General features: G+C 64.6%; 99 protein-coding genes and 1 pseudogene. 63 read left to right on the forward strand and 37 right to left on the reverse strand.

Going from position 1 to position 97,934, the window contains the following annotated elements:
- On the forward strand, positions 1 to 166 hold a 166-nt coding region (locus tag DYI42_RS05000; protein ID WP_213544918.1), incomplete at its 5' end, for a transposase.
- A gap of 264 nt (positions 167 to 430) precedes the next feature.
- On the opposite strand, the gene DYI42_RS24175 is transcribed toward DYI42_RS05000, so the two are convergent.
- Positions 431 to 772, reverse strand: a complete 342-nt coding sequence (locus tag DYI42_RS24175) for a hypothetical protein (protein WP_244867588.1) — start codon at positions 770 to 772, stop codon at positions 431 to 433.
- Between DYI42_RS24175 and DYI42_RS24180 the strand changes: the two genes are divergently transcribed.
- On the forward strand, positions 773 to 886 hold the full coding sequence (locus tag DYI42_RS24180) for a recombinase family protein (RefSeq protein ID WP_342344613.1): 114 nt from the start codon (positions 773 to 775) through the stop codon (positions 884 to 886).
- 347 nt (positions 887 to 1,233) lie between these two features.
- Here the strand turns inward: DYI42_RS24180 and DYI42_RS05010 are convergent.
- Positions 1,234 to 1,380 (reverse strand): annotated as a pseudogene (locus DYI42_RS05010) (IS256 family transposase); the annotation flags it as partial.
- 604 nt (positions 1,381 to 1,984) lie between these two features.
- On the opposite strand from DYI42_RS05010, the gene DYI42_RS05015 reads away from it, so the two are divergent.
- The 3 genes from DYI42_RS05015 to DYI42_RS05025 all read left to right on the forward strand — a co-directional run bounded on the left by DYI42_RS05015 (position 1,985) and on the right by DYI42_RS05025 (position 9,148).
- Positions 1,985 to 3,847 (forward strand): hypothetical protein, encoded by a 1,863-nt coding sequence (locus DYI42_RS05015; RefSeq protein ID WP_213544828.1) that lies wholly within the window; start codon positions 1,985 to 1,987, stop codon positions 3,845 to 3,847.
- Positions 3,844 to 8,427, forward strand: coding sequence for a glycosyltransferase (locus DYI42_RS05020; protein WP_213544829.1), 4,584 nt, complete (start codon positions 3,844 to 3,846; stop codon positions 8,425 to 8,427). Before DYI42_RS05015 ends, DYI42_RS05020 begins: the two co-directional genes overlap by 4 nt.
- A gap of 217 nt (positions 8,428 to 8,644) precedes the next feature.
- Positions 8,645 to 9,148, forward strand: a complete 504-nt coding sequence (locus DYI42_RS05025) for a hypothetical protein (protein ID WP_213544830.1) — start codon at positions 8,645 to 8,647, stop codon at positions 9,146 to 9,148.
- 60 nt (positions 9,149 to 9,208) lie between these two features.
- On the opposite strand, the gene DYI42_RS05030 is transcribed toward DYI42_RS05025, so the two are convergent.
- From DYI42_RS05030 to DYI42_RS24445, 3 genes are all read right to left on the reverse strand, one after another.
- The gene (locus tag DYI42_RS05030; RefSeq protein WP_213544831.1) at positions 9,209 to 9,487 is read right to left on the reverse strand and encodes a hypothetical protein; all 279 of its coding nucleotides are present in this window, start codon (positions 9,485 to 9,487) and stop codon (positions 9,209 to 9,211) included.
- Positions 9,488 to 9,960: 473 nt separating this feature from the next.
- Positions 9,961 to 10,833 carry an aminoglycoside phosphotransferase family protein gene (locus DYI42_RS05035; RefSeq protein WP_213544832.1) on the reverse strand — a complete coding sequence of 291 codons (873 nt, stop codon included), beginning with the start codon at positions 10,831 to 10,833 and terminating at the stop codon, positions 9,961 to 9,963.
- 938 nt (positions 10,834 to 11,771) lie between these two features.
- On the reverse strand, positions 11,772 to 11,963 hold the full coding sequence (locus tag DYI42_RS24445) for a FadR/GntR family transcriptional regulator (protein ID WP_213544833.1): 192 nt from the start codon (positions 11,961 to 11,963) through the stop codon (positions 11,772 to 11,774).
- A gap of 741 nt (positions 11,964 to 12,704) precedes the next feature.
- Here DYI42_RS24445 and DYI42_RS05045 point away from each other — a divergent pair.
- The 30 genes from DYI42_RS05045 (at position 12,705) to DYI42_RS05190 (ending at position 41,861) form a co-directional block, all read left to right on the forward strand.
- A complete protein-coding gene (locus DYI42_RS05045; protein ID WP_213544834.1) occupies positions 12,705 to 12,884 on the forward strand; it encodes a Flp family type IVb pilin in 180 nt (59 codons plus the stop codon).
- Between the two features lie 121 nt (positions 12,885 to 13,005).
- Positions 13,006 to 13,161, forward strand: coding sequence for a Flp family type IVb pilin (locus DYI42_RS05050; RefSeq protein WP_213544835.1), 156 nt, complete (start codon positions 13,006 to 13,008; stop codon positions 13,159 to 13,161).
- A 113-nt stretch (positions 13,162 to 13,274) separates the two neighbouring features.
- Complete coding sequence (gene cpaB, locus DYI42_RS05055) at positions 13,275 to 14,099, forward strand: Flp pilus assembly protein CpaB (RefSeq protein WP_213544836.1); 825 nt, start codon at positions 13,275 to 13,277, stop codon at positions 14,097 to 14,099.
- A gap of 4 nt (positions 14,100 to 14,103) precedes the next feature.
- On the forward strand, positions 14,104 to 15,642 hold the full coding sequence (locus DYI42_RS05060; protein ID WP_213544837.1) for a Tad domain-containing protein: 1,539 nt from the start codon (positions 14,104 to 14,106) through the stop codon (positions 15,640 to 15,642).
- Positions 15,643 to 15,649: 7 nt separating this feature from the next.
- Positions 15,650 to 16,159 carry a TadE/TadG family type IV pilus assembly protein gene (locus tag DYI42_RS05065; RefSeq protein ID WP_213544838.1) on the forward strand — a complete coding sequence of 170 codons (510 nt, stop codon included), beginning with the start codon at positions 15,650 to 15,652 and terminating at the stop codon, positions 16,157 to 16,159.
- A complete protein-coding gene (locus DYI42_RS05070; RefSeq protein ID WP_342344610.1) occupies positions 16,156 to 16,797 on the forward strand; it encodes a TadE/TadG family type IV pilus assembly protein in 642 nt (213 codons plus the stop codon). Before DYI42_RS05065 ends, DYI42_RS05070 begins: the two co-directional genes overlap by 4 nt.
- A gap of 21 nt (positions 16,798 to 16,818) precedes the next feature.
- On the forward strand, positions 16,819 to 18,039 hold the full coding sequence (locus DYI42_RS05075) for an AAA family ATPase (RefSeq protein WP_213544839.1): 1,221 nt from the start codon (positions 16,819 to 16,821) through the stop codon (positions 18,037 to 18,039).
- 4 nt (positions 18,040 to 18,043) lie between these two features.
- Positions 18,044 to 19,435, forward strand: coding sequence for a CpaF family protein (locus DYI42_RS05080; RefSeq protein ID WP_213544840.1), 1,392 nt, complete (start codon positions 18,044 to 18,046; stop codon positions 19,433 to 19,435).
- A gap of 3 nt (positions 19,436 to 19,438) precedes the next feature.
- The gene (locus DYI42_RS05085; RefSeq protein ID WP_213544841.1) at positions 19,439 to 20,410 is read left to right on the forward strand and encodes a type II secretion system F family protein; all 972 of its coding nucleotides are present in this window, start codon (positions 19,439 to 19,441) and stop codon (positions 20,408 to 20,410) included.
- 12 nt (positions 20,411 to 20,422) lie between these two features.
- Positions 20,423 to 21,424 (forward strand): type II secretion system F family protein, encoded by a 1,002-nt coding sequence (locus DYI42_RS05090; protein WP_213544842.1) that lies wholly within the window; start codon positions 20,423 to 20,425, stop codon positions 21,422 to 21,424.
- A gap of 398 nt (positions 21,425 to 21,822) precedes the next feature.
- Positions 21,823 to 22,599 (forward strand): helix-turn-helix transcriptional regulator, encoded by a 777-nt coding sequence (locus tag DYI42_RS05095; protein WP_213544843.1) that lies wholly within the window; start codon positions 21,823 to 21,825, stop codon positions 22,597 to 22,599.
- Positions 22,589 to 23,065: a prepilin peptidase gene (locus DYI42_RS05100; protein WP_213544844.1), complete on the forward strand. Its 477-nt coding sequence runs from the start codon at positions 22,589 to 22,591 to the stop codon at positions 23,063 to 23,065. Before DYI42_RS05095 ends, DYI42_RS05100 begins: the two co-directional genes overlap by 11 nt.
- Positions 23,066 to 23,343: 278 nt before the next feature.
- The gene (locus tag DYI42_RS05105) at positions 23,344 to 24,198 is read left to right on the forward strand and encodes a transporter substrate-binding domain-containing protein (RefSeq protein WP_213544845.1); all 855 of its coding nucleotides are present in this window, start codon (positions 23,344 to 23,346) and stop codon (positions 24,196 to 24,198) included.
- Between the two features lie 18 nt (positions 24,199 to 24,216).
- Entirely contained in the window at positions 24,217 to 24,897 is a 681-nt protein-coding gene (locus tag DYI42_RS05110; protein ID WP_213544846.1) for an amino acid ABC transporter permease, read from the forward strand.
- A gap of 10 nt (positions 24,898 to 24,907) precedes the next feature.
- Entirely contained in the window at positions 24,908 to 25,573 is a 666-nt protein-coding gene (locus DYI42_RS05115; RefSeq protein ID WP_213544847.1) for an amino acid ABC transporter permease, read from the forward strand.
- Position 25,574: 1 nt separating this feature from the next.
- On the forward strand, positions 25,575 to 26,372 hold the full coding sequence (locus DYI42_RS05120) for an amino acid ABC transporter ATP-binding protein (RefSeq protein ID WP_274608792.1): 798 nt from the start codon (positions 25,575 to 25,577) through the stop codon (positions 26,370 to 26,372).
- Positions 26,369 to 27,298 carry an aminotransferase class IV gene (locus DYI42_RS05125; protein WP_213544848.1) on the forward strand — a complete coding sequence of 310 codons (930 nt, stop codon included), beginning with the start codon at positions 26,369 to 26,371 and terminating at the stop codon, positions 27,296 to 27,298. Before DYI42_RS05120 ends, DYI42_RS05125 begins: the two co-directional genes overlap by 4 nt.
- The gene (locus tag DYI42_RS05130) at positions 27,295 to 27,975 is read left to right on the forward strand and encodes a GntR family transcriptional regulator (protein ID WP_213544849.1); all 681 of its coding nucleotides are present in this window, start codon (positions 27,295 to 27,297) and stop codon (positions 27,973 to 27,975) included. The genes DYI42_RS05125 and DYI42_RS05130 overlap by 4 nt, the downstream gene beginning before the upstream one ends.
- Before the next feature lie 158 nt (positions 27,976 to 28,133).
- Entirely contained in the window at positions 28,134 to 28,613 is a 480-nt protein-coding gene (locus DYI42_RS05135) for an Lrp/AsnC family transcriptional regulator (RefSeq protein WP_213544850.1), read from the forward strand.
- 116 nt (positions 28,614 to 28,729) lie between these two features.
- Positions 28,730 to 30,187 carry an NAD-dependent succinate-semialdehyde dehydrogenase gene (locus tag DYI42_RS05140; protein WP_213544851.1) on the forward strand — a complete coding sequence of 486 codons (1,458 nt, stop codon included), beginning with the start codon at positions 28,730 to 28,732 and terminating at the stop codon, positions 30,185 to 30,187.
- Positions 30,188 to 30,213: 26 nt separating this feature from the next.
- The gene (locus tag DYI42_RS05145; RefSeq protein ID WP_213544852.1) at positions 30,214 to 31,584 is read left to right on the forward strand and encodes an aspartate aminotransferase family protein; all 1,371 of its coding nucleotides are present in this window, start codon (positions 30,214 to 30,216) and stop codon (positions 31,582 to 31,584) included.
- A gap of 399 nt (positions 31,585 to 31,983) precedes the next feature.
- The gene (gene acs / locus DYI42_RS05150; RefSeq protein WP_213544853.1) at positions 31,984 to 33,951 is read left to right on the forward strand and encodes an acetate--CoA ligase; all 1,968 of its coding nucleotides are present in this window, start codon (positions 31,984 to 31,986) and stop codon (positions 33,949 to 33,951) included.
- Positions 33,951 to 34,637, forward strand: a complete 687-nt coding sequence (locus DYI42_RS05155) for an adenylate kinase (protein WP_213544854.1) — start codon at positions 33,951 to 33,953, stop codon at positions 34,635 to 34,637. The genes acs and DYI42_RS05155 overlap by 1 nt, the downstream gene beginning before the upstream one ends.
- Before the next feature lie 59 nt (positions 34,638 to 34,696).
- A complete protein-coding gene (locus tag DYI42_RS05160; protein ID WP_213544855.1) occupies positions 34,697 to 34,957 on the forward strand; it encodes a DUF4212 domain-containing protein in 261 nt (86 codons plus the stop codon).
- Positions 34,958 to 34,962: 5 nt separating this feature from the next.
- The gene (locus tag DYI42_RS05165; protein WP_213544856.1) at positions 34,963 to 36,750 is read left to right on the forward strand and encodes a sodium:solute symporter family protein; all 1,788 of its coding nucleotides are present in this window, start codon (positions 34,963 to 34,965) and stop codon (positions 36,748 to 36,750) included.
- Between the two features lie 91 nt (positions 36,751 to 36,841).
- Positions 36,842 to 38,662: a DUF294 nucleotidyltransferase-like domain-containing protein gene (locus tag DYI42_RS05170; protein ID WP_213544857.1), complete on the forward strand. Its 1,821-nt coding sequence runs from the start codon at positions 36,842 to 36,844 to the stop codon at positions 38,660 to 38,662.
- A gap of 3 nt (positions 38,663 to 38,665) precedes the next feature.
- Positions 38,666 to 39,184: a hypothetical protein gene (locus DYI42_RS05175; protein ID WP_213544858.1), complete on the forward strand. Its 519-nt coding sequence runs from the start codon at positions 38,666 to 38,668 to the stop codon at positions 39,182 to 39,184.
- Position 39,185: 1 nt separating this feature from the next.
- Positions 39,186 to 40,598, forward strand: a complete 1,413-nt coding sequence (locus DYI42_RS05180) for a 3'-5' exonuclease (RefSeq protein ID WP_213544859.1) — start codon at positions 39,186 to 39,188, stop codon at positions 40,596 to 40,598.
- A 77-nt stretch (positions 40,599 to 40,675) separates the two neighbouring features.
- Positions 40,676 to 41,437 carry a hypothetical protein gene (locus tag DYI42_RS05185; RefSeq protein ID WP_213544860.1) on the forward strand — a complete coding sequence of 254 codons (762 nt, stop codon included), beginning with the start codon at positions 40,676 to 40,678 and terminating at the stop codon, positions 41,435 to 41,437.
- A 10-nt stretch (positions 41,438 to 41,447) separates the two neighbouring features.
- Positions 41,448 to 41,861, forward strand: coding sequence for a GFA family protein (locus tag DYI42_RS05190; RefSeq protein WP_213544861.1), 414 nt, complete (start codon positions 41,448 to 41,450; stop codon positions 41,859 to 41,861).
- Here DYI42_RS05190 and DYI42_RS05195 read toward each other — a convergent pair.
- Positions 41,858 to 42,877: a Gfo/Idh/MocA family protein gene (locus tag DYI42_RS05195; RefSeq protein ID WP_213544862.1), complete on the reverse strand. Its 1,020-nt coding sequence runs from the start codon at positions 42,875 to 42,877 to the stop codon at positions 41,858 to 41,860. The genes DYI42_RS05190 and DYI42_RS05195 overlap by 4 nt on opposite strands.
- Positions 42,878 to 42,981: 104 nt before the next feature.
- Between DYI42_RS05195 and DYI42_RS05200 the strand changes: the two genes are divergently transcribed.
- Entirely contained in the window at positions 42,982 to 44,004 is a 1,023-nt protein-coding gene (locus DYI42_RS05200) for an SIS domain-containing protein (RefSeq protein WP_213544863.1), read from the forward strand.
- 10 nt (positions 44,005 to 44,014) lie between these two features.
- Here DYI42_RS05200 and DYI42_RS05205 read toward each other — a convergent pair whose 3' ends face one another.
- The 7 genes from DYI42_RS05205 to DYI42_RS05235 form a co-directional block, all read right to left on the reverse strand.
- Positions 44,015 to 44,962: an ABC transporter permease gene (locus DYI42_RS05205; RefSeq protein ID WP_213544864.1), complete on the reverse strand. Its 948-nt coding sequence runs from the start codon at positions 44,960 to 44,962 to the stop codon at positions 44,015 to 44,017.
- On the reverse strand, positions 44,962 to 45,915 hold the full coding sequence (locus DYI42_RS05210) for an ABC transporter permease (RefSeq protein WP_213544865.1): 954 nt from the start codon (positions 45,913 to 45,915) through the stop codon (positions 44,962 to 44,964). The genes DYI42_RS05205 and DYI42_RS05210 overlap by 1 nt, the downstream gene beginning before the upstream one ends.
- Positions 45,912 to 47,393: a sugar ABC transporter ATP-binding protein gene (locus DYI42_RS05215; protein WP_213544866.1), complete on the reverse strand. Its 1,482-nt coding sequence runs from the start codon at positions 47,391 to 47,393 to the stop codon at positions 45,912 to 45,914. Before DYI42_RS05215 ends, DYI42_RS05210 begins: the two co-directional genes overlap by 4 nt.
- Positions 47,394 to 47,458: 65 nt before the next feature.
- Positions 47,459 to 48,484 (reverse strand): substrate-binding domain-containing protein, encoded by a 1,026-nt coding sequence (locus tag DYI42_RS05220; RefSeq protein WP_213544867.1) that lies wholly within the window; start codon positions 48,482 to 48,484, stop codon positions 47,459 to 47,461.
- Between the two features lie 46 nt (positions 48,485 to 48,530).
- Positions 48,531 to 49,445: a sugar phosphate isomerase/epimerase family protein gene (locus tag DYI42_RS05225; RefSeq protein WP_213544868.1), complete on the reverse strand. Its 915-nt coding sequence runs from the start codon at positions 49,443 to 49,445 to the stop codon at positions 48,531 to 48,533.
- 15 nt (positions 49,446 to 49,460) lie between these two features.
- Positions 49,461 to 50,609, reverse strand: a complete 1,149-nt coding sequence (locus DYI42_RS05230) for a Gfo/Idh/MocA family protein (RefSeq protein ID WP_213544869.1) — start codon at positions 50,607 to 50,609, stop codon at positions 49,461 to 49,463.
- Positions 50,610 to 50,630: 21 nt separating this feature from the next.
- A complete protein-coding gene (locus DYI42_RS05235; protein ID WP_342344611.1) occupies positions 50,631 to 51,353 on the reverse strand; it encodes an SDR family NAD(P)-dependent oxidoreductase in 723 nt (240 codons plus the stop codon).
- A gap of 207 nt (positions 51,354 to 51,560) precedes the next feature.
- Here DYI42_RS05235 and DYI42_RS05240 point away from each other — a divergent pair, with 207 nt between their 5' ends.
- Positions 51,561 to 52,685 carry a zinc-dependent alcohol dehydrogenase family protein gene (locus DYI42_RS05240; RefSeq protein WP_213544870.1) on the forward strand — a complete coding sequence of 375 codons (1,125 nt, stop codon included), beginning with the start codon at positions 51,561 to 51,563 and terminating at the stop codon, positions 52,683 to 52,685.
- A gap of 76 nt (positions 52,686 to 52,761) precedes the next feature.
- Here DYI42_RS05240 and DYI42_RS05245 read toward each other — a convergent pair whose 3' ends face one another.
- The 5 genes from DYI42_RS05245 to DYI42_RS05265 form a co-directional block, all read right to left on the reverse strand.
- On the reverse strand, positions 52,762 to 54,231 hold the full coding sequence (locus tag DYI42_RS05245; RefSeq protein WP_213544871.1) for a tripartite tricarboxylate transporter permease: 1,470 nt from the start codon (positions 54,229 to 54,231) through the stop codon (positions 52,762 to 52,764).
- 1 nt (position 54,232) lies between these two features.
- Entirely contained in the window at positions 54,233 to 54,661 is a 429-nt protein-coding gene (locus DYI42_RS05250) for a tripartite tricarboxylate transporter TctB family protein (protein ID WP_213544872.1), read from the reverse strand.
- The gene (locus DYI42_RS05255) at positions 54,651 to 55,589 is read right to left on the reverse strand and encodes a tripartite tricarboxylate transporter substrate binding protein (RefSeq protein WP_213544873.1); all 939 of its coding nucleotides are present in this window, start codon (positions 55,587 to 55,589) and stop codon (positions 54,651 to 54,653) included. The genes DYI42_RS05250 and DYI42_RS05255 overlap by 11 nt, the downstream gene beginning before the upstream one ends.
- 32 nt (positions 55,590 to 55,621) lie before the next feature.
- Complete coding sequence (locus DYI42_RS05260; RefSeq protein WP_213544874.1) at positions 55,622 to 56,761, reverse strand: NAD(P)/FAD-dependent oxidoreductase; 1,140 nt, start codon at positions 56,759 to 56,761, stop codon at positions 55,622 to 55,624.
- An 87-nt stretch (positions 56,762 to 56,848) separates the two neighbouring features.
- A complete protein-coding gene (locus DYI42_RS05265; RefSeq protein WP_213544875.1) occupies positions 56,849 to 57,613 on the reverse strand; it encodes a DeoR/GlpR family DNA-binding transcription regulator in 765 nt (254 codons plus the stop codon).
- Between the two features lie 272 nt (positions 57,614 to 57,885).
- Between DYI42_RS05265 and glpD the strand changes: the two genes are divergently transcribed.
- The 10 genes from glpD (at position 57,886) to glpK (ending at position 68,252) form a co-directional block, all read left to right on the forward strand.
- Entirely contained in the window at positions 57,886 to 59,487 is a 1,602-nt protein-coding gene (gene glpD / locus DYI42_RS05270) for a glycerol-3-phosphate dehydrogenase (protein ID WP_213544876.1), read from the forward strand.
- Between the two features lie 9 nt (positions 59,488 to 59,496).
- Complete coding sequence (locus DYI42_RS05275) at positions 59,497 to 60,585, forward strand: ABC transporter ATP-binding protein (RefSeq protein WP_213544877.1); 1,089 nt, start codon at positions 59,497 to 59,499, stop codon at positions 60,583 to 60,585.
- Between the two features lie 9 nt (positions 60,586 to 60,594).
- Positions 60,595 to 61,677 carry an ABC transporter ATP-binding protein gene (locus DYI42_RS05280; protein ID WP_213544878.1) on the forward strand — a complete coding sequence of 361 codons (1,083 nt, stop codon included), beginning with the start codon at positions 60,595 to 60,597 and terminating at the stop codon, positions 61,675 to 61,677.
- Positions 61,677 to 62,549, forward strand: coding sequence for a carbohydrate ABC transporter permease (locus DYI42_RS05285; protein ID WP_213544879.1), 873 nt, complete (start codon positions 61,677 to 61,679; stop codon positions 62,547 to 62,549). The genes DYI42_RS05280 and DYI42_RS05285 overlap by 1 nt, the downstream gene beginning before the upstream one ends.
- Positions 62,546 to 63,394, forward strand: coding sequence for a carbohydrate ABC transporter permease (locus DYI42_RS05290; RefSeq protein ID WP_213544880.1), 849 nt, complete (start codon positions 62,546 to 62,548; stop codon positions 63,392 to 63,394). Before DYI42_RS05285 ends, DYI42_RS05290 begins: the two co-directional genes overlap by 4 nt.
- Before the next feature lie 108 nt (positions 63,395 to 63,502).
- Positions 63,503 to 63,826 (forward strand): GIY-YIG nuclease family protein, encoded by a 324-nt coding sequence (locus tag DYI42_RS05295; protein ID WP_213544881.1) that lies wholly within the window; start codon positions 63,503 to 63,505, stop codon positions 63,824 to 63,826.
- Between the two features lie 126 nt (positions 63,827 to 63,952).
- Positions 63,953 to 64,225: a DUF2160 domain-containing protein gene (locus tag DYI42_RS05300; protein ID WP_213544882.1), complete on the forward strand. Its 273-nt coding sequence runs from the start codon at positions 63,953 to 63,955 to the stop codon at positions 64,223 to 64,225.
- Between the two features lie 61 nt (positions 64,226 to 64,286).
- The gene (locus DYI42_RS05305; RefSeq protein WP_213544883.1) at positions 64,287 to 66,023 is read left to right on the forward strand and encodes an ABC transporter substrate-binding protein; all 1,737 of its coding nucleotides are present in this window, start codon (positions 64,287 to 64,289) and stop codon (positions 66,021 to 66,023) included.
- A gap of 145 nt (positions 66,024 to 66,168) precedes the next feature.
- Positions 66,169 to 66,627, forward strand: coding sequence for a hypothetical protein (locus DYI42_RS05310; RefSeq protein ID WP_213544884.1), 459 nt, complete (start codon positions 66,169 to 66,171; stop codon positions 66,625 to 66,627).
- Between the two features lie 110 nt (positions 66,628 to 66,737).
- Positions 66,738 to 68,252 carry a glycerol kinase GlpK gene (glpK, locus tag DYI42_RS05315; RefSeq protein ID WP_213544885.1) on the forward strand — a complete coding sequence of 505 codons (1,515 nt, stop codon included), beginning with the start codon at positions 66,738 to 66,740 and terminating at the stop codon, positions 68,250 to 68,252.
- A gap of 92 nt (positions 68,253 to 68,344) precedes the next feature.
- Here glpK and DYI42_RS05320 read toward each other — a convergent pair whose 3' ends face one another.
- Positions 68,345 to 68,791, reverse strand: coding sequence for a MarR family winged helix-turn-helix transcriptional regulator (locus DYI42_RS05320; RefSeq protein WP_213544886.1), 447 nt, complete (start codon positions 68,789 to 68,791; stop codon positions 68,345 to 68,347).
- Positions 68,792 to 68,866: 75 nt separating this feature from the next.
- Here DYI42_RS05320 and DYI42_RS05325 point away from each other — a divergent pair, with 75 nt between their 5' ends.
- The 3 genes from DYI42_RS05325 to DYI42_RS05335 all read left to right on the forward strand — a co-directional run bounded on the left by DYI42_RS05325 (position 68,867) and on the right by DYI42_RS05335 (position 70,432).
- Positions 68,867 to 69,235 carry a DUF1428 domain-containing protein gene (locus tag DYI42_RS05325; protein ID WP_213544887.1) on the forward strand — a complete coding sequence of 123 codons (369 nt, stop codon included), beginning with the start codon at positions 68,867 to 68,869 and terminating at the stop codon, positions 69,233 to 69,235.
- Positions 69,232 to 69,888 carry a YceI family protein gene (locus DYI42_RS05330; protein ID WP_213544888.1) on the forward strand — a complete coding sequence of 219 codons (657 nt, stop codon included), beginning with the start codon at positions 69,232 to 69,234 and terminating at the stop codon, positions 69,886 to 69,888. Before DYI42_RS05325 ends, DYI42_RS05330 begins: the two co-directional genes overlap by 4 nt.
- 82 nt (positions 69,889 to 69,970) lie before the next feature.
- Positions 69,971 to 70,432, forward strand: coding sequence for a PaaI family thioesterase (locus tag DYI42_RS05335; RefSeq protein WP_213544889.1), 462 nt, complete (start codon positions 69,971 to 69,973; stop codon positions 70,430 to 70,432).
- A gap of 35 nt (positions 70,433 to 70,467) precedes the next feature.
- On the opposite strand, the gene DYI42_RS05340 is transcribed toward DYI42_RS05335, so the two are convergent.
- A complete protein-coding gene (locus tag DYI42_RS05340) occupies positions 70,468 to 71,283 on the reverse strand; it encodes a response regulator (protein ID WP_213544890.1) in 816 nt (271 codons plus the stop codon).
- A gap of 125 nt (positions 71,284 to 71,408) precedes the next feature.
- Between DYI42_RS05340 and DYI42_RS05345 the strand changes: the two genes are divergently transcribed.
- The 4 genes from DYI42_RS05345 to DYI42_RS05360 are packed head-to-tail and all read left to right on the forward strand — an operon-like array spanning position 71,409 to position 75,770.
- Entirely contained in the window at positions 71,409 to 71,627 is a 219-nt protein-coding gene (locus tag DYI42_RS05345; protein ID WP_342344612.1) for a NepR family anti-sigma factor, read from the forward strand.
- On the forward strand, positions 71,624 to 72,202 hold the full coding sequence (locus DYI42_RS05350) for an RNA polymerase sigma factor (RefSeq protein WP_213544891.1): 579 nt from the start codon (positions 71,624 to 71,626) through the stop codon (positions 72,200 to 72,202). Before DYI42_RS05345 ends, DYI42_RS05350 begins: the two co-directional genes overlap by 4 nt.
- 17 nt (positions 72,203 to 72,219) lie before the next feature.
- Entirely contained in the window at positions 72,220 to 74,088 is a 1,869-nt protein-coding gene (locus DYI42_RS24570) for a sensor histidine kinase (protein ID WP_213544892.1), read from the forward strand.
- On the forward strand, positions 74,085 to 75,770 hold the full coding sequence (locus DYI42_RS05360) for a phospholipase D-like domain-containing protein (RefSeq protein ID WP_213544893.1): 1,686 nt from the start codon (positions 74,085 to 74,087) through the stop codon (positions 75,768 to 75,770). Before DYI42_RS24570 ends, DYI42_RS05360 begins: the two co-directional genes overlap by 4 nt.
- Positions 75,771 to 75,792: 22 nt before the next feature.
- Here DYI42_RS05360 and DYI42_RS05365 read toward each other — a convergent pair whose 3' ends face one another.
- The 3 genes from DYI42_RS05365 to DYI42_RS05375 all read right to left on the reverse strand — a co-directional run bounded on the left by DYI42_RS05365 (position 75,793) and on the right by DYI42_RS05375 (position 78,752).
- Positions 75,793 to 76,893 carry an AI-2E family transporter gene (locus DYI42_RS05365; protein WP_213544894.1) on the reverse strand — a complete coding sequence of 367 codons (1,101 nt, stop codon included), beginning with the start codon at positions 76,891 to 76,893 and terminating at the stop codon, positions 75,793 to 75,795.
- Between the two features lie 153 nt (positions 76,894 to 77,046).
- Positions 77,047 to 78,336 carry a PRC-barrel domain-containing protein gene (locus tag DYI42_RS05370; protein ID WP_213544895.1) on the reverse strand — a complete coding sequence of 430 codons (1,290 nt, stop codon included), beginning with the start codon at positions 78,334 to 78,336 and terminating at the stop codon, positions 77,047 to 77,049.
- A gap of 245 nt (positions 78,337 to 78,581) precedes the next feature.
- Positions 78,582 to 78,752, reverse strand: coding sequence for a DUF1328 domain-containing protein (locus DYI42_RS05375; RefSeq protein WP_213544924.1), 171 nt, complete (start codon positions 78,750 to 78,752; stop codon positions 78,582 to 78,584).
- A gap of 175 nt (positions 78,753 to 78,927) precedes the next feature.
- Here DYI42_RS05375 and DYI42_RS05380 point away from each other — a divergent pair, with 175 nt between their 5' ends.
- From DYI42_RS05380 to DYI42_RS05390, 3 genes are read left to right on the forward strand one after another with little or no spacing between them, the layout of a single operon-like run.
- On the forward strand, positions 78,928 to 79,266 hold the full coding sequence (locus DYI42_RS05380; RefSeq protein WP_213544896.1) for a DUF883 family protein: 339 nt from the start codon (positions 78,928 to 78,930) through the stop codon (positions 79,264 to 79,266).
- Between the two features lie 19 nt (positions 79,267 to 79,285).
- Positions 79,286 to 79,597, forward strand: coding sequence for a phage holin family protein (locus DYI42_RS05385; RefSeq protein ID WP_213544897.1), 312 nt, complete (start codon positions 79,286 to 79,288; stop codon positions 79,595 to 79,597).
- A gap of 3 nt (positions 79,598 to 79,600) precedes the next feature.
- Positions 79,601 to 80,329 carry a Crp/Fnr family transcriptional regulator gene (locus tag DYI42_RS05390; protein ID WP_213544898.1) on the forward strand — a complete coding sequence of 243 codons (729 nt, stop codon included), beginning with the start codon at positions 79,601 to 79,603 and terminating at the stop codon, positions 80,327 to 80,329.
- A 5-nt stretch (positions 80,330 to 80,334) separates the two neighbouring features.
- On the opposite strand, the gene DYI42_RS05395 is transcribed toward DYI42_RS05390, so the two are convergent.
- The 4 genes from DYI42_RS05395 to DYI42_RS05410 all read right to left on the reverse strand — a co-directional run bounded on the left by DYI42_RS05395 (position 80,335) and on the right by DYI42_RS05410 (position 83,586).
- On the reverse strand, positions 80,335 to 80,526 hold the full coding sequence (locus DYI42_RS05395; RefSeq protein ID WP_213544899.1) for a DUF2783 domain-containing protein: 192 nt from the start codon (positions 80,524 to 80,526) through the stop codon (positions 80,335 to 80,337).
- A 4-nt stretch (positions 80,527 to 80,530) separates the two neighbouring features.
- Positions 80,531 to 82,156, reverse strand: a complete 1,626-nt coding sequence (locus tag DYI42_RS05400; RefSeq protein ID WP_213544900.1) for an FAD-dependent oxidoreductase — start codon at positions 82,154 to 82,156, stop codon at positions 80,531 to 80,533.
- Between the two features lie 55 nt (positions 82,157 to 82,211).
- Complete coding sequence (locus DYI42_RS05405; protein WP_213544901.1) at positions 82,212 to 83,162, reverse strand: MBL fold metallo-hydrolase; 951 nt, start codon at positions 83,160 to 83,162, stop codon at positions 82,212 to 82,214.
- Between the two features lie 67 nt (positions 83,163 to 83,229).
- Positions 83,230 to 83,586, reverse strand: coding sequence for a VOC family protein (locus DYI42_RS05410; RefSeq protein ID WP_213544902.1), 357 nt, complete (start codon positions 83,584 to 83,586; stop codon positions 83,230 to 83,232).
- Positions 83,587 to 83,657: 71 nt separating this feature from the next.
- Between DYI42_RS05410 and DYI42_RS05415 the strand changes: the two genes are divergently transcribed.
- Positions 83,658 to 84,218, forward strand: a complete 561-nt coding sequence (locus tag DYI42_RS05415) for a DUF2585 domain-containing protein (RefSeq protein WP_213544903.1) — start codon at positions 83,658 to 83,660, stop codon at positions 84,216 to 84,218.
- Here the strand turns inward: DYI42_RS05415 and fahA are convergent.
- On the reverse strand, positions 84,215 to 85,471 hold the full coding sequence (gene fahA, locus DYI42_RS05420; RefSeq protein WP_213544904.1) for a fumarylacetoacetase: 1,257 nt from the start codon (positions 85,469 to 85,471) through the stop codon (positions 84,215 to 84,217). The two genes, DYI42_RS05415 and fahA, sit on opposite strands and share 4 nt — an antisense overlap.
- Before the next feature lie 75 nt (positions 85,472 to 85,546).
- Complete coding sequence (gene hmgA, locus DYI42_RS05425; RefSeq protein WP_213544905.1) at positions 85,547 to 86,902, reverse strand: homogentisate 1,2-dioxygenase; 1,356 nt, start codon at positions 86,900 to 86,902, stop codon at positions 85,547 to 85,549.
- Positions 86,903 to 86,967: 65 nt separating this feature from the next.
- Between hmgA and DYI42_RS05430 the strand changes: the two genes are divergently transcribed.
- Positions 86,968 to 87,390 carry a MarR family winged helix-turn-helix transcriptional regulator gene (locus DYI42_RS05430; protein WP_213544906.1) on the forward strand — a complete coding sequence of 141 codons (423 nt, stop codon included), beginning with the start codon at positions 86,968 to 86,970 and terminating at the stop codon, positions 87,388 to 87,390.
- Positions 87,391 to 87,470: 80 nt separating this feature from the next.
- On the opposite strand, the gene DYI42_RS05435 is transcribed toward DYI42_RS05430, so the two are convergent.
- From DYI42_RS05435 to tyrS, 5 genes are all read right to left on the reverse strand, one after another.
- Positions 87,471 to 88,868 carry a carnitine 3-dehydrogenase gene (locus tag DYI42_RS05435; protein ID WP_213544907.1) on the reverse strand — a complete coding sequence of 466 codons (1,398 nt, stop codon included), beginning with the start codon at positions 88,866 to 88,868 and terminating at the stop codon, positions 87,471 to 87,473.
- Complete coding sequence (locus DYI42_RS05440) at positions 88,859 to 89,206, reverse strand: hypothetical protein (RefSeq protein ID WP_213544908.1); 348 nt, start codon at positions 89,204 to 89,206, stop codon at positions 88,859 to 88,861. Before DYI42_RS05440 ends, DYI42_RS05435 begins: the two co-directional genes overlap by 10 nt.
- A gap of 33 nt (positions 89,207 to 89,239) precedes the next feature.
- Positions 89,240 to 90,148 (reverse strand): 3-keto-5-aminohexanoate cleavage protein, encoded by a 909-nt coding sequence (locus DYI42_RS05445; protein WP_213544909.1) that lies wholly within the window; start codon positions 90,146 to 90,148, stop codon positions 89,240 to 89,242.
- Between the two features lie 52 nt (positions 90,149 to 90,200).
- Positions 90,201 to 91,316: a zinc ABC transporter substrate-binding protein gene (locus DYI42_RS05450; RefSeq protein WP_213544910.1), complete on the reverse strand. Its 1,116-nt coding sequence runs from the start codon at positions 91,314 to 91,316 to the stop codon at positions 90,201 to 90,203.
- A 116-nt stretch (positions 91,317 to 91,432) separates the two neighbouring features.
- On the reverse strand, positions 91,433 to 92,686 hold the full coding sequence (gene tyrS, locus DYI42_RS05455; RefSeq protein ID WP_213544911.1) for a tyrosine--tRNA ligase: 1,254 nt from the start codon (positions 92,684 to 92,686) through the stop codon (positions 91,433 to 91,435).
- Positions 92,687 to 92,755: 69 nt separating this feature from the next.
- Here tyrS and DYI42_RS05460 point away from each other — a divergent pair, with 69 nt between their 5' ends.
- Entirely contained in the window at positions 92,756 to 93,868 is a 1,113-nt protein-coding gene (locus tag DYI42_RS05460) for an anhydro-N-acetylmuramic acid kinase (RefSeq protein WP_244867575.1), read from the forward strand.
- 222 nt (positions 93,869 to 94,090) lie between these two features.
- Positions 94,091 to 94,459, forward strand: coding sequence for a hypothetical protein (locus DYI42_RS05465; RefSeq protein WP_213544912.1), 369 nt, complete (start codon positions 94,091 to 94,093; stop codon positions 94,457 to 94,459).
- Positions 94,460 to 94,497: 38 nt separating this feature from the next.
- Here DYI42_RS05465 and DYI42_RS05470 read toward each other — a convergent pair whose 3' ends face one another.
- Positions 94,498 to 95,376: a fatty acid desaturase gene (locus tag DYI42_RS05470; RefSeq protein ID WP_244867576.1), complete on the reverse strand. Its 879-nt coding sequence runs from the start codon at positions 95,374 to 95,376 to the stop codon at positions 94,498 to 94,500.
- A gap of 8 nt (positions 95,377 to 95,384) precedes the next feature.
- Positions 95,385 to 95,810: a cupin domain-containing protein gene (locus DYI42_RS05475; RefSeq protein ID WP_213544914.1), complete on the reverse strand. Its 426-nt coding sequence runs from the start codon at positions 95,808 to 95,810 to the stop codon at positions 95,385 to 95,387.
- A gap of 45 nt (positions 95,811 to 95,855) precedes the next feature.
- On the opposite strand from DYI42_RS05475, the gene DYI42_RS05480 reads away from it, so the two are divergent.
- Positions 95,856 to 96,899 carry an NAD(P)/FAD-dependent oxidoreductase gene (locus DYI42_RS05480; protein WP_213544915.1) on the forward strand — a complete coding sequence of 348 codons (1,044 nt, stop codon included), beginning with the start codon at positions 95,856 to 95,858 and terminating at the stop codon, positions 96,897 to 96,899.
- 51 nt (positions 96,900 to 96,950) lie between these two features.
- Positions 96,951 to 97,166, forward strand: a complete 216-nt coding sequence (locus tag DYI42_RS05485; RefSeq protein ID WP_213544916.1) for a DUF2945 domain-containing protein — start codon at positions 96,951 to 96,953, stop codon at positions 97,164 to 97,166.
- 9 nt (positions 97,167 to 97,175) lie between these two features.
- On the opposite strand, the gene DYI42_RS05490 is transcribed toward DYI42_RS05485, so the two are convergent.
- Positions 97,176 to 97,934 (reverse strand): hypothetical protein (locus DYI42_RS05490; protein WP_213544917.1); only part of this gene is annotated, 759 nt, incomplete at its 5' end.

Consider the following 97,934-nt stretch of genomic DNA (forward strand, 5'->3'; position numbering starts at 1 on the left):
GAAAACCGTGAAGTACAACAAGCGCCGCTACAAACGGCGCAACCGGATCGAGATCATGTTCGGCAGACTCAAGGACTGGAGGCGCGTGGCAACCCGATACGACAGATGCCCGAAGGTCTTCCTCTCAGCCATCGCTCTCGCCGCAACCGTCATATACTGGCTATGAGTCCTGAACCTACGCAGAATAGTGATCGAAGCAGCCAGTACGGAGAGTTTCCGCAAAAACTTGGGTCCCTACGTGATGAAACTTGCCTCATCGCCGATCCAGCCAAAGAGTCGGATTTTTCCAAGAGTAGGTGGGTTCGGGTTCACCGTAGCGGGACAATCCAGTTTTCGCTAGGGCAAAGCGCCCGGTTTGACTTGAGAACAAATGACCTCGGTGCGGACAGCCGAATCCAGCTTTGATTTCATGGCATAAGACGGCCGAGCGCTAATTTCGATCCATGCTCTTGAAATCGAAGCCGAAGGGAAAGAGGCGGATACTGGCGTGGAAGCTCTTGGGGTCGAAAGGCTCGTCGAGAAAATCGTCGGGGTTCGTCACCGCGGGCGGCAGGTCGGGCGCTTCCGGCGCGGGGCCGGTCCTGCGTTCGGCCTCAAGCAGGCTCAGAAGGTCGTTGGCTTGCTGCACCCGCTCGCCCAGAACGTGGCTGCCGCTGACCTCAGGCGGGCACGGAAGGGCGGTGTGTCGCTCAGGGCAGCGGTGTCGCGCAATGCGGACGCGTTCGCGGCGGGGCTGGCGGAGGTCGTGGCGGCGATCCGGGCGGAGGGACATGTGTCCCTGAGGGCAATTGCCGCGGAGCTCAATGCGCGGGGCATCCTCACCCGGCGGGGTGGGCGGTGGCAGGTGTCGAATGTGAGGAACCTGATAGGTCGGTTTGGCGACTGAGCGGAGGTTCTCCTAGACCGGTCGTGCGCAATTGATGGAGTCCTTCGACACATCGGGTCGATCAGATGGCCACACGTCGGCTGCAAGCCGAATACAGTCATCCAGGAATAGTGGGGTGAGGCTGTAAGCGCTGGCATACTGTAAGACCCCACCCCGAGCTGAAGACCGTGGGGTACTACGGTCCACTTCAGCTCACTCTGCCGAATGTAAGCTGGGAATAGCTCGGCACAGCCCATGCATAACTTGCAGTTTACCTTCGGGCAAGAGGGCCTCCGAGTGACTCAGACATGGGTAGTGTCCCGAGAGGTGGTGTAAGAGCGCCGACCTTCAGAGAGGTTCAAGGCTGATCAGGTCGCCACGGCAGACAACCTGACGGTGGTAGTGTCGGTGACACGCGCGAGACTCTCTAGAGACATGTATCTTCGCGCAACCGTCCATTCGTCATTGGTCTCGAGCATCAGCGCGCCGACGAGCCGGACGATTGCCTCGTCGCCGGCCCTCACATCGCTCGGTCTACCACAGCGCGTCAACTCTCGTAGTAGATGTGTTCTCGTTCCCGCGACAATTCCTAAAAAAGGATAAGCAAGCTCCCAGAAGAACTCCCAAGAATGAGGGATGATCAATCGTGAGGTGGCGCGATTGTGGGGCAGTTCATGATGGATGCGTGCGTTTGCGACTGTTCCGGAGGGAAGGAAAACGCCTCGATCACTTGCTCTCATATCCGAGGATGACGATTGATGATGCAAGAGAAACCGAGTTGCCAATGGGCTTGCTGATGGGTCGCAGGCTGTTCTAGGGTCATCGGGGGCAAGAGAGATATGGATAACAATGGCCTCGTTGCCTCCAAGTACTGCATTTGACGTTCTCCTGATCGCAGACTTCACCCGTGCGGGTGACGCTGGGTATCGTATCGCGCGGGAAATTCACGACTATGCAGCTCTGGGGTGCCGCGTCGGACTGCTGCATGTGGCGAGTGACACGTCTCGCTCTGTCGCATCCCCCGATGTGGAGGTTTGCGTCCGAGAGCGGCGCGCAGAGATTGTGCAAGAGGCGTCCGGGACGGTCGCAAAGCTTGCAATCGTGCATGGCAGTTCCAGCATGAACAACGTGGCTCGCCCTCTCGGCGGGGTGCGGGCCGACAAGGTCGTGCTTGTGCATGATCGAAAACCTGATGTCACCCAGATTGGCAACTGGATGAGTTTCAACATTGGCGAGGTTCAATGGGCACCTACAAACCGCTGGGTTCGCTCGGCGCTGGTCGGACTTAATATGCCCGTGCCGATCCTTGCCGAAGACTGGCGGCCCGCAGGTCGTTCTCTGCCGCAACGCAAGGAGGCTGCACGCTCGTCATCCGACACTGTCTATGGGCGGATCAGTGTCGCCGGCGCCGCGCAGTGGCCAGAGTCAGCGGCGGAGGTGAAGGCAATTTACCCGACCGGCCAAGGCAGAACCTTCATGGCGATGGGCGCACCACCGAACAGCCTGTTGAACGCACTCGGCAACAAGACGAGGCTGACGTTGATCCACCCGTCGGACATGACGGTTGAACGCTTGCTCGAGATGCTGGATGTGTTCATATACTTCCCCGGCTTGAAAACGCCTACTCTGCCTGAGGCCGCCATTGCCACGGCCATGGCGTCGGGCAAGATCGTGGTGCTCCCGGAACATCTCGCGCCGCATTTCGGCCCCGGTGCTATTTACTCAGAACCGACGGCGGCCCTTGAAACCGTCGATGCTCTGTTGGCTGACAAGGAAGCTCTGGAAAACCAGTCCCGGGAGGCGAAGCGACACGCAGCGTTCCAGTTTCCCGAGGCCATTCAGCGCGAGCGGGTCCAGAGCCTGCTCGGGCGAGAGAAGCTTGGAAAACCTTATCGCCGTCGTCCGCGCAAGAAGCAGGCGCTGTTCATTCCGTCCAACGGTGTTGGCATGGGCCATGTCACCCGGCAACTGGCCATTGCGCGGCGGCTGGACAGCGAGCTTGAGCCAATTTTCGCAACGCTGGCCAAAGCCACCTCTGTTATTGAGGCGTTCGGTTGCCATTCCGAGTACATCCCTTCCCAGGGCGACACCGGCGCCCACAAGGCGGATTGGGACGCATGGTTCCGCTTCGAGTTGGAGACCCTGCTGGACCGCTACGACCCTGATACGGTCGTTTTCGATGGCAACACGCCAACGCCTGGGCTGATCCATGCTGTCCTGTCCGGGCGCCGCCGCAGCCTGGTTTGGGTGCGGCGCGGCATGGTCGGAGCCACCCGCTCGCCCTTCATGGGCAACGCGCGTTTCATGGATCTCGTGATCGAGCCGGGCGAGATCGCGGCGGAGCGAGATGCGGGCGAAACCGCTCTGCGTCGCAATGAGGTACTCGTCGTAGACCCGATCACGCTGCTCGACCCCGAAGACCTGTTACCTCGGGCTTCGGCTGCCGAGGCACTTGGCATTGCGCCCAACAAACCCGCCGCATTGTTGCATCTCGGGGCCGGTGCCAACCGTGATGTTGTGGCCCTCACGGAGGAGATCATCCGGCAGCTGCGTAACATCCCCGACCTTCAGATCATTGTTGCCGAGTGGGAAAACAGCCGTCATCGGATGCCACGTTGGGAGGGCGTGAAACTCGTCAAGGGTTTCCCCCTCAGCCGTTATTTCAATGCTTTCGATTTCTCCGTGGGCGCCGCGGGCTACAACAGTTTCCACGAGGCCATGGCCTTCGGGCTGCCAACGGTTTTTGTTGCCAATCGCCACCCCTCGATGGATGACCAGGGCGCACGCGCCGCATTCGCTCAGGACAACAGCGCCGGTTTTGACCTTCCGGAGGATCAGTTTTTTCATCTCCGGTCGCTCGGCGAGTTGTTACTCAAGCCCGAAACGCAGGAATTCGTTCGTGCCCAATGTCGCCAACTTTATCGCGGCAACGGTGCAGGGACTGCGGCCGCAAAGATCGTTGAATTGGCAGGGCGCAGATGAAAAAATCCGATAAGGCTCCCGAGACCGGCCAAACTTGGGATACGCACGTTACCCGCCCGCGCGAAACGCCCGGTGACCGGCCGGTGCCACTGGATGCACCTGATGCCATCATCGGCTGGACCACGTCACGCAGACCTTCGATCAAACGAGACGATCGGCCAGCCAAAACCAAGGAGGTGCAGCCGAGCCCTCCAACGGCATGGCCGGCTCGAGTGCAACCAACGGCCCGTTTATTCAGGGGCAAGAGGCATGGCAAGCACGAGGGTGCGCTGAACCTCGTCATTGCCTCTTTTGGCGGCGCTGCCTGGTTGACACGTGCGGCAAGTCAGGCCCGCCGATACCTGTCCAGCGGCGACTGGGCGACAGTAATCGTTATGACCGATTCCGCCGATCACCGTGCGCTCGGAGAGGCTGGATGCATTGTCGAGTATTTTCCACCACGCATCTACGAGGGTTCGGCAGCAACCTCGCTCTTCACTGCCCGTTTTCGGCAACTCTGGTCCAAGTGGGGGGCGAAACACCTTGTCGACCTCGGCAAGCCAGGAGTGCTGCGCTCCCGCCTTGAGGCATACGACGGTTATTTCGAAGCCGGTGTCGAGCAGGTCGCCCGACGGCCATTCAACCCCAAGCGCGAACAATCCCAGCCGGCTGCGCCTGCGGTCACCGACATTGCTGCGCTGAAAGCGGAGTACCGTGCCAAGGCAAAAGATCGCGAGGAAGACAGCTTTGTGCTCTACCGGATTCTTGGCAACGATCTTCCGCCGCGCCATGAGAATGGGCAAACACTGAAGAACCTCAGGTTTATTCTTGAAAACGAAGAGCCATTCCCGGGTGTCGAAAAGCGGTGGGTCGTCAACCGGTTGACCAACCCGGATGACGAGCAGCGGATCATCGCCACACTTGAGGAATTCAATCAGCCTTACCTGCACATTCCCTTCAGCCTGAAAGAGTATCAGTCGATCGAGTGGGATCTGGATAGTTTTCCAGACCGCGCCTTCTTTCTCAGGGGCAACTTTTTCGGGATGGCGCAGCCGGGGCAACGCCGGGCAGAGGCCCATTCGCGGCGCCTCAAGAACCGCTACGTGATGAACAACAATGGTGCACGGAATGCGGCCCTGAGAGACGGCCGGAACCGTGCAAAATGGGTGCTTCCATGGGATGGCAATTGCTTCCTGACCCGCTTTGCCTGGGATGAGATCCAGCAAGCTGTCACCGATGCTCCCTATATGAAGTACTTTACCGTGCCGATGGCACGGATCACTGAAAACCGTGAACTTCTCGATCCGCATTTCCTCCCAAATGCGGTGGAGGAACCGCAGATCCTGTTCCGGAACGATGCCGCCGAGGAGTTCGACGAAGCGCGGCAATATGGGCGGCGCCCGAAGGTAGAGCTGTTCTGGCGTTTGGGCATTCCCGGTCCTTGGGACGACTGGTGGGATGATGTCTGGGAGTTGCCGCGTCCTGCTCAGGCAGCCGAAGCGGGGGCCTGCGGATCAGCAGGCTGGGTTGCCAGGTTGCACTCTGGCCAGAGCCCGCTGGAGGAAAGTTCTCGAGAGGCTCTTCTCGTGCGGGGGCAGGCTCGTGACGATGCAATCTGCATTCTGCTCGACAGCCTCGACAGGCAGGCAATCGCCCGTGTGCACGCCCCCGAGAAGCTGGCTCTCTACTGCGAAGAAACTCTCTCCACGCTATCCGCTGCTCCGCCCGATACCGCCAAAGGACAACTTTACTCACGGCTGTTGCAGGAAGCTGAACTGGCTTTGCAGCGGCCTGCATCTTCGGTCACCGACAAATCCATCGCCCCTCCAGGCGGCACGCTGCATGACTACTTTCCGCAGGCTGCCGAACTTGAAATACCCGATGATCCTGGCATGGCGCCCGCGTTGTCGGACCGGGTGCGCCTTGGAGAGTTTATTTATGACGCGACCATCCTCGCGCTGGCCGGAGCCGCGGCGCGGGAGGGATCATTCAGCGCCGGAGGAGCGGCGCTGGTTCGCCGATGGTTCGTGGAGCCGGCGACCCGAATGTCGCCCAACCTCAACTTCGCCGAGCTCGCGCCGGGCGGGAAAGCCGAGATGCCGGGCGGGCGGCTCGCGGAGCTGCGCAACTTACCCGTTCTGCTTGATGCCATCCGTTTGCTGGTGCGCTCCGGCGCTATGTCTCCGGAGGACAAGACGGGCTTTGATGCATGGCTCGCCGAATATGCGGGCTGGATTCGGGCTGCACGCGATGAGGTCCCCGAAGATCGCCTCGCCTGTGAAATCGCCACAGGTTGTGAGCTGCAACAAGCCGCCATCGCGGCCTACCTCAGTGACGTGGAAACACTTGCTCAGGTCTTCAGGCGCAGCCGTGAGCGGCTGTTGGTGCAGTTCGACGCGAAGGGCAGACCCCGCGGCAAATCGAGAGCCGCAAAGGTTCCCGAAGTGCATCTGAGCAACCTTCTCGCTTGGGCGAACCTTGCTACGATTGCCGAACAGTGCGGCGACCGGCTTTGGGATTTCTCCGATGGCGACGGGCCGATACTGGCCCGTGCGTTTGGAGCCGTTCTCGACATCATTGCCAAGCTTGCAAATGGCGGTACTGCGGAGGCCATCGCGGACATCGACGGTTACTTGCCCGCAGTCTTCATCGCACAGGCCCGTTATTTGCCGGCCCGGGCCACCGGCGGCGCACTGGCCATGGGCCGGCGGCCACTTTTTGCCCCCGACGCCGGGATCATGCCCTTCTGGATGTTTGCGAAGGCGATCAACTGCGTTTCCACGGCAAGCGGTGAGGCCAGTGAAACGTCGATCCTGCGGGCTGCGCGATGGGCGCGGGAGCGGCAGGAACAGGATAGTGACGCCCTGCATGAAATCGAGGATCTGGAGAAACTGATCTGGGGTGGCTATCCGGCCCTTGCAGAGAGGGCTTTGCTTCGGCTGCGGCAACAGCCCAACATATCAGACCCGCTTCGTGCTCATGCAGCCCGCGCGCTCGCCCGTTGGCAGAGCTACAACAACGATTACGCGGAAGCACTGGAGAATTACAGGTTCGCCAGCCGGTTGAGCAAACTCGAAGCCAAGAAGGGCCTTCTGCCGTATTCCTCTGCATTGCTTCAGATGGGCAACCGCGATGAGGCGCGCGATCTCGTTCTGGAGGCTTTGCGCGAAAACGCCGATGATTCCAACCTGTTCTATCAAGTCGCCAATACCTATGCGGAGATGGGTGGCGACGTGCCGGGCGCAGATACCGAGCGCCAACTCGACTGGATCAACAAGGTATTCCTGACCAAGGGTATGTTGCCTATCCAGCGCCGTGATCGCGCAGCGCCACTCGGGATTTTCAACATCGAGGCCGTGCGGTCGGATGCGAGACCGGTTGCGGTCGAGGCTGACCGGAAGGTTTCGGTGGTGGTTCCGGTCTTCAACGGTGAAGACACGATCGGCAACGCGCTGCGAAGCGTTCAGGAGCAGACCTACACCAATCTGGAGATCATCGTTGTTGACGATTGCAGCACGGATCGGACCTTTGACATTCTGACTGAGCTGGAAGGGCAAGATCCCCGCATCCGAGTGGCACAAACCTCGGAAAACGGCGGGGCCTACGTGGCCCGCAACCTTGGAATGAGGCAGGCGACTGGGGCATTGATTACAGTCCACGACGCCGACGATTGGTCTCACCCGCAGAAGATAGAAAGGCAGATCCAACGTCTGGACACCTGCCATGGCGCATTGGGTGTCATGTCGTATTGGGTCCGAATGCGTGAGGATCTCTATGTTGAAGGCTTCTGGCGCCCCGAACAGATGCATATCAGCCTCAATCAGTCATCACTGCTGTTTTCACGCGCCCTGCTTGATGAAATCGGAATGTGGGACGATGTGAGGGCAGGGGCTGACAACGAGTTCATATGGCGCTTCAGGACCAAATACGGTGAGTCCTCCGTTGCCACGACCGACCGCAGCATGCCTCTGTCGTTCAGTCTCGTCCGGGACGAGTCTCTCACGCGCCAGGGCGTCACGCACGTCCGCACCGTGTTGCACGGGTTGCGCAAAGACTATCACCGCACCTATCGGCGCTGGCAGAAGGCGGTCGAAGCCGAGGATTTGGTGCTGCCATCTATGCCGCCGGGTGAACGAGCCTTTCCGGCGCCGGCGCCGATCCTGCCTTCGCGTTCTCAAGACCGGTCCTTCGACCGGGTCTACATCGCCGATTTCTCACGCAATGGGGCAAGCGGCCGTGCCGTGCTCGACCTGGTGCGGGACTCGGCGGCTCTGGAGGGCAAGACAGGTATCTTCCACTGGCCGGACTATGAGACCAGCTCTGATTTCTGGTTCGATCAGGAGATCGCAGACCTGATCGACGACTTCGCGGTTGAGCAGATCAGTGCCTGGGATGCCGTGCAGGCCGACGCGCTCTATCTCTGCGACCCGTTGCTTGCACGCTACGAGATCACCGGCTTGCCCGAGTTCACAGCGCCCGAAGTGCAGGTGCTTTGCCCACGCCCCGGCGCAAAGGACACCCGTTTGCGCCGAATGCCGACGCGCGAGGAACTCGAAGCTCTGTTTTCTCTTCCTTGCCGTTGGGTGAACTTCGGGACCTAGTGACGGCCCCTCGCGCGAGCGGCATTCTGCCGACGCAGAGCCAGATCGCGCAGGAAGCCGCCAGTTTTGTTGGGCTTGCCTTGGTGTCGCCTTGCTCCGGCCAAGCAATTCCCGAAGTTACCCTTCAAGTAATAGGGCAGTTCGCTCGATAACCGCGGCAGTTGTGTCGTGGCGAGCTAGGCATTGCTCAAAAGAGTGAGGGCAGGCAATGAAGTTTGTGAACTATCTGATCGGATCTGTGGTCGCGGCGTGTCTGATGTCGACGGCAGGGCACGCACAAACTCAACGCGGCATGACCGGGCGCGTTCCGCTGATCGTAATCAACCATGATAACGGCGGTAACGTAATCAATTACGCGCGCAGGGTTTCCAAAGCCCGGATCTCCGGAACGCCGGTCCGCTTCAACGGGCGCTGCGCGTCTGCATGCACCATGTTTCTGGCGCTCGACAACCGCCAGACCTGCATTACACCTGGTGCGAGCTTCCTCTTCCACAGGCCATATGGCGGGCGGGCGGACATGAACAGCTGGGCCGAGAACTATATGATGGAACGGTATCCTGCCTGGGTACAACGGTGGATCGCCAGGCGCGGCGGCCTCTCGAAGCGGGTTCTGAAGATGAACTACTCGTATGCAGCCAAGTACATGCCGACGTGCGGTCGCAAAAAACCAATCGTCAGTACTAAGCAAGCACCGACGAGACGACATGCAGACAGGTCCTGATCCGGACCTAATCAGCTACAACTAGAAAATGGACCAGGCCAGCGACAGGCCCGGCGCTGCCTAGTACGGTTCCTCGGGGTCGTCGTCGCCATCGTCAATCAGCGCAACGGTCGTCGACCCCAGGAGGCCGGCCAAATAGTCGATGCACGGATCGTCCGGCTGACGTTCGAGCAAGTCCTCGAGAAGGCGCTGGAGTTCTGAACGATCATTGATCTCTTGGTACATCTCGCACCGTTGCAGAACATCCTGCGCCTCTTGCGCGAGGCTGGCATCTGGCATGCCGATCCTTGTTGCCATCGCTGCCATGGCGGCAACGACACCCAGTTTCGATTTGATCATGTTTCCCCTCAGTCCTGAAAGAACTTTGCCGTTTGTAGTCTCGCGTAGTTCGGGCAAGTCGCCCTGGCGGCTGCGGAAATTTCAGCCTACGCGGGCCGACCAACTTTGGGTCGGCAGTGAAAGAGCGCCAATTTGCTCACCCTTCGAACATATCTTCGCCATAATGCGGACGCAATCCTTACGCAGCGCCACTTTTTGTTGAGGTCTGCATCTTGGGCTGCGAGTCGCGAAGTCCACAAAATATTGTTGATTCCTGCAGTTTTAAGCTGCCTTTTGGTTGCGGCGGCGCACTACAAAGGCGTCTTTTGGGCCGCATTACGCCATGATTTGGCCACAGTTCTTAAGGCCGGGCGCAAGAAAGTGTAGCAAAGTCAAGGCCATGGCGCCTGCTTGCGGCGGAGTTGGCGGGAGTTTGCTCATCCGGAGGTGGTGAATGATTCGCGAGCGAGGGCGGAGTTACGGGGTGGCTTGTATCAGCGCCGTAAAATCTCATCATATGCTTGAAGCAGCATTTCAACTTGCCTCGCTTCGAACTCGATTTTCCGGGTGTCAGATCCTCTCCGTTTCACTTGAACGATCAGGAGGTTGGCCGCCGCTGCGACACCCCATGCAACCATCCGCCTCGGATCGAGCCCCGTTTGAGTTTCGATGCGCGCCACGGCACTGAGCACCTGCTCGACCGTACGCGGACGCTTTGGCCTGCGAGGGTTGCACAGGGCTTGGCAATACTCGGCCTCCGGCTCTCCGTAGATGGTCAAAGGGTCGATGGCGAGGAGCGCGCCCTTCGGCGACTCTATTATGTTTCCGTGATGGAGGTCGCCGTGAATCATGCCACGATCTGCATCTGCGTCTTGCTCCAGAGCGGTTCGAGAGATGGCCCTTGCACTGGCAAAGCTGTCGCTCAAGAGCAGTCTGTGATTGCCAGTTTCGGCGTAGAGCACGTTCCAGAACCGCTGCTTGAGTGTGCGTTTCGGCGTGTAGAGATTTCTCCTACGGCGAATTGCTTCGCCAACCTGAACGATCCTGTCGATCGCTCCGTTCTCATCGCCGTTAACAGCCCGATGAAAAAGCATTGTGCCCTCGGCGAACTCCATCAAGATTGCGCGTGGCCGCGACTCAAACAGCCGGACGCAGTGATCGCCCGCCATCGCCCGCAGAAATTCTGGAGATTCCGCCTCATATCCCATTGTGTCGTCTCGGTAGACCTTCAGAATTGCCAGAGTGCCGTCTTGGCGGCGTACATCGAAAATCTGGGCTTTCTGGCGTGCTGGGCGGACGGCCTCTAGCGTGAGGTTCCAGGCTGCGAGGAGAGGCGCAGGATCGGTGGATGCTGGTATTTCGTTCATGTGCTCTCCTGAGCCTGTCAATTTGATCCGGGCTGCCAAGTGCCCACTGTTGGTCCCGCGAGCCTTTAGGGCACCTGGCTTTCTCGGTCCATATGCATGCACGGATCAGCATTTCCCCAGCCGATCATGCTAGGGGAACTTTGGTTCCGGCGGGGCGGGAACTTGGTCAGCCTCGCGGCATCACTAAACGCGAGCCGTTCAAGTGCTTCAAGTCTAGCAGGGAGGTCATCCGCCTCCCGGCGATGCGGTGCATCCAGTGTAAGCGTCACATAAAATTTGCCTGAGCCAAGGCAGTGCGGTCTCGTAGCTTTCCCTTAGGCGCGTTGCGCTGCTGTAGCCTGGCTCGTCCTGTCTCGTGAGAACGTGTCGCGACTGAAGCTCGTCCGGTTCGCTGTCAGTCGCGATCGAGCCGGATGACGGTTCGAACCGTTTCGCGTATCAATGATGACAACGGCTTAGGGCCAAGAGAAGGTTTGACGTCAGACCCGTCCCCTCCGCCATCGAATTAAATTGTTGAAATTGAACGGAAAAATACCTGATTTTCAGGTCGATTTCTCCGTGTTTTGTGCGTCCGTAGCCGCTTTAGAGCCTCCTTTGAAAGACAGGTCTGCCGGGATCGCCGCGATACGTCTCTCATTGGCGCATCAGCGGGGTTGGTCTTGTCTGAGTTTCTCTGCTAGCAGGACTTTTTTTGACTCTTACCGCAAACTGATCCCTTGGGCCCTGATAATCCCATTTGCAACAGTGGCTTGCGGCGGTTTCCCTGCGCAGCCGTGACGAACTTGTCCCATAGTGCTTCCTTCCATTCCGACGAATAGATCGGAGCATCAAACTGTGGGATCAAACACGATGACGTTGAACGAGAAGATCTGAAGCGCCGAGGACAGCCGGTTGTCGATGATCGTGGCGCCGACCTTCTGCTTCACCTCGACAATCCCTTAGGCCTTGAGGACGCGCATCGCTTCTCGCACCGTGTTGCGTGAGGCCCCGAACGCTTCGCAGAACTCGCGCCCGGTGGGCATGCTATCCCCAACCGTCAGCGTGCGATCGTTGATGGTGGTGCGGATGCCGTCCACCACGTAATCCGCGATCGGCCCTGTTTCGAGTGTTGGCGGCTTCGACCGTGCCACCTGATGTTCGCTCTCTGCACGCCAATAGGTTATTTGTCCAACAAATGCCTGTCAGTTGGTATGCTCCCGCCGGATTTCAGGCAATCGTTGTCTATTGTTGGACTTAACAAGGGCCGCCCGCCCGGTGTCAGGCAGCCTGAGCGAAGCCGCCCCTTCCGGGGACAGTTACGATAATTGCTATGCTCATTCGATGGCTGTGATCGCGCCCTGCGATGTGCTCCGCCGCGTGTCTTGGGGTCGAGAGGCTGACTGTGCAACGGCGCCGCGGAGGACCATCGCCTGTCATCCTGCGCACCCCGTCCACCGCCAATGCGATGCCGGGGGCAGGCTGGCAACCAACGCAGCCCCGAGATTCAAGAGGCCGTCATTGGGGCCAGAACTCATGGACCGCAACCTTCGGGCTGTCGTCTGACAGGGGCGGCTGAAGGAACGGGCCGTACAGGCTGCCAGAACCAGCCACGCGCTTTTCCCAATCGGTTCTGGCGGACCTGTGCGCGACGGGGAATCGCCCGGCACTCTTCGATCTGCGCGGCCTCCAAGTGTGGCGACGACGGGGGCGAAATGCGGCGCAATTGCGGCGAAACGTCAAAACAAACAACCAGCGCGTGCAATTTTCATCCATTTGGCGGAGGTGGATTTCGCGCCATCGCGCCACGCTTGCTTCAGCCCTTCGACAACCCTGTGGGGCCCGAATGCCGCGCCACCTGTCCGCGCGGCACAGCGCAGACCAAGGAGTTAATCATGCGTGACTTTTTCAAACTGAACGTCGGTCGCTTCGTCGATGACGAACGCGGTGTAACCCTCGTGGAGTACGGCATTGCTCTGGTGCTGGCCGTTGGTGTTGGTGCTGGTGCGCTTGCCACGCTCAGCACGGATGTGGGTGGCAAAATGGGTCAGGCAAGCACGGAACTGACCAAGTAATTGAAAGGCTGGTTTGCCGGGGCCCATTGGGTGAGGCTTTGCCTTGTTCCAATGGGTTCTCCGCCTTGGCCCTATCTAAACAAAAGTGAGCAAGAGCCCGATGCACCGCTGGAGTAACAGGTTGATACTATTCATCAAAGATCAACGCGGCGTGACGCTCGTGGAGTATGCACTCGCATTGACGTTGATGCTCGCGATTGGAGTTGCCGCACTGGCGACGCTGGCAAGTGATGTTGGCGGATCAGTCGGCAAGGCAAGTACTGAGCTGAAGAAGTAGGCGCCAGTGCGGGCGCTAGCGGGTGGTTCCACAATCCAAATGTTCACTTCGTGCGTCTGGCGTCAACAAGCTCCTTTTCACTCGAGAACAAGCGCACCCAGCGGGAGACCAAAATGCGACTTTCAGCCCTTCTCACCGCCGTTGCTGGCCTCGTCGTAGCCGGTGGCTCTGTTTACCTGCTCTATGGCAACCTCCCGCGGGATCTGGGCGGGTCCGGCATGAATACGGCCGGTGTTTCGACCACAGCGCGCACCATGGGCGTGCTGGTGGCCAGCCGCGATATCGAGTTCGGCGAACCGCTCACCGCCCAGATGCTGACCACCATCGACTGGCCCACCGAGGCCGTGCCGGAAGGGGTCTTCCATGATCCCGCCTTGCTGCTCCCCGCGGAGGGGCAGGAGCCGCGCCGGGCGCGCCGGATCATCTCGCAGGGCGATCCGCTGCGCGTCACCACGATTTCCGACTTCGGCGAGAAGGTCACCATCGTTCAAACCCTGTCGCCCAACACCCGCGCCATGGCCATCAAGGTGAAGGCCGAAACCTCCGTGGGCGGCTTCGTCACCCCCGGCGACCGCGTCGATGTGGTGATGACCCAAGGCTACAAGGAAAGCCTCCGGGCCGTCACGATCCTGCAGAATATCCGCGTCATCGGCGTCGATCAGGAGGCCGACCAGCGCCGCGAAACCGTGAGCGTGGCACAGACCGTCACGGTCGAAGTCACCGCCGAGCAGGGCCAGCGATTGGCCCTGGCGCAGGAGGCGGGCGTGCTCAGCCTGTCTCTCCGCTCGCTCGACGACAAGGAAGAAGACACCGAGCTGAAGTCCACACGCCTGTCCGACCTGCTCAACGACTACGTCACCAACGAGGGCGACTCGACCCGCACGGTGGTGCGTGTCCGCCGGGGTGCCGCGGATGTCACCGAAAGCCCGGTGAACTGAGCTAATGCACGCGGGGGCTGTCATAACGCGGTTCGCCCGCAACGAGGCGGGCGGGGTGATGGCCTTCTGGGGCGTCTGCCTCACCGTTTTTCTCGGCATGGTGGCGCTCTCCTTCGACATCGGGCGCGTGGCGATCACCCAGACGGAGCTGCAATCCTTCGCCGACAACGTGGCGCTGGCGGCCGCGGGCGAACTCGACGGCGGCGGCGATGCCATCACCCGCGCCACCGCCGCCGCAAATGACCTGATCACCGATTTCCAGACCTTCGGCGATGGCGGGCAGGTTCTGTCGGGCGACACCGACTTCGTGCTCACGTTCCACACAACCCTCCCTGCCGATGACACAGCCGCGCTGGGGGAGGGCACCAACAATCCGGCGCTTGCGGCCTTTGCCCATGTCGAGGTCAACGCCCAGACCGTGCCGCTCACCTTCGGCGCGGCCTTCGCGGCGCTCTCCGGCCAGCAGGCGATGGACAACATCGTCGCGGCCCGCGCTACCGCCGGATACACCTCTTACGCCTGCGACGTCACGCCCATCGGCGTCTGCCTGCCGGCGGGCTGGAAGGCCGATGCCCACATCGGCCAGCTCATCCAGCTGCGCGCGGGCGGCAACGGCTCGGCCTGGACGCCGGGCGCCTTCGGCTTCCTTGACCCTTCCAAAATTCTGGTCGATGCCGAGGGCCCTTGCGCGGGCCTCAACGGCGGCAACCTCGATCGCTGCCTGATCGGCGCGGCGGGCCCCATCACCCAGTGCTTTTCGCACCGCGGGGTAGATATCGAGCCGGGCCAGAAGACCGGCAGCTACGAGGCGGCCATCAATACCCGCTTCGACCTTTACAATGCCTCCATGAACGGCGCGAAGAACAACCCGGTCTATGCGCCCGCGCCCAATGTGATCAAGGGGATCGTCCCCAACGGCGGAGGCAGCTGCATCGGCAACAACGAGGCGCTCTCGCCCAACACCATCGGCCTGCCGCGCGACGACTGCTTCGGCGCGGGCAATTGCAACACCGCCAATGGCGGGCAGGGCGAGCGCTATGGCACCGGCATCTGGGACCGTGACCATTACTTCTCCACCAACTACGCGCCCTTCGACGGCACGGTGCCGCCCGCGATCCAGGGCTGGCTCAATGCCAACGCGGCCAATGCCGCCGCGCCGACCCGCTACGAGGTGTATCGCGCCGAGATCGAGGTGGCCGGTGATATTCTCGTGGGCGACGCTGCGGGCGATGGCCATGACGGCAATTCCATCGCCGAAAGCGGCCGCCCGATCTGCAACACCACCACCAACCCCGCGGTGGATTATTCCCGCCGCGTGGTGGTGGTGGCCGGCATCAACTGCGGTGCGCCCAACAGCATCAGCGGCGCAGCGTCCAACGTGCCGGTGCAGGAGTACTTCAAGGTCTTTCTGACCGAACCCGCCAGCAACACCGGCAGCGGCAACACTTTCGATATGTGGGGTGAGGTGATCGGCACCGCGGGCGGTGAAGGCGCGGGCAATGACGCTGGCCTCTTCCGCAACTTCGTGCAGCTCTATCGGTGAAGGGATGATGACGGGCCTCGCACATATCATCCGCAGGGCAGGGCGCTTCACCCGCGACACGCGCGGCGCCGCCCTCGTGGAGTTCGCCATTTCCCTGCCGTTGATGCTGCTGATCTTCGCGGTCACCATCGAAGGCGGGCGGCTCTTCTGGGCGTATCAGACAACTGCCTCCGGCGTGCGCGACGCCGCGCGCTACCTTGCCCGCATCGCCCCGGAAGATGCCTGCGCCACGCCCGGCGATTTCTCCGGCTACACCGCGCGAATGGAGCAGATCGTGCGTGAAACCTCCTCCGGCAACAGCCTCTTTCCCAGCTCGATCACCGTCACAGCCGTGGCCCCCGAGCTGCTGTGCCAGACGGTCAGCTACAGCGCCAGCCCGATCGCGGTGGCCCAGGTCACCGCCACGCTTGAAGTCACCTTTCCCTTCGGCGGAATCTTCGGGCTGATGGACGGGCTGCAGGATCTCGACACCATCACCACCACCCTGCGTGACCAGAGCCGGGTGTTCGGCTCGTGAGCGCGCGGCTGCATACACGTCTGCGCCGCTTTGCGCGGGACGAGAGCGGGGCCCACCTCGTGGAGTTCGGCCTGGCCATCACCCTGATGCTGCTGATCCTGCTCGCGGTGATCGACTTCGGGCGCATGGCCTTCCACTACGTCACCGCCGAGAAGATGGTGCAGCACGCCGCCCGCATCGCCGCCGTGCGCGGCCCCGTCTGCCCCGGTGTGCCACAGACCCACACACGCGGCACCGCAACCACCGCGCTGCGATACGGCTCGTCCTGCAGCGCGGCGTCCGGCGTCTGCGCCGATCCGGGCACCTTCACCTGCTCGGCCCAGCCGGGCGAAGCCACCTCTGAGGAGGTGTGGGAGTTCCTGCAAGTCTCCCTGCCCAATGACGCGACGATGGAAAACATCGTCTTCCGCTACGAGTTCGACCCCGATCTGGGCTTTCTCGGCGGCCCCTATGTGCCTCTTGTGACCGTCGAGTTGACCGGGCTCGACTTCCAGTTTGTTTCGCCTCTGGGTGAACTCGCCGCGCTGGCCATCGGCCAGACCACGGCCCAGACCGAAGACCTCGGCGGCACCATCCAATTCCCGGCTCTCAGCGCAACCCTGCCCGGCGAAGACCTCGCCCTGGGTACAAGCGGTTAACGCGCGGAAAGGTAGCACCCCATGGAACGCGACACACGTTCGATCATGCTCATCTCCGAGGACGAGGCGATCCGCAAATCGGTGCGCGACGCGCTGGCGGACATCAAGGATGTCGATCTTCAGGTCAGGGACGGCACGCTCTCCTCCGTCAACGGGGCCGCCGTGCGGATGGTGGAAGAGCACGATCTCGTGGTCTTCAAACTCAACGCCGACACCGATCGCGCCGCCGTGCAGGAATTGCGGCAGAAGGCCGGGAAGCGTGGCACACTGCTGGCCCTGAGCGATGGCAGCATCTCGCTGGCGGAGGCGATGGAGCTGAAGGAAAACGGCATCGACGAGATCCTGCCCTTTCCGGTTTCCGACCAGATGCTGAACCGCCAGCTTCTCGCGCTTTCGGGCCACCGCACCCAGCTTCCGGCGCTGCTCTCGGATGTGGGCGCACCGCGCCTCGGGCGGGTCATTCCCGTCTGCCCGGTGCGCGGCGGCATTGGGGCAAGTACGCTGGCCATCAACCTCGCCGATGCATTGCAGGGCCGCAAAAGCCGCCGCAAGCCGCCGCCCTACCGCGTGGCGCTGGTGGACCTCGATCTGCAATTCGGCTCCGTCGCCTCGGCGCTCGATCTCGAGCCCTCGGACATGCTTTACCGCATGGCGAGCGAAGGCACCGTGCCCGATGCCACCTTCCTCGCCCAGTCGATGCAGCAGCATGCTTCGGGCCTCGACGTGATCACCGCGCCAGACCGCTTCGCCCCGCTGGAGGCGCTCGAACGGCCCCAGATCGACGCGCTGGTGAGCAACCTGCAACGCGGCTACGATTACGTTGTGGTCGACCTGCCGCGCACCCTCGTCGACTGGGTCGGCCCGGTGGTGTCGCGCGCGCACCGGTTGATGATGGTGACAGACACCACCGTGCCGAGCATTCGCCAGGCCCACCGGCTCATCCAGTTCTACACCGAGGAGCGGCTCGATCTTCTGGTCGAGATGGTGGTGAACCACGAGAAGAAGCCGCTCATCACGCCCCGCCACCATGCCGAGGCCCAGAAGGTGCTGGAGCGCCCGCTGCGGCACTGGCTGCCCGACGATCCGCGGCCTGCCCGGCTGGCACTCGACAGGGGCGAGCTTCTGTCGGAGGCCGCGCGCGGTAGCGCGCTCTCAAAGGCCGTGCGCAGGCTGGCCGCCACCATGCTCAACGAAACCGCGGCCGAGGCCGCCTCCGCTCGCGCGGCTCAGGGAAAGGGATGACCCCATGTTCAGCGGCTTCAACAAGAATGTCGAAGGCTCCGACCGCGTGGTCATGCTCAAGCCCAAGGACCAGCCCGCGCCCGAAGCGGTCGAGCCGGTTCTGCCGCCCGAGCAGGACGACCCGGAACTGACGGCCTGGCTCGAACTCAAGACCCGGCTCCACGCCGCTCTGCTGGAGCGCCTGAACCTCGCGGTGATCGACAAGGTCGAGCCCGAGGATCTGCGCCGTGAGGTGGCACAGGCGGTGGGCGACTGGCTCAAGGAGGCGAACGAGCCGCTCAACAGCGGCGATTTCAACCGCCTGATCGACGAGATCCTGCATGAGCTTCTGGGCCTCGGCCCGCTTGAGCCGCTGCTCGCAGATCCGTCGATCAACGACATCCTCGTCAACGGCCATCGCAACGTTTTTGTCGAGCGCCACGGCGTGCTGGAGCGTGCCCCGGCCCGGTTCCGTGACGAGAAGCACCTGCTGCGTATCATCGACAAGATCGTCAGCCGCGTCGGGCGCCGCATTGATGAAAGCCAGCCCTGGGTCGATGCCCGCCTCGATGACGGCAGCCGCGTCAACGCTATCATCCGGCCCTGCGCCATCGACGGGCCGTCTGTGTCGATCCGCAAGTTCTCCGAAACGCCGCTGCGGATGGATCGCCTCGTGGAAACCGGATCGCTCTCGCCGGAGGCCGCCAAGCTTCTGCGGGCGCTGGTGGAGGCGCGGATGAACGTGCTGATCTCGGGCGGCACCGGCTCGGGCAAGACGACCATGCTCAACGCCATGTCCTCCTTCATCAGCCCGCGCGAGCGGATCGTGACGATCGAGGACGCCGCTGAACTCCAATTGCAGCAGGCCCATGTGGTCCGGCTCGAAACCCGCCCGCCTTCGCCGCATGGCACCGGCGCGGTCAACCAGCGCGAACTGGTGCGCAATGCTCTGCGCATGCGGCCCGACAGGATCATCGTCGGCGAGGTTCGCGGCGCGGAAACCTTCGACATGCTCCAGGCCATGAACACAGGCCACGACGGCTCGATGACCACCGTGCACGCCAACTCGGCCCGCGATGCCATCGGGCGGCTGGAACAGATGGTCACCATGATGGGCGTCGAAATGCCCATCACCACGATCCGCGCGCAGATCGCTTCGGGGGTGCACTTCGTGGTGCAGCTCACCCGCCTGTCCGACGGCAAGCGCCGGGTGATGAGCATCTCGGAAATCACCGGCATGGAGGGCGACGTGCTGGCGATGCAGGATATCTTCGTGTTCCGCAAGGAGGGGCGCGGTGAGAACGGCGAGGTGCTGGGCCGCTTCGTGCCCACCGGCATCCGCCCGCGCTGCATGGATCAGTTTCTTGCCGCCGGGGTCGATCTGGATGTCGACTTCCTGCGCCCGGAACGGAGCTGACCAATGGCCGACCTTTTCACCGCCGAAACCCGCGATTACCTGATCCTCGCCGGCGTCTTCCTCGGCATCCTCATGCTCTTCACCGGGCTGATGCAACTTGTGCGCACCGGCGAAAACCAAAGCGAGGCGCGCAGCCGCCGGATGAAGATGATTGACAAGGGCGCCAGCGTCGAAGACATCCTCGCGGTGCTGCTGCCGCAGCGAAAGTCCGCCCTGATCGACCATATCCCGCTGCTGGCCGACCTGCCGCGCACCCTGCAACAGGCCGGTATGACGATTGCACCCGGCGCCTTTCTGGCCGCCTGCTGTGGCGCCACCCTCGCGCTGTTCGTCGCCAGCAGCCCATTCGTCCACGTCGCTCTCGCCGCAATCGGCGCGCTTGCCGCCGGGCTCCTCGCGCCCCTCGTGGTGGTCTCTGCACGGCGCAGCGAGCGCCACAAGCTGCTCGAAAAGCAGCTTCCGGATGCGCTCAACCTCATGGCGCGGGGCTTGCGCGTGGGCCATCCGCTCAACACCTCCATCGGCGCCGTTGCGCAGGAAATGCCCGATCCCATCGGCACCGAGTTCGGCCTGATCTTCGACCAGGTGAGCTTCGGCGATGATCTGACCGACGCGGTGCAGGAGTTTGCCGACCGTGTCGGGCTGGAAGATGTGCAATATCTCTCCGCCAGCATCGGCATCCAATACGGCTCCGGCGGCGACCTTGCTCGCGTCATCGGCATTCTCAGTCAGGTCATCCGCGACCGGCTGAACATGCGCAAGAAGATCCGCGCGATCTCGTCCGAGGGCCGCCTCACGGCCTGGTTTCTCTCGGCGCTGCCCGTGCTGATCTTCACGTTCTCCAACATCACCAACCCGACATATTTCGGCAGTGTGAAGGACGATCCGCTCTTCTTCCCGATGCTCGCCACCATCGGCACGCTGACCCTGCTGAACTTCCTGATGCTCCGCCGCATCGTCAATTTCCGCGTCTGACCGGAGGCCGCCATGTCTGCCTACTTCACGGATCTTCTCACCCGCTTCGGCCTTTCGCTCGACATGGTCCTGCTTGTGGCCTTCGGGCTGGGGGCAGGGCTGCTCTTCGTCTCGCTCGTCGTGTTGCTGGGCCAGAAGAACGCCGCCGCCGTCCGCATCGCTCAAACCCGCACCGCCAAGGCCGACGCGCGCTTCGAGCGCGGGTTGCTGCGCGACACGGTGCGCACGCCCAAGGGCATCCTGCGTATTGCCCTGCCCACCAACGAGGACGAGCGCCGCAAGATGGAGCTCAAGTTCCGCCAGGCGGGCTACGTGACGCCCACGGCGATGCGGGTCTACACCTCGGTGAGGATGCTGCTGGGGTTCGGGCTGCCCGCGGCCTTCATCCTGGCGCTCGTCGCCGCCAAGCTGCCCGGCCTTCCCGTGCCCGAGGCCCTTGCCTCCCGCCTCAATGGTCTTGGGCGCCTCGGCATAATGCAGATCATCGCGGTGATGGTGGCGGTGGGCTATTACCTGCCCGCGCTCTGGCTCAACAGCCGGGTGACGGAGCGCCGCCTGCGGATTACCGAGAGCTTCCCGAATGCGCTCGACCTGATGCAGGTAGCCACCGAGGCTGGCCTCGGCTTCGATGCCGCCATGACCCGGGTGGGCAACGAGCTGGCTGGCGTCTCGCCAGAGATCGCCTTCGAATTTCTCAGCGCCCAGCACCAGATCTCGGCGGGCCGCTCGCGCGATGCGGCGTTGATGACGATGGCGGAGAACACGGGCGTCGATATGGTGCGTTCCTTCGCCACCGTCGTCTCCCAATCCATCCAGTTCGGCACGCCGATGGCCGAAGCGCTCACCACCTATGCCGCCGAGATGCGGCTCGAGCGGGAGCTGAAGGCGCAGGAGATGGCAAACAAGCTGCCGGTCAAGATGTCAGGGGTTCTGGCCTCGCTGATGCTGCCGGCCGTCGTGCTTGTCACCATCGGCCCCGTGGTGATTCGCTACATTCGGGTGTTTGGAGATTGAATTGTTCAACCCAATAACCCTTGCCTTTTGCAATAAGGGCACGGTTTTCGCGTTTTGGTAGAGATATTGCGAATCCTGAATGAGATTACTCTACCATTGCGGGCATTCATTTACGTGCTGCCTACATTATTTGACAGGACTTATCCACAGGACCTACCCTAATTAAGCACTTGTTTATTCTGAAAGTTTGTCCGGCTCACAGGGGAGCCTCGGGCGCACCGCGACATGCTGGAGATCGCGGGCCCGAGGTTGTGAGCGGAAAACCAGACACATCTGTGCTGTTTGGGGGAACGGTGGGAATGCAAAAGGGACTGGAACGCGCCCCGGTGGCGTCGCGAGGGAGCGACACCACCACGGGAGCCAATGCAATTGCGGCGGTTGCGGCATGGTGCAAGGCCATGCAGAACGGATCGCCGATCATTCAAGGGCTGCGCCATGTGGCCGATGCCTTCGCCGCTGATCTGGCCGTGATCGCGCGCGTGGGTCACGGCAACGACGAGAGTTTCCGGGAAAGGGCGCAGGTGGTGTCCTTCGACCGGCGGGCCAATTTCAGCGCCGGGGTCGAGGGCTTTCGCTTCTCTGCTGCCGAGGCCGTCTGCGGCAAATATCTCGCCACCTGCAAGCCCGGCTCCGTATGGAATGCCCGAACCTCCGAAATCGCAGCAAGCCCGCAGCTTGCCATAGGCCTTCGGCATCGCCAGCTGCTTGAGTTGGTGGTGATCCCGCTGGAGCACCACGCCAACCGCAGCGACTTCCTCGAACTCTACTTTCCGCGTTACGAAACGGCCCGGAAGATAGACAGCTTCGATCTGATCGGCGGCACGTTGTCAGAGGCCTGGAAATCACGCCAGCTTGGGCTGCTTTCGAACAGCACCCTGCGTGGACGCCGGGCGAGCGGGCGCGAGAAGGGCGGGGCCGACATTCTCGGTGTCGAAAACCCGTTTCGCCTCAGCCGCGCCGAGTATCGCGTGTGCCTTCTCCTGAGCGCCGGGCTCAACAATGCTGCCCTGCTCGACGAGCTGCTGATCGGCGCGGCCACCCTGCGCACTCATCTGCGCAACATCTACTCCAAGACAAACACGGCCTGTCAGGCCGAATTGGTGCAGCGCTTGCTGTCGGGCCGTGGCCGCCAGGGTGCACAGCCCGGGGCCGGGTTGCGGAACAATGTCGCCTGACCTGCTGCCCCTGGTGATGGCTGCGCCGCTTCTGGCGTGGATGGCCGTTTCGGATTTCGTGTGGATGCGCATCCCGAACATGCTGGTCCTCGCCATGCTCGGCCTTTTCGCCGTGGCGGCGCCGCTGTGTCTTGGCTTCGACGCCATAGTCGGGCGGCTGGCCGTTGGGGCGATCGTGCTTGCCGCAGGCTTCGTTGCGTTTCTCTTCGGTGTGCTGGCCGGGGGTGATGTGAAAGCGCTGGCCGCGCTCCAGCTCTTCATTCCGCTCGGGCGCGAACCAATCGCGCTCTACGGGCTCACCTTTTCGGCAGCGATGCTGGCGGGCCTCATCCTGATGCTGGTGCTGCGCAGGGTCGCAGGCGGGCCACAAGCGGCCTTCCTGAGCCTCTCGGTGGCGCAAGGCTATCCCATGGGGATCTCCATCGCCCTCGCTGGCATAGCTTACCCCTTCGTCGCCGGTCTCTGACGCGGCTTGGCCTTGCGTCATCGGCCTGAGCGGGGCAGGGCGCTCTCCTGGCCTGCGAGGAGGCGCAAAATCTCCCTTTTGAAAGACACTCAGCCCTGCCTCATGGTCGTCTGGCCCTGCGGGGGCAGGGCAGGGTGCCACGTGCCAGCCTTGGGCAAAGTCGCCTTCACCTGACGGAGCAAACCTCAAAGAGGCAAAGCCAAAGCATTTGACAGGGGAGGTTCACCCGATAATAGTATTGTCGACAATATGACAAGCAAACCTCGGGGAGACAGAAAATGACATCCATCAGACAGACGTGGTGCAAGCTGCTTGTTCCGGTCATCGCCGTAATCGCCATGGCGGCGGCGGCCTTGTTGCCGGCAGGGAGCGCCACGGCACAGGAAAGCACCTGGGACACCATCCAGTCGCGCGGCACCCTGCGCGTCGGCGTGACGCAGGCCCCGCCGTGGTATTACAAGGACCCGACAGGCGACGAGTGGACGGGCCTTGGTGCCAGCATGGGCAAGGCAATGGCCGAAGAGCTCGGGGTTGAATTCGAGCCCGTCGAAGTGACCTGGGGCACAGCCGTTCCCGCCCTTCAGTCGGACAAGATCGACCTGATGTTCGTGCTCGACGCAACACCGGCGCGCGCCATGGCCGTCGATTTCCCCTCGCACCCGATGCTCTATTATGCCCTCGCGGTGCTGGCGGACGAGGAGCTGGAGGTATCGAGCTGGAGCGATCTCAACTCGCCCGATGTGAAAATCGCCGTCACGCAGGGCACCTCGATGGATGCCTACGTCAGCGCGCAACTCACCGAGGCCGAAATCCTGCGGTTCCCGACCAACGGGGAATCCGTGGCGGCCTTCCAGTCGCGCCGGGTGAATGCCGTGTCGCTCTTCCACCCGCCGCTGATCGCCATGCGCAAGCAGATCGGGCGCGGCCAGATCGTTCTGCCCGAGCCCATTCGCCAGTCGACCTCCTCGGTCGGCCTGCGCCGCGAGGAAGACAAGACCTTCCGCGACTGGGTCAACACCGCGATCTCCTACTACTACGAGACCGGCCAGACACAGGCCTGGTACGAGGAATTTCTCACCGACTTCGGCGTTGATCCTTCCTCCGTTCCGGCCATCCGCCGCGAGGACTGGTGAGCCAGGGGGCCCGGTGACATGGGGTACGACTGGGATTTCGCCGTCGTCCTGAGGGACTTCGACCTGCTCCTGCTGGGGCTGCTCAATACCCTCAAGGTCACCGGGCTCGCGCTGCTCTTCGGCGTGCCGCTCGGGCTCGTCCTTGCGCTGTGCCGGCTTTACGGCAACGCGCTGATCCGCTGGCCCGTCGGGCTGGTGATCGAGTTTCTCCGCACCACCCCGCCGATCGCCCAGCTCTTCTGGTTCTTTTTCGCCCTGCCGATCCTGGCAGGCGTCGAGATCAACCCTTTCGAGGCGGCGGTGCTGACCTTCTCGCTCCAAAGCTCGGCCTTCTTCGCAGAGGTGTTCCGGGGCGGGATTCAGTCCATCGAGAGGGGCCAGTGGGAGGCCGCGAAGGCCATCGGGATGACGCGAAACCGGGCCCTGCGGCGGGTGATCCTGCCCCAGGCCGTCAAGCGGATGATCCCGGCCTTCCTTGAGCGGGCCATCGAACTCATGAAGACCACCACGCTGGTCGGCACGATCTCTTATGCCGACCTGCTGTTCCGCGCCAACCAGATCGCCCAGTCCACCTACCGTGCGCTGGAGGTCTTCACCATCGCCGCTGCAATCTACTTCGTCGTTATCTTCGCCTGTTCCCTCGGTGTGCGCCTTCTCGAAACGCGGATGGCACGCTCGGGCGAGAGCACGGCCCGCTGAGGAGGCGCACTTGGACTACGCCTGGGATTTCTCCGCAATCGTGCAATACCGGGGCCTGCTGCTGGTCGGGCTGCTCAACACCTTCAAGCTGGCCGCCGTCTGCCTGGTGCTGGGCCTGGCCTTTGGCCTGCCGGTGGGGCTGATGCGCTATGCGCGCTCGCCCTGGCTGAACTGGCCGGCGACCGCCTTCGTGGAGGTGTTTCGCAACACGCCGGTCCTGGTCCAGATCATGTGGTTCTTCTTCGCCTTCCCGATCATCTCCCCCTTCGACATCAACGCCTTCACCGCCGCCGCCCTGGGCCTGACGCTCAACACGGTGGCGTTTTCGTCCGAGATCTACCGCGCTGGTATCCAATCCATCGCGAAGGGCCAATGGGAGGCGGGCAAGGCGCTGGGCATGACCGGGAAGCAGCAGCTGACGCGGGTGATCCTGCCGCAGGCCCTGCGGCGGATGATCCCGGCCTTCATGAACCGCGCCATCGAACTGGTAAAGATGACTTCACTGGCCTCGGTGATTGCCTATGGCGAGTTGATGCACCAGGCCAAGACGATCTCGACCATCGCCTTCAACCCGATCGAGATGTACACGGTCGTCGCACTGATCTTCTTTGCGCTGATCGCGCCCCCGGCGCTGGCGGTCCAACGCTACGAGAAATCCCTCGAAAGGAGAGGCTGAGATGACCGAGATGCTGCGGCTCGAAGGGCTGGTCAAGCGCTTCGACGACCTCGAAGTGCTCAAGGGAATCGACCTGACCGTGCAGAAGGGCGAGACCATCGTGCTGCTCGGGGCCTCCGGGTCCGGCAAGTCCACGCTCCTGCGCTGCGTGAACTTCATGGAGGTGCCCAGTGGCGGGCGCGTCCACCTGATGGGCGAGCCTGTGGGGCGCGACGGGCGCGGTGCCGCGATTTCCTACTCCGAACGGGATCTGGTTCCGATCCGGGCGCGCGTCGGTATGGTCTTCCAGCACTTTAACCTGTTTCCGCACATGACGGTTTTGCAGAACGTCATGGAGGGGCCGCGCACGGTCTTGGGCCTGCCACGGTCGGAGTGCGAGGCACGCGCGCGGAAGTATCTCGACAAGGTCGGCCTCGGCTGGAAGGCCGACGCTTGGCCCTCGCACCTGTCAGGCGGCCAGCAGCAGCGTGTCGCCATTGCCCGCGCCCTTGCGATGGAGCCCGAGATCATGCTGTTCGACGAGGCAACCTCGGCCCTCGATCCGGAGCTGGTCGGTGAGGTGCTCGACACGATCAAGGAACTGGCGGACGAGGGCATGACGCTGCTGATCGTCACGCATGAATTGGGCTTTGCCTACACCGTGGCCGACCGTGTCCTCTTCCTTTCGGCAGGTCGAATTCTTGAAGAGGGGCGCCCGGAAGAGGTGCTCCTGGCGCCACGGGAAGAGCAGACGCAATCATTTCTTCGGGGACACGGCAGGTTCCGCCTGCCGGAGACCCCGGCACAGGAGCAGGCATGAGCGACGACCAGCATCGAGACACCACCCACAGCGCCGAGGAAGACCGGCGGAACCAGGACATCCTGATCTACGTCGACGGCGAGTTGAAGCGGCGCGAAGACGCGAAGGTGTCGGTCTATGACAGTGGCTTCATGCTGGGCGACGGGATGTGGGAGGGCATGCGGCTCTACAATGGCAAATGGGCCTTCTTCGACGAGCACATGGATCGCTTCTTCGAGAGCTGCAAGGCGGTGAGCCTTGAGGTGGGAATGGACCGTGCAGGCGTGTTGGAGGCCCTGAACCGCACCGCCGAGGCCAATGGCATGACCCATGATGTCCACTGCCGCCTCATGCTCACGAGGGGCGTCAAGGTGCGCCCCTTCCAGCATCCCTCGCTGTCGCGGTCCGGGCCAACCATGGTCATCATCATGGAGCATTCCCGGCCCGTGAGCGGCCTTCAGACCAAGGGCATACGGCTGGCCACGGTGCCCCAGGTGCGCGGTCTGCCCATGAGCCAGGACGCCAAGTACAACAGCCATTCCAAGCTGAACTGCGTGATCGCCTGCCTGCAGGCCGAACAGGCCGCGGCGGACGAAGGCCTGATGCTCGATCCGCATGGTTTCGTGAACACCACCAACGCCTGCAACTTCTTCATCGTGCGCAAGGGCGAAGTCTGGACCTCGACCGGCGACTACTGCATGAATGGCGTCACCCGCCAGAAGGTCATCGACATCTGCCTGGCCGAGGGTATTCCGGTCTTCGAGCGCAATTACTCTCTCATGCAGGCTTACGGGGCTGACGAGGCGTTTCTCACCGGCACCTTCGGTGCCCAAACGCCGGTTGCCGAGATCGACGGAAAGGCGATTGGCTCCAACGGCGGGCGAGGCCCTGTGTTCGACCGCATCCGGGCTTGCTACGCCCGACTCGTCGAGGAGAACACAGGTTGAAGCTGGAACGCCTGACCGACAGTACCCGGCGCGAGCATATCGTGCGCAGTTTGCGAGAGTTGATCGTCTCGGGCGCCGTGCCGGCGGGGAGCCGTCTCACCGAGACGCAGCTTTCGGCCGAACTCGGGGTCAGCCGCGCCCCGCTTCGCGAGGCGATCCGCGAGTTGGTTTCTTCCGGGCTGTTGGTGAGCCAGCCCTACAAGGGTCTGTTCGTGCGCGGTGTCTCGCGCCGTGACCTTGAAGAGCTCTATTCCCTCCGGACGACGCTGGAACAGATGGCTTTTCGCGAATGCTGGAGCCGTCGGGACGACGAAGCCCTGTCCGATCTGGATGCCCGGCACGAAAAGCTCGTGGAGACCACGGAGCGCGGTGAGGATCCGGTCGGGGCCATCGAGCTGGAAATGAAGCTGCACAGCTGGTGCTATGAGCTGTCCGGCCACCGCCTGCTGACAGATGCCTGGGAGCGCATCATGCCGAGCCTGCAGTTCTACTTCACCTTGCACCAGAGGGCCCACTCCCGCCCCGGCCCGCGCCTGGATGCGCATGAGACCTATGTGGCCTTGGCCAAGGGAAGCGACCTGGCCGCAATGCTGGCGCACCTCGAGGAACACATGCAACAGGGCCTGGCGCGCACGATGCAACTCCTTCGGTCCGATGCGGAGCCCACCGAAACCTAGCCCATCACCGGCCCCAAGGCTGCCATCGCCCGCGAGGCCGCCTGTCGCTCCAAGACTGTGCGAGGTGGCCCGCCGAAGGTCGCGGGCCCGGGGGCAAAGCTGGCGGCAAGCCCCCCAGCCAGATTGACAATTTCGGTCCCGGGCTGAACAAGCAAGGAATGCAGCACGAACGCCTGGACGACAGGGATATCGCAATTCTCGCCACCCTCAGCCGCGAGGGCCGGATCGCCAAGACGGAACTGGCGGCACGGGTCAACCTGTCTCCCACACCCTGCTGGGAGCGGATGAAGCGGCTGGAGAAGGCCGGGCTGATCCGGGGCTATCGCGCCGAGGTCGATCTCGACAAGCTGGGCCCGCATGTGCAGGTCTTCGTCACCGTGGAGCTGGAAAGCCACCGCGCCGAAAGCTTCCAGCTCTTTGAGCGCACCGTGGCACGGATGGATGCCGTCACCGGCTGCTGGGCCATTGGCGGCGGCTATGACTACCTGATGCAAGTCTTCGCGGAAGACATCGCGGCATTTCAGTCGCTAATGGACGGGCTCCTGGAGAGCCGCGCGGGGCTGCGGCGCTATTACAGCTACATCGTCACCAAGCCGGTCAAGACGGACCCGCCCGCACTGGGGCTGCTGCGCGGCTAGAGAGTTTCTCTGCCCCACCCGCGCAGAAAAGAGACAGTCTCTGCCCACCCAGGCCACTACAGGCAAACCCTCTGCCGGTCCCGTGCGATCACCCTCCCAGAACAGGAGGTTCCCCCATGAACGACATGTCGATCTGGCCGGATCCCGGCCTCACCGATACCGCACTGCTCTGCACCCAGGGCGATTTTGCCGGCGCGGGTCGCCTTGCGGTGCGCAACCCCGCCGATGGCGCTATGATTGCACAGGTGGCGATGAGCGACGCGCATGGTGCCCGCGCCGCCGCCGATGCCGCGGATGCCGCCTTTCCCGGCTGGTCCACCATGCTGCCCCAGAAGCGCGCCGCCCTGCTGCATCGCTGGCACGCCCTGATCGTGGAGGCGAAGGAAGACCTCGCCCGCATCATGGTGGCCGAGCAGGGCAAGCCCATCAGCGAGGCGCGCGGCGAGATCGACTATGCCGCCAGCTTCGTGCAGTTCTATGCCGAGGAGGCGCTGCGCCCCAATATCGAGGGCGTCACCAGCCATCTCGAAGACGCCGAGATGGAGCTGTGGCGCGAGCCGGTGGGCGTGGCCGCACTCATCACCCCGTGGAACTTTCCCACCGCGATGATCACCCGCAAGGCCGCTGCCGCGTTGGCCGCAGGGTGCAGCGTGGTGATCCATCCCTCCGCCGAAACACCGCTCTCTGCCCTGGCGCTGGCCGAGCTGTCGCGCCGCGCGGGCTTTCCCGAAGGCGTGATGAACACCGTCGTCGGCGATGCGGCCACCATCGTCGGCGAATGGACGGCGGACGCCCGCGTGCGCGCGCTCTCCTTCACCGGCTCCACCGAGGTCGGGCGACTGCTGTATCGCCAGTCCGCCGACACGGTCAAACGGCTGGTGCTGGAACTGGGCGGCCATGCGCCATTTATCGTGTTCGAAGGCGCCGACATGGACCGGGCGGTGCAGGAGGCTGTGAAGGCCAAGTTCGCCACCTCCGGCCAGGACTGCCTCGGCGCCAACCGCTTCTATATCCAGCGCCCCGTCTACGAGGCGTTCTGCACCCGCTTTGCCGCCGCCGTGGAGGCGCTGACACTCGGGCGCGGCGAGACCGACCCCGACATCGGCCCGCTGATCCACGAACGCGCCATCGAGAAGCAGGAGCAACAGGTGGCAGACGCCGTAGCCAAGGGCGCGACGCTGCTGACCGGCGGCACAGTCGACGAGGCCCTCGGCCCGCTCTTCTTCCGCCCCACCGTGCTGCGCGACGTGCCCGACGAGGCTGCGATCATGTCGGAGGAAAACTTCGGCCCCATCGCGCCGATCACCCCCTTCGACACAGAGGAAGAGGTGGTTGCCCGTGCCAATGCGACCGAATACGGCCTTGTCGCCTATCTGCACAGCCACGACCCGCGCCGGATCTACCGGATGACCCGTGCCCTGCAATTCGGGATGGTCGCGGTGAACCGCACCAAGGTCACCGGCGCGCCGATCCCCTTTGGCGGGGTCAAGCAATCGGGCATGGGCCGCGAAGGCGCGCGCCAGGGGCTCGAGGCTTTCACCGATATCAAATACGTCTGCCGCGACTGGGGCTGACCCCCGGCGGCGAAAGGAGAAGACAGATGCTGAAGAACGACATGCTGGAACAGTGGGACAGGGACAACTTCTTTCACCCCTCCACCCACCTTGCCCAATTCGCCCGCGGCGAAGCCCCGCATCGGGTGATCAAGGGAGGCACCGGCTGCCATATCGAAGACCGCGAGGGCAACCGCCTGCTCGATGCCTTCGCCGGGCTTTATTGCGTGAACGTGGGCTATGGCCGCACCGATATTGCCGATGCCATCGCCGATCAGGCGCGCGAACTGGCCTATTACCACTCCTACGTCGGCCACGGCACAGAGGCCTCCATCACGCTGGCCAAGATGGTGCTGGATCGCGCGCCCGATCACATGAGCAAGGTCTACTTCGGCCTCTCCGGCTCCGATGCGAACGAGACCAACATCAAGCTGGTCTGGTATTACAACAACATCCTCGGTCGCCCCGAGAAGAAGAAGATCATCTCGCGCTGGCGCGGCTACCACGGCTCGGGCCTGATGACCGGCTCGCTCACCGGGCTGGAGCTGTTCCACAAGAAGTTCGACCTGCCGCTTACGCAGGTCATCCACACCGAGGCGCCCTATTACTTCCGCCGCGACGATCTGGATATGGACGAGGCCGCCTTTACGGCGCATTGCGTGGCCGAACTGGAAGCGCTGATCGCGCGCGAGGGGGCCGATACCATCGCGGCCTTCATCGGTGAGCCGGTGCTGGGCACCGGAGGTATCGTGCCCCCGCCCGCCGGCTACTGGGCCGCCATCCAGGAGGTGTTGGAGCGCAATGACATCCTGCTCATCGCCGACGAGGTGGTGACGGGCTTTGGGCGGCTGGGCACGATGATGGGCTCGGCGCATTATGATCTGCGCCCCGATCTCATCACCATCGCCAAGGGCCTCACTTCCGCCTATGCGCCGCTTTCCGGCTCCATCGTGTCTGACAGGATGTGGAAGGTACTGGAGCAGGGCACCGACGAGAACGGCCCCATCGGCCATGGCTGGACCTATTCCGCCCATCCCATCGGCGCCGCGGCAGGCGTGGCCAACCTCAAGCTGATCGACGAGCTGAACCTCGTGCAGGCCGCAGGCGACACCGGCGCCTATTTCCAGTCGGCGCTCCGCAATGCGCTGGGCGATCACGCCAATGTTGGCGAGGTGCGTGGCGAGGGGCTGATGGCGGCGGTCGAGTTCGTGGCCGACCGTGACGGGCGGCGCTTCTTCGATGCCTCCGAGAAGGTCGGCCCCCGTGTGGCCGCCGCGCTGCTGGAAGAGGGCGTTATCGGCCGGGCCATGCCGCAGGGCGATATCCTCGGCTTTGCGCCGCCCTTCTGCCTCACCCGCGAAGAAGCCGACGAGGTGGCAGGCAAGGCGGCGAAGGCTGTGGCCGCCGTGCTGGGCTGAGGTGTGGGCGCGCCCGCCGGGTAGAAAGCCCGGCGCCCGCGCCCATCCAGCCCGAGCCCGACTCGCGGAAAGGTGGCAAGACACGCGCCTGTTTCGTCGGGTTGACACTTTGCCGCAGCCCCCGGCTGGAGGGGGCGCGGCTTTCCGGTGTGCATTTGCATGCCGCGCTCCCGGCGCACAACCTTGAGGCGTGATTGTTAACCCCAAGTAAACATGGAAAATCCTGACACATGTGAAGTAATTTACAGATTTACATATCTCGTTAATAAATTTATTTACATAAATTACTAATGAAACCGGGGTTCAGCTTCACGGTTAACAAAAATGTGTATGTTCCAGCCGCAAGCCGGTTTGCTCCGATCACCAGGGGGCGAGCGGCGAGCACGGAGGAGGACACGCATGAACACCACGGATACACTCGCCCCGATTGCGCCTGCGCAAGGCAAGGCCGCCAAGCCGCACGTCGAGGCCGCCGATTACGCCGCGCTCTATGCCGCGTCGATGGAAGACCCCGCCGCCTTCTGGGCCGAACAGGCCAAGCGGATCGACTGGATCAAGCCCTTCACCAAGGTCAAGAATACCTCCTTCGAGCCGGGCAACATCGACATCCGCTGGTTCGAGGATGGCACGCTGAACGTGGCCGCCAACTGCATCGACCGCCACCTCGAAACCCGGGGCGACCAGACGGCGATCATCTTCGAGCCGGATGATCCCAACACCGACGCGGCGCAGCACATCACCTACCGCGAGCTGCACCGCTCGGTCTGCAAGATGGCCAACGTTCTGCGCGGGCTCGGCGTGGAGAAGGGCGACCGGGTGGTGATCTACCTGCCGATGATCCCCGAGGCGGCCTATGCCATGCTGGCCTGCGCCCGCATCGGCGCGATCCACTCCATCGTCTTCGCCGGCTTCTCGCCCGACGCGCTCGGCGCGCGGATCAACGGCTGCGGCGCGAAGGTCGTCATCACCGCCGATCACGCCCCACGGGGCGGGCGCAAGACGCCGCTGAAGTCGAACACCGACACCGCACTCCTGCACTGTGACGAGGGGGTGAAGTGCCTCGTGGTCAAGCGCACGGGCGACCAGACGACGTGGACCGAGCATGACCACGACTGCACCGCGCTGATGGCCGAGGCCTCGGACGAGTGCGCGCCGGTCGAGATGGGGGCCGAAGACCCGCTTTTCATCCTCTACACCTCCGGCTCCACCGGCCAGCCCAAGGGCGTTGTGCACAGCTCCGGTGGCTACCTCACCTATGCCTCGCTCACCCATGAAGTCGTGTTCGACTATCACGAGGGCGATGTCTTCTGGTGCACCGCGGATGTCGGCTGGGTGACCGGGCACAGCTACATCATCTATGGCCCGCTCGCCAACGGTGCGACCACGGTGATGTTCGAAGGCGTGCCCACCTATCCCGATGCGGGCCGCTTCTGGGAGGTCTGCGCCAAGCATGGCGTCAACCAGTTCTACACCGCGCCCACTGCCATCCGCGCGCTGATGGGCAAGGGCGACGAGTGGGTGGAACAGCACGACCTGTCGAGCCTGCGCATCCTCGGTTCGGTCGGCGAGCCGATCAACCCCGAGGCCTGGAACTGGTACAACGAGGTCGTCGGCAAGGGGCGCTGCCCCATCGTCGACACCTTCTGGCAGACCGAGACGGGCGGCCACATGCTCACCCCGCTGCCCTATGCCACCAAGCTGAAGCCCGGCGCGGCGCAACAGCCCTTCTTCGGCGTCCAACCGGTGGTGCTCGAGCCGCAGAGCGGCGAGGTGATCGAGGGCAACGGCGTGGAAGGCGTGCTCTGCATGAAAGACAGCTGGCCAGGCCAGATGCGCACCGTGTGGGGCGACCACGAGCGCTTCGAGAAGACCTATTTCTCCGACTACAAGGGCTACTACTTCTCCGGCGACGGCTGCCGCCGCGACGAGGATGGCGACTACTGGATCACCGGGCGGGTGGATGACGTCATCAACGTGTCGGGCCACCGGATGGGCACGGCAGAGGTCGAGAGCGCGCTGGTGGCCCACGTCAAGGTCGCCGAGGCTGCCGTGGTGGGTTACCCGCACGAGCTGAAAGGGCAGGGGATCTACGCCTATGTCACCCTCATGGGCGGCGAAGAGCCTTCGCCCGAATTGCGCAAGGAGCTTGAAACCTGGGTGCGTACCGAGATCGGCCCCATCGCCAAGCCCGACCTCATCCAATGGGCCCCCGGCCTCCCGAAAACCCGCTCCGGCAAGATCATGCGCCGCATCCTGCGCAAGATCGCCGAAGACGATTTCGGCGCGCTGGGCGACACCTCCACCCTCGCAGACCCGTCGGTGGTGGATGACCTGATCGAAAACCGCATGAACCGGAAGGGCGCCTGATGACCGACGCAACCACACTCACCGCCGCCCCCGTTCTGATCCTGCTCGGCCCGCCGGGCGCGGGCAAGGGCACGCAGGCGCGCAAGCTGGAGCAGGCCCACGGTCTGGTGCAGCTCTCCACCGGGGATCTGCTGCGCGCCGCCGTGGCCGAGGGCACCGAGGCGGGCAAGCGGGCCAAGGCGGTGATGGAAGCGGGCGAACTGGTGAGCGACGAGATCGTCATCGCCATCCTGCGCGACCGTCTGGCCAGCCCCGATTGTCGCAAGGGAGTCATCCTCGATGGCTTCCCGCGCACCACCGTGCAGGCCGAGGCGCTCGACAGGCTGTTGGCCGACAGCGGCCAGCGCATCAACGCCGCCATCAGCCTCGACGTCGAAGACGCCGCGATGGTTGAACGCATCTCGGGCCGCTTCACCTGCGCGACCTGCGGCGAGGGCTACCACGACAGCTTCAAGCCCACCGCGCGCGCCGGCACCTGCGATGCCTGCGGCGGCACCGAGATGAAGCGGCGGGCCGACGACAAGGCCGAAACCGTGGCCCAGCGGCTGGAGGCCTACCACGCCCAGACAGCGCCGCTGATTGCCTACTACGACAAGGCCGGCACGCTGAGCCGCGTCGATGCGATGGGGGCGATCGACAAGATCGCCTCGAATTTGAGTGATGTCGTGTCGCGGGCCATCGCCTGAGCACGCTGAACAGGGGCCCCTCGGGGCCGGTGGGATTAGATATGAGGGAGGAACAACCCATGTCCCAGAACGATGACAACAACGCATATTGGGCGGCCAATGTGCGTCTTATCCTGATCAGCCTCGTGATTTGGGCGCTGGTCTCCTTCGGGTTCGGGATCATCCTGCGCCCGATGCTTTCGGGCATCGCGGTCGGCGGCTCCGACCTCGGCTTCTGGTTTGCCCAGCAAGGGTCGATCATCGTCTTCCTGGCGCTGATCTTCTTCTACGCCTGGCGGATGAACAAGCTCGACCGTGAACACGGCGTGGACGAGGAATAAGGCACATGGATCAGTTTACTCTCAACCTGCTGTTCGTGGGCGCCTCCTTTGCGCTCTACATCGGCATCGCAGTCTGGGCCCGCGCGGGCTCGACCTCCGAGTTCTACGCCGCCGGGCGCGGCGTGCACCCTGTCACCAACGGCATGGCCACGGCGGCCGACTGGATGTCGGCGGCCTCCTTCATCTCGATGGCGGGCCTCATCGCCTTCACCGGCTACGACAACAGCTCCTTCCTGATGGGTTGGACGGGCGGTTACGTGCTCCTCGCCCTGCTGCTTGCACCCTACCTGCGCAAGTTCGGCAAGTTCACCGTGTCCGAGTTCATCGGTGATCGCTTCTACTCCAAGACGGCGCGGCTGGTGGCCGTGATCTGCCTGCTGGTGGCCTCCATCACCTACGTGATCGGCCAGATGCAGGGTGTGGGCATCGCCTTCGGGCGGTTCCTCGAGATCGACGCCACCCTCGGCCTGCTGATCGGCGCCTGCGTGGTCTTCGCCTACGCGGTGTTCGGCGGCATGAAGGGCGTGACCTACACGCAGGTTGCCCAGTACTGCGTGCTGATCATGGCCTACACCATCCCGGCCATCTTCATCTCGCTGCAACTGACGGGCAACCCGATCCCGGCGCTGGGCCTCTTCGGCGATCACGTCGCCTCGGGCGAGCCGCTTCTGGCCAAGCTCGACCAGATCGTGACCGACCTCGGCTTTGCCGAATACACCGCCGCCCATGGCTCGACCATCAACATGGTGCTCTTCACCCTGTCGCTGATGATCGGCACCGCTGGCCTGCCGCACGTCATCATGCGGTTCTTCACCGTGCCGCGCGTGTCCGATGCCCGCTGGTCCGCCGGCTGGAGCCTCGTCTTCATCGCACTGCTCTACCTGACGGCCCCGGCCGTGGGGGCCATGGCGCGCCTCAACATCTCCGAGCTGATGTGGCCCAACGGCACCGGCGGCGAGGCGGTGAGCGTCGAGCAGATCGAAACCGCGCCGGAATACGCCTGGATGGCGACCTGGCAACAGACCGGCCTTCTGGGCTGGGAAGACAAGAACGGCGACGGCAAGATCCAGTACTACAACGATGCCAACGCCGACATGCAGGCCAAGGCCGAAGCGGCCGGTTGGGAAGGCAACGAGCTGACCAACTTCAACCGCGACATCCTTGTGCTGGCCAACCCCGAGATCGCAAGCCTGCCGGGCTGGGTGATCGGCCTCGTGGCAGCGGGCGGCCTTGCGGCGGCGCTCTCCACGGCGGCAGGCCTGCTGCTGGCCATCTCCTCGGCGGTGTCGCATGACCTGCTGAAGGGCCAGCTGACGCCGAACATGTCGGAGAAGTCCGAGCTGCTGGCAGCGCGGATCTCGATGGCAGCGGCAATCGTCGTCGCGGTGATCCTCGGGCTCAACCCGCCCGGCTTCGCGGCACAGACGGTGGCCCTTGCCTTCGGCCTCGCGGCGGCCTCGATCTTTCCGGCGCTGATGATGGGCATCTTCTCGACCCGCATCAACAACACCGGCGCGGTGACGGGCATGCTCGCGGGCCTCGTGGTGACGCTGGTCTACATCTTCCTGCACAAGGGCTGGTTCTTCATCCCGGACACCAACTCCTTCACCGATGCCAACCCGCTGCTCGGCCCGGTGAAATCCACCTCCTTCGGTGCGATCGGTGCCCTGGTGAACTTCATCGTCGCCTATGTCGTCTCGGGAATGACCAAGGACACCCCGCAGGAGATCAAGGATCTCGTACAGAGTGTCCGCGTCCCACGCGGCGCCGGCGCGGCGGTCGAAGGCCACTGAGCTCCTCCCCCCGGGGCCGCGCGGCCCCGGCTTGCACCACCGTCCCTCCCGCGTCAGCGTGGGAGGGACACGCCACCAGAAGGCCCCCGCCATGCCCCTTCCGGCTCCGCTGACCCAGTTTCTCGCCTCGGTTCACCCCTATGACAGCCTGCCCGCAGACGCGGTGGAGGCCCTGGCCGAGGCCTGCGAGGCCCGTGAGCTTGCCGCCGGAGAGGCTGCCTTTGCCGTAGGCGATGCCGTTCAGGCCCTCTACGTGATCGCCGAAGGCGCCTTTGAAATCACCGATGAAGCGGGCGTTCAGCTCTCCATCCTCGGCCCCCGCAATTCCTTTGGCGAGCGTGCGCTCCTGCGCAGCGAAACCGCCACCCGCACCGCCACGGCCACAGCGGCCTCCACGCTCATCGTGGTGCCCGCCGCCACGCTCTTCGAGCTGATCGCCGCCCACACCCCGGTGGCCCGCTTCTTTGACCGCCGCCGCCCCTCCCGAGCCGATGGCCGCAACCTCGCCACCTTGCCCGTCGAGCGCCTGATGACGGCTTCGCCCGCAAGTTGCCCGCCGCAAACGCCCATCTGCGAGGCCGCCCGGCTGATGCGCGACAGGCATATCTCCTCGATCTGCGTGAGCGATGACGCGGGCTTTCAGGGCATTGTCACCCTGCGCGACATGAACAGCCGCGTGGTTGTTGAGGGGCATGATCCTTGCGCGCCCGTCTCTTCGATCATGACGGCAAATCCCCTCACCCTCGGCCCCAAGGCGCTGGTGACGGATGTGCTGCACCTGATGGTCGAGCGCCGCATCGGGCATATCCCCATCGTCGAGGGGGCCACGCTTCTGGGCATCGTCACCCAGACGGATCTGACCCGCGCCCAGGCGCTCTCCTCCGCCGATATCGTGGGCCGCGTCGCCAAATCCGCCGATGCCGACGAAATGGCCCGCGCCACCGCCGAGATCCCGCAGTTGCTGGTTCAACTGGTCGACACCGGCAACCGCCACGAGGTGGTCACCCGGCTCATCACCGATATCGCCGACACCGCCACCCGTCGCCTGCTTGCCCTGGCGGAGGAAAATCTGGGCCCGCCGCCCGTGCCCTACCTCTGGCTCGCCTGCGGCAGCCAGGGCCGGCAGGAGCAAACCGGCGTGTCGGATCAGGACAATTGCCTGATCCTCTCCGACGCGGCAGGCGAAGCCGACATGGCCTATTTCCACGATCTCGCCCGCTTCGTCGCCCAGGGCCTCGACCGCTGCGGCTATTTCTTCTGTCCGGGCGACATGATGGCGACCAACCCGCGCTGGTGCCAGCCTCTGCGGGTGTGGCGGGAGTATTTCCAGCGCTGGATCGCCAAGCCCGACCCGGAGGCCCAGATGCTGGCCTCCGTCATGTTCGATCTTCGCCCCATCGGCGGTGACGAGGGGCTGTTTGCCAGCCTTCAGGCCGACACGCTGGGGGCGGCCTCGGCCAACTCGATCTTCACCGCGCATATGATCTCGAACTCGCTCAAGCACCAGCCGCCGCTGGGGCTGCTGCGCGGTCTGGCCACCATCCGCTCGGGCGATCACCGCAACCAGCTCGACCTCAAGCTCAACGGCGTTGTGCCAGTGGTCGACCTCGGGCGGGTCTATGCCCTGCAGGGCCAGCTCCGCCCGGTCAACACCCGCGCCCGGCTGGAGGCCGCCGTGGCGGCGGGCGTGGTCTCGCACTCTGGCGGAGCCGACCTGCTCGATGCTTACGATCTCATCGCCACCACCCGGCTTGAGCATCAGGTGCGGCAGGTGAAAGCGGGCACGCGGCCCGGCAACTACCTCGACCCTTCGCAGCTGTCGGATTTCGAGCGCAGCCACCTGCGCGATGCCTTCGTGGTGGTCAAGACGATGCAATCCTCTGTGGGATCGGGCAAAGGAGCGCTAGGATAAGCCATGTTTGTTGAACTCATCGCCACGCTCTTCGCCGGGGTCGGCTGCGCCGGCATCGCCATGCTGCTGAACAGGCTCACCGGCCGCCGGCTGCCCAAATGGGTCATGCCCATCGCAGCGGGGGCGGGGATGATCGGGATGACCATCTATAACGAGTACACCTGGTACGAGCGCACCTCGGCGCGGCTCCCCGAGGGTGTAACCGTGGCCATGACGGTGGAGGAGCAAAGCTGGCTCCGGCCCTGGACGCAAGCCTGGCCCTACACCAAACGTTTCGTCGCGGTCGACACAGGCAGTGCCCGTCGCAATGCGGCCCTGCCGGATCAGCACCTGCTCGATCTCTACTTCTTCGGGCGCTGGGCGCCGGTCAACCGGGCGCCCCTTCTGCTGGACTGCGCCGCGCGCCGCTCTGCCTTGCTGCTGGATGGGGCCGACTTCGGCGAAGACGGCGCGGTGGCGGATGCCGATTGGCAGGCCGTGCCAGAGGGCGATCCGATCCACAGGATCGTCTGCGAGGCCTGACATGCCCACCCTCCTCGGCCTGCGCCTGCGCATTTTTCTCTTCTTCGCCTTGCTGGCGGTGGGCGGGGCAGCGCTTGCAGCGGGGGCGCTTGCCTTCGGCTGGTCGCGCGCCGAGGGCGCACTGCCCACCGCGCCCTTCGTCACCGCTTTTGTCGTTTTCGCCTTCCTCAACGCGGCCCTCGCCCTCGGCATCTGGCTGCTTTTCGACGAGCACCTCGCCAAGCCGATCAACCGCCTCGCCGCCGCCCTGCGCCTGCAAGCCCACGCCGGGGTGCCCCAGGGCATCGAGGCCGTGCCGGCTAAGTACCTGGGTGACCTTGCACCCGCCGCGCGCGCCCTGTCCAAGTCGGTGCACGGATCGCTCTCCGACACCGCTGGCCACCTCGCGGCGCGGGGCCGTTCCCGGCGGGCCGATAGCGCATGGCTCACCGATCTGCTCTCCGAGATCCCGATTGCAACCCTTCTGCTGAACCCCGCGCAAGAGATCGTCCTCTACGACGCGCAGGCCGCCGATATCCTCTCCGCGATCGCGCCGCCCCGCCTGAAGGCGCCGCTGTCGGACTACTTCGATCCCGCAAGCCTTGCAGAGGCGACCAGCCAACTCTCTGGCGCGGTCGAGGTGGTTGAACTCCGCCTGCAAGACAGTGCCCATACCCACAGCTTCGACGCCAAGCTGAAGGCGCTCAGCGACGGCGGGCACATGCTTTTCATCGACATTCACCCCGATCAACGCAGTCGCATTTCCGCCCGCCCGCTGGTCTTCGACTTCGACCTGATGAGCGCCGCCGATACCGGTGCAATCCACGACACCCCGCTGAAAGACCTCTGCTTCGTGGCCTTCGACACCGAAACGACGGGGCTCTCCGTCAGCAAGGACGACGTGGTGCAACTGGGCGCGGTTCGGGTGCTGAACGGGCGCGTGGTCGAGGGCGAGGTGGTGGATACTTACGTCAACCCCGGTCGCCCGATCCCACCCGCCTCCACCCGCATCCACAAGATCACCGATGCCGACGTGGCCGGGGCGCCCGGCATCGCAAAGGTGGCCCGCGCGCTGCACCATTTCTCGCAGGAGGCGGTGCTCGTGGCCCATAACGCCCCCTTCGACATTGGCCTGCTGCGCAAATACGCGCCCGAAACCGGGGTGGAGTGGGACCATCCCGTGCTCGACACGGTGCTGCTCTCTGCGGTGATTTTCGGCACCACCGAGGCCCACACGCTGGATGCCCTCTGCGACCGGCTCGCCATCACAATCCCGCCCGAGCTGCGCCACACCGCGCTGGGCGATGCGCGCGCCACCGCCGATGCGCTCGTCAAGCTGCTGCCCCTGCTGGAAGGGCGGGGTATCCGCACCTTCGGCGCGCTTGTGCAGGAAACCCGCAAGCATGGCCGCCTCCTGCGCGACATGAACGCCTGAACCCGGCGCGCCTCCGCCTACCCGGGCTTGACCGCTGCCACCCTGGCTGCCCATGCTGCAGGGCAAAGGAGGGCCGCATGCGCCTCTTGCCGATCATCCTGGGCCTCGGCCTCACCGCCCCCGCCGAAGCCGAACTGGCCCACCGCGAAACCATCGGCGGCCTGCGCGGCGTGTCGCTGGCCTATGATGCCGAGGTCTGTGGTGTCTGGGTCGCGACGGAGGGGCGCGAGGTGATCCTGATGTCCACCACGGGCCGCGAGATCATGCGGTTTGACAGCGGCATGTCCTCGGTCCGCAGCCTCACGGTGGAAGAGGGCGGCCTGCTGCTGGCCAACGGATGGGGCACCTTCCGCCGGGTCGACCGGCAGGGCAGGGCGATCGAGAGCGACTTCAGCCTTTCGGCCACCCTCGTCGATACCGAAGGCCTGCACCGCGACGCCGACGGCAGCTTTCTCGTGGTCGAGGATGACCCCTCCCGGCTGATGCGCGTGGCGCCCGACGGCACCCTGCTGGTGGAACTCCAGGGCGATCTCTTCGATCCGCCCATGATCGAGCCGCAGGGCGTGGCGCGTGACCCGTTCTCGGGCAACATCCTCGTGGTGGATGACAACGAAGGGCTCAACGCCTTGTTCGAACTGGCCCCCGATGGCAGGGTGCTCACCGTGACCCCGCTCTCGGAATGGGGCTACGATGCGGAGGGCGTGGCGCTTCAGCCTGAAACCGGCACGCTCTTTGTCGGCTTCGACGGAGGGCAGGCCCTCGCCATCTTCGATTGGCGCCCGTCGGGCATGTCGATCTCCGAGCCGCTGGATCGCGGCCCCGACTGCGCTTTCATGTAGGAGACCCTCTATGGATGTGAACTGGACAGGCGGCTGCTTCTGCGGCGCCCTGCGTTACCGCGTGACGGAGGAGCCCCGGCTGAAAGCCCAGTGTCACTGCCGCGCCTGCACCCACATCTCCGGCGGCGGGCCGAACTACTTCATGGTGATCCCGCCCGACAGCTTCGCCTGGGAGGCGGGTGAGGCAGCCGAGTTCAGCCGTCCTGACAGCGCCCGCGCGGTCTGGCGCGCCTTCTGTCCCACCTGCGGCACCCACATCCTCAGCCGCCGCCGGGGCCTCCAGGGCGTGGTGCTGAAGGTGGGCACGCTGGATAGGCCCGAAGTCTTCGAAGGTGCCAGCATCGCCATCTTCTGCGAAGAAGCGCTGCCATGGCTGACGGTGCCCGAGGGGGTCACCGCCTTCGACACCCTGCCGGAAAGCTAGAGGCTTACCGCCCTGCCAGTTCGAATGCTCTCGTCGGCGGCAAGGCAGATGGCAAGGCTCTGCACCGCATCCTCCATGTGGCGCGCGAGGTCGATATCCTCGGCAATCGCCCTGAGCAGAAAGGCCTGCTCGGCATCGCAGAGCCCCTGATGGTCCGGCTCGTCCGACAGGTCGATCACCTCGTCGCCGCGTCCAGGCCGGTGCACCCGCAACCCACCCACCTTCGAATGCCCGTCGATCTCCGCCGAGCCGCCCTTGTCGCCGTCGATGATCGACACGGCGCCGCCGGGGCTGACGACATCCTTCACGAAGAAGGCCGTCTCCGACATCATCGGCCCCCAGCCCGCCTCGTACCAGCCCACCGAGCCATCGTCGAAGACCACCTGAAACTGGCCGTAGTTGTACATCTCCGGGGCAATCTCATCGGTCAGCCGCAGCCCCATGCCATGCACTCGGACGGGCCGTGCATCGGTGATCTGGCACATGACATCCACGTAATGCACCCCGCAATCCACGATGGGCGAGGTGGTTTGCATCAGCGCCTTGTGCGCCTCCCATTCCGCGCCGGTGGATTGCTGGTTCAGGTTCAGCCGAAACACATAGGGCGGCCCCAGCGCGCGGGCCTCGGCGATGAGCCGCTGCCACGAGGGGTGATGCCGCAGGATGTAGCCCACCGCCAGCTTCCGTCCCGTCGCCTCCGCGGTGTCCACCGCGCGGCGGGCGTCCTCGACCGTGGCAGCCAGCGGCTTTTCCACGAACACATGCGCGCCCGCCTCCATGGCCGCGATGGCATAGGCGGCATGGCTGTCGGTCCGGGTGGCGATCACCACCAGATCGGGCTTCAGGGCCAGCCCCTCCTCGAAGCGTGTCATCAACGGATAGCCCTGCAACTCGGGCTCCAGATCCGGCGCCGAGCGGTTCACCAGCCCGATGATCTCGCTTTCCGGATGGGTGTGATGGGCCAGCGCATGGCTTTGCCCCATGGTCCCCAGACCAACGATCAGAACCCGTGTCATGACCCCCTCCCTTTGCCCCGAGACTGACCCGGACGGGCCGGGAGAGCAAGCCTTGTGCCGCCCTGTTTTGCAGGGCAGGGTAGCGCTAACAGGGAGACGGCGCGATGACGGAAAAAAGCCTGATGCGGCAGGAGATCGAGGAGATCCCCGCTGCGGTGGAGCGGCTCTTGGCGGCGGAGGCGGTGCCCCGCGTGGCCCGCCGGGTGGCGGCGGATGATCCGGCCTTCTTCGTCACCGTCGCGCGCGGCTCGTCTGACCACGCCTGCACCTTCTTCAAATACGCCACCGAGCTGGTGCTGGGCCGGGCATCCGCCTCGGTCGGCCCCTCCGTGGCCTCGGTCTACCGTGCGCCACTGAGGTTGGAGCGGGCGGTGGCGCTCTCGGTCTCGCAATCGGGCGGCAGCCCCGACATCGTCGAGATGACAGGTGCCGCCCGCGCGGGCGGGGCGCTCACGCTGGCGCTCACCAACACGCCGGACTCGGCGCTCGCGGGCGCGGCGGAGGAGGTGGTGGATATCTGCGCGGGCCCCGAGCACTCGGTGGCCGCCACCAAGAGCTTCGTCACCTCCGCGCTCGCCGCACTCTGGCTGGTGGCCGAGGTCGCGCAGGACGCCGCGCTGCTCGCCGCCATCCGTGCGCTGCCCGAGGCACTGGGCCGCGCGGCGCAGGCCGACTGGTCTGCCGCCGCACAGGCCATGGGAGAGGGCGGCTCGCTTTACGTGCTGGGGCGGGGTCCGGGCTGGGCGATGGCGCAGGAGGCAGCGCTGAAGTTCAAGGAATGCTGCCAGACCCATGCCGAGGCCTATTCCTCCGCCGAGGTTCTGCACGGGCCGGTCTCCATTGTCGGGCGCGGTTTTCCGGTGCTGGCGCTGGCCTGCGGCGATGCCGCCGAGGCAGGCGTGGCCGAGATGGCTGACCGGCTCGCAGGGCAGGGGGCCGAGGTCTTTGCCACAACGCCACTGGCACGGGCGGCCCAGGTGCTGGATGCGCCCCGCACCGGCCACGGGCTGACCGATCCGCTTGCGCTGATCGTCGCCTTCTATGCCATGGCGGAGGCGGTCGCCCGTGCCCGCGGCCTCAACCCCGACGCTCCGCCACATCTCCGCAAGGCGACCGAAACCCGCTGACCGGCCCGTCCTAGCGCGCGTCGGTCAGCCGCAGGTGAATAGCCGCCACGCCAAGGATGATCCCGCCAAAGAGGATGCGCCGCGCGCCCTCGGGCATGTGCAGCAGTGTCAGCATCGTGCCTAGCACGGTCAGGATCAGCGCGCCCACGATGGTGCCCGCATAGCCGCCGCGCCCGCCGAAGATCGAGGTGCCCCCGATGACGGCAGCCGCCACCGACGGCAGCATCAGCGGCACCGCGAGCGAGAGCGACGGCGCCTTGATGAGGCCCACGTAAAGCAGCCCCGCCACCCCCGCGATCAGCCCCGAAAGGGCATAGAGCGCCAGATACACCTGCCAGCCTCGCACCCCCGCCAGCCGTGCCGCGCCCTCATTGTCGCCCATGGCATAGAGCAGCCGGCCAAAGCCGGTGCGCCGCTGGGCAAAGAGGATGAGCGCCGCAAACGGGAGGAACAGCACCAGCGCGTTCGGAATGCCCCACGTTCGCCCAGTGCCCAGCCAGGCCAGCGCCTCGGGCACCTCCGAGCCTGTGGCGATCACCGTGCTCTGGTAGACTTGCAGGCAGCCGGTGCCGATCAGCCCGGTGCCCAGCGTGATGATCAGCGGATGCACCCGGAACAGGCCAACGCCGATCCCGTTCAGCAGCCCGATCAGCACCGCCGGGATAAGCGAGAGCACGATGGCCCCGGCGGCCCCGTAGAACGGCACCAGCGTGGCCATGACGAAGCTGGAGATGGTGGCGACGATGGCCGCCGAAAGGTCGATACCCCCCGTGAGCATCGTCAGCGTCTGGCAGGCCGCGAGCATGGCGAGCGGGATGGCGAACTTGACGGTGTTGGCAATCCAGCGCTCACCCACGATTCCGGGGCGCATGATTTCCAGCGTGCCCACTAGCAGAGCCAGCAGCACCAGGAGCGGGATGATTGGATGATCGCGCAACAGCGCCTTGAACCTCAGCATCACAGCTTCCCCTTCGCGGCCAGCAGCCCGCCGATCATCACAACGACCACCATGATGGTGCCCTCGATAATCGCCGAGACGTTGGGATCCACGCTCAAAAGCGTCAGATCCATCCGCACCAGCCGCAAGATGAACACTGCGATGAGCGGCCCCAGCAGCCCGCCCTTGCCGCCGCCCAGCACCACGCCGCCCAACACCACGGCTGCCACGGAGGCCAGCAGGTAGGGGCCGGGGATCGGCTCGCCGATGCCGGTGGAGAGGGTCAGCGACAGCCCCCCGAAGGCCGCAAACAGCCCGGCCAGCCCGTAGGCCACGATCCGGGTGCGCCCCACGTTCACGCCCGAGCGGAAGGCCGCGAGCGCATCAGAGCCAACCGCGTAGATCGAAAGCCCCACGCGCGCCCGCCGGATCGGCACCCAGACCAGTGCCACCACGATGAGCAGCACCACCAGCGCGCGCGGCACCCCGCCCAGCCCGGGTATCGGCAGCCCGCCGATGATGAGGCCCCGCATCCACTCCGCCGCATCTCCCCCCGGCGCGTTGAGGATCAGCAGCGCCACGCCCTCCCAGACGAAGAGCATCGCCAGCGTCACCACAATGTCGGGCACCCGGGTCACCACGATCAGCAGGCCGTTCAGCGCCCCCATCGCCGCGCCCATCGCCAGCACCAGAAAGACGATGCCGAGCGAGGCCGCCCCGCCGTTGCCCTCCATCAGCACCGCCGCCGTCACCGAGCAGACCGCCATCATCGAGGCGATGGAAAGGTCGATGCCCCCGGCAATCACAACCACCGCCTGCGCCACGGTGGCGAAGGCGAAGGGCAGAGCGGCGCGGGCGAGGCTTTCGACCCCCGAGGCGCCGAACGTGGGCTGGATCAACTTGGTCGCCACGAAGAGCAGCGCGAGGATCACCGCCAGCCCGGTGATCCACCCATGTTTGCGCAACGCCTTCATGCCGCGCTCCCCGTCAGCCCGTAGGCGGCGCGCATGAGGCGCGGCTCATCCGCCTCGGCGGCGGGCATGCTGTCGACCACGCGACCGTTGAAGATGACGATGCAGCGATCACAGGCCAGCTGAATCTCCTCCAGTTCGGATGAGTAGAACAACACCGAGGCCCCGCCCTCTGCCAGCTCCCGCACCAGCGGGTAGATCTGGCGCTTGGTGCGCACGTCGATGCCCCGCGTCGGGTCGAACAGCAGCAGCGTGTCGCAGCCATGGGCCAGCCAGCGCCCGATGGTCACCTTCTGCTGGTTTCCGCCGCTCAGGCGGCCCACCTCACCCTGCGCCCGCGTGTCGATCTGGAGCCGCTCGATGGTGCGCGCCACCGCCTCGCCCTCCCTGCGCATGTTGATCGGCCCCCAGGCGCGGGCGCGGGCCGAGAAGGGCAGCGCGAGGTTGTCACGCACCGACTGCTGCATTGCCAGCGCATCGGCCCGGTTGCCGGGCACAAAGCTGAGGCCAGCGCGGATCGCATCCGCCGGGTGGTTGAAGCGCCGCGCCGTGCCCTCCACCTCGATCACGCCCCGGTCGGGCTTGCGCGCGCCCGCCAGCACCTCGAACAGCTCGTCCTGCCCCTGACCCTCCAGCGCCACCACGCCCAGCACCTCGCCGGGATGCAGCGCAAAGCTGACATCCGTCAGCTTGCCCGTCGCGCCGAGGCCCTTCACCGCCACGCGGGGAGCGCCCTTCGGCGCGGGCGTGGCGCGCTGGGCCGCCGTTTCGCCGGGCTTGATCGCCTCGCCCAGCATCATCTCAACGATCCGCTCTTCCGCGCCCGCCTCAATCGGTACCTCGCCCACCGTCGCCCCGTCGCGCAGCACCACCGCGCGCTGGCAAACCTGTGCGATCTCGGCAAATCTATGCGAAATATAGATCACCGAGCGTCCCGCCTCGGCCTGTTGCTGCACCACCCGTAGCACCGCCTCCACCAGATCGGTCGGCAGCGCCGCCGTCATCTCGTCGAGCAGCAGCACATCGGGCTCTGAGGCCAGCGCGCGGGCAAGGTCGATGATGCGCAGGGTCGCGAGCGGCAGGGTGGCAACTTGCGCCGCAAGGTCCATCTCCGTGAAGCCCAGCTCGGACATCCAGCGGGTGAACTTCGCCGCATCCGTGCCGCCCAGCCGCAGGTTGTCGGTGACGTCCAGATCGGGGATCAGCGAAGGCTCCTGATAGACCGGCACCAGCCCGCTCTTGCGCGCCTCCGCCGGTGAGCCGACCACCCGGTCGGCCCCCCGGATGCGCACATGCCCGCCGTCGGCCCGCAGCGCGCCGGTGAGGATCTTCACAAAGGTCGATTTGCCCGCGCCGTTCGCCCCCATCAGCGCCACGATCTCTCCCCGGCGGATCGTCAGCGCGGCCGCCTCGAGGGCCACGACGGCGCCAAACCGCTTCTCTACGCCACTGGCCTCCAGCAGCGGAGCCTCATCCGTCATGTCGCTTCATTCTCTTTTTGTTCAGAGGGTTGGCCGGGCACATTAAAGCGCCCGGCCAGGTGCAATCACTCGCCCGGGCCCTTGCAGGCGATGATCTCTTCCATGCTGTAATCGGTCCAGCCGTCGATCTGCACCGAGACGGGCCATTCCGGATCGAGATCGGGGTTCTGGGCCTCGGCGATCTTCGCCTTGCCCGCCTCGTCGGTGTTGGCCCAAAGCGCCGGGTCCACCAGCACCACGCGCTCTTCCGGCGTCTCGCCATCGAGGATGCGCAGCGCCAGCGTCACCCCCGCCCCGCCGATCGAGCCGGGGTTGGTCACCGCCGCGCCTTCCAGACCTTCGACGGAGGCCAGTTGGCCCACGAAACCGGCGTTATCCGCGCCCACAACCGGCACCAGATCCACGTCGCTCTCCACCAGCGCGTCGACGATCACGTTGTCGATGCCCGAGGTCCAGATGCCGTCAAAAGGGATGCCGGTGGCGATGTAGTCGAGGATCTGCTGCTTGCCCTTGTCCTGCTGCCAGCCGGTGAACACCTCCTGCGCCACCGACACGTCGGGATACTCCTCCAGCGCGCGGGTGAAGCCCTTGTGCCTGTCGTCATCGGCCGCCGCGCCCGCCGCGCCGCGCATGTACACCACGGAGCCCGAGCCGCCGATCTGCTCGAACAGCCACTTGGCACCGAGATAGGCATATTGCTCCTGATTGTTGGAGAGCACATAGGCCGCATCCGCGTTTACCCCCTGGTCCACGGCGACAACCACGATCCCGGCCTCGGTGGCCTCGGTCACCGCGTCGGCGATGCCGTCGGGGTTGGCGGGGTTGACCACGATAGCGTCCACGCCCGCCTCGATCAGGTTGCGGATGTCTTCCGACTGGCCCGCCGCATCGGTGTTGCGGTGGGCGATGTTCAGGCTGTCGACCTTGCCCGAAACCAGCGCCTGCGCCTTCATCGCGCAGATCATCTCCTCGCGCCAGCCATTGCCCTGCACGGTATTGGAAATGCCGATCGTGTATTCAGCCGCCGCCATGCTTGCGAGGCCCAGGGTGAGGCCCGCGGCCCAGGTTGTTGTTCTAAAAAGCGTCTTCATGGTCTTTCCTCCCTTGAAAGGTTTTATTGTCAGTTATTTACACAGTTTACTTGATGTAGGGTGCAAGCACGTCCCGGGCGAGCAGGAAGCCCCGCTTCACCGCCACCTCATCGGCCTCGAACACCTTGTCCTCGTGCTCGATAATCACCGGCCCGTCGTAGCCAGCCCGGTAAAGGCCAGAAAAGAACCCCGCCCAATCCACATCCCCAAGCCCCGGCATCCGTGGCACCTGCCAGCCCATGCCAACGCTCATCACGCCGTTCTCATAAAGACCGTCCCGGTCGATCATCACGTCCTTGGCGTGCACATGGCCCATGCGAGAGCCAAACTCCTTGATAAACCGCTGCTGGTCGATCATCTGCCAGATCAGGTGCGAGGGGTCGAAGTTCATCCCCACCGCATCGCCCCACTCCTCGAAGATGCGGCGCCATATCTTCGGGCTGTAGGCAATGTTATGTCCGCCAGGCCATTCGTCATAGCTGAAGATCATCGGGCAGTTTTCGAAGCACAGCTTCACGCCCGCATCTTTCGCATGGGCGACGACGGGGGCAAAAATCTCCTGCGCCCGGTTCCAGTTGTCGTCTACATTCAAAGTCTTGTCGCCGCCAATGAATGTATTGACGACAGGGACGGAGAGCGTGGACGCGGCTGTGATCACATCGCGCAGATGCGCGATCACCTCCTCGCGATGCGCCGTATCGGCATGCAGCGGGTTGGGGTAATAGCCCAGCCCGGAGATCGACACGCCATGCTCGGCCAGACCGCCGGTGATTTCCTGGGCCTGGCCTTCCGAGAGGCCGTTGCAATCGATGTGGCTGGTGCCGGCATAGCGCCGGGCCTCGCCGCCGCTTGCGGGCCAGCAGGCCACCTCGAGCAGCCCCATATCGACCGAGGCCGCCCATTGCGCCACATCCATCAGCGTCGCGTCTTCGAAGGGGGCGGTGAGAATGCCAAGTTTCATATTTGTTTCCTTATCTTATCCGCCGATCTTAACCCATGCGCCCTGACGCGAACTTTCCAGGACTGCCTCGCAGAAGGCCATCTCGAAATGCCCGTCCGCAAAGCTCGCCCAGGTCGATGCCGGCCTCCGTGCGCCTGCGTCAATGTCGCCATAGACCTGCCGGAAGAGCGCGAAGAACGTGTCGGCAAACCCTTCCACATGCCCGCCGGGCAGCGAGGCCGCGGCCGCGCCCGTGGCGTTCATCAGCGCGGCGTCGCGCTGGAGGATCTGGTTGGGCGCGTCGCGGTGGCCGATCCACATGTGATCCGGCGTTTCCGAGTGCCACTCGATCCCGCAGGCAGAGCCGGCGATGTCCCAACGCATGCTGTTCTTCCGTCCGGGCGATACCTGGCTGACGGTCACCGCACCGCGCGCACCCGAGGCATAGCGCAGCAGGATCAGCGCACTGTCCTCAGTGCTGATCGAAACCGTCTCCGTCTTGCCTGTCGCTTCCGTGAAGGTCTGCACCGGCCCGGTCGGCTTCTGGCGCTCGGTCATGAATGTCGTCAGCTCGGCCAGCACCTCCACCGGCTTTTCGCCCGCGACAAAGCTGGTTAGGTCGGCCCAGTGGGTGCCGATATCGCCCACCGCCCGCAGCGCGCCGCCCTTGTCATCCTCCAGTCGCCAGTTCCAGTCGGTCGGCTTGGCCAGCCAGTCCTGCACGTAATGCCCTGTAATCAGCCGCACGTCTCCCAGGTCTCCCGCCGCCACCATGCCGCGGGCCTGCTGGTTGAGCGGGTAGAAGCGGGTGTTGTAGCAGACCGCGCAGATGAGCCCGGATTTTTCAGCCAGATCAACGAGCTCCGCCGATTCCGCTGCTGTCAACGTCAGGGGCTTCTCGCAGATCACATGCTTTCGGGCCCCGATCAGCGCCTTCACCTGCGCAAAGTGCAGGTGGTTGGGCGAGGTCACATGCACCGCTTGCACGGCCTCATCCGCGCAAACGGCCTCAAGCGTGTCAAAGCTCTCGGTCCCCAGCCCTGCCGCCGCCGCCGCGCCTCGCTCGGGCGAGGAGCCGAGCACCCCGCGCAGATCCACGCCCAGCCGCTTGAGCGCCCAGACATGGACCGTTCCGATAAAGCCGGTGCCGATGACCGCCACGCCGATGCGCGAGAAATCCGTCATGCCCGCTCTCTCTCCTCCTGGTCAAACAACCGAATATCCCCCGTCCACCGGAATGCAGGCCCCGGTCATGAAGCCCGCCGCCGCGCTGGCCAGAAACAGCACCGGCCCGGCAATGTCATCTGGCTGGCCCCAGCGCCCCAGCGGCGTGCGTGCGTTCACGTTGGCCACGTGGGTGGCGTCCTCGCGCGCGCGGGCGGATTGCTCCGTTTCGATGAAGCCCGGCGCCACCGCATTCACCCGGATGCCATGGCCCGCCCATGCAATCGCGAGCGACTTGGTCAGCTGTTGCACCGCTGCCTTGGAGGCGCCATAGGCCGGGTTCTTCGGGCTGCCGAAGCCCGCATACATCGAGGCGATGTTGATGACGCAGCCCTTTGACTGCGCAAGTTGCGGCTGGAAGGCCAGCGCGGTGCGAAAGCTGCCGGTGAGGTTGATGTCCACCACCTTCGAGAAGAAGGCAGGCGCCATTTCTTCTCCGCGCGCGGTGATGGCCGCGCAGTTTACCAGCACGTCGAGCGCAGGCGTGGCCGTGGCAAGGGCGTTCACCGCCTCCTCCTCCGTCACATCGAGCCGGTGATAGGCAAAGCGGGTGGCGTCCTCGGGGGCAGGGGCCGCTACTGCGCCGGTGATCGTCACCTCCGCACCCGCGTCCTGAAAGGCTCGCGCAATGGCAGCGCCGATGCCCGCGCGGCTTGCACCCACCACAAGCACCCGCTTGCCGGAAAACGCGCCCGTCACCTCCACGGCCGTTCCTTGCGATGCATACTCCCCCCAGGGCCACAGCCCTCGCTCTGTAATCGTTTACATTGCCGAGCAGACTCACCCGCCAGCGCTGATGTAAACGATTACAGTCTCAATCGACCGGGGCAGGGATGTCAAGCGGGTGTGGACACTTCGGATGCGTGAAGGCAATGCTGCGCACGAATGACGCATGGCAGGGAGACCGGGCAGATGAAGACACGCGTTGCGCTGTTGCGCGAGATGGGGGCCGCACGGCCCTACGGCGAGAGCAAGCCGCTGGAGATCGTCGAAGCCGAGCTGGCCGCACCGGGGCCGGGGGAGCTCCTGGTGAAGATGGCCGCCGCCGGGCTTTGCCACTCCGACCTCTCCACCATCAACGCCGACCGCCCGCGCGAGATGCCGGTGGCGCTTGGCCATGAGGCCTCGGGCGTGGTGCAGGAGGTCGGCCCCGGCGTCACCCGCTTTGCGCCGGGCGATCATGTTGTGCTCGTCTTCGTGCCCACCTGCGGCCAGTGCCTGCCCTGCGCCGAGGGCCGCCCGGCGCTGTGCGAACCCGCCGCGGTCGCCGCCGTCAACGGAACGCTGCTGACCGGCGACAAGAAGATCAGCGTCGATGGCCAGCCAGTGAACCACCACATCGGTGTGTCGGCCTTTTCCGAGCACGCCGTGGTGCACGAAGGCTCCGCCGTGAAGATCGACAAGGACATCCCGCTCGACAAGGCCGCGCTGCTGGGCTGTGCGGTGCTCACCGGCGTGGGCGCGGTGCTGAACGCAGGGAACCTGAAAGCTGGCCAAAGCTGTGCCGTGGTGGGCCTCGGCGGCGTTGGCCTCGCCGGGCTGCTCGGCGCCATCGCGGCAGGCGCGGGCCAGGTTGTGGCCGTGGATATCGCCGCCGACAAGCGCGAGTTCGCCCTCGGCCTCGGCGCCCACATGGCCATCGACCCCTCCGAAGACGGCGCTGTGGAGAAGCTGAAAGAGGCCACCGGCGGCGGCGTGGATGTGGCGGTGGAACTGGCAGGCGTCGTGCCCGCGCTCGACTTCGCCTGCAAGATTACCCGGCGCGGCGGCATCACCGTAACGGCGGGCCTGCCGCACCCCTCCAAGGTGCTGGAAGTGCCCGTCGCCGGGCTCACGGTGGCGGATGCCACCCTCCGGGGCAGCTACGTGGGCTCCTGCGTGCCCAAGCGCGACATCCCGCGTTTTGCCCGGATGATGGAGCAGGGGCAGCTCCCGATCGAAAAGCTGATGACCCACAAGATCAGGCTCGACGAGATCAACGAGGGTTTCGAGCGGCTGGCGGCGGGGCAGGCGATCCGGCAGGTGATCGAGTTCTGAGCAGGGGCAGCTCTTCGGCCCTTGCGGCCCTTATCGCAGCTGTGAGGAGGGGCCGAAGGGCCCCGAGGAACTGCTGCTAGCGGCGTCCCAGCCAGATTGCCGTACCGATGGCGGCGAGCAGCAAGACCAGCGCAATCGGGTGCTCCATCAGAGCAGCTGGCTTGCCGTCGACGATCACCAGCGTCTGGCTCAGCAGGCTTTCGAATTGCGCGCCGAGGAAGAAGGCGATGATGAAGGCCACCACCGGCAGCCCCACCGCGCCCATCGCCCAGCCCAGCAGCGCGGAGATCAGCATCACCGCCACCCCGAACATGCCACCGGTGCTCACGTAGACGCCCGCGATGCAGAACACGAGCGCGGCCGGCAGGATAAAGCTGTCTGGCGCCCGCAGCGCCACCGTCCAGGCCCTCAGAGAGACCAGCCCGATCAGCAGGTTTGACAGGTTGGCCATCAGCATCGCGCCGAACAGGCCATAAATCAGCTGGCCCTGCGTCTGGAATAGCAATGGCCCCGGCTGGATACCGTGGATGGTGAAGGCCGAGATCAGCAGCGCGGCGGTGATCGAGCCGGGGATGCCAATGCCCAGAAGCGGGATCAGGTTGGCGCCCATCACTGCCGAGTTGGCGCTCTCAGTTGCCGCGATTCCCCGGAGGTTGCCCTCGCCAAAGGGCACGCCGCCCGGGTCCGACGTTCTGGCCGATGCATAGCTCATGAAGGCCGCCGCCGTGCTGCCGATGCCTGGGATTGCCCCCAGCACCGTGCCGATGACCGCGCCCCGCGCCATCACCCAGCGGCACCCCCAGTAATCGGCCCAGCTCACCCTGTCTCCCGCTGTGCTGGCCGCCACCGCGGGGCGCGGCCCGCCCCTCGCGCCAGCCATCCGGCGGAAGATTTCGGCCACGGCCAGCATCCCGATCGCCACCGCCACCAGCGGCGGGCCGTCGTAAAGCTCGAAGTAGCCGAAGTAGAAGCGCGGCGTGCTCTGTTCCGGGTCCAGCCCCACCGTGGCCAGCAGCAGGCCCATCACCGCCGCCATCAGCCCCTTCGCCAGCGAGTCTCCCAGCAGTCCCGCGATCACCGAGAAGGCGAAGAGCATCAGCGCCAGCTTCTCTACCGGCCCCATCATCAGCGCCGCCGTCGCCAGAGGGGCGGCGCAGGTGATGAGCACCAGATCCGAGAAGGTATCGCCCGTCACGCTGGCAAAGAGCGCCATCCGCGTCGCCTGATTCGGGCGGCCCTTTGCCGCCAGCGGATGCCCGTCGAGCGCCGTCGCCGCCGCATCCGGCGTGCCGGGCGTGTTGATCAGAACCGCCGGGATCGCCCCGCCGAAGAGCCCGCCCTTGTTGATCCCGACGAGGAAGGAGATCGCCACCAGCGGGTCGAGCACGAAGGTGAAGGGGATCGCAATGGCCATGGCCATCACCGGCCCGATGCCGGGGATCGCGCCCACCACCTGGCCCATCACCACGCCGGCCAGAACGAAGGCGAGGTTCACCAGCGTGAAGGCATCGGCAAAACCGGCGAGGATGATCTCGAGCGGCGGCATCTCAGGGCAGTGGGCGCTGCAACAGCTGTTCCACCACCAGCCAGACGAAGCCCGGCACAGCGAAGATGCCCGCCACCAGCCACGGCCAGCGCCGCTCGCCCAGGGCCCACATCAACGCGCCTGCGCCCAGCGGGGCGATCACGAGGAAGCCCCAGCGGCTCATCGCCCAGAGCGCAATCCCAAAGCCCAGCCCCAGCCCGATGATACGCAGCGCCTCCCGGCCCGAAACCTCCATCGCCCCGCGCGGGAGGGCGGCATGGGCCAGCCCGAGCACGATCAGCGACACGGCGCAGATCGTCGGCAGGGTGCGCGGGCGCATCCAGCCATAGTCGGAGGCCGAGGAATGGTTCGGGATCACCCAGAGCCAGAAGGCCGCCGCGAGCGCCGCGACGGCCAGCCCGGTCAGCCGGTTGGCTGCCCTATTGCCCAAAGAGCTTTCCCACGTTCACAAGCCCGTCGGTCAGCCGCGCCTTTGTGGCTTCGGGGCCATCGCCCGAGGGTTCGGTGTGCATCGCGTTCATCACAACTTCCTTGGTGGGGTCTGCGGTGATCGCGGCAGCCAGCGCATCGGCCAGCGCGGTCTTGGCCTCATCGGGCAGCCCGGCGGGGGCGGCGATGTAGAACCACGGGTCCACGTAAATCTCGAAGCCCTGCTCCTGCACCGTCGCTACGTCGGGCGCATAGGAATGGCGCGAGGCATTGGCCGAGGCCAGCATCTTCAACTCGCCCGACTCGAGGTAGGGAATATGCGCGCCCGCCACGAAGGCCGCATCCACATGCCCGCCCAGCAGGTTCTGCACGTTCTCCGCGCTGGACTTGGTGCTCACCAGCCGGAAGCCAGCGCCGGCCTGCTTGTCGACGAACTGCATCAAAAGCTCTTGCGGCTTGGCGTCGAAGCCCACCAGCGCACCGTCACTCGCTTTGGCATGCTCAATGAGTCCGGCGAGGTCGTCATAGGGCGCATTCGCCGGGGCAACGAGCGCCAGCTGAGCCAGCGCCACGGTGCTGAGGTAATCGAAACTGTCGAGGTCAAACGGCACCTCGTCGGGGCGGATCGTGAGGTTGACGAGAACGGGCATGGTCACGCCCATCCCAAGCGTCCGGCCGTCGGCGGGCAGGGTGGCGAGCTGGGTGAACATCGCCATCCCGCCGCCGCCCGGCTTGTTCTCCACCACAATGTCCCAGCCGGTGGCCTCGCTCATGTTCTGCGCCACCAGGCGGCCCAGTGTATCGGTCTCGCCGCCCGCACCGAAGCCGATCCACAGCTTGACCGGCCCGTCGGGCGCCCATTCGGCCATGGCGGCCCCGGCGCTCATGGCCAGCGCCAGCGCGGCCCCTGCAAAGGTCTTCAGTCTCATGTGCTCTCTCCCTGTTTACTCTTCTTCCAAACTCATGCGGCAAGGGCGGGCCGCCCCGGGGCGATGTAGCCGGGCGCAAGGCCGCTGTCGGCCAGTACCTCCTCCACCGGGGTGCCCAGAACCAGCGCCGCAGCAAGCCGCCCCATCGCCGGGGCCGTCTGCACCCCCGCGCCGCCCTGTCCGGCCAGCCAGAAAAATCCTTTCGCCTCCGGATCGAACCCGCAGGCGGGCAACCTGTCGGGGAAGAAGCTGCGCAACCCCGCCCACTTGCTCTCGATCCGGCGCACTTCGATCCGGCAGGCCTGGCTCACCCGGTCCACGCAAATGGCGACGTCCAGCTCTTCGGGCTGGGCATCCTGCGGCTCTGCCGGGGTCTCGTCGCCGGGGGAGGCCATGAGCTTCCCCGCCTCGGGCTTCACGTAGAACTCCTCATCCGCATCCACGATCATCGGCATCGCCTGCACGTCCACATCCCCCGGCGCCGCAACCGTGATCGCCGTGCGCCGCATCGGCTGCAAGCCAAGGGGGCGCACGCCTGCCAGCGTCGCCACCTTGTCGGCCCAGGCTCCGGCCGCATTCACCACCACGCCCGCCGTCACAACGCCCTGTGCGGTCTCGATCCGCCATCCCTGCGCCGCAGGCGCCATCGAAACCACTTCTGCCTTACCGAAAAACTCGGCCCCCGCCGACTTCGCCATCCGCAGGAACCCCTGCATCAGCCCGTGCACGTCGATATCGGCGGCGTCGGGGTTGTAGAAGGCGCGTGCAATATGGCCCGGGCGGAGTAGCGGCGCGCGGGCCTCGGCTTCTTCGCCGGTCAGCCAGGCCAGCGCGGCGCGGCCCTCCATCTGTGCCGCGACCGCCTTCAATGCCTGAAGCTGATCTTCCCGGGCCACCCGCATCAAGCCGCGCGGGGTGAGCAGGGGCGCCTCTGCGAAGCCCGCCGGCGGCGCATTGAAGAATGGCTCCGACAGGCCCGTAAGCACTTGCATTGCGCCGCTGCCATAACCCTGGGCCAGAATGGCCGCCGAGCGTCCCGAGCTGTGATAGCCCGGCTGGCTCTCGCCTTCGAGGACCACCACCGAGGCCCCGCGCGCGATGTTCGCAGCCGCCGAAAGGCCCGCAATGCCGCCGCCGATCACGGCCACGTCGAAATGGTCTTGCACTGTCATCCCCCTGTTTGCGGCGAGCCTAGCAGCGGCCATCCGCGCTGCAAAGGGCGGCACTCCGGTGTCATGGCAAGCCCGCGCGGGCCTGCCTCAAGAGCCGCAAATCTCCACCCCGGTGCCCCACTGCTCGCACAGCGCGGCCAGCTCGGGGGCCAGCGGCGCATCGGTGAAAAACCGGTCGATCGCGCCGAGAGAGGCAATGCGCGCCGGGGCCGAGCGTTGGAACTTGGAGGTATCGGCCACGAGGAAGGTGCGCCGGGACTGGGCCAGGATCGCCTGGCTCACGCCCACCTCCTGGATGTCGAAGTCCAGCATGTCGCCCTCGGGGTCGATGGCCGAGCAGCCGACAACCGCAAGGTCGAACTTGAACTGCTGGATCGTCTCGCTGGCAAGCTTGCCCACCAGCCCGCCGTCCGAGCGGCGCAAGCTTCCGCCGGTCACCACGATCTCGCAGTCCGAGTTGGCGGCGAGGATGTTGGCGACGTTCATGTTGTTGGTCACCACCAGCAGGTTGCGGTGCCCCATCAACTCGCGGGCAACCGCCTCGGTCGAAGTGCCGATGTTCAGGAAGATGCTCGCGTTCTCGGGGATGCGGGCCGCGCAGGCGCGGGCGATGGCGGCCTTGGCCTCGAGGTTGAGCGAGCGCCGCTCCTCGTAGCCGATGTTATGCGTGCCCGAGGCCAGGATCGCCCCGCCATGCACCCGCTCGATCTGCCCGGCATCCGCAAGCTCGCTCAGATCGCGGCGGATGGTCTGAAGCGTCACGCCGAAGTGCTCGGCCAGACCATCGACGGTGACCTTGCCGTCGCGGCGGATGATCTCGAGCATTTCTGGGTGGCGGAAGGCTTGGCTCACGCGGGGTTTGTCCTGATCGTGTATGTTCGATTCTTTTCGCATGCGGGCGAATAATCGGCAAACGATTTTGCCCTGAAAAGGTAGAGGAAAGGGGCATGCGGCTATTTCTTGTTGTCGTTCAGGTGGTTCGCTGCGATGCGGCGCGCGCTGCCGCCCTGCGGCAAGTCCATGTTCGCACTCGGAAAAATCAAAAACGAAAAGAAACGAACATTTCTGCTTTCGCTACGCGGCGACTCGGTGCATAAACCTGCCAGCACACTTGGGAGGGATCTGTGCCAGAGGGGACACCCGCACAACCTGTCGACTTGTTCGTCATCGGCGGCGGCATCAACGGATGCGGCATCGCGCGGGATGCGGCGGGTCGCGGTCTGTCTGTCGCCCTGGCCGAGATGGGCGATCTGGCCCAGGCCACGTCCTCCTCCTCAACCAAGCTCTTTCACGGCGGGTTGCGCTATCTGGAGTTCTTCGAGTTCCGCCTCGTGCGCGAGGCGCTGAAGGAGCGTGAAGTGCTCCTGCGAAACATGCCGCACATCTCATGGCCGATGCGCTTTGTGCTTCCGTATCATAGGGATATGCGTTTCGAGAAGGCCACGCCTACATCGCGTCTGCTCTCGGTCTTCATGCCCTGGATGAAAGGGCGGCGCCCTGCGTGGCTCATCCGCTTCGGCCTGTTTCTCTACGATCATCTCGGCGGGAGAAAGATCCTGCCCGGCACCGAAACCCTGAGCCTGCCCGGGTCGTCCGAGGGCGCGCCGCTTCAGGAGCGGTTCCTGCATGCTTACGAGTATTCCGACTGCTGGGTAGAGGATTCGCGCCTCGTGGTGCTCAATGCCCGCGATGCCGAGAACCGGGGCGCCCGGGTTATGACCCGCACCAAGGTTCTGTCCGCCAGCGCCGAAAACGGCCTCTGGACGGTGGAAACGCAAAATACCGAAAGCGGCGAGATCGCCACCCACCACGCCCGGATGCTCGTGAATGCCGGCGGCCCCTGGGTGGGGGAGATCCTCAGCCACACCATCCGCTCCAATTCGACCGAGGGCGTGCGCCTGGTGCGCGGCTCCCACATCATCACCCGCCGCCTCTACGAACACGACAAGGCCTATTTCTTCCAGGGCGAGGACGGGCGGATCATTTTTGCCATTCCCTACGAGCAGGACTTCACCCTCATCGGCACCACCGAATGTGCCCATGAAGACCCCGACGAAGCCCCAAGCTGCACCGATGAAGAGCGCGACTACCTGATCGACTTTGCGGGCCGCTACCTCGCTACGCCAATCACCGCCGAGGATATCGTCTGGACCTATTCCGGCGTCCGCCCGCTCTATGACGAGGGCACCGCCTCGGCCACGGCGGCAACGCGGGATTACACGCTCAAGGTCGATAGCTCCGCCGGTGCGCCGGTGCTGAACATCTTCGGCGGCAAGATCACCACCTACCGCCGTCTCGCCGAAGCCGCTCTGGATAAGATCGCGCCGCATTTTCAGGGACTTGGCCGCAAGTGGACGGAAAGCGCCCCGCTGCCCGGCGGCGACTTTCCGCACGATGGCGCCGCCGATCTGGCCCGCGCGCTCATGGCCGAGTACCCTTTCCTCGACGCCCCGCAGGCCGCGCGCCTCGTGCGCGCCTACGGCACCGAGGCGCGGGCCATTCTTGGCAAGGCCACCTCGGCCGCCGACCTTGGCCAGGCTTTCGGTGCGGGCCTCACCCGTGCGGAAGTCGACTGGCTGCGCACGCATGAATACGCCCGCACCGCCGAAGACATCCTTTGGCGGCGCGGCAAGCTGGGCCTCCGCCTCAGTGCCGAAGAGACCGCGGCGCTCGATACATACATGAAAGACCATCGCCGGGACGCAAGCCCGGCGGCGGCCGAATAGGGAAACGCAATGGTTCTGGAACTGAAATCCGTGAGCAAGGTGGCGGGCCGCGACACCCATATCCACCCCACGGACCTCACGCTGGAAAACGGCACGATGAACGTGCTGCTCGGCCCCACATCCGCGGGCAAGACCAGCCTGATGCGCCTCATGGCGGGCCTCGATGCCCCCACCGAAGGCCGGGTGTTCTGGAACGGCAATGACGTGACCGGCATGCGCGTGCAAGACAGGCAGGTGGCCATGGTCTACCAGCAGTTCATCAACTACCCCTCGATGACCGTCTACGACAACATCGCCTCGCCCCTGCGGCTGCAGGGCAAGGACAAGGCCACCATCGACGCGGCGGTGAAGAAGACCGCCGAGATGATGAAGCTCACCCCCATGCTCACCCGCAAACCGCTGGAGCTGTCCGGTGGGCAGCAGCAGCGCTGCGCACTCGCCCGGGCGCTGGTGAAGGGGGCAGGCCTCGTGCTGCTCGACGAGCCGTTGGCCAACCTCGATTACAAGCTGCGCGAGGAGTTGCGCGTCGAGATCCCCAAGATCTTTGAAGAAAGCGGTGCCATCTTCGTCTATGCCACAACCGAGCCGGAAGAGGCCCTCCTCCTCGGCGGCAATACCGCGACCCTCTGGGAAGGGCGTGTCACCCAGTTCGGCCCCACGCCTGAGGTCTACCGCCGCCCGGTCGATGCAACCACCGCGCGCGTCTTCTCCGATCCGCCGATGAACTTCCTCCAGGTCTCCAAGACCGGCAGCAAACTGATGTTCGGTGAGGGCCAATCCGCCCCGGCTGCCGGCAAGCTGGCCGAGCTGCCCGATGGCCGCTACCTCGCCGGATTCCGACCCAACCACCTCGAAATCCTCCAGCACACCGGCGAGGCGATGAAGTTCAATACCCGCCTCACCGTCACCGAGCTGACCGGATCAGAAACCTTCGTGCACCTCGATCATGCGAGCGAGCGCTGGGTCGGGCTGATCCACGGCGTGCACAACCTCGAACCGGGGGCCGATCTCGCTGTCTGGCTCGATCCCTCCCACGTGTACATTTTCGATGCCGAGGGCGCGCTCGTCGCCCCGGCCTCCTATGCAGCGGCAGCGTGAGGCAAGCAGATGGCCAAGATCACTCTCGACAACCTCGCCCACAGCTACCTCGCCAACCCGGGCAGTGAAGACGACTTCGCGCTGAAAGAGCTCAACCACGTCTGGGATGACGGCGCCGCCTATGCGCTGCTCGGCGCCTCCGGTTGCGGCAAGTCCACCCTGCTCAACATCATCTCCGGCCTGCTCCAGCCTTCGCGCGGGCGCATCCTCTTCAACGATCAGGACGTGACCCACGCCGCCACCGCCGAGCGCAACATCGCCCAGGTCTTCCAGTTTCCCGTGGTCTACGACACGATGACCGTGCGCGATAACCTCGCCTTCCCCTTGCGCAACCGGGGCCGCGATGAGGCCTATGTGGCCGAGCGCGTGAACGAGATCGCCCGGATGATCGGTATGGAAGGGGACCTCAACCGCAAGGCCCGCGGGCTGACGGCGGATGCCAAGCAAAAGATCAGTCTCGGGCGCGGGATGGTGCGCAAGGACGTGAACGCGCTGCTCTTCGACGAGCCGCTCACCGTCATAGACCCCCACATGAAGTGGGAACTGCGCACCCAGCTCAAGCAGCTCCACCACGACTTCGGCCATACGATGATCTACGTCACCCACGACCAGACCGAGGCGCTCACCTTCGCCGACAAGGTGGTTGTGATGCACGATGGCCGCGTGGTTCAGATCGGCACGCCCGAAGAGCTCTTCGAGCGCCCCGAGCACACTTTCGTCGGCTATTTCATTGGCTCCCCGGGGATGAACCTCATTCCCGCCAAGGTCGAGGGCAACCGCGCCTATATTGATGGCGCCGAGCTGGCGCTGGCCCATGGCTATGGCGAGGTGCAGGGCAGGGTGGCGCTTGGCGTGCGGCCCGAATACGCCAAGCTGTCGGCCACCGAAGGTCTGCCGGTGAAGGTCCGACGGGTGGAAGACGTGGGCCGCCACAAGATCGTCCGCGCCGAGTTTTTCGGCAATGAGATCAACGTGATCGCGGGGGAGGGCGACGAGATCGGCGCCGATATGACCCGCGTCGCCTTTGATGCCGACCACGTCAATGTTTACGCCAACGACTGGCGGGTAAGCCCGCAAGGGGAGGCCGCCTGATGGAAAAGACCCAGAACAACAAGGCCTGGTTCCTCGTCCTCCCGGTGCTGATCCTCGTCGCCTTCTCCGCCGTCATTCCGCTGATGACCGTGGTCAATTACTCGGTGCAGGACACCTTCGGGAACAACGAGTTCTTCTGGGCGGGGCTGGAATGGTTCGAGGAGATGCTCGATTCCGACCGGATGTGGTCCGCCCTCTGGCGGCAGATCATGTTCTCCGGCATCATCCTCGCCATCGAGGTGCCGCTGGGCATCTTCGTGGCCCTCAACATGCCCAAAAAGGGCGTCTGGGCCTCGGTCTGCCTCGTCCTCATGAGCCTGCCGTTGCTGATCCCGTGGAACGTGGTCGGCACGATCTGGCAGATCTTCGGGCGCGTCGATATCGGCCTTCTGGGCCACACGCTGGCCGCCATCGGGATCGACTACAACTACACCCGCGATGTGCTGGATGCATGGATCACCGTCGTTGTCATGGACGTCTGGCACTGGACTTCGCTGATCGCGCTGCTGGCCTACGCGGGCCTTCAGTCCATCCCCGATGCCTTCTACCAGGCCGCCAAGATCGACCAGGCGAGCCGCTGGAAGGTATTTCGCTACATCGAACTCCCGAAGATGCAGGGCGTACTGATGATCGCCATCCTGCTGCGCTTCATGGACAGCTTCATGATCTACACCGAGCCCTTCGTGGTCACCGGCGGCGGGCCGGGCAATGCCACCACCTTCCTTTCCATCGACCTGGTGAAAATGGCCATTGGCCAGTTTGACCTCGGCCCCGCCGCCGCCTTCTCGATCATGTATTTCCTCGTGATCCTGCTGGTGAGCTGGGTGTTCTACACGGTCATGACCAACCTCGACAAAAGGGACGCGAAATGACGGATGCCACCGCAAACGCCCCTGCCGTGCGCGCGCCGAAGGTGCGGGTGAAGGGCTCGGCCATCGTGATGGGCCTCTACCTCCTGTTCCTGCTCCTGCCGATCTACTGGCTGCTGAACATGAGCCTGAAAACCAACGCCGAAATCCTCGGCGGCTTCTCGCTCTGGCCGCAGGACATCACGCTGGCCAACTACATGGTCATCCTGACCGACCCGAGCTGGTACATGGGCTACGTCAACTCGCTGATCTACGTGGTGATGAACACGGTGATCTCGGTCGCCGTGGCGCTGCCCGCCGCCTATGCCTTCAGCCGCTACAACTTCCTCGGCGACAAGCACCTGTTTTTCTGGCTGCTGACCAACCGCATGGCCCCTCCGGCCGTCTTCGCGCTGCCCTTCTTTCAGCTCTACTCCTCGGTCGGTCTCTTCGACACTCACATCGCCGTGGCGCTGGCCCATTGCCTCTTCAACGTGCCGCTCGCGGTCTGGATTCTCGAAGGCTTCATGCGCGGCGTCCCGAAGGAAATCGACGAGACGGCCTATATCGACGGCTACTCGTTCCCGAAATTCTTCGTGAAGATCTTCATGCCCCTGATCGCCAGCGGCATCGGCGTGGCAGCGTTCTTCTGCTTCATGTTCAGCTGGGTCGAGCTGCTGCTTTCCCGCACCCTGACCACGGTCGACGCCAAACCCATCGCCGCCACCATGACCCGCACCGTCTCCGCCTCCGGCCTCGACTGGGGCGTGCTGGCGGCGGCGGGGGTGCTGACCATCGTGCCCGGCGCGCTCGTGATCTACTTCGTCCGCAACTACATCGCCAAGGGCTTCGCCCTGGGGAGGGTGTAGTGACACGGTTTGTTAACCACGCCGCCGTCATCCTCGGGCTCGACCCGAGGATCTCCCGCCAAAGAGATTCTCTGGTCAAGCCAGAGAATGACTTCGGAGGCGGGCGTGATGGACAAACAGATGGCGGTGTATATCATGACCAACAAGCCGCGCGGCACGCTCTACATCGGCGTGACGGGCGGGTTGGTACAGCGTATATGGCAGCATCGGACCCACGCTCTGCCTGGATTCACCGATCTCTACAATCTGGACAAGCTCGCCTGGTTCGAGATGCACGAGGAACCAGAGGTGGCGATACAGCGGAAGAAATCGCTCAAGCGGTGGTATCGGCGGTGGAAGATCGATCTGATCGAGAAGGCCAACCCCGGCTGGCGCGATCTGTGGTACGAAATCTGCCCGGAAGCCGAGGCGGCGGCAGAGGCAGGCACCTGACGACCGTCATCCTCGGGCCTGACCCGAGGATCTCGCACAATCGGACACACCCAGCCGCAAGAGATCCTCGGGGCGAGCCCGAGGATGACTGCGCCATGACCACCCGTACAGAAGGGAGCCGCTGACATGGACTGGATGGCATGGACATGGCCCACCGCCATATTCTTCCTCGTGATCGCCTCGCTGCTGATCACCTTCACCGTGCTCGCGATCAAGTTCCCCGAGACACCCCGCAAGGGCGTGCTCCAGATCGAAACCACAAGGGGCGACCGCCTCTTCATTACCCTTCTCGGCTCGGCCTTCATCAACCTGGCCTGGCTCGGATTGACCGGCATCGCCCAACCCTGGGCGCTGGTCCTCTGCCTGATCTATGCCGCAGCGGTGTTCCGCTGGGTTTAGCGCAGGAATAACGGCCGCAGCCAATGCGGCGCTTCATCAACCCAACAGGGAGGAGAACAGAATGAAGCTCAATCTCAGATCAACCACCGCCTTTACCGGCGGCCTCGCGGTGGCGCTCAGCCTCGCCGTGCCGGCTTTTGCGGGCATGGACGAGGCGCGCGCGTTCCTCGACGCGGAAATCGGTGACCTCTCCACGCTCTCCCGCGAGGACCAGGAAGCCGAAATGCAGTGGTTCGTCGATGCCGCCGAATCCATGCAGGGCATGGAGATCAAGGTCGTCTCCGAAACCATCACCACCCACGAGTATGAAAGCCAGGTCCTTGCCCCGGCCTTCACCGCCATCACCGGCATCCAGGTCACCCACGACCTGATCGGCGAGGGCGACGTGGTCGAAAAGCTGCAAACCCAGATGCAGTCCGGCGAGAACATCTACGACGGCTACATCAACGACTCCGACCTCATCGGCACCCACTGGCGCTACCAGCAGGCCCGCAACCTGACCGACTGGATGGCGGGCGAGGGGGCAGACGTCACCAACCCCAACCTCGACCTTGAGGACTTCATCGGCCTCGGTTTTACCACCGGCCCCGATGGCAAGGTCTACCAGCTGCCCGACCAGCAGTTCGCCAACCTCTACTGGTTCCGCTACGACTGGTTCAACGACGAGAAGACCAAGGCCGACTTCAAGGAAGCCTATGGCTACGACCTCGGCGTGCCGGTCAACTGGTCGGCCTATGAAGACATCGCCGAGTTCTTCACCGGGCGCGACATGTCTTACGCGGGCGGCCCGTCGGAGGGTGTCTATGGCAACATGGACTACGGCAAGAAAGACCCGTCGCTCGGCTGGCGCTACACCGATGCCTGGATGTCGATGGCCGGCATGGGCGACAAGGGCGAGCCCAACGGCCTGCCGGTCGACGAGTGGGGCATTCGTGTGAACGAAAACTCCCAGCCGGTCGGCTCCTGCACCTCCCGTGGTGGCGCAACCAACGGCCCCGCTGCCGTCTACGCCGTGACCAAGGCCATCGAGTGGCTGGAGAAGTATTCTCCCCCCGCCGCTGCCGGGATGACCTTCGGCGAGGCCGGGCCGGTGCCTGCGCAGGGCTCCATCGCCCAGCAGATGTTCTGGTACACCGCCTTCACCGCCGACATGGTGGGTGACGGGGCCGATGCCGTGCTCAACGAGGATGGCACGCCCAAGTGGCGCATGGCCCCCTCGCCGCACGGCGCCTACTGGGAAGAGGGCACCAAGATCGGCTACCAGGATGCCGGTTCGTGGACCCTGCTGGAGTCCACGCCCGTCGACCGTGCAAAGGCGGCCTGGCTCTATGCCCAGTTCGTCACCTCCAAGACCGTGGATGTGAAGAAGTCCCACGTCGGCCTCACCTTCATCCGCGAAAGCACGATCCAGGACGAGAGCTTCACCGAGCGCGCGCCCAAGCTGGGCGGTCTCGTGGAGTTCTATCGCTCCCCGGCCCGTGTTCAGTGGTCGCCGACCGGCACCAACGTGCCGGACTACCCCAAGCTGGCGCAGCTCTGGTGGCAAAACATCGGCGATGCGATGTCGGGTGCGAAGTCTCCGCAAGAGGCCCTCGACAGCCTCTGCGCCGATCAGGAGCGGGTGCTGGAGCGGCTTGAGCGCGCAGGCGTTCAGGGCGATCTCGGCCCGGTCATGAACGAGGAGGTCGACCCCGAAGAGTGGCTTTCGCAGCCGGGTGCCCCGAAGGCCAAGCTCGACAACGAGGATCCGACCCCGGAGACCATCAGCTATGACGAGCTGATCGCCTCCTGGCAGTAAGTTACCTCCCCGGGCCGGGGCTGCCTTTGCGGTGGCCCCGGCTCTTTCGTCTTTGACAGGCTCCCCATGCGTCCGCCACCCTGTGCCATGTCCCTGAGTGTCCTGCCGGAGCCAAGCCGTGCCACCTGCGCCCCCACCGACAAACGTGTTTCTCAAACGGGCTGCCATCGTCGTGGCCGCTGTCGTGCTGTTGATGATCCTGCTCGGCCCCTTCCTCAACCGCACCCGCCCGCCGGGCGAAGCCATGGCGGGCGCGATGCTGCACGCCTTCGACGGGCAGGCGCTCGCCGCCATGGCCCCGACCGGCGAGATCGTGACGCTTCAGGTCGAGCCGGGGCTGGAGCCCTACACCATGCTCTGCCACCGCCACGAGCGGGAATGGCGCGGGTTGATGGGCACGGCGGAGCGCACGCGCCCCGATGCGTTCTCTTGCGTCCTGCGCGTGGCAGTGGAAGGCGGGCTGCTGCACCGCATGATCCTTCAGGCCATCGCCCTGCCCGAAAGCCCGCCACCCGACGCACTGGAAGAGGCCGGGGCGGCCTGGCTCGACGGGTTCGTTCTGGTGCCCCTGGACGCCCGCGCTCTGAGCCGGGCCTTTCCCTGACCGGGCAGGCCATCTGGTCGGCCCGTGCCGATGGTCTCACCGCTGCACCGCGCCCCGGTGACGCCGCTGCCATCCCGCGCTAAACCGTCCGAACCAAGGGAGGACATGACATGACCTACATTCTCGCCATCGACCAGGGCACAACCTCCTCCCGCGCCATCCTCTTCGACGAGGCGCTGAAGCCTGCCGCCACCGCGCAGGAGGAGTTTGCCCAGCACTTCCCGCACTCCGGCTGGGTCGAGCATGAGGCCGCCGACCTCTGGACGACGACAGCGGCCACCTGCCGCGCTGCCATCGAAAAGGCGGGCGCGTCCAGCGATGACATCGCCGCCATCGGCATCACCAACCAGCGCGAAACCACCGTCGTCTGGGAGCGGTCCACCGGCAAGGCCATCCACAATGCCATCGTCTGGCAAGACAGGCGCACTGCCGATTTCTGCCGAAAGCTCAGGGACAAGGGCCATGAAGATGCGGTGACCGAGGCCACCGGCCTGCTGCTCGATCCCTACTTCTCCGGCACCAAGCTGCGCTGGATTCTCGACAATGTAGAAGGGGCGCGGGCCAAGGCCGAGGCGGGCGAGCTGGCCTTCGGCACCGTCGACAGCTGGATCATCTGGCATCTGACGGGGGGCAAATCACACGTCACCGACGCCACCAACGCCGCCCGCACCATGCTCTACGACATCCGGCGCGGCGCATGGTCTGAAGACATGTGCAAACTGCTCGATATCCCCATGTCGATGCTCCCCGAGGTGAAGGACAGCGCCGCCGATTTCGGCACCACAAGGGCCGATCTCTTCGGCGGGCGCGAGATTCCCATTCTCGGTGTCGCCGGCGACCAGCAGGCGGCCACCGCGGGCCAGGCCTGCTTCAAGCCGGGCATGATGAAATCCACATATGGCACCGGCTGCTTTGCCCTGCTCAACACCGGCTCCGACCCGGTGAAAAGCGAAAACCGCCTGCTCACCACCATCGCCTACCAGCTCGACGGCAAGCCGACCTATGCGCTCGAAGGCTCGATCTTCGTCGCTGGCGCCGTGGTGCAATGGCTGCGCGACGGGATGAAGCTGATCCGTGAGGCGGGCGAAACCCATCCGTTGGCTGAGAAAGCAGACACGGGGCAGGGGGTTGTCATGGTGCCCGCCTTCACCGGCCTCGGCGCGCCTTACTGGGACGCCGATTGCCGTGGCGCAGTTTTCGGCCTCACCCGCAGCACCGGCCCCGCCGAGTTTGCCCGCGCCGCGCTCGAAAGCGTCGGCTACCAGACCCGCGATCTGCTGGAGGCGATGAAGGCCGACTGGAGCAGCGCCAGCGAAACGGCCCTGAGGGACACCTCTTCATCTGCGACCCTCCGGGTCGACGGCGGCATGAGCGCGTCGGACTGGGCCATGCAATTTCTGGCCGACATCATCGGCGCCCCGGTGGACCGGCCCAAGGTGCTCGAGACGACCGCGATGGGCGCAGCCTGGCTCGCCGGGCAGCGGGCCGGGGTTTATCCCGACCAGGCCGGTTTCGCCGATACCTGGGCGCTTGATCGCAGCTTCTCACCCGAGATGGGCGAGGGGGAGCGTGAAGAGAAATATGCCCGCTGGAAACGCGCGGTAAACGCAACCCTCGGCTTCTGAGCGGTGCGTTAACGGGTGGGCGCTATGTCATCCGACATGTGCATGGGTTGTGCATTGGTTCTGCATGGGTTGTGGCCCCTTGCTTCGCAGAGTTAACGCCCTGCCAACTGATCCAGCCCGGCGCGCATCTGTGCGGCAGTGATCTGCTCCAGCTCCGCCTCGATGCGGGCATGGGTCTCGCGCCAGATCGGCACCGCCTCCTTCAGCAGCGCGCGGCCCTCATCTGTCAGCAGTAACCTCTTGGCGCGCTTGTCTTTTTCGTCCTGTTCCTGCCGCATCAACCCGCGCCGTTCCAGCACCTTCACCGAGGCCGTCAGCGTGGTGCGATCCATCCCGAGCTGCCCGGTCAGATCGGTCAGTCGTGGGGGCTCCGGACGGTTGAGGCTCATCAGCAGCGAGAACTGCCCGTTGGTCAGGTTAAGTGGCCGAAAAACCTCATCAAATACCCGCGCCAACTGCCGCGCGGCACGCTGTGCGCGCAGGCAGAGGCAGGCAAATCCAACCTCATGGGTCACGTCGAGTGGCAGATCGGGGTCCATGTCTCTCTTATGTTGATATCAACGATAAAGCCTGTCAAGTTGGCTCCGAAATGCGTTATCAGGGAGTTGATTGCAATGGCATACATTCAGGGGTTTCTCCTCGCCGTGCCCGAGGAAAACAAGGCGAAATACAAGGAGATGGCCGAAGACGCGCTGGAAATGTTCAAGGGCTATGGCGCCATCGGCTTTCAGGAGAACTGGGGCGTCAACGTGCCGGACGGCAAGGTGACGAGCTTTCCGATGGCCACCAAGATGGAGGCGGGGGAGGTCTGCATGTTCTCCTGGATCGTCTGGCCCGACCGCGCTGCCGCCGAGGCGGCGGAGGCGCAGATGATGGCCGATATGGACGGCAAGGACATGCCACAGATGCCCTTTGACGGGATGCGGATGATGTGGGGCGGCTTCGAGCCGCTGGTGGCCTGGGGCGAAGGCGCGGTGCAATGATCCGGCAAGTCCTTGCAATCGCGGCTCTTCTCGCCGCCGCGCCGCTTTGGGCGCAAGATCTGGCGATGGACACCACCAGGACCGACCTGAGTACGCTGAAAGCAGGCACTTACACGCTCGACCCGGCCCATTCGAGCCTGATCTTCATGGTCGATCACATTGGCATCTCGAACTTCCGCGCCAGCTTCGACAGGTTCAGCGCGACGGTGGAACTCGATCCCGCCAATCCCGCCACCGCACGGCTCACAGCCACCATCGACGTGAGTTCGCTGGATATTCCCACGCCGGAGCCGACCGGCTTTCGCGCGATGGTGCTCGCCCCGCCCTGGTTCGACTCCGCCAACTACACCGAAATTACCTTGCAGAGCGCGTCAATCCGCCTCACCGGCGAGAAGGCGGCAGAGGTGGCGGGCACCCTCACGATCAACGGAATCTCGGCCCCGGTCACCATGTCGGTGACGGCACTCGGCGGCTGGGAGGGCAACCGGTATGATCCCAACGCTCGTATCGGCTTCCACGCCGCGGGCAGCTTCTCGCGCTCGGCCATTGGCTTTGACGTGGGCCTGCCGCCGCCCGGCACCACCATGGGCGTCGCAGATGAAGTGAAATTCTCGGTGGACGCCGAGTTCATCGGCCCGAAGTGGGAAGGGTAACCGTCCGTTAACAGGACATTTGCAATTTCATGCGACTGTCCCTGCATTGACGCCGCCGGCTGCAGGGGGCAGCGTGCCGTGGATGACAGAACACGCCGAAACTCCCGCTCCGCCCAAAGGTTTCACAGCGTTGACCCTGTTGTGCTCGGTCGATGAGTCCATGGGGCCATGGTTCCTGCGTGAAAACGATGATGGCTCGCGCACCGTCGGCTTTCGGGTGGAAGACCGGCACCTCAACGTCAACGGCGTCTGTCATGGCGGGGTGACGGCAACCTTTGCCGACATTCTCGCGCGGGTGTTCAACGAAACCTACAGCGGCGCAGCGGGAACCGCGCCGGTGGTGGGCAAGATGGCCACCATTACGCTCGATATCGACTACCTCGGCCCCGGCCAGCCTGGTGCGTGGATCGAGGCGACGCCGGAGGTGGTGAAACGGACGGGTAAGATGTTGTTTACCCAAGCGCTGATTTGCGATGGCGAAACACCGGTGGCCCGCTGCAAGGCGATCTATCGCCTGTTCCATAAAAAAGGCGGGACCGACTAGCGCCGGACCCGCCTTACGAGGGAACTCGTTGTGCCTCAGGCGACCAGTGTCACCGTCGAGGCGAAGAACATTGCCTGGCTCACCGCAAGGCGCACCTGCTCTTCGGTATAGGGCTTGGTGATGAGGAACACCGGCTCGGGCTTCTCGCCCGTCAGCAGGCGCTCGGGGAAGGCGGTGATGAAGATCACGGGCATCTCGCCGAACTCGCCGAGGATGTCGTTCACTGCATCAATACCCGACGAATTGTCGGCCAGCTGGATGTCGGCCAGGATCATGTCGGGCCGTTCCTGCTTGGCAAGCTGCACCGCGCCCTTGTGGGTGCGCGCCACGCCAGTCACGCGGTGGCCCATCTGGCCAACCACGGTTTCCAGATCCATCGCGATGATGGCCTCGTCCTCAATGACCATGACCTTGCCGCTGATCGAGCGGGCCATCTCTTCCTGCGCCGTTGCCACCATCTCTTCGGCTTCGGCTTCGGTGCTGTTGGTGATGTCTCCGATCTGGGCGTAGGAGAACTGCTCGATGGTGTAGAGCAGCAGCGCCTCTCGGGTGCCCGGCGTCAGCGGGGCCATGTGGCGGTTGGCTTGCGCCGCGAGAAAGCTGTCACCCTCCTCGGCTTCAACCGGTGCCCCGGAGCTCGTCCAGATCGCGTGAAAGGCCGCGAAGAGGGCCACGCGGGGGCTCCGCGAGCGGTCTCCGAGGTCCGGATCGTCCAGCATGGCCTCAAGAGTTGCGGCGGCATAGGCGTCGCCGGACTTTTGGCTCCCGGTCAGCGCTCTGGCATAGCGGCGCAGGTATGGGAGTTCCCGCGCGATGCCATCGGCAAAGCTCTCGGAAGATGCACTGTTCATGTTGCCTTACCCGTTTTTTATTGGCGTTCCGGAACCAAACGTAGGCTCATGGCGTTTGGTTCCAAATTAAAATGTGACACAGGGACATTTCTCGGGAACCTCACGGTCTGCCGAGAGTTATTGCGATGGGTACCTGGCGCTGGAGCGGGTCGGTTTTGATGAAAGGCAAAAAGGTAGCAATGAAAGAGCAGCAGAAAGAAGCGACCGACGGGCTACGGCGGCAGATCGACGAAAACTTGCGCCGGGTCTTCCAGGCCCAGGTCGAAGAAGATGTGCCGGACAGGTTTACCGATCTGATCAATCGCCTCCGACAGCAGGACACGGAAGGCGATTCCAGCAAATGACATCACCCAAAACCGAGCTTCCGCAGAACGACCCTCGCGATGAGATCGTCGAGCATCTTCCTGCCATGCGCGCCTTCGCAATGAGCCTCGCACGCAATTCCGCCCAAGCCGACGACCTCGTGCAGGACGCCGTGGTGAAGGCCTGGAGCAACTTCGATAAGTTCAAGCCCGGTACAAACCTGCGGGCCTGGCTGTTTACCATCCTGCGCAACACCTTCTACTCCGCCCGGCGCAAGTCAGGCCGGGAGGTGGCCGACGTGGATGGCGTCATGGCGGGCAATCTCGCCTCCAAGCCGGATCACGACGGCCGGCTCGCACTTGCCGATTTTCAACGCGCTTTCTCAACGCTGCCCGATGAGCAGCGCGAGACGCTCTGGCTGGTCGGCGCGCTTGGTATGTCATATGACGAAGCCGCCGAGACCTGCAATTGCGCGGTCGGAACGGTGAAGAGCAGGGCCAACCGGGCACGTGCGCGGCTGGCTGAAATCCTGCAACTCAGCGAAGAGGAAGAGCTGGAGCTTACCGACCAGAGCACCATGGCTGTGGTTGCTGCCAGCAACGCTCCGCTCGGGTGATCACGAGGGTCAAGCACGTGAAGGCGATCGGACAATCGCTGGTGTTTCGCGTCGCGGTGATGCTCACCGTGGCGCTTCTTCCCGTGGGCATCATCGCCTTGATGCAAACGGCCAACGTGTCCCGGCAGGCCGATGAGCTCAATCGCTCGGCGCTCTTCGGACAAACCGTTGCCGATGTGGAAGAGATGCGCGACATGATGCACGGAGGCTTCGCCTCTGCCCGGGTGCTGGCAACTTCTGTGGTGGGCCTTCGCGGTGATCCGGAAGCGTGCTCGAGCCTTATGCAGCAGCTCACCGAGCGCAGTGTCGTTTATACACTGGCCATGTTCGTCGACACTCAGAACGTGACGACATGCAACTCTCGCAGCGAGACATTCGACATCACCGGTTCGGAGTTTGCCGCCACGATGGCGGAAGACAGGGTGCCCATGGCCGACTTGCTGCAACGCGGGCGGGTGACAGGCAGCGAAGTGATGGTGTTGGGCTATCCTGTTTACGAAGACGGCACCTATCTCGGTTTCGTCTCGATTTCGATCGAGAAAGAAGACCTGACTGTTCAGCGCGATGGGGGCGACCCGGTCGGCGGTGACGGGGAGGTGATGCAAACACCGGTCGATCTGGTGACATTCACAAACAGTGGGCGCGTCCTGCTCTCCCGCAACGAAGGCGATGCCCTGGCGGGGGAACTGCCCGCTGAAAGCACCCTGGCAGAGCTGATTGACAGTGGCGCCACGACCGTCTCGGGCCACAGTGTCGCGGGGGAGGCGCGGATCTACACCTTCGTGCCGATCATCCCCGGCCTCGTCTATGCCATGGCGATCTGGGCCGACAAAACACCGGATGGCCTGAACTGGTACAGCGCTGCAGTCTTCCCGATGCTTATGTGGATCATCTCTCTGGGGGTGGCCTACATTGCCGTGCACCGTCTCGTGCTGGTCCACATCCGCCGCCTGCGGGCACGGATGATACGGTTCGCTGCCGGACACCGCAGCATTCATGGTGAAAGTAAAATTTCAGATCGCGCCCCCTCTGAATTGCAGGAGATGAACGAGACATTCTCAAGCATGGCTGAGACGATCCTGCGCGACGAGGCGGAGCTTGAAGACGGGTTGCACGAGAAAAACCTCCTGCTGCGCGAGGTGCACCATCGGGTCAAGAACAACCTCCAGCTCATCGCCTCGGTGATGAACATGGAGATCCGCAAGGCCGAAGGGGAAGAAGCCCGCACCACACTGCGCCGCATCCTCGACAGGGTGCTGGGCCTCGCGACCGTCCATTCGAGCCTGTATCAGACGTCTCGCCTCTCCGTTGTCCACGCCGACCTGCTGCTGAATGCGATACTGCGCCAAACCCTCTCAACGGCCCTTCCCAAGGACGCCGGCGTGAGCCCGGGAATGGACATCGCAGGGCTGACGCTGGCCCCCGATCAGGCGGTGCCGATTGCCTTGCTGACGACAGAAGCCGTGACCAATGCAACAAAGCACATGGGGCACCCTGATGGGCCCGGAAGCGCATGGCTACAGATCAAGCTGGAAGAGTTGGAGCCGGAGGCCTCCGAAGCAGAGCCCATTCCCGACGAAGACGAGGATGAAACCCTGTGCTCGCGCGCGCGCTTGACTGTTCTCAATTCCAAGGGCGCGCCGCTGAGCCGGGACTACACACCGCCCTCCAGCAACGGCCTTGGCAGCCAGCTGATCCGGGCCTTCGCGGCGCAACTCGGTGGCAAATTGGAACTGGATCAGGATGACGAAACCTTCAGCCTTGCCGTTACCTTTCCGATCGAGGCGCAGCCCGAGGGTGAGCCTGATGCGCCGATTGCGCCGGGAGAACGCACGGTGGCGCCGCGTGATCTGCCCGAGAACCTCCGAAAGGAAGGCACGGCGTGACTGCTGCGGGCGACAAGGCCCGCACGCCTGACTGGGGCAGTGCGCCACACCTCCTCATTACGGCGCGCGAGGCTTACCCGGAGTTTGAGCGACTGGTACTGTCGGCGAAGACGCGCGTGAACATGAGCTTCCGCATCATCGACCTTCGGACGAAGCTTCGCAGTGAGGAGGGACAGGCAATCGGCACCACTTGGGCCGATCTCCTGGCCCATGTCCTGCGGCGCGGCGTGAACATTCGCATCGTTGTTTCCGATTTCGACCCTATCGGCGCGCCAGACCTGCATCGCGGAACGTGGCGAACGATGCGGCAATGCGCGGGCCTGCGCGAGATCGCAGGAGAAGGCGGGGCGGGTACACTTGAGGCGATCGCTGCACGTCATCCTGCGCGGATCGGTAAGGTGCCCGGCATGCTTCTCTGGCCCGTTGCGGCGTGGAAGCTGCGCCACGCCGTCCAGATGCTGAACGACCTTCCCCAGGGCGAGCGCAGTCGGTTCATTACAGAAGCCCCCCGTCTGCGCCCGCATCTGAAGGTGCCGGACGACGAAGCTGGCGTGGTCAGAGCAGATTGGTGGCACAGTTTCCGGATGACACCGGTGACCCATCACCAGAAACTGGCCGTGATTGACGGCAAGGCCCTCTATGTTGGTGGGCTGGACCTGGACGAGCGGCGCTGGGATACGCCGGGCCACGATCAGCCCGCCCGGCAAACCTGGCACGATGTCCAGATGCTGCTCCACGATGAAACGATCGCAAGAACTGCCGAGCGCCACCTGGATCACTTCACGAGTCAGACTGCCGGAGAGGGGCCCGCGCCGGAAGGGGTGGATGACGGAGCATGCGCTACCAGCGGCACACCGCGCTTTCTAACCACTCTGTCGACCCCGGCCCGCTTTGCACCGTTCCGCTTCTCCCCAAAAAAGCTTTCATCGGGGCTGTTCGATGCCCATGTCGCCCGCGCCGGGGAGGCGCGGCAGTTCATCTATCTCGAGACGCAATTCTTCCGGGATCGCAAGCTGGCACGCCGCCTCGCCCGGAGAGCGCAGGAGGAGCCCGGGCTGAGGCTTCTGCTCGTTCTACCAGCCGCGCCCGAAGAGGTCGCATTTTCCAGTGGTGGCGCGGATGCCCGCTTCGGTGAGTTCCTCCAGTCACGTTGCCTTCGCATCCTTCGCAAGGGCTTCGGTGACCGCTTTTATGCGCTGTCACCCGCTCAGCGGCGTCGTCCCGGTGCGGCAGAGGAGGAAGCCGGTGCGGAAGCTCTTGGCACGGAAGACGGGTCCGGTCGAGAAAACGGCGGACTGGGGCGGGTGGCCCTGCGCGGTGCCCCGATGATCTACGTCCACGCCAAGCTCTCCGTCTTCGATGACAGGGCGGCGATTGTCTCCTCGGCCAACCTGAACGGGCGCAGTCTCCGATGGGACACGGAAGCAGGTGTCGAGGTGGCCGCAGAAGAGACGCAGAACATTCGAGAGCGTGTGCTGTCACATTGGTTTCCGACCATTGATGGTGAGGCACGTGCCCTGATGCTCAACCCGGCATCCGCTTTCGAGGCCTGGATCGCCCAGGCCCGCCGCGATGCGGATCGTTTGCCCGAGGCGCGCGAAGGCTATCTGCTTCCGCATGATATTCGACCTGCCTCGCGCTTCGGCATGGCCGTGCCCGGTATTCCTGAGGAAATGGTCTGAACGGAAAGGCCGTTCCCGGGCCTCAGTTTCCCTCGGCAATCTTTTCGGCCACAGTGTCATCCAACTCCTGCCGCCGCTCCGCGGCCTCGCGCACCTCTTGGTCAGGCTTCATCAGGTCTGCCACCAGAAGCACCCAAAGCAGCACCGGAATGGCGACGAAGCCACCCAACGGCCCCCAGATCCACAGGAAGAAAACAAGCGACAGGAAAATCAGCAGCGGGTTCATGTTGAGCGTCTTGCCCACCAGGGAGGGCGTAACGAACTGGCCCTCGGTCACGTTCATGCAGACGTAGACGCACATGGGCACAACGGACATGAAGCCGTCGAACGCCACGATGCCGCCCAGCAGTAGAACGGTCGCAAAGACCGCTGGCCCAAGGTAGGGCACGAAATTTACGGCAAAGGCAGCAATCCCCCACATGATGGGAGAGGCCATGCCCAACATTACCATCGCCGCAGCCACGGCGAGCCCCAGGCATGCATTGATGAGAGTGATCGTGATGAAATAGCGTGACACCATGTGCTCGGCCGTCAGGAGCGATGCCTTGTAGCGGTCTCGCGACTCCAGATTGCGCCCGCCCAGGGCCTTCGCACCCCAAGTGTAAATGCTGTCCCGGGTGAAGAGGAAGAAGAACAGCACGCCGGTGAAGATCATCAGCTGCGCCGCAATGGTTGGTGCCATCGCAATGGCGTCGATGGCAGACGGCAGGGCAAGCGAGGACTCCTGCTCCTCTCCATCGTTGGCGCCGTCCGGGCTGATGGCCTCCTTGACGTCTTCCGTCATCTCGTTGAGGCCGCGCAGGGCGTCTTGAAGCTGCCTCAGCGTCTCCTGCAGTTCGACCCACACAAGCGGCAGCTTCTCCAGTGCCCTCCAGATGAACGGCTCCAGCAGGAGCGCAATGACGGTGAGGGCAACCAGGGCAAAGGCCAGAACCGCACCTGCCGCCGCCGACCTTGGCAGGCCAGCCCGCAGGAGCAGGCCGATGGCGGGTGAAAGGATCACCCCCGTGATGAGGGCCAGCACCGTTGGAGCCAGAAAGTAAGCCCCTTCCTTGAGCGCCGCGGTCGTCAGGATCGCGGCGATGATCGTCAGGGGGATCGAGATGGAGCGGCTGGCAATCACGTTCGGTATCTCCTCAGGGGCAAGGGCAGGAGGGAAAGGGCGGCAGCATGAATGTTACGCTAAAAAACGCCCCGGGGACGGATGTTTCCGATCCCCGGGGCACTCGCAAGGCGGAAGCGCCCCGCTGGACGAGGCGCTTCCAGGTTACTCGCATCAACCGTCTTCGTACTCGGGGAAGCTTTCCAGCTGCTCCTCGGTCGTGTTGACATAGGCGCGCAGATCATCGCCATCCGACTGCTGCTGCAGCGAGATGCCCTTGAAGCTGATCGCAACGGGCTTCTCGCCGATGCCCAGGAAACCGCCCACGTCGATCACCGCATCGGTGACAACGCCATCGGAGGAGATCAGGATCTCGGAGATCTCACCAACGCGGTTCTCGTTCGGGTCGTAGACGGCCAGGCCGGTCAGGTCTTCCGACGACAGTTCGGTGACCATCACTTCGGAATAGCCTTCACGGGTGAAGCCTGTCATGTCGCCTTCCTGCGAAGCGTCGGCCATCTCGGTTTCACCTTCAACGGCGGCTTCGGTGTCTTCGGCGGCGTCAGCCATCTCGTTACCGGCTTCTTCAGCGGCACCTTCGATTTCTTCGCCAGCTTCGGCCATTTCGGCTCCGGCTTCGTCGGCCGCCGCTTCGACTTCTGCACCGGCATCGGCCATCTCGGCTTCCGCTTCATCGGCCGCAGCGTCGATTTCGGACCCCGCCTCAGCGACTTCCTGCTCGACTTCCTCGCCAGCGTTTTCCATGGCGTCACCCGCCTCTGCCATCTCGGCTTCAGCGTTTTCACCGGCTTCTTCGATGTCCGCGTCGGCTTCGGCGACGTCGTCGGTCATCCCGGTGTCGGTCATCCCGGTGTCGGCGGCATTGTCTCCGGTCTCGGCCATTTCAGCCTCTTCACCGGGGGTTTCTTCCAGCGGAGTGGCCATGCTGCCGTCGGCAGCTTCTGCCTGCTCCATCTCAGCAGCGGGATCGGTGAATTCGAACGCGGGCGCCTGGTCCAGCGCTTCACGGCTCGAAGACACGGTGACGAAGTAGTCGCCGGGCGAGTTGCTGTCGGCGACGAGCTGCAGGGAGTCCATGGTCAGGGCCACGGGCTTTTCACCCATCCCGAGGAAACCGCCCACGTCGACGATGACGCCTTCGACTTCGCCGGTGCGGGCCAAGATCACGTCGCTGACCTCACCTATGTCATCCCACTCGGCGTCAGCCTGTTCGACGCCTTCTTCGCCGTATTCCATCTCGCCGGACATGGCGTAGACGCGCTTGCCGATGAAGTCACTGGCCATCACGTCCTTCGGGTCGGCGGTTTGGATGAAGCCGCCATCGGCCATCATCTCGGTCCCGGCCTCGGGTGCGGTTGTCTCTTCTGCCGTCGTGGCGTCCTGCGCGAAGGCAGGCATGCACAGCGACGCGGTGAGCGCGGTTGTTGCAAGAATGCGTTTCATTTGGTCTCTCCGGTATTTCTGGTTTCAGAAACTGCGGCGCTTGGCCGCTTGTGGAGAATGAACCGGAGCGGAAAGGGATTGTTCCTGAGATAAAGCCGGGAAACGAAGGGAACAAAAAACGGACCGGTGCGTTTCGTGGGACTTTCCTGATTTCACAAGCGGTAATCCGCCGATGCATTTGGCCAGAACAAAAAAGGGGCGCTGTGCGAGCGCCCCTTTTTCTATCTTTTTATTGCCACTGACGTTCAGGGCGTGCGACCCCGCATTGCCCGGGCAACCATGGCCACCACGAACAGGATGAGGAACACGAAGAACAGCACCTGAGCGATGCCAGCACTGGCGCTGGCAATGCCACCGAAGCCAAACAGTGCGGCGATGAGTGCGATCACGAGGAAGGTAAGGGCCCAACCAAGCATTTTCTTTCCTTTCATTCTATGTGCATTGGGGAAGAGTTTTCCCGCGTCTTGTCTCCACAACAGAGATTAGTCGGAGCAGGTTCCCGAAATTGTTTTCACATCCCCATTGGAACCTTCCAGGCAGAACGCGGTTGAATTGTCGAATGACACATCCGAATTGAAAAGGAGACGTCAAATGGCACAAGCCAAGACGACCGCAGACAGTACCTCCAGCTCATCGAAGCCGGAAGATGAAGTTTCGGCCCAGATTGCGGCCCTCAAGTCCGACATTTCCGCCCTGACGAACGCTGTGGCCGAGCTTGGCCGCGCCAAGACATCGGAATTTCAGAGCTACGCCAAAAGCAAGGCGTCCGAGGCCAAGGCAAAGGCCCATGAAGGTGCCGACTACGTGAAGCACAACGCCGAATATGCCTACGGGCGTGCCAATGATTTTGTCACCGAGCGCCCGGCCACTGCCATTGGTATCGCTGCTGCCGTCGGTTTTCTGATCGGCCACTTTTCTTCCAGGAAATAACATGCTGGCCCGTTTGCAAATGAGCCTGGCGCACGCCATGCGCCGGGTCGCCTTTTCCGCCGGTGCAGGCATCTGCTTTCTCGTCGGCGCTGCCTTCATGACGGTGGCTGGCTGGATCTACCTCGTCGAGACGACATCCACCCAGACGGCAGCTCTCATCGTGGGCGCAGTCTGGCTTGCGCTCGGGTTCGTGTTGCTCGGAATGTCCCGCATCCGTCGCGTTCCCCCGGTGCCTGTTGCCCAGCCCACGCCCGTTGCCGGCCCACTCGGCCTTGCCGAAGCGTTCATCGTGGGCCTTCAGGCCGGGCGTGGCACATCTAAGGGGAACTAGACCATGGCCACGGCATGCGACAATTGCCCGCTTCGGCGCAAACCCATCTTCAAACAACTCTCCGACCGGGAGCTGCGCTTCATGAGCGAGTTCAAATCGGGAGAGCTGAGCGTGGAGCCTGGCACGCCCATCCTGATGGAGGGATCGAACAGCCCCCAGCTCTACACCACGCTGCGCGGCGTGGGCCTGCGCTACAAGCTGCTGGAAAACGGCGACAGGCAGGTTGTCAACTTCGTGTTCCCCGGTGATTTTCTGGGACTTCAGGCCGCCGTTATGGGGGAGATGGGTCACTCCGTTGAGGCGACAACGGCGATGACTTTGTGCGTCTTCGATCGAGGCGCGTTGTGGGATTTCTTCCGTGCCCACCCCGAGCGGGCGTTTGACGTTACATGGATCGCTGCAGAAGAGGAGCACTTCCTCGGCGAAGCTCTGTTAAGCGTTGGCCAACGCAACGCGGTTGAAGCCATTGCCTGGGCGCTGGTGAAGCTGCACCAACGTGGCGAAGCGCTGGGGATGACGCGCAATGGCGAAATGACATTGCCGTATCGCCAACAGGACTTGGCGGATGCCCTCGGGCTGTCACTCGTGCACACGAACAAGAGCCTCGCCAAGCTGCGAGACCGCCAGTTGGCGACGTGGCGCAATGGAAAGCTGTTCCTCCACGATATGGACGAGTTGCGAAACATCGCCGGGATCGAGCAGGAAGAGCCGCGCGTTCGCCCCCTCATGTAACCCTGTCAGCGGGCCGCTGAGCGCGCTGCGGCAAGCGCTTCGCGCAACGTGCCCATGTCACCGACATGATTGGCGAGGATGAGGATGAGCCTCGCGTTGAGTGCGGCGCTCTGGTCTTCGCTCAGCCCGTCGTGTGCGGCGATGAGTTCGGCATAGAAGCCATCGGGGTCGGAGATGTTGGGGTCTGTTCTCAGCATATTGTCACTCCATGGCCAAGGCGTGCCGCAGCGCGTGTGCCACCTCTGAAGGGTCCGCATGATGCCAGCGCGCAGCTACGTGCTGATCGGGCCGGAGCAGGTAAACGGCCTTCGTGGCTGTGCCGAGATAACGCTCTGCGAACGCCTCGGTCGCGCCAGCCTCGGTTTCGACCGTCACACAGGATACCGGCACGGGCAGGTCATCGGGGGGGGCGTGGCTCTCGCAATTGATGTGCAGCAGGGTGAAGCCGCCCTGTTGCAACCGCGACAGCAGGAACCCCTCCGACAGCGGCGCATCGGGGCAGGGTGCCCCGGGCCGGGTGCGGGCCGGGCCGCCCGGAAGCGCGTCCGGACCGTTCAAAGGCCCGTGGTCATAAACGCAGGGCAAGGAGAGCCGACCGGAGTTGACGAGCGGGCGGGCGAAGGCGTGGTGTTCGGCCAGGTCCAGCACTGCGTTGCGGAACAGGTGGCTGACGGGCGATTTCGGGGTGATGAAATCTGTGGAGCGGGTCGAATTGAGAATGTTCTCATCCGCACCATGGCGCCGCTCGGCACAGTAGCTGTCCAGCAAGGCGTCGGGCGCCTCGCCGCGCAGCACCAGCCCGAGTTTCCAGCCCAGATTGTCCGTGTCCTGCATGCCGGAATTGGCGCCGCGCGCGCCGAATGGGCTCACTTGATGGGCACTATCGCCTGCAAAGAGCACCCGGCCATGGCGAAACGCCTTCATCCGGCGGCACTGGAAGGTGTAAATCGATGTCCAGACGATATTGTATGACACATCGGTCCCGAGCATCGCATCGAGCCGGCGGCGCACGTTTTCTTCTTTCAGCTCTTCCTCGCGGTCCACGTCCCAGCCAATCTGGAAGTCCACGCGCCACTCGCCGTCGGGCTGCTTGTGCAGCAGGGTGGACGCGCCAGCGCCGTGGGACGGCTCGAACCAGAACCAGCGTTCGGTCGGGAAGGGGGCATCCATGGTGATATCGGCGATCAGGAAACTGTCCTGAAAGACCCGGCCTTCGAAGTCCAGGCCCATCAGTTTTCGGGTCGGCGAGCCAGCCCCGTCGCAGGCCACCACGTAATCGGCCTCGATCTGGTAGGGGCCGTCGGGAGTCGTGATATCCAGCGTCACGTGGCTTTCGTGTTGGGTGAGCCCGTCGAGCCGGTTGCGCCCGCGAAGCTCGATTTGCGCGCCAGCTGCGTTGGCTTGCCGGATGCGTTCAACGAGGAACTTCTCGAAGTACGGCTGCTGCAGGTTGATGAAGGCCGGAAACTTGTGGCCTGCCTCGGGCAGCAGGTTGAACTCGAAGACCTTGCGATCTTCGTGAAACACCTTGCCGAGGTTCCAGACGACGCCCTTTTCAAGCGCCTGCTCCCCGAAGCCGTAGCGATCTGCGATCTCCAGGCACCGCTTGGAGAAGCAGATGGCGCGCGAGCCCTGGCCCACGCCCTCGTGGTCATCGAGCACAACAACGGGCAGGCCCTGCAAGCCGAGGTCCAGCGCCGTGGCCAGCCCGATGGGCCCGCCGCCGATCACCACGGCGGCGTGGCGCACCGGCTTGGAGGCCTGCTGGTCGGCGTGTTTTTCGTAAGGGTAGAGCTTGAAGGCTAGCTGGTAACGGTCGTGGATCATCTTGTTCCTCCCGGGATGTGCACCTGAAGGTGCACCCTGCGTGGCGTGCTGCGGCTCAACCCTGCAATGCAGCCCACATCTCCTTGTCGCGCTCGGCGGTCCAGATGCGCGGCGTGTCGATGCCCTGTGCCTCGTCGAAGGCGCGGGCGACGTTGAAGGGCAGGCAGTGCTCGTAGATGGCATAGTCGGCGAACTTCGGGTCACATGAGGCGCGCACGGCGTCCCAGGCCTCCTTCAGCGTCCCGCCCCGGGCCGCGACCTTTGCGGCGGGGGCATAGGTGGAGGCGACGAAATCGCGGGTGTTCTCGAGGGCGGCGTTGACCATCTCCTTGCCCACGAGGGCGTCGCCCCGGCCCGGTGCGATGGCGTCGAGGTCGTAGGCCTTGATCGCATCGAGCGTTTTGCCCCAGTCGCCGAAGTGGCCGTCGCCGCAGTAGCAGGCGGAGTGGTATTCGACGATATCGCCGGTGAACATGACGTTCTGGTCGGGCACATGCACCACGATGTCGCCCGCCGTATGAGCGCGGCCAAGCTGCATCAGGTCGACCCGGCGTTTGCCGAGAAACACGCTCATCCGGCCGGTGAAGGTAGTGGTGGGCCAGGTCAGGCCGGGGATGCTCTCGTGGCCCTCGAAGAGGCGCGGGAAGCGGTCAAACTCGCTGTCCCAATCCTCTTGCCCACGCTCTGCAACCATGCTGCGCGCGGTGTCGGACATAATGATCTGATCGGCCCCGAAGGCCGAGGCGCCGAGCACCCGGACGGCGTGGTAGTGGGTGAGCACCACGTGGCTGATAGGCTTGTCGGTGACCGAGCGGACGCAGTCGATCACCTTGTTTGCAAGGCGCGGGGTGGCCTGCGCCTCGACGATCATCACGCTCTCGTCACCGATGATGACGCCCGAGTTGGGGTCGCCCTCTGCGGTAAAGGCATAGAGGCCCTCACCGACTTCGGTGAAGCTGATTTTCTTTTCGGTCATGTCTCCGGCGGAGGCGAAGGCTTTGGCCATGGTGCGTTTCCTTTTCTTCATGCCGGCGGTGTCGCGCGTCCGGCAGGGTATTGAGAGCACGGGGTGCTCAGGGTTCGAGAAATTCAAGGCGGTTGCCGAAGGGATCTTCGGAGAAGAAGCGTTTGCGGTCGGGGATGCTTTCATCCCAAGCCACCGGGTGGCCCGCCGCCTGCAGGGCCTGAGCGGTTTGCTCTGCGTCGGGCGTGGTAAGGCCGGGGTGGGCCTTCTTTGCCGGAGCGAAGGGCGTTTCGACGCCCAGGTGCAGCTCGGCCCCGGCAAGCTCAAACCAAAGTCCGCCGCGCGCCTTGAGCGCCTCGGGCTTCTCCAACTCAGCCAGTCCGAGAATGCCGCACCAGAAGGCGCGGGCTGCCTCTTCCTCTCCGGCAGGCATCGCCAGTTGCAGGTGATCTAGCCCAAGGGTCATGGCGCAACACTCGGCGCGAAAACTGCCGCCTTGATATAGGCTTGCGCGGCCCTGCGTGCTTCTGTGCGGCCATGAAACGTGTGCACTACGGTTATTGGGTGGCGCTGGCCGTTACGGTGGCCATGGCGGCGGTGCTGCTGTGGTGGGGGCGCGAGCCGATCTGCAAATGCGGCTATGTGAAGTTCTGGCATGGCGCGGTCGTGTCGAGCGAGAATTCGCAGCACATCACCGACTGGTATACGCCGAGCCACATCATCCACGGCCTGCTGTTTTACGGCCTGCTCTGGCTGGTGGCCTGGAAGCTTCCGCTGGGCTGGCGCTTTGCGATTGCGACGGCGGTCGAAGCGGGCTGGGAGCTTTTGGAGAACACCGACAAGGTGATCGAGCATTACCGAAGCGTCACCATCTCGCTCGATTACTACGGCGACTCGGTGCTGAATTCGGTGAGCGACATCGCGGCGATGTGGGTTGGCTTTGCGCTGGCGCGAAAGCTGCCCGTTTGGGCCAGCGTCTTGCTGGCCCTGGCGTTTGAAGCCTTCACAACATGGATGATCCGCGACGGACTGGCCCTGAACGTGCTCATGCTGCTTTACCCGCTGGAGGCGGTGAAGGCGTGGCAGGGTGCAGGTTAGGGCCATGCGATCGCCGGAAGGATCTTGCCAGTACATTCTCCGAAGCCCACGCGGTATCCATCGCCTTCACAATGGCCTGCCAGCGTGAGCGTGTCGCCATCTTCGATGAAGGTGCGGGTCTCGCCGGTGTCGAGAGGCAGCGGCTCCTTGCCGCCCCAAGTGACTTCGAGCAGGGAGCCGTAGGACGATTTTTCGGGGCCCGAAATGGTGCCCGAGCCAAGCAGGTCGCCTGCGTTCATGGCGCAGCCGGAGGTGCTGTGATGGGCAAGCTGCTGGGCGGCGGAGTAATACATCTCGCTGTAGTTGGTGTTTGAGAACACCGTCGCCTTGGCCGCGCCCTCGGGCTGGATCGAGGCCGAGAGCTTGATATCGAAGAGGCCGGGGCGGGGCTCTTCGAGGTAGGAAAGCAAGGGCTTCTCGCGCTTGGGGGTGGAGCAGCGGAAGGGCTCCAGCGCGGCGGTGGTCACGATCCACGGGCTGATCGTAGTGGCGAAGGCCTTGGCCTGGAACGGGCCGAGGGGCTGGTATTCCCAAGCCTGAATGTCGCGGGCGGACCAGTCGTTGAGCAGCACGTAACCGAAGATCATGGCCTCGGCCTCGGCCACGCTGACGGGCTGACCCATCTCGGAGGAGGTGCCGACCACGGCGCCCATCTCAAGCTCGATATCAAGGCGTTTGCAGGGGCCGAAGCTGGGCAACTCGGCATCGGGCGCCTTGGTCTGGCCGTTGGGGCGATGCACCGGCGAGCCGGAGACGACCACGGTGGAGGCGCGGCCGTTGTAGCCGATGGGGATGTGGAGCCAGTTGGGCGGCAAGGCGTTTTCGGCCCCGCGGAACATGGTGCCTACGTTGGTGGCGTGCTGGCGGCCTGCGTAGAAGTCGGTGTATTCGGAGACGAGGAAGGGCATGTGCAGCTCGGCCTCGGCCATCGGCACCAGCATGGGCCGCAGGGCAGCGGCCTTGGCGGAGCCTTCGGAGAGCAGCTCGGTCAGGGTGGCGCGCAACTCGCCCCAGGCTTTGGGCCCGAGCTCCATCACTTCGTTCCAGAACGGCACGTCGAAGACCGGCACATCGGCGAGGGTGACGAGGCCAGCTGCTTCGGCAGCTTCCATGTCGAGGATCATGTCACCGATGGCGACGCCGCAGCGCGGCTCTTCGCTGCCCACGGAGAAGACGCCGTAGGGCAGGTTGTTGAGCGGGAAGGGGTGGTTTTCGGCGTTGGCCGAAGTGACCCAGCTTTTCATCAGGGGCATTGTGCGCGCATTCCTTGGGGTAATGATGTTTCGCCCACCCTACGCCGGGCGCAGGGTGGGATGAACCGGCCGACGTTACTTCTTGCCAGGGGTTCCGTCGAACTTCTTGGCCAGCGTCTCCCAGCAGTCGATGTAGTTGTCCTGCAGGGGCGCCTCATCGGCGGCGAAGGCCGTGAGGTGCTGGGGGAAGCGGGTTTCGAACATGAAGCTCATGGTGTTGTCGAGCTTTTCGGCCTTCAAGTTGGCGTTGGAGGCGCCTTCGAAGGCGTCACGGTCGGGGCCGTGAGGGAGCATCATGTTGTGCAGGCTCATTCCGCCGGGGACGAAGCCCTGCGGCTTGGCGTCATACTGGCCGTAGATGTTGCCCATCAGCTCGGACATGATGTTCTTGTGGTACCACGGCGGGCGGAAGGTATCTTCGGCCACCATCCAGCGCTCGCGGAAGAGGACGAAGTCAATGTTCGCCGTGCCCGGCACCCCGGACGGAGCGGTGAGCACGGTGAAGATCGACGGGTCCGGGTGATCGAAGAGGATCGCGCCGACGGGGCAGTAGGTGCTCAGGTCGTATTTATAGGGCGCGTAGTTGCCGTGCCAGGCGACGACGTCGAGCGGGCTTTGCGCGATCTTGGTTTCATGGAACTGGCCGCACCATTTGATGGTGAGGGTGGAGGGCACCTCGCGGTCTTCGAAGGCGGCGACGGGAGCCTTGAAGTCGCGCGGGTTGGCGAGGCAGTTGGCGCCGATGGGGCCACGGCCCGGCAGCTCGAACTTCTGGCCGTAGTTCTCGCAGACGAAACCGCGGGCGGGGCCTTCCAGCAGTTCGACCCGGTAGACGAGGCCGCGGGGGAGGATGGCGATCTCCTGCGGGGCCAGGTCGATCACGCCGAGCTCGGTGGCAAAGCGGAGCTTTCCCTCTTGAGGAACGACCAGCAACTCGCTGTCGGCGCTATAGAAATAGGCGTCTTCCATCGAGGCGGTGACGAGGTAGATGTGGCTGGCCATGCCGACCTGCGTGTTCACGTCGCCCGCCGTGGTCATGGTGCGCATGCCGGTGAGCCAGGTGAGCGGTTCGTCGGAGTGCGGCACCGGATCCCAGCGGTACTGGCCGAGGGAGGTGACGTTGTCGACCACGTTGGGGGCGGAGACCCAGTAGGGCAGGTCGATCCGCTCGTAGCGGTGAGAGTGTTTGACGGAGGGCCTGATCCGGTAAGTCCATGTGCGTTCGGGCGGATCGGCGGTGAAGGCGGTGCCCGAAAGCTGCTCGCCATAGAGGCCGTAGTTGCACTTTTGAGGCGAGTTCATGCCCTGTGGCAGAGCGCCGGGCAGCGCCTCGGTTTCGAAGTCATTGGCGAAGCCGGGCATGTAGCCGGGGGTGGTGCCGATGTGGCTCGGAGCCTGGGTCAGGCCGGCGGGCTTGGATTGGTCGTTCATGGCGCGTCCTCCTTGGCGCGGTGATAATAGTTGAAAATGTAACTAACAAGAGGCATCACGAGAGAATGAGCTTTGATCTGACAGACTTCCTTCCCTACCTGCTGAACCAGGCCGCCGAGGCCGCGAGCCTTGAATTTCAACGGGAATACAAGGCGCGCTACGGTATGCTTCGCACCGAATGGCGGGTGCTGTTTCACCTCGGGCGCTACGGCGAGATGTCGGCGCGAGACATCGTGGAGCGGGCGATGATTCACAAGACGAAGGTGAGTCGGGCGGTGGCGGCGCTGGAGGGGCGGCGGTTTCTGACCCGGCGCGAGGTGGAGGAGGACCGGCGGCGTGAGGTGCTGTCGCTGACCGCTCAGGGGCGTGACGCGTTCACGGAACTAACGGCACTGGCGGAGGCCCATGACGCGACCCTTTTGCGCGGAGTGCCTGAGGCCGATGCAGAGGTGGTGCGCCAGGTGTTGCGGCAGATTGCGGGGCTGTAACGGGGCAGCCCCTCAAGGCCCTTCGGCCTTTCCTAGCAGCTGCGAAGAGGGCCGAACGGACCGATGAGCTGCACGGCGGGTCAGCCGAAGGCGGCGGCCAAGGTGGCATGGGCCTCGGCATAGGCTCGCAACTTCTCGGCCACCTCCGGCGTGGGCGGGGCGGAGCGGCGGGTGGCCATGTCGATGTGCAGCAGAAGCTGGGTGCAGGTGGCGGAGAGGGTGTTGCCGACCCACATCTCGTGGTGCAGCCTGAGCTTCTTGCCCTCGGCGAGAAGCACGGCGGTGCGCACTTCGCAGGCCTCGCCCGCGTGCACCTCGGTGAGATATTTGATGTGGTTGTCGACGGTAAACCAGCTTGCCCCCTGCGCACCCGGGCTGTCGGGGCCCATGCCGATGGTGACAAGAATCGTGTCGCCCGCGTCCGACCAGAGCTGGCCATAGCGGCTTTCGTTCATGTGTCCATTGTAGTCGGTCCAATCCACCGGGATCGTCCGGCGCAGGGTCAGGAGCGGCTCAGGGCCCGGCGGCGGGGGCGGTGGGGTGATGGATTTGTCATGCGTGTTCAGCAGCTTGCCCGCGCCGGCATCGCGCTGCTTGAGGGCGCGGAGGAGGGCGACGAGGTTGTCATCGCGCAGGGTCGTCAGCTCGGCAGTGGTCATGTGGCCCGATTGCGCATCGGATTGCGCGGCGATCTTTTGCACCAGCGCATCATCGAGGTCGGGAACGTCGGTCAGGTGGCTCCAGGGCCATTTGAGTGCGGGGCCGAACTGGGCGAGAAACTGGGCAAAGCCGCCATCGCCGCCGCCGAGGCGGTAGGTCTCGAAGAGGCCCATCTGCGCCCATCGGAGGCCGAAGCCCATGCGGATGGCCTCGTCAATCTGCTCGGTGGTGGCGACGCCGTCGTTGACCAGCCAAAGGGCCTCGCGCCAGACGGACTCGAGCAAGCGATCCGCGATGTGGCCGTCGATTTCTGCTGAGATCTCAAGCGGATACATCCCGATACTGCGCAACAGTTCGGCAGCGTTGCCGGTGTGTTGCCCGACCAGCTCGACCAGCGGGATCAGGTAGACCGGGTTGAACGGATGGGCGACGATCACCCGGCCCTTGCCCTCGTTGAGCGCGGTCGGGGTGAAGCCGGAGGTGGAGGAGGCCAGCACCGCATCAGCCGGGGCGTGGCGCTGCACTTCGGCCCAGATTTCATGTTTCAGATCAAGGCGTTCTGGCGCGCTCTCCTGCACCCATGTCGCGCCGTCGGCGGCCTCTTCCAAGGTGACGAAACTCAGCGCTCCTTCGGGCGGCAAGGCAACCTCGGAGAGCATCGGAAGAACCCGGCGGGCGGCGTTGAGCGTGGCCGAAAGCCGGGCCTCGGCGCCCGGTGCCGGATCGTGCACTGCAACATCCCAGCCCGCAAGCAGGAAGCGGGCGGCCCATCCGGCGCCGATGACGCCTGTGCCGAGGATCGCGGCCTTCAGCGGCATCGCGTGCGCTCGACCATGTAGCCCTCATCCCACCAGAACAGGTGATCGTCGGCCGAGAGCATGAGCAGCACATCGCGCTCATAGCTTTCGCCTTCGCCCATGCAGCTCATCGTCACCGACCAGGCGGAGCCGGAGGGGTGCGGCTCGGCCACCACGATATCACAGCCGTTCTCGTAACCCAGGAACTCGGTGTCAGCCAGGTAGATCGGCGCCTCGGGCACTTCCCCTTGCGTGTTTGCGCACCAGGCCGGGTCTGCGGCCCAGTATCCGGCCCAGGGCGGGACTTCGGCGGCGGCGGGTGTGGCGAGGCATGCGAGGGCAAGGGCAATACGTTTCATCGAATAGTCTCCCTGAAATGGTTTACGAAATCTCTAAATGGTGGCGCGTTTGGTGAGAGACAGCTTGTCACGCATTTCCTGCGGCGTCATCACCCGAGCCCCGAGGCTCTCGATCACCTGCACCGCCCGCTCGACGAGCTGGGCGTTGGTGGCCAGCTCTCCGCGTGAAATCATCAGATTGTCTTCCAACCCGACACGGGCGTGTCCGCCCGCGAGGACCGCGGCGGCGACATAGGGCATCTGATCGCGCCCAAGGGAAAAGGCGGAGAAGGTCCAGCCCTCGGGGATGCCGGAAACCATGGCGTTGAAGGTCGTCAGATCGTTCGGGGCACCCCAGGGCACGCCCATGCACAGCTGCACCAGTGCGGGGTCTTCGATCACGCCTTCGAAGACAAGCTGCCGGGCGAGCCAAAGGTGGCCGGTGTCGAAGGCCTCTATCTCGGGTTTGACGCCGAGGTCGGTCATGGCCTTCGCCATCGTGCGGAGCATGCCGGGCGTGTTGGTCATGACGTAGTCGTTCTCGGCAAAGTTCATGGTGCCGCAGTCGAGGGTGCAAATCTCGGGCAGGCACTCGGCCACGTGGGCCACACGCTCTTGGGCGGTGAGGATCACGCTCTCCTGCGAGAGAGGCAGAGGCCGGTCGGGCGGGCCGAAGATGACATCACCGCCGAAGCCGCAGGTGAGGTTGATCACCATGTCGGGCTCGAGGTCGCGGATGCGCTCGACGGTTTCGCGGAAGAGGGCGGGGCTGTGAGCGGGTGCGCCAGTTTCAGGGTCGCGGACGTGGACGTGGACGCAGGCGGCCCCGGCGAGTGCCGCGTCACGGGCGGCCTCGGCAATCTGCTTTGGCGAGCGGGGGACGTGGGGCGAGCGGTCTTGCGTGCCACCCGCGCCGGTGAGGGCGCAGGTGATGAAGACCTCGCGGGACATGGTGAGCGGCATCGGTTGGTCCTCCCTTTGGAAGGAGGTTAGGGACGATGTCGCCTCGGCGCAATCACTTGAGGCAATCCGCGTAAGTGGCTGCGATATTTTGCAGAAGCTGGGTGTACTGCTGCGGGCCGGGGGCGATGTCACGGCCCAGGGGATCGAGGAAGTGGGCCTCGAGCGCCGTGCCTTCGGTCAGCGTGGCCACCGTGGCCTCTTTGGTTTCGGGCTCGGTGATGAGGCAGGTGATCCCGTCCTCCGCGGCCTCACGAACCTCTTCCATCGCACGAGGCCCGGCCGCGCCGCCGTCGATGCCGGTGAGGGCTTGGGCAGGGGCGAGGTGGAAGCGGGCCTCGAAATAGGCGAAGGCCCGGTGGGTGGCGAGGTATTCGCGGCCCTCGAAGGGCGCGAGGGTGGTTTCGATCTGGGCGGTGAGCGTGTCGATGTTGGCAATCGCGGCTTTGGCGTTGCTCTCGTAGGTTGCCGCGTTGTCGGGATCATGTTCGGCGAGTTCCTCGGCGATCAGCGCGAGCCAGGTCTTGGCGTTTTCGGGCGAGAGCCAGACGTGAGGGTCTTCGGGGCCGTGGTCGTGGTGATCGTGGCCGTCTTCGGCGTGGTCGTGATCTTGGTCGTCGTGGGCTTCCTCGGCATGCGCCGCATGGTCGTCGTCATGCCCCTCTTCGGCGTGCTTATCGTGGTCGTGATCGTGCCCCTCTTCGGCGTGCTCATCGTGGTCGTGGTCATGCCCCTCTTCGGCATGCTCCTCGTGGTCATGATCGTGGTCATGGCCTTCCTCTGCATGATCCTCGTGATCGTGGCCCTCTTCGCCGTCATGGGTATGCGGCTCGGAGTCGGCGGTGTCGATGATGAGTGTGCCGGGGGCCGTCATCAGGGCGATGACATGGGCGTTTTCGCCAAGAGTTTCAAAGGGCTTTTCGAGGGCGGGTGACATCGCCGGGCCGATCCAGAAGATCAGGTCGGCCTCCTGTGCGGCACTGGCCTGCGAGGGGCGCAGCGAGAGGCTGTGGCCGGAGCCGCCCTGATCGAGCAAGAGGGTCGGGGTGCCGACGCCCTCCATGACCTGCGCGACGAGGGAATGGACCGGGGGCAGGTCGGCGATGACCTTGGGGTCTGCCAGCGCGGGCGTTGCAATGATTATGGCGGCGAGGGAAGGAATGAGGCGCATCTGGGTCTCCGATATGAGTCGGAGCGGGTGTAGGTGTAATGATATAACATCGCAAGTCGTTAATTGGCGATGATCGGCGCGACTGGATGAGAGTCGCGCCGTAAGTTATTGTTAAATCATCCTTCCAGCACCACCAACGCGTGGCGTTTCTTGCCGGCAGAAAGCTTCACCGGCGAAGACAGAGCGGCGGCGTCGAGCATCAGGCCCGCGTCGGTGAGCGGGGCATCGTCGATCCGGGCGCCGTTGTCGGCGATCAGGCGCTTGGCTTCCTTGCCGGATTTGGCGAGGCCGGAGCGGGTGATGAGCTGCACCACCGAAATTCCTTCGGCCACTTCTGCCGCCGTCACGGTGAGGGTTGGCAGATCATCGCCCACGCCGCCCTTCTCGAAGACTTCGCGCGCGGTGGCCTCCGCCGCCGCTGCCGCCTCGGCGCCGTGGCAGAGGGTTGTCACCTCATTGGCCAGCCGGATCTTGGCATCATTGATCTCCGACCCTTCTAGCGCGCCGAGCCTTTCGCATTCATCAACGGGAAGCTCCGTGTAGAGCTTGAGGAAGCGGCCCACGTCGGCGTCGGTGGTGTTGCGCCAGAACTGCCAGAACTCGTAAGGGCTGAGCATGTCGGCGTTAAGCCACATCGCGCCGCCCTGGCTCTTGCCCATCTTCTTGCCGTCCGAGGTGGTCAGCAGGGGCGAGGTGAGGCCGTAGATCTCGTGGTCGAGCACGCGGCGGGTGAGGTCGATGCCGTTGACGATGTTGCCCCACTGATCGGACCCACCCATCTGGAGCAGGCAGCCGTAGCGGCGGTTGAGCTCCAGAAAGTCATAGGCCTGGAGGATCATGTAGTTGAATTCGAGGAAGCTGAGCGATTGCTCGCGGTCGAGCCGCGACTTGACGGACTCGAAGCTGAGCATCCGGTTGACCGAGAAGTGCCGACCGATATCGCGCAGGAATTCCAGATAGTTGAGGCCATCGAGCCACTCGGCGTTGTTGAGCATCAGCGCATCGGTGGGGGCATCGCCGTAGCTGAGATACTTGGCGAAGACGCTCTTCATCGAGGCGATGTTGTCGTCGATTACTTCGGGCGTCAGCAGCGGGCGCTCATCGGCGCGGAAGCTCGGATCGCCCACCTTGGTGGTGCCGCCGCCCATCAGGGTGATCGGCTTGTGGCCGGTCTTTTGCAGCCAGCGCAGCATCATGACGTTCAGCAAGTGGCCGACGTGGAGCGATTTGGCCGTGGCATCGTAGCCGATATAGGCCGGGACCACGCCTTGAACCAGTGCTTCGTCGAGGCCCTGATAGTCGGTGCAATCCGCCAGGAAGCCTCGCTCTATCATCACGGCCATGAAGTCCGATTTGGGGTGGTAGGTCATCGCTCTTTTCCATGTTGCGAAGTGGATTGAGCCCCCCTCATACTGGCAGGCAGGCAAGAGGGGAAGGCCATGTTGAAAAAGGCCAAGGGACAGGCCCGCATGAGGGCATTGGGGGCGATGAGCGGCACCTCGCTGGATGGCGTGGATGCGGCGGTAATCGAGACCGACGGGGAGGAGATTTTTGGCTTTGGGCCAAGCGCTTACCGCGAATACTCAGGGCCCGAGCAGGCGGCGATCCGGGCCGCGCTGGGGCGCTGGCCGGGCGAGGCGGGCGTGGCCGAGGCGGCTGAGGTGGTGGAAACCGCCCATGGGGTGCTGCTGGAAGAGCTGATCGACGGCGTTGATATCGTTGGCTTTCATGGCCAGACGCTTGCGCATGATCCGGGCGGGCGCGGCACCCATCAGGCAGGCGACGGGCGGGTGCTGGCGGAGGCGCTGGGGCGGCCTTTGGTCTGGGATTTTCGCAGCAGCGATGTAGACATGGGCGGGCAGGGCGCGCCGTTGGCTCCGGCCTATCATTGGGCGCTGGCGCGCTGGATCAAGGCGGAAAATCCCCTTGTTTTCCTGAACCTTGGCGGCGTGGGCAACGTCACATGGATCGACCCGGCCCGGGGGCCGGAGGCGATGCTGGCGTTTGACACCGGGCCTGCGAATGCACCGGTGAACGACCTTGTGGCCACGCGGCTTGGGCTGGCCTTTGACGAGGGCGGACTCCTGGCCGCGAAGGGTGTTGTGGATGAGGCGGTTCTGCAGCGGTTCGCGGCGCATCCCTACTTCTTCAAGCTGCCGCCGAAGTCTCTCGACCGGGGTGATTTTCATGCGCTTTCTCAGGAGGTTGCGGGCTTGTCGGACGCGGATGCGGCGGCGACTTTGACGGCGGCGGCGGCGCTTGGGGTGGCGCTGGGGCAGGAGCATTTTCCGGCGCCGGCGGAGCGGGTGCTGGTGACGGGCGGCGGGCGGAAGAACCCGGTGCTGATGCGGATGATCGCGGAAGGCCTCGGCTGCCCGGTGATGCCGGTGGAAGAGGTGGGCCTCGACGGAGATATGCTGGAAGCTCAAGCCTTTGGCTACCTCGCGGTGCGTGTGGCCAAGGGCCTGGCAACCTCCTGGCCGGGCACCACCGGCGTGCGGGCGGCTGTGGGCGGTGGCGTTGTGTCGGAACCCTCCGGGAGCTTTGCATGAATGCCATGACGGCGTGCCGACTGGGCGCATTAACCGTTATGAGATGCTATGCAGAACTGATGCACATTCGATGCACATCCTATGCATATGCACTTTTGCAAAGCCCCGGCAGGTAAATCCGCCGCGCGGCCTGCATGACGGCATTCGTCACGTGACCCCCGGCAGGTTCCGGCGCTAGCACTCGTGGTCAAGGTGAAGGGCCTTGGACATGAGGAGACGACAATGAGAGTTCTGGGAACGGTTCTGGCGGTGCTGGCCGCCTCGGCGATGATTGCCAGCGCGGGTCAGGCGGCCCCCGTGGCGAGCGCAAAGAGCCACGGCTATCGCGGCGAGGATGCGGCGAAGTATCAGCGGCTGGTTGGCAAATACAGCAAGCAGCGGTGTGGCGCGCTGGCGAAGGAATATGGCAAGGCCGCAAAGATTGCGGGCAAGGGCGCCGCGAAGGGCAAGGGCCTTCAGGTTGTCGGCGCCTTGATCGGGCGCGGCAAGAAAGCCGGGATCGCAGCCGAGATTGGCGGAAACGTGGTGCAGGATGCCGCTATCCGCCGGGATGCGTCGCGGGCGGTCTACGTGGCCAAGGGCTGCCGCTGAGAGGTTTCAGGTACAGAAATCGGAATGTCGCTGAGTGGTCAGCGGAGGCTGCGGATGTAGCCCCGCGTGAAGGCGGCATAGCCCGGGCTCACTTGCTGGAGGTGAGCCCGGGTTTTTTCGTGGAAGGCGGGCAGCGCATGGAAGGGCACTGCCGGGTAGGCGTGATGCTCGGCGTGATAGGGCATGTTCCAGGCCAGCGCTCGGACGAACCGGGTGGTCAGCGTGGTGCGGGTGTTTGCGAGCATGTTGGCGACCGGCGGGCAGAGGCCATGCTCGGCCAGCAGGTAAAGCCGCAGGGCGGGCTGGCCGATCAGCAGCGGCAGGAGCCAGAGGGTGAACGCCTGAGCGGGCCAGAGCGCGAGCAGCGCGGCATAGGCGGCGATATGGGCGCGGGCCTCCCATGTGACGGCAGCGCGCTTGCGCTCGGGCACGTAGCTGGCGGTTTGCCCGAGGGCGTTGCGGGCAAGCACGGTGAGGTTGCCGCGCCAGTAGCCCCATCCGGTGAGGTAGAGCGCCATGGCGGCGCGGGTGCCGGGCCGGGGGTGGCCCGCGATCTCGGGGTCGCGCGCCGGGTCTCCCGTGTGGCGGTGGTGCGCGAAGTGGAAGTGGCGAAACCACAGGAACGGCAGCAGGATCAGCGCGCCGGTGGCATGACCCGTTGCCTCGTTCAGCCAGCGGCTTCGGAATGGCGTGGCGTGGGTGCACTCATGTTCCAGCGTGAAGAGAAAGCTGAGCGCGATGCCATAGGGCAGGAGCATCAGCCACCAGAGCGGCAGGGCGGCTGCGATGTAGGCGGCCATCAGGGCAAGCGCGCCGAGCTGCGCCGCGAGGCGGGCGAGGGCCGGGCCGTTGCGCCGGGCGGTGAGGCGGGCGCGCTCTTCTGCCGAAAGGGTGGCGAGGAGGGCCTTGTGATCCATCGGGCGGTTCATCCTTCGGGGATGTCGAAACCGGGCGGCGCGAGGGTGAACCCTTCGAAGGAGAAGCCGGGCGAGACGGTGCAGCCGACGAGAGCCCAGCCCTCTGGCGCGGCCTCGGCGGCCTGCCAGTGGTCTTTGGGCACGATGAGCTGGGGCGCTCCTGTGGCGAGGTCAGGACCAAGGGTGTGGCGCGTGGCGGGGCCGGTTTCGGATTCCGCAAGGCGGAGGGTGAGGGGGGTGCCCGCGTAGAAGTGCCAGATCTCTGTGGCGTCGACCCGGTGCCAGTGGCTGCGTTCACCGGGCTTCAACAGAAAATAGATGCAGGTGCCGGAGGGGCGACCCGTGGCGGGTGTTTCGACCCATGTTTGCCGGTAGTGGCCGCCCTCCGGGTGAGGCTCCAGCCGCAAGCGGTCGATGATCTCTTGTGCGTCCATGGCGAGAGGCTAGCCTTGGGTGGAGAGAAGCGGAAGAGGTGCGCCATGGGCGAGCGGGTTGTGATTGTGGGCGGCGGGCTGATCGGGGCGAGTTGCGCCTATCGGCTGGCGCAGGCGGGCGCCGAGGTGGTGGTGGTGGTGGCCGGTGCGCCGGGCGGTGCGGCGACATCGGCCAGTTTCGGCTGGATCAATGCGAGCTTCTATCACGACGCGCATCACTTCGGGCTGCGGCAGGAGGCGATGGCGGCCTGGCACAGGCTCGAGGATGAGCTTGGGCGGCTGGTGGACTGGTCCGGTTGCCTGAACTGGGAGAGCGTAAGCGTCGCCGAGTTGGAGGGCTTCGGCTACCCGGTGGAAGCCTGGACGGGGGCGGAGCTGCGCGAGGAGGTGCCCGGGCTGGAGGCGGTGCCGGAGCGCGCGTGGTTCATGCCATCGGAAGGCGTGGTGGAGGCGGCGGCGGTGGCGCGGCATCTGCTGGAGGCCTCGGGAGCGCGGGTGGTGAGCGGGTGCCGGGTGGAGCGGATCGTCGTGGAGGCCGGCCGGGTGACGGGTGTGGCCGTGGCGGGCGGCGTGGTGGCGGCAGACCGGGTGCTGGTTTGCGCGGGCACGGGCGCGGCGGAGTTGGTCGAACCGCTCGGCGTGGCGCTACCGATGCTCACCCGGCCCGCGGTGGTGCTGCGGACAACGCCGGTGGAGATGCGGTTTGCGCCGGTTCTGGTGCCGGGCGGCATGGAGATCCGCCAGGATGCGGAGGGCTGCCTGATTGCGCCCACCTCGCCCAACCATCAGGCCGATGCCACCGAGGCGCTGCCAGAAAGCGCGGAGGCGATGGCGCTGGCCACGCTGGAGCGGCTCAGGGCGATGTTCCCCGGTGTGGCGATGGAGATGGCGGAGGCGCGGCTGGCGTGGCGCCCGGTGCCCGGGGACGGCCTGCCGGTGGTGGGCGCCTGCGGGCCGGAGGGGCTGTGGCTGGCGGTGATGCATTCGGGCGTGACGCTGGGGGCGCTGATGGGCGAGCTGGTGGCCGCCGAGATGGGCGGCGCGGTGCAGGAGCTTCTGGCGCCCTATCGGGCGGCGCGCTTCGGGTGATCCTTTTGGCGGCTTGCGCGTTGAAGCGGGAGCTTTGAAAAGGAGAATGCGATGCGCGATGTCAAAAAAGGCGACCGGGTGGAATGGGACTGGGGGCAGGGCGTGGCCGAGGGCCGCGTGCAATCGGTTCATGCAGAGACGGTGGAGCGCAAGCCGCAGGGCGAGGCGGTGACGCGCAAGGGCACGAAGGATGATCCGGCCCTATACATTGAGCAGGCCGATGGTGACATGGTGTTGAAGCTGGCCAGCGAGGTGCGCAAGGCGTGAGGCCCTGCGTCAGGGGAGGCTCACCGCCTCGAGAAGAGATTCTCCTGCCAATGCCTCGGGCGTGAGGCCGCCCCAATAGCCGGTGCGCAGCGCCTCGTAGGCGCGCTGGGCCTCCTCGCGGGAGGGGGCGGCGGCGCGGGTGTCTCCGAAGAGGGCGATGTTGATCTGGGCCGCGAGCAGGCCGTTCTGGGCGGTGATCTCTATCGCGTGGCTCTTGGTCAGGATGAGGCGCTGGGCGACGGTGGGCCGCTCGGTGACGAGATCGCGGCGGAAGCAGGTGAGCGCCGTGGCGCTGTGCGTGCCGTGGTGCGGCGGCGGGCAGTAGCGGGCCTGAAGCGCGGCGAGGCCGTGTGCTTGCCAGGGGGCTTCAAGCTGGGGTGTGAAGCGGGTGACGAGGCTCGCCTCGCCCAGCGGCGTGGCGAGATCGAAGAGCTCGACGGTGAGGGTTGCGGCGGGTTTGCAGGAGAGGTGGTAGGGGAAGGCGGCTTCGGCGGCGCAATCGGGATGATCGGTGCCGAAGAAGATGGCGTCGGCGCGGGCGATGCGGGCGAGTTCGGCATAGTCGCCCTTGAGGGTGAGCGCCTCCCAGATGGGTCGTGTGGCGAAGGTGAGGCCCTGCTCGGTCGTCCCGGTCTGGGTGAAGCCCTCGGGCAGGGTGAGCCGCGCGCGACCGTCGAAGAGGGGCTCGGCGGCGGCCTGGGTGGCGAGGAGGAGGACTGTGGTGATGAGGCGCATCGGTGAGCCGGGCTGCTGGGGTGCGCCCAGCCT

It is taken from the genome of Vannielia litorea, assembly GCF_018424695.1.
Classification (GTDB): domain Bacteria; phylum Pseudomonadota; class Alphaproteobacteria; order Rhodobacterales; family Rhodobacteraceae; genus Vannielia; species Vannielia litorea_A.

Coding starts and splice junctions, on each gene's coding strand:
- DYI42_RS05145 (WP_213544852.1), top strand. CDS start 30,214: ATGCTGAAGAACGACATGCTGGAACAGTGGGACAGGGACAACTTCTTT.
- DYI42_RS05105 (WP_213544845.1), top strand. CDS start 23,344: ATGACATCCATCAGACAGACGTGGTGCAAGCTGCTTGTTCCGGTCATC.
- DYI42_RS05460 (WP_244867575.1), top strand. CDS start 92,756: ATGTTGAAAAAGGCCAAGGGACAGGCCCGCATGAGGGCATTGGGGGCG.
- DYI42_RS05060 (WP_213544837.1), top strand. CDS start 14,104: ATGCACGCGGGGGCTGTCATAACGCGGTTCGCCCGCAACGAGGCGGGC.
- DYI42_RS05465 (WP_213544912.1), top strand. CDS start 94,091: ATGAGAGTTCTGGGAACGGTTCTGGCGGTGCTGGCCGCCTCGGCGATG.
- DYI42_RS05090 (WP_213544842.1), top strand. CDS start 20,423: ATGTCTGCCTACTTCACGGATCTTCTCACCCGCTTCGGCCTTTCGCTC.
- DYI42_RS05295 (WP_213544881.1), top strand. CDS start 63,503: ATGGACAAACAGATGGCGGTGTATATCATGACCAACAAGCCGCGCGGC.
- hmgA (WP_213544905.1), bottom strand. CDS start 86,902: ATGAACGACCAATCCAAGCCCGCCGGCCTGACCCAGGCTCCGAGCCAC.
- DYI42_RS05325 (WP_213544887.1), top strand. CDS start 68,867: ATGGCATACATTCAGGGGTTTCTCCTCGCCGTGCCCGAGGAAAACAAG.
- DYI42_RS05075 (WP_213544839.1), top strand. CDS start 16,819: ATGGAACGCGACACACGTTCGATCATGCTCATCTCCGAGGACGAGGCG.
- DYI42_RS24175 (WP_244867588.1), bottom strand. CDS start 772: ATGTCCCTCCGCCCGGATCGCCGCCACGACCTCCGCCAGCCCCGCCGC.
- DYI42_RS05435 (WP_213544907.1), bottom strand. CDS start 88,868: ATGCCGCTGAAGGCCGCGATCCTCGGCACAGGCGTCATCGGCGCCGGA.
- DYI42_RS05170 (WP_213544857.1), top strand. CDS start 36,842: ATGCCCCTTCCGGCTCCGCTGACCCAGTTTCTCGCCTCGGTTCACCCC.
- DYI42_RS05285 (WP_213544879.1), top strand. CDS start 61,677: ATGGAAAAGACCCAGAACAACAAGGCCTGGTTCCTCGTCCTCCCGGTG.
- DYI42_RS05165 (WP_213544856.1), top strand. CDS start 34,963: ATGGATCAGTTTACTCTCAACCTGCTGTTCGTGGGCGCCTCCTTTGCG.
- DYI42_RS05185 (WP_213544860.1), top strand. CDS start 40,676: ATGCGCCTCTTGCCGATCATCCTGGGCCTCGGCCTCACCGCCCCCGCC.
- DYI42_RS05220 (WP_213544867.1), bottom strand. CDS start 48,484: ATGAAGACGCTTTTTAGAACAACAACCTGGGCCGCGGGCCTCACCCTG.
- DYI42_RS05260 (WP_213544874.1), bottom strand. CDS start 56,761: ATGACAGTGCAAGACCATTTCGACGTGGCCGTGATCGGCGGCGGCATT.
- DYI42_RS05125 (WP_213544848.1), top strand. CDS start 26,369: ATGAGCGACGACCAGCATCGAGACACCACCCACAGCGCCGAGGAAGAC.
- DYI42_RS05380 (WP_213544896.1), top strand. CDS start 78,928: ATGGCACAAGCCAAGACGACCGCAGACAGTACCTCCAGCTCATCGAAG.
- DYI42_RS05035 (WP_213544832.1), bottom strand. CDS start 10,833: ATGAACGAAATACCAGCATCCACCGATCCTGCGCCTCTCCTCGCAGCC.
- DYI42_RS05230 (WP_213544869.1), bottom strand. CDS start 50,609: ATGACGGATTTCTCGCGCATCGGCGTGGCGGTCATCGGCACCGGCTTT.
- DYI42_RS05275 (WP_213544877.1), top strand. CDS start 59,497: ATGGTTCTGGAACTGAAATCCGTGAGCAAGGTGGCGGGCCGCGACACC.
- DYI42_RS05445 (WP_213544909.1), bottom strand. CDS start 90,148: ATGCCGCTCACCATGTCCCGCGAGGTCTTCATCACCTGCGCCCTCACC.
- DYI42_RS05175 (WP_213544858.1), top strand. CDS start 38,666: ATGTTTGTTGAACTCATCGCCACGCTCTTCGCCGGGGTCGGCTGCGCC.
- DYI42_RS05120 (WP_274608792.1), top strand. CDS start 25,575: ATGACCGAGATGCTGCGGCTCGAAGGGCTGGTCAAGCGCTTCGACGAC.
- DYI42_RS05080 (WP_213544840.1), top strand. CDS start 18,044: ATGTTCAGCGGCTTCAACAAGAATGTCGAAGGCTCCGACCGCGTGGTC.
- DYI42_RS05415 (WP_213544903.1), top strand. CDS start 83,658: ATGAAACGTGTGCACTACGGTTATTGGGTGGCGCTGGCCGTTACGGTG.
- DYI42_RS05400 (WP_213544900.1), bottom strand. CDS start 82,156: ATGATCCACGACCGTTACCAGCTAGCCTTCAAGCTCTACCCTTACGAA.
- DYI42_RS05140 (WP_213544851.1), top strand. CDS start 28,730: ATGAACGACATGTCGATCTGGCCGGATCCCGGCCTCACCGATACCGCA.
- DYI42_RS05045 (WP_213544834.1), top strand. CDS start 12,705: ATGCGTGACTTTTTCAAACTGAACGTCGGTCGCTTCGTCGATGACGAA.
- DYI42_RS05305 (WP_213544883.1), top strand. CDS start 64,287: ATGAAGCTCAATCTCAGATCAACCACCGCCTTTACCGGCGGCCTCGCG.
- DYI42_RS05340 (WP_213544890.1), bottom strand. CDS start 71,283: ATGAACAGTGCATCTTCCGAGAGCTTTGCCGATGGCATCGCGCGGGAA.
- DYI42_RS05485 (WP_213544916.1), top strand. CDS start 96,951: ATGCGCGATGTCAAAAAAGGCGACCGGGTGGAATGGGACTGGGGGCAG.
- DYI42_RS05020 (WP_213544829.1), top strand. CDS start 3,844: ATGAAAAAATCCGATAAGGCTCCCGAGACCGGCCAAACTTGGGATACG.
- DYI42_RS05135 (WP_213544850.1), top strand. CDS start 28,134: ATGCAGCACGAACGCCTGGACGACAGGGATATCGCAATTCTCGCCACC.
- DYI42_RS05100 (WP_213544844.1), top strand. CDS start 22,589: ATGTCGCCTGACCTGCTGCCCCTGGTGATGGCTGCGCCGCTTCTGGCG.
- DYI42_RS05085 (WP_213544841.1), top strand. CDS start 19,439: ATGGCCGACCTTTTCACCGCCGAAACCCGCGATTACCTGATCCTCGCC.
- DYI42_RS05215 (WP_213544866.1), bottom strand. CDS start 47,393: ATGACGGATGAGGCTCCGCTGCTGGAGGCCAGTGGCGTAGAGAAGCGG.
- DYI42_RS05390 (WP_213544898.1), top strand. CDS start 79,601: ATGGCCACGGCATGCGACAATTGCCCGCTTCGGCGCAAACCCATCTTC.
- DYI42_RS05030 (WP_213544831.1), bottom strand. CDS start 9,487: ATGATCAAATCGAAACTGGGTGTCGTTGCCGCCATGGCAGCGATGGCA.
- DYI42_RS05330 (WP_213544888.1), top strand. CDS start 69,232: ATGATCCGGCAAGTCCTTGCAATCGCGGCTCTTCTCGCCGCCGCGCCG.
- DYI42_RS05335 (WP_213544889.1), top strand. CDS start 69,971: ATGACAGAACACGCCGAAACTCCCGCTCCGCCCAAAGGTTTCACAGCG.
- DYI42_RS05095 (WP_213544843.1), top strand. CDS start 21,823: ATGCAGAACGGATCGCCGATCATTCAAGGGCTGCGCCATGTGGCCGAT.
- DYI42_RS05450 (WP_213544910.1), bottom strand. CDS start 91,316: ATGCGCCTCATTCCTTCCCTCGCCGCCATAATCATTGCAACGCCCGCG.
- DYI42_RS05430 (WP_213544906.1), top strand. CDS start 86,968: ATGAGCTTTGATCTGACAGACTTCCTTCCCTACCTGCTGAACCAGGCC.
- DYI42_RS05480 (WP_213544915.1), top strand. CDS start 95,856: ATGGGCGAGCGGGTTGTGATTGTGGGCGGCGGGCTGATCGGGGCGAGT.
- DYI42_RS05205 (WP_213544864.1), bottom strand. CDS start 44,962: ATGCTGAGGTTCAAGGCGCTGTTGCGCGATCATCCAATCATCCCGCTC.
- DYI42_RS05225 (WP_213544868.1), bottom strand. CDS start 49,445: ATGAAACTTGGCATTCTCACCGCCCCCTTCGAAGACGCGACGCTGATG.
- DYI42_RS05375 (WP_213544924.1), bottom strand. CDS start 78,752: ATGCTTGGTTGGGCCCTTACCTTCCTCGTGATCGCACTCATCGCCGCA.
- DYI42_RS05255 (WP_213544873.1), bottom strand. CDS start 55,589: ATGAGACTGAAGACCTTTGCAGGGGCCGCGCTGGCGCTGGCCATGAGC.
- DYI42_RS05065 (WP_213544838.1), top strand. CDS start 15,650: ATGACGGGCCTCGCACATATCATCCGCAGGGCAGGGCGCTTCACCCGC.
- DYI42_RS05440 (WP_213544908.1), bottom strand. CDS start 89,206: ATGAAACGTATTGCCCTTGCCCTCGCATGCCTCGCCACACCCGCCGCC.
- DYI42_RS05195 (WP_213544862.1), bottom strand. CDS start 42,877: ATGACACGGGTTCTGATCGTTGGTCTGGGGACCATGGGGCAAAGCCAT.
- DYI42_RS05470 (WP_244867576.1), bottom strand. CDS start 95,376: ATGGATCACAAGGCCCTCCTCGCCACCCTTTCGGCAGAAGAGCGCGCC.
- DYI42_RS05190 (WP_213544861.1), top strand. CDS start 41,448: ATGGATGTGAACTGGACAGGCGGCTGCTTCTGCGGCGCCCTGCGTTAC.
- DYI42_RS05300 (WP_213544882.1), top strand. CDS start 63,953: ATGGACTGGATGGCATGGACATGGCCCACCGCCATATTCTTCCTCGTG.
- DYI42_RS05475 (WP_213544914.1), bottom strand. CDS start 95,810: ATGGACGCACAAGAGATCATCGACCGCTTGCGGCTGGAGCCTCACCCG.
- DYI42_RS05350 (WP_213544891.1), top strand. CDS start 71,624: ATGACATCACCCAAAACCGAGCTTCCGCAGAACGACCCTCGCGATGAG.
- DYI42_RS05320 (WP_213544886.1), bottom strand. CDS start 68,791: ATGGACCCCGATCTGCCACTCGACGTGACCCATGAGGTTGGATTTGCC.
- DYI42_RS05345 (WP_342344612.1), top strand. CDS start 71,409: ATGGGTACCTGGCGCTGGAGCGGGTCGGTTTTGATGAAAGGCAAAAAG.
- DYI42_RS05160 (WP_213544855.1), top strand. CDS start 34,697: ATGTCCCAGAACGATGACAACAACGCATATTGGGCGGCCAATGTGCGT.
- DYI42_RS05385 (WP_213544897.1), top strand. CDS start 79,286: ATGAGCCTGGCGCACGCCATGCGCCGGGTCGCCTTTTCCGCCGGTGCA.
- acs (WP_213544853.1), top strand. CDS start 31,984: ATGAACACCACGGATACACTCGCCCCGATTGCGCCTGCGCAAGGCAAG.
- DYI42_RS05290 (WP_213544880.1), top strand. CDS start 62,546: ATGACGGATGCCACCGCAAACGCCCCTGCCGTGCGCGCGCCGAAGGTG.
- DYI42_RS05240 (WP_213544870.1), top strand. CDS start 51,561: ATGAAGACACGCGTTGCGCTGTTGCGCGAGATGGGGGCCGCACGGCCC.
- DYI42_RS05210 (WP_213544865.1), bottom strand. CDS start 45,915: ATGAAGGCGTTGCGCAAACATGGGTGGATCACCGGGCTGGCGGTGATC.
- DYI42_RS05015 (WP_213544828.1), top strand. CDS start 1,985: ATGAACAACGTGGCTCGCCCTCTCGGCGGGGTGCGGGCCGACAAGGTC.
- DYI42_RS05280 (WP_213544878.1), top strand. CDS start 60,595: ATGGCCAAGATCACTCTCGACAACCTCGCCCACAGCTACCTCGCCAAC.
- DYI42_RS05370 (WP_213544895.1), bottom strand. CDS start 78,336: ATGAAACGCATTCTTGCAACAACCGCGCTCACCGCGTCGCTGTGCATG.
- DYI42_RS05245 (WP_213544871.1), bottom strand. CDS start 54,231: ATGCCGCCGCTCGAGATCATCCTCGCCGGTTTTGCCGATGCCTTCACG.
- DYI42_RS05200 (WP_213544863.1), top strand. CDS start 42,982: ATGACGGAAAAAAGCCTGATGCGGCAGGAGATCGAGGAGATCCCCGCT.
- DYI42_RS05395 (WP_213544899.1), bottom strand. CDS start 80,526: ATGCTGAGAACAGACCCCAACATCTCCGACCCCGATGGCTTCTATGCC.
- DYI42_RS05405 (WP_213544901.1), bottom strand. CDS start 83,162: ATGGCCAAAGCCTTCGCCTCCGCCGGAGACATGACCGAAAAGAAAATC.
- DYI42_RS05155 (WP_213544854.1), top strand. CDS start 33,951: ATGACCGACGCAACCACACTCACCGCCGCCCCCGTTCTGATCCTGCTC.
- cpaB (WP_213544836.1), top strand. CDS start 13,275: ATGCGACTTTCAGCCCTTCTCACCGCCGTTGCTGGCCTCGTCGTAGCC.
- fahA (WP_213544904.1), bottom strand. CDS start 85,471: ATGCCCCTGATGAAAAGCTGGGTCACTTCGGCCAACGCCGAAAACCAC.
- glpK (WP_213544885.1), top strand. CDS start 66,738: ATGACCTACATTCTCGCCATCGACCAGGGCACAACCTCCTCCCGCGCC.
- tyrS (WP_213544911.1), bottom strand. CDS start 92,686: ATGACCTACCACCCCAAATCGGACTTCATGGCCGTGATGATAGAGCGA.
- DYI42_RS05180 (WP_213544859.1), top strand. CDS start 39,186: ATGCCCACCCTCCTCGGCCTGCGCCTGCGCATTTTTCTCTTCTTCGCC.
- DYI42_RS05410 (WP_213544902.1), bottom strand. CDS start 83,586: ATGACCCTTGGGCTAGATCACCTGCAACTGGCGATGCCTGCCGGAGAG.
- DYI42_RS05110 (WP_213544846.1), top strand. CDS start 24,217: ATGGGGTACGACTGGGATTTCGCCGTCGTCCTGAGGGACTTCGACCTG.